At 69.5% G+C, this 112,414-nt stretch carries 107 protein-coding genes, 1 tRNA gene, 2 pseudogenes and 1 riboswitch (1 of these 111 cut by a window edge); of the genes and pseudogenes, 66 read left to right on the top strand and 44 right to left on the bottom strand.

Going from position 1 to position 112,414, the window contains the following annotated elements; translation table 11 throughout:
• Positions 1-223, top strand: the 3' portion of a protein-coding gene (locus tag ACWDOP_RS05955) for a hypothetical protein (protein ID WP_456344146.1). The gene continues 797 nt to the left of window position 1, outside the view; 223 of the gene's 1,020 nt are visible here — the last part of the coding sequence; its start codon lies beyond the left edge, outside the window; its stop codon occupies positions 221-223.
• Between the two features lie 291 nt (positions 224-514).
• Entirely contained in the window at positions 515-658 is a 144-nt protein-coding gene (locus ACWDOP_RS05950) for a DUF3309 family protein (RefSeq protein WP_454204326.1), read from the top strand.
• A gap of 88 nt (positions 659-746) precedes the next feature.
• On the opposite strand, the gene ACWDOP_RS05945 is transcribed toward ACWDOP_RS05950, so the two are convergent.
• Positions 747-1,898, bottom strand: a complete 1,152-nt coding sequence (locus tag ACWDOP_RS05945; RefSeq protein WP_456344145.1) for a DUF5925 domain-containing protein — start codon at positions 1,896-1,898, stop codon at positions 747-749.
• 677 nt (positions 1,899-2,575) lie between these two features.
• Here ACWDOP_RS05945 and ACWDOP_RS05940 point away from each other — a divergent pair.
• Entirely contained in the window at positions 2,576-2,722 is a 147-nt protein-coding gene (locus ACWDOP_RS05940; protein ID WP_456344144.1) for a hypothetical protein, read from the top strand.
• Between the two features lie 54 nt (positions 2,723-2,776).
• Here ACWDOP_RS05940 and ACWDOP_RS05935 read toward each other — a convergent pair whose 3' ends face one another.
• The 3 genes from ACWDOP_RS05935 to ACWDOP_RS05925 form a co-directional block, all read right to left on the bottom strand.
• Complete coding sequence (locus ACWDOP_RS05935) at positions 2,777-3,793, bottom strand: DUF1353 domain-containing protein (RefSeq protein ID WP_456344143.1); 1,017 nt, start codon at positions 3,791-3,793, stop codon at positions 2,777-2,779.
• Between the two features lie 103 nt (positions 3,794-3,896).
• On the bottom strand, positions 3,897-5,921 hold the full coding sequence (locus tag ACWDOP_RS05930; protein ID WP_456344142.1) for a heavy metal translocating P-type ATPase: 2,025 nt from the start codon (positions 5,919-5,921) through the stop codon (positions 3,897-3,899).
• Positions 5,921-6,250: an ArsR/SmtB family transcription factor gene (locus ACWDOP_RS05925; RefSeq protein WP_456344141.1), complete on the bottom strand. Its 330-nt coding sequence runs from the start codon at positions 6,248-6,250 to the stop codon at positions 5,921-5,923. The genes ACWDOP_RS05930 and ACWDOP_RS05925 overlap by 1 nt, the downstream gene beginning before the upstream one ends.
• A gap of 116 nt (positions 6,251-6,366) precedes the next feature.
• On the opposite strand from ACWDOP_RS05925, the gene ACWDOP_RS05920 reads away from it, so the two are divergent.
• Positions 6,367-7,119: a helix-turn-helix transcriptional regulator gene (locus ACWDOP_RS05920; protein WP_456344140.1), complete on the top strand. Its 753-nt coding sequence runs from the start codon at positions 6,367-6,369 to the stop codon at positions 7,117-7,119.
• 48 nt (positions 7,120-7,167) lie between these two features.
• The gene (locus ACWDOP_RS05915; RefSeq protein WP_456344139.1) at positions 7,168-8,058 is read left to right on the top strand and encodes a sterol desaturase family protein; all 891 of its coding nucleotides are present in this window, start codon (positions 7,168-7,170) and stop codon (positions 8,056-8,058) included.
• On the opposite strand, the gene ACWDOP_RS05910 is transcribed toward ACWDOP_RS05915, so the two are convergent.
• Entirely contained in the window at positions 8,049-9,272 is a 1,224-nt protein-coding gene (locus tag ACWDOP_RS05910; protein WP_456344138.1) for a serine hydrolase, read from the bottom strand. The genes ACWDOP_RS05915 and ACWDOP_RS05910 overlap by 10 nt on opposite strands.
• 101 nt (positions 9,273-9,373) lie before the next feature.
• Here ACWDOP_RS05910 and dinB point away from each other — a divergent pair, with 101 nt between their 5' ends.
• On the top strand, positions 9,374-10,600 hold the full coding sequence (dinB, locus tag ACWDOP_RS05905; protein WP_456344137.1) for a DNA polymerase IV: 1,227 nt from the start codon (positions 9,374-9,376) through the stop codon (positions 10,598-10,600).
• Between the two features lie 40 nt (positions 10,601-10,640).
• Here the strand turns inward: dinB and ACWDOP_RS05900 are convergent, their stop codons facing one another.
• Positions 10,641-11,684, bottom strand: coding sequence for an FAD-dependent oxidoreductase (locus tag ACWDOP_RS05900; protein WP_456344136.1), 1,044 nt, complete (start codon positions 11,682-11,684; stop codon positions 10,641-10,643).
• Between the two features lie 346 nt (positions 11,685-12,030).
• Here ACWDOP_RS05900 and ACWDOP_RS05895 point away from each other — a divergent pair, with 346 nt between their 5' ends.
• Both ACWDOP_RS05895 and ACWDOP_RS05890 read left to right on the top strand, forming a co-directional pair.
• Positions 12,031-12,909, top strand: coding sequence for an ABC transporter ATP-binding protein (locus ACWDOP_RS05895; protein ID WP_456344135.1), 879 nt, complete (start codon positions 12,031-12,033; stop codon positions 12,907-12,909).
• Positions 12,906-14,108, top strand: a complete 1,203-nt coding sequence (locus tag ACWDOP_RS05890) for an ABC transporter permease (RefSeq protein ID WP_456344134.1) — start codon at positions 12,906-12,908, stop codon at positions 14,106-14,108. Before ACWDOP_RS05895 ends, ACWDOP_RS05890 begins: the two co-directional genes overlap by 4 nt.
• Before the next feature lie 6 nt (positions 14,109-14,114).
• Here the strand turns inward: ACWDOP_RS05890 and ACWDOP_RS05885 are convergent, their stop codons facing one another.
• Complete coding sequence (locus ACWDOP_RS05885; RefSeq protein WP_456344133.1) at positions 14,115-14,918, bottom strand: class I SAM-dependent methyltransferase; 804 nt, start codon at positions 14,916-14,918, stop codon at positions 14,115-14,117.
• 120 nt (positions 14,919-15,038) lie between these two features.
• Here ACWDOP_RS05885 and ACWDOP_RS05880 point away from each other — a divergent pair, with 120 nt between their 5' ends.
• Positions 15,039-16,274, top strand: coding sequence for a site-specific integrase (locus tag ACWDOP_RS05880; RefSeq protein WP_456344132.1), 1,236 nt, complete (start codon positions 15,039-15,041; stop codon positions 16,272-16,274).
• A gap of 148 nt (positions 16,275-16,422) precedes the next feature.
• Positions 16,423-16,758, top strand: a complete 336-nt coding sequence (locus ACWDOP_RS05875; RefSeq protein ID WP_456344131.1) for a DUF4913 domain-containing protein — start codon at positions 16,423-16,425, stop codon at positions 16,756-16,758.
• A 121-nt stretch (positions 16,759-16,879) separates the two neighbouring features.
• Here the strand turns inward: ACWDOP_RS05875 and ACWDOP_RS05870 are convergent, their stop codons facing one another.
• From ACWDOP_RS05870 to ACWDOP_RS05860, 3 genes and pseudogenes are all read right to left on the bottom strand, one after another.
• Positions 16,880-17,626 (bottom strand): class I SAM-dependent methyltransferase, encoded by a 747-nt coding sequence (locus ACWDOP_RS05870; RefSeq protein WP_456344130.1) that lies wholly within the window; start codon positions 17,624-17,626, stop codon positions 16,880-16,882.
• 100 nt (positions 17,627-17,726) lie between these two features.
• Positions 17,727-18,023, bottom strand: a pseudogene (locus tag ACWDOP_RS05865) (GNAT family N-acetyltransferase); the annotation flags it as partial.
• 45 nt (positions 18,024-18,068) lie between these two features.
• Positions 18,069-18,962: an oxidoreductase gene (locus ACWDOP_RS05860; protein WP_456344129.1), complete on the bottom strand. Its 894-nt coding sequence runs from the start codon at positions 18,960-18,962 to the stop codon at positions 18,069-18,071.
• A 65-nt stretch (positions 18,963-19,027) separates the two neighbouring features.
• Between ACWDOP_RS05860 and ACWDOP_RS05855 the strand changes: the two genes are divergently transcribed.
• Both ACWDOP_RS05855 and ACWDOP_RS05850 read left to right on the top strand, forming a co-directional pair.
• Positions 19,028-19,627, top strand: coding sequence for a TetR/AcrR family transcriptional regulator (locus ACWDOP_RS05855; protein ID WP_456344128.1), 600 nt, complete (start codon positions 19,028-19,030; stop codon positions 19,625-19,627).
• 25 nt (positions 19,628-19,652) lie between these two features.
• Positions 19,653-20,468: an acyl-CoA thioesterase gene (locus ACWDOP_RS05850; RefSeq protein ID WP_456344127.1), complete on the top strand. Its 816-nt coding sequence runs from the start codon at positions 19,653-19,655 to the stop codon at positions 20,466-20,468.
• A gap of 55 nt (positions 20,469-20,523) precedes the next feature.
• On the opposite strand, the gene ACWDOP_RS05845 is transcribed toward ACWDOP_RS05850, so the two are convergent.
• The gene (locus tag ACWDOP_RS05845) at positions 20,524-20,787 is read right to left on the bottom strand and encodes a hypothetical protein (protein WP_456344126.1); all 264 of its coding nucleotides are present in this window, start codon (positions 20,785-20,787) and stop codon (positions 20,524-20,526) included.
• Between the two features lie 244 nt (positions 20,788-21,031).
• Entirely contained in the window at positions 21,032-21,649 is a 618-nt protein-coding gene (locus tag ACWDOP_RS05840; protein WP_456344125.1) for a TetR/AcrR family transcriptional regulator, read from the bottom strand.
• 63 nt (positions 21,650-21,712) lie between these two features.
• Between ACWDOP_RS05840 and ACWDOP_RS05835 the strand changes: the two genes are divergently transcribed.
• From ACWDOP_RS05835 to ACWDOP_RS05820, 4 genes are all read left to right on the top strand, one after another.
• On the top strand, positions 21,713-22,120 hold the full coding sequence (locus ACWDOP_RS05835; RefSeq protein WP_456344124.1) for a nuclear transport factor 2 family protein: 408 nt from the start codon (positions 21,713-21,715) through the stop codon (positions 22,118-22,120).
• Positions 22,121-22,371: 251 nt separating this feature from the next.
• On the top strand, positions 22,372-22,521 hold the full coding sequence (locus ACWDOP_RS05830; protein WP_456344123.1) for a hypothetical protein: 150 nt from the start codon (positions 22,372-22,374) through the stop codon (positions 22,519-22,521).
• Positions 22,521-23,042 carry an O-acetyl-ADP-ribose deacetylase gene (locus ACWDOP_RS05825; RefSeq protein ID WP_456344122.1) on the top strand — a complete coding sequence of 174 codons (522 nt, stop codon included), beginning with the start codon at positions 22,521-22,523 and terminating at the stop codon, positions 23,040-23,042. Before ACWDOP_RS05830 ends, ACWDOP_RS05825 begins: the two co-directional genes overlap by 1 nt.
• 100 nt (positions 23,043-23,142) lie before the next feature.
• Entirely contained in the window at positions 23,143-23,475 is a 333-nt protein-coding gene (locus ACWDOP_RS05820) for a transcription initiation protein (protein ID WP_456344121.1), read from the top strand.
• Between the two features lie 72 nt (positions 23,476-23,547).
• On the opposite strand, the gene ACWDOP_RS05815 is transcribed toward ACWDOP_RS05820, so the two are convergent.
• Both ACWDOP_RS05815 and ACWDOP_RS05810 read right to left on the bottom strand, forming a co-directional pair.
• A complete protein-coding gene (locus tag ACWDOP_RS05815) occupies positions 23,548-23,949 on the bottom strand; it encodes a hypothetical protein (protein WP_456344120.1) in 402 nt (133 codons plus the stop codon).
• 66 nt (positions 23,950-24,015) lie between these two features.
• The gene (locus ACWDOP_RS05810; RefSeq protein WP_456344119.1) at positions 24,016-24,555 is read right to left on the bottom strand and encodes an SRPBCC family protein; all 540 of its coding nucleotides are present in this window, start codon (positions 24,553-24,555) and stop codon (positions 24,016-24,018) included.
• A gap of 236 nt (positions 24,556-24,791) precedes the next feature.
• Between ACWDOP_RS05810 and ACWDOP_RS05805 the strand changes: the two genes are divergently transcribed.
• The 3 genes from ACWDOP_RS05805 to atzF are packed head-to-tail and all read left to right on the top strand — an operon-like array spanning position 24,792 to position 30,834.
• Positions 24,792-25,502 (top strand): GntR family transcriptional regulator, encoded by a 711-nt coding sequence (locus ACWDOP_RS05805; protein ID WP_456344118.1) that lies wholly within the window; start codon positions 24,792-24,794, stop codon positions 25,500-25,502.
• Positions 25,503-25,507: 5 nt separating this feature from the next.
• The gene (uca, locus tag ACWDOP_RS05800; protein ID WP_456344117.1) at positions 25,508-29,125 is read left to right on the top strand and encodes an urea carboxylase; all 3,618 of its coding nucleotides are present in this window, start codon (positions 25,508-25,510) and stop codon (positions 29,123-29,125) included.
• Positions 29,122-30,834 carry an allophanate hydrolase gene (gene atzF, locus ACWDOP_RS05795; protein ID WP_456344116.1) on the top strand — a complete coding sequence of 571 codons (1,713 nt, stop codon included), beginning with the start codon at positions 29,122-29,124 and terminating at the stop codon, positions 30,832-30,834. Before uca ends, atzF begins: the two co-directional genes overlap by 4 nt.
• A 175-nt stretch (positions 30,835-31,009) precedes the next feature.
• On the opposite strand, the gene ACWDOP_RS05790 is transcribed toward atzF, so the two are convergent.
• Complete coding sequence (locus ACWDOP_RS05790) at positions 31,010-31,723, bottom strand: SDR family oxidoreductase (protein WP_456344115.1); 714 nt, start codon at positions 31,721-31,723, stop codon at positions 31,010-31,012.
• 111 nt (positions 31,724-31,834) lie between these two features.
• On the opposite strand from ACWDOP_RS05790, the gene ACWDOP_RS05785 reads away from it, so the two are divergent.
• The 3 genes from ACWDOP_RS05785 to ACWDOP_RS05775 all read left to right on the top strand — a co-directional run bounded on the left by ACWDOP_RS05785 (position 31,835) and on the right by ACWDOP_RS05775 (position 35,024).
• On the top strand, positions 31,835-32,659 hold the full coding sequence (locus ACWDOP_RS05785) for a helix-turn-helix transcriptional regulator (protein WP_456344281.1): 825 nt from the start codon (positions 31,835-31,837) through the stop codon (positions 32,657-32,659).
• A gap of 224 nt (positions 32,660-32,883) precedes the next feature.
• Positions 32,884-33,645, top strand: coding sequence for a hypothetical protein (locus tag ACWDOP_RS05780; protein ID WP_456344114.1), 762 nt, complete (start codon positions 32,884-32,886; stop codon positions 33,643-33,645).
• A 443-nt stretch (positions 33,646-34,088) separates the two neighbouring features.
• A complete protein-coding gene (locus ACWDOP_RS05775) occupies positions 34,089-35,024 on the top strand; it encodes a phosphotransferase family protein (RefSeq protein ID WP_456344113.1) in 936 nt (311 codons plus the stop codon).
• Positions 35,025-35,071: 47 nt separating this feature from the next.
• On the opposite strand, the gene ACWDOP_RS05770 is transcribed toward ACWDOP_RS05775, so the two are convergent.
• The 3 genes from ACWDOP_RS05770 to ACWDOP_RS05760 all read right to left on the bottom strand — a co-directional run bounded on the left by ACWDOP_RS05770 (position 35,072) and on the right by ACWDOP_RS05760 (position 37,137).
• Positions 35,072-35,497 carry a transcriptional regulator gene (locus tag ACWDOP_RS05770; RefSeq protein WP_454204407.1) on the bottom strand — a complete coding sequence of 142 codons (426 nt, stop codon included), beginning with the start codon at positions 35,495-35,497 and terminating at the stop codon, positions 35,072-35,074.
• Between the two features lie 146 nt (positions 35,498-35,643).
• Positions 35,644-36,342, bottom strand: coding sequence for a hypothetical protein (locus tag ACWDOP_RS05765; protein WP_456344112.1), 699 nt, complete (start codon positions 36,340-36,342; stop codon positions 35,644-35,646).
• Positions 36,343-36,444: 102 nt separating this feature from the next.
• Positions 36,445-37,137, bottom strand: a complete 693-nt coding sequence (locus tag ACWDOP_RS05760; RefSeq protein ID WP_456344111.1) for a hypothetical protein — start codon at positions 37,135-37,137, stop codon at positions 36,445-36,447.
• Positions 37,138-37,302: 165 nt separating this feature from the next.
• Between ACWDOP_RS05760 and ACWDOP_RS05755 the strand changes: the two genes are divergently transcribed.
• The 5 genes from ACWDOP_RS05755 to ACWDOP_RS05735 all read left to right on the top strand — a co-directional run bounded on the left by ACWDOP_RS05755 (position 37,303) and on the right by ACWDOP_RS05735 (position 42,666).
• Complete coding sequence (locus ACWDOP_RS05755; protein WP_456344110.1) at positions 37,303-38,397, top strand: ABC transporter ATP-binding protein; 1,095 nt, start codon at positions 37,303-37,305, stop codon at positions 38,395-38,397.
• A 21-nt stretch (positions 38,398-38,418) separates the two neighbouring features.
• The gene (locus ACWDOP_RS05750) at positions 38,419-39,783 is read left to right on the top strand and encodes an ABC transporter substrate-binding protein (protein WP_456344109.1); all 1,365 of its coding nucleotides are present in this window, start codon (positions 38,419-38,421) and stop codon (positions 39,781-39,783) included.
• A complete protein-coding gene (locus tag ACWDOP_RS05745) occupies positions 39,780-40,628 on the top strand; it encodes a metallophosphoesterase (RefSeq protein WP_456344108.1) in 849 nt (282 codons plus the stop codon). Before ACWDOP_RS05750 ends, ACWDOP_RS05745 begins: the two co-directional genes overlap by 4 nt.
• A gap of 249 nt (positions 40,629-40,877) precedes the next feature.
• Positions 40,878-41,864 (top strand): carbohydrate ABC transporter permease, encoded by a 987-nt coding sequence (locus ACWDOP_RS05740; protein WP_456344107.1) that lies wholly within the window; start codon positions 40,878-40,880, stop codon positions 41,862-41,864.
• Positions 41,854-42,666, top strand: a complete 813-nt coding sequence (locus ACWDOP_RS05735; protein WP_456344106.1) for a carbohydrate ABC transporter permease — start codon at positions 41,854-41,856, stop codon at positions 42,664-42,666. The genes ACWDOP_RS05740 and ACWDOP_RS05735 overlap by 11 nt, the downstream gene beginning before the upstream one ends.
• A 4-nt stretch (positions 42,667-42,670) precedes the next feature.
• Here the strand turns inward: ACWDOP_RS05735 and ACWDOP_RS05730 are convergent, their stop codons facing one another.
• Positions 42,671-43,585, bottom strand: coding sequence for a LysR family transcriptional regulator (locus tag ACWDOP_RS05730; protein WP_454204286.1), 915 nt, complete (start codon positions 43,583-43,585; stop codon positions 42,671-42,673).
• Positions 43,586-43,796: 211 nt separating this feature from the next.
• Here ACWDOP_RS05730 and ACWDOP_RS05725 point away from each other — a divergent pair, with 211 nt between their 5' ends.
• The 4 genes from ACWDOP_RS05725 (at position 43,797) to ACWDOP_RS05710 (ending at position 46,734) form a co-directional block, all read left to right on the top strand.
• Positions 43,797-44,216 carry a hypothetical protein gene (locus ACWDOP_RS05725; protein ID WP_456344105.1) on the top strand — a complete coding sequence of 140 codons (420 nt, stop codon included), beginning with the start codon at positions 43,797-43,799 and terminating at the stop codon, positions 44,214-44,216.
• A 16-nt stretch (positions 44,217-44,232) separates the two neighbouring features.
• Positions 44,233-44,778, top strand: coding sequence for a class I SAM-dependent methyltransferase (locus tag ACWDOP_RS05720; protein ID WP_456344104.1), 546 nt, complete (start codon positions 44,233-44,235; stop codon positions 44,776-44,778).
• A gap of 92 nt (positions 44,779-44,870) precedes the next feature.
• Positions 44,871-46,211, top strand: a complete 1,341-nt coding sequence (locus ACWDOP_RS05715; protein ID WP_456344103.1) for a family 1 glycosylhydrolase — start codon at positions 44,871-44,873, stop codon at positions 46,209-46,211.
• A 190-nt stretch (positions 46,212-46,401) separates the two neighbouring features.
• Positions 46,402-46,734, top strand: coding sequence for a nuclear transport factor 2 family protein (locus ACWDOP_RS05710; RefSeq protein ID WP_456344102.1), 333 nt, complete (start codon positions 46,402-46,404; stop codon positions 46,732-46,734).
• Between the two features lie 15 nt (positions 46,735-46,749).
• On the opposite strand, the gene ACWDOP_RS05705 is transcribed toward ACWDOP_RS05710, so the two are convergent.
• Positions 46,750-47,445, bottom strand: a complete 696-nt coding sequence (locus ACWDOP_RS05705; RefSeq protein WP_456344101.1) for a MerR family transcriptional regulator — start codon at positions 47,443-47,445, stop codon at positions 46,750-46,752.
• Positions 47,446-47,546: 101 nt separating this feature from the next.
• Between ACWDOP_RS05705 and ACWDOP_RS05700 the strand changes: the two genes are divergently transcribed.
• Positions 47,547-49,271 carry a GMC oxidoreductase gene (locus tag ACWDOP_RS05700; protein ID WP_456344100.1) on the top strand — a complete coding sequence of 575 codons (1,725 nt, stop codon included), beginning with the start codon at positions 47,547-47,549 and terminating at the stop codon, positions 49,269-49,271.
• Positions 49,272-49,390: 119 nt separating this feature from the next.
• On the opposite strand, the gene ACWDOP_RS05695 is transcribed toward ACWDOP_RS05700, so the two are convergent.
• Positions 49,391-49,870 (bottom strand): hypothetical protein, encoded by a 480-nt coding sequence (locus ACWDOP_RS05695; RefSeq protein WP_454204279.1) that lies wholly within the window; start codon positions 49,868-49,870, stop codon positions 49,391-49,393.
• A 271-nt stretch (positions 49,871-50,141) separates the two neighbouring features.
• Between ACWDOP_RS05695 and ACWDOP_RS05690 the strand changes: the two genes are divergently transcribed.
• From ACWDOP_RS05690 to ACWDOP_RS05655, 8 genes are all read left to right on the top strand, one after another.
• Positions 50,142-50,663, top strand: a complete 522-nt coding sequence (locus ACWDOP_RS05690; RefSeq protein ID WP_456344099.1) for a DUF2599 domain-containing protein — start codon at positions 50,142-50,144, stop codon at positions 50,661-50,663.
• A 140-nt stretch (positions 50,664-50,803) separates the two neighbouring features.
• Positions 50,804-52,063: an aminotransferase class V-fold PLP-dependent enzyme gene (locus ACWDOP_RS05685; protein ID WP_456344098.1), complete on the top strand. Its 1,260-nt coding sequence runs from the start codon at positions 50,804-50,806 to the stop codon at positions 52,061-52,063.
• A gap of 2 nt (positions 52,064-52,065) precedes the next feature.
• Positions 52,066-53,322: a heavy-metal-associated domain-containing protein gene (locus tag ACWDOP_RS05680; protein WP_456344097.1), complete on the top strand. Its 1,257-nt coding sequence runs from the start codon at positions 52,066-52,068 to the stop codon at positions 53,320-53,322.
• Positions 53,319-54,773: a decarboxylase gene (locus ACWDOP_RS05675; RefSeq protein ID WP_456344096.1), complete on the top strand. Its 1,455-nt coding sequence runs from the start codon at positions 53,319-53,321 to the stop codon at positions 54,771-54,773. Before ACWDOP_RS05680 ends, ACWDOP_RS05675 begins: the two co-directional genes overlap by 4 nt.
• Positions 54,773-56,101 (top strand): pyridoxal-phosphate dependent enzyme, encoded by a 1,329-nt coding sequence (locus ACWDOP_RS05670; protein WP_456344095.1) that lies wholly within the window; start codon positions 54,773-54,775, stop codon positions 56,099-56,101. The genes ACWDOP_RS05675 and ACWDOP_RS05670 overlap by 1 nt, the downstream gene beginning before the upstream one ends.
• A gap of 61 nt (positions 56,102-56,162) precedes the next feature.
• The gene (locus ACWDOP_RS05665) at positions 56,163-58,028 is read left to right on the top strand and encodes a Na+/H+ antiporter (RefSeq protein WP_456344094.1); all 1,866 of its coding nucleotides are present in this window, start codon (positions 56,163-56,165) and stop codon (positions 58,026-58,028) included.
• Positions 58,029-58,189: 161 nt separating this feature from the next.
• Positions 58,190-58,594: a hypothetical protein gene (locus ACWDOP_RS05660; protein ID WP_456344093.1), complete on the top strand. Its 405-nt coding sequence runs from the start codon at positions 58,190-58,192 to the stop codon at positions 58,592-58,594.
• A gap of 71 nt (positions 58,595-58,665) precedes the next feature.
• Positions 58,666-59,289: a TetR/AcrR family transcriptional regulator gene (locus tag ACWDOP_RS05655; protein WP_454204271.1), complete on the top strand. Its 624-nt coding sequence runs from the start codon at positions 58,666-58,668 to the stop codon at positions 59,287-59,289.
• A gap of 51 nt (positions 59,290-59,340) precedes the next feature.
• Here the strand turns inward: ACWDOP_RS05655 and ACWDOP_RS05650 are convergent, their stop codons facing one another.
• Positions 59,341-60,036, bottom strand: coding sequence for a hypothetical protein (locus ACWDOP_RS05650; RefSeq protein ID WP_456344092.1), 696 nt, complete (start codon positions 60,034-60,036; stop codon positions 59,341-59,343).
• 64 nt (positions 60,037-60,100) lie between these two features.
• The gene (locus ACWDOP_RS05645) at positions 60,101-60,577 is read right to left on the bottom strand and encodes a M23 family metallopeptidase (RefSeq protein ID WP_456344091.1); all 477 of its coding nucleotides are present in this window, start codon (positions 60,575-60,577) and stop codon (positions 60,101-60,103) included.
• A 619-nt stretch (positions 60,578-61,196) separates the two neighbouring features.
• Positions 61,197-61,374: riboswitch (M-box (ykoK) riboswitch) on the top strand.
• A 195-nt stretch (positions 61,375-61,569) separates the two neighbouring features.
• On the opposite strand from ACWDOP_RS05645, the gene ACWDOP_RS05640 reads away from it, so the two are divergent.
• The 4 genes from ACWDOP_RS05640 to ACWDOP_RS05625 all read left to right on the top strand — a co-directional run bounded on the left by ACWDOP_RS05640 (position 61,570) and on the right by ACWDOP_RS05625 (position 66,662).
• Positions 61,570-62,277, top strand: coding sequence for an MgtC/SapB family protein (locus ACWDOP_RS05640; protein WP_456344090.1), 708 nt, complete (start codon positions 61,570-61,572; stop codon positions 62,275-62,277).
• Positions 62,274-64,007 (top strand): ABC transporter permease, encoded by a 1,734-nt coding sequence (locus tag ACWDOP_RS05635; protein WP_456344089.1) that lies wholly within the window; start codon positions 62,274-62,276, stop codon positions 64,005-64,007. The genes ACWDOP_RS05640 and ACWDOP_RS05635 overlap by 4 nt, the downstream gene beginning before the upstream one ends.
• A 13-nt stretch (positions 64,008-64,020) precedes the next feature.
• Positions 64,021-65,352 (top strand): ABC transporter ATP-binding protein, encoded by a 1,332-nt coding sequence (locus ACWDOP_RS05630; RefSeq protein WP_456344088.1) that lies wholly within the window; start codon positions 64,021-64,023, stop codon positions 65,350-65,352.
• Between the two features lie 83 nt (positions 65,353-65,435).
• The gene (locus tag ACWDOP_RS05625; RefSeq protein ID WP_456344087.1) at positions 65,436-66,662 is read left to right on the top strand and encodes a cytochrome P450; all 1,227 of its coding nucleotides are present in this window, start codon (positions 65,436-65,438) and stop codon (positions 66,660-66,662) included.
• A 43-nt stretch (positions 66,663-66,705) separates the two neighbouring features.
• Here the strand turns inward: ACWDOP_RS05625 and ACWDOP_RS05620 are convergent, their stop codons facing one another.
• Positions 66,706-68,796 carry a hypothetical protein gene (locus tag ACWDOP_RS05620; protein WP_456344086.1) on the bottom strand — a complete coding sequence of 697 codons (2,091 nt, stop codon included), beginning with the start codon at positions 68,794-68,796 and terminating at the stop codon, positions 66,706-66,708.
• Between the two features lie 394 nt (positions 68,797-69,190).
• Between ACWDOP_RS05620 and mraY the strand changes: the two genes are divergently transcribed.
• Positions 69,191-70,267: a phospho-N-acetylmuramoyl-pentapeptide-transferase gene (gene mraY, locus ACWDOP_RS05615; protein ID WP_454204263.1), complete on the top strand. Its 1,077-nt coding sequence runs from the start codon at positions 69,191-69,193 to the stop codon at positions 70,265-70,267.
• 198 nt (positions 70,268-70,465) lie between these two features.
• Positions 70,466-70,969 (top strand): hypothetical protein, encoded by a 504-nt coding sequence (locus tag ACWDOP_RS05610; RefSeq protein WP_456344085.1) that lies wholly within the window; start codon positions 70,466-70,468, stop codon positions 70,967-70,969.
• 111 nt (positions 70,970-71,080) lie between these two features.
• On the opposite strand, the gene ACWDOP_RS05605 is transcribed toward ACWDOP_RS05610, so the two are convergent.
• Positions 71,081-72,613 carry a DHA2 family efflux MFS transporter permease subunit gene (locus ACWDOP_RS05605; protein ID WP_456344084.1) on the bottom strand — a complete coding sequence of 511 codons (1,533 nt, stop codon included), beginning with the start codon at positions 72,611-72,613 and terminating at the stop codon, positions 71,081-71,083.
• Positions 72,614-72,883: 270 nt separating this feature from the next.
• Between ACWDOP_RS05605 and ACWDOP_RS05600 the strand changes: the two genes are divergently transcribed.
• The 6 genes from ACWDOP_RS05600 to ACWDOP_RS05575 all read left to right on the top strand — a co-directional run bounded on the left by ACWDOP_RS05600 (position 72,884) and on the right by ACWDOP_RS05575 (position 77,393).
• Positions 72,884-73,117 carry a hypothetical protein gene (locus ACWDOP_RS05600; RefSeq protein ID WP_454204260.1) on the top strand — a complete coding sequence of 78 codons (234 nt, stop codon included), beginning with the start codon at positions 72,884-72,886 and terminating at the stop codon, positions 73,115-73,117.
• Positions 73,118-73,136: 19 nt separating this feature from the next.
• Entirely contained in the window at positions 73,137-74,237 is a 1,101-nt protein-coding gene (locus ACWDOP_RS05595; protein WP_454204405.1) for an SPFH domain-containing protein, read from the top strand.
• A 41-nt stretch (positions 74,238-74,278) separates the two neighbouring features.
• The gene (locus tag ACWDOP_RS05590) at positions 74,279-74,680 is read left to right on the top strand and encodes a cold-shock protein (RefSeq protein WP_454204259.1); all 402 of its coding nucleotides are present in this window, start codon (positions 74,279-74,281) and stop codon (positions 74,678-74,680) included.
• A 110-nt stretch (positions 74,681-74,790) separates the two neighbouring features.
• Positions 74,791-75,906 carry an ATP-dependent DNA ligase gene (locus tag ACWDOP_RS05585; protein WP_456344083.1) on the top strand — a complete coding sequence of 372 codons (1,116 nt, stop codon included), beginning with the start codon at positions 74,791-74,793 and terminating at the stop codon, positions 75,904-75,906.
• Positions 75,903-76,964 carry a DNA polymerase domain-containing protein gene (locus tag ACWDOP_RS05580; RefSeq protein ID WP_454204257.1) on the top strand — a complete coding sequence of 354 codons (1,062 nt, stop codon included), beginning with the start codon at positions 75,903-75,905 and terminating at the stop codon, positions 76,962-76,964. Before ACWDOP_RS05585 ends, ACWDOP_RS05580 begins: the two co-directional genes overlap by 4 nt.
• 177 nt (positions 76,965-77,141) lie before the next feature.
• Positions 77,142-77,393, top strand: a complete 252-nt coding sequence (locus ACWDOP_RS05575) for a hypothetical protein (protein WP_454204256.1) — start codon at positions 77,142-77,144, stop codon at positions 77,391-77,393.
• Positions 77,394-77,747: 354 nt separating this feature from the next.
• Here ACWDOP_RS05575 and ACWDOP_RS05570 read toward each other — a convergent pair whose 3' ends face one another.
• From ACWDOP_RS05570 to ACWDOP_RS05560, 3 genes are all read right to left on the bottom strand, one after another.
• Positions 77,748-78,431: a TetR/AcrR family transcriptional regulator gene (locus tag ACWDOP_RS05570; RefSeq protein WP_454204255.1), complete on the bottom strand. Its 684-nt coding sequence runs from the start codon at positions 78,429-78,431 to the stop codon at positions 77,748-77,750.
• Positions 78,415-79,560 (bottom strand): acyl-CoA dehydrogenase family protein, encoded by a 1,146-nt coding sequence (locus ACWDOP_RS05565; RefSeq protein WP_456344082.1) that lies wholly within the window; start codon positions 79,558-79,560, stop codon positions 78,415-78,417. Before ACWDOP_RS05565 ends, ACWDOP_RS05570 begins: the two co-directional genes overlap by 17 nt.
• 103 nt (positions 79,561-79,663) lie before the next feature.
• Positions 79,664-80,353, bottom strand: a complete 690-nt coding sequence (locus tag ACWDOP_RS05560; protein ID WP_454204253.1) for a TetR/AcrR family transcriptional regulator — start codon at positions 80,351-80,353, stop codon at positions 79,664-79,666.
• A gap of 239 nt (positions 80,354-80,592) precedes the next feature.
• On the opposite strand from ACWDOP_RS05560, the gene ACWDOP_RS05555 reads away from it, so the two are divergent.
• The 4 genes from ACWDOP_RS05555 (at position 80,593) to ACWDOP_RS05540 (ending at position 84,826) form a co-directional block, all read left to right on the top strand.
• Positions 80,593-80,808, top strand: a complete 216-nt coding sequence (locus ACWDOP_RS05555) for a hypothetical protein (RefSeq protein WP_456344081.1) — start codon at positions 80,593-80,595, stop codon at positions 80,806-80,808.
• Positions 80,805-82,337, top strand: a complete 1,533-nt coding sequence (locus tag ACWDOP_RS05550) for a hypothetical protein (protein WP_456344080.1) — start codon at positions 80,805-80,807, stop codon at positions 82,335-82,337. Before ACWDOP_RS05555 ends, ACWDOP_RS05550 begins: the two co-directional genes overlap by 4 nt.
• 173 nt (positions 82,338-82,510) lie before the next feature.
• A complete protein-coding gene (locus tag ACWDOP_RS05545; RefSeq protein ID WP_456344079.1) occupies positions 82,511-83,974 on the top strand; it encodes an SDR family NAD(P)-dependent oxidoreductase in 1,464 nt (487 codons plus the stop codon).
• 474 nt (positions 83,975-84,448) lie between these two features.
• Positions 84,449-84,826, top strand: coding sequence for a DUF2784 domain-containing protein (locus ACWDOP_RS05540; RefSeq protein ID WP_456344078.1), 378 nt, complete (start codon positions 84,449-84,451; stop codon positions 84,824-84,826).
• 89 nt (positions 84,827-84,915) lie between these two features.
• On the opposite strand, the gene ACWDOP_RS05535 is transcribed toward ACWDOP_RS05540, so the two are convergent.
• Both ACWDOP_RS05535 and ACWDOP_RS05530 read right to left on the bottom strand, forming a co-directional pair.
• Positions 84,916-85,782: a universal stress protein gene (locus ACWDOP_RS05535; protein WP_456344077.1), complete on the bottom strand. Its 867-nt coding sequence runs from the start codon at positions 85,780-85,782 to the stop codon at positions 84,916-84,918.
• Between the two features lie 28 nt (positions 85,783-85,810).
• Positions 85,811-86,623: an SDR family oxidoreductase gene (locus ACWDOP_RS05530; protein ID WP_456344076.1), complete on the bottom strand. Its 813-nt coding sequence runs from the start codon at positions 86,621-86,623 to the stop codon at positions 85,811-85,813.
• A 344-nt stretch (positions 86,624-86,967) separates the two neighbouring features.
• Here ACWDOP_RS05530 and ACWDOP_RS05525 point away from each other — a divergent pair, with 344 nt between their 5' ends.
• Positions 86,968-88,071 carry a GGDEF domain-containing protein gene (locus ACWDOP_RS05525; protein WP_456344075.1) on the top strand — a complete coding sequence of 368 codons (1,104 nt, stop codon included), beginning with the start codon at positions 86,968-86,970 and terminating at the stop codon, positions 88,069-88,071.
• A 20-nt stretch (positions 88,072-88,091) separates the two neighbouring features.
• On the opposite strand, the gene ACWDOP_RS05520 is transcribed toward ACWDOP_RS05525, so the two are convergent.
• Entirely contained in the window at positions 88,092-88,868 is a 777-nt protein-coding gene (locus ACWDOP_RS05520) for a thioesterase II family protein (protein WP_456344074.1), read from the bottom strand.
• Positions 88,869-88,901: 33 nt separating this feature from the next.
• Here ACWDOP_RS05520 and ACWDOP_RS05515 point away from each other — a divergent pair, with 33 nt between their 5' ends.
• Complete coding sequence (locus ACWDOP_RS05515) at positions 88,902-90,275, top strand: CoA transferase (RefSeq protein ID WP_456344073.1); 1,374 nt, start codon at positions 88,902-88,904, stop codon at positions 90,273-90,275.
• A 163-nt stretch (positions 90,276-90,438) separates the two neighbouring features.
• Positions 90,439-91,962 (top strand): annotated as a pseudogene (locus tag ACWDOP_RS05510) (MFS transporter); the annotation flags it as partial.
• Positions 91,963-92,088: 126 nt separating this feature from the next.
• On the opposite strand, the gene ACWDOP_RS05505 reads toward ACWDOP_RS05510, so the two are convergent.
• Positions 92,089-92,661 (bottom strand): TetR/AcrR family transcriptional regulator, encoded by a 573-nt coding sequence (locus ACWDOP_RS05505; RefSeq protein WP_456344072.1) that lies wholly within the window; start codon positions 92,659-92,661, stop codon positions 92,089-92,091.
• A gap of 102 nt (positions 92,662-92,763) precedes the next feature.
• On the opposite strand from ACWDOP_RS05505, the gene ACWDOP_RS05500 reads away from it, so the two are divergent.
• From ACWDOP_RS05500 to ACWDOP_RS05485, 4 genes are all read left to right on the top strand, one after another.
• Positions 92,764-93,972, top strand: coding sequence for an FAD-dependent monooxygenase (locus ACWDOP_RS05500; protein WP_456344071.1), 1,209 nt, complete (start codon positions 92,764-92,766; stop codon positions 93,970-93,972).
• 41 nt (positions 93,973-94,013) lie between these two features.
• Positions 94,014-95,039: a nucleoside hydrolase gene (locus ACWDOP_RS05495; protein WP_456344280.1), complete on the top strand. Its 1,026-nt coding sequence runs from the start codon at positions 94,014-94,016 to the stop codon at positions 95,037-95,039.
• The gene (locus ACWDOP_RS05490) at positions 95,036-95,914 is read left to right on the top strand and encodes an amidohydrolase family protein (protein WP_456344070.1); all 879 of its coding nucleotides are present in this window, start codon (positions 95,036-95,038) and stop codon (positions 95,912-95,914) included. Before ACWDOP_RS05495 ends, ACWDOP_RS05490 begins: the two co-directional genes overlap by 4 nt.
• 74 nt (positions 95,915-95,988) lie before the next feature.
• Complete coding sequence (locus tag ACWDOP_RS05485) at positions 95,989-96,630, top strand: response regulator transcription factor (RefSeq protein ID WP_354985556.1); 642 nt, start codon at positions 95,989-95,991, stop codon at positions 96,628-96,630.
• Between the two features lie 213 nt (positions 96,631-96,843).
• On the opposite strand, the gene ACWDOP_RS05480 is transcribed toward ACWDOP_RS05485, so the two are convergent.
• The 6 genes from ACWDOP_RS05480 to ACWDOP_RS05455 form a co-directional block, all read right to left on the bottom strand.
• The gene (locus tag ACWDOP_RS05480) at positions 96,844-98,556 is read right to left on the bottom strand and encodes a SulP family inorganic anion transporter (RefSeq protein WP_456344069.1); all 1,713 of its coding nucleotides are present in this window, start codon (positions 98,554-98,556) and stop codon (positions 96,844-96,846) included.
• Between the two features lie 12 nt (positions 98,557-98,568).
• On the bottom strand, positions 98,569-98,904 hold the full coding sequence (locus ACWDOP_RS05475; protein WP_456344068.1) for an NAD(P)-binding domain-containing protein: 336 nt from the start codon (positions 98,902-98,904) through the stop codon (positions 98,569-98,571).
• 86 nt (positions 98,905-98,990) lie between these two features.
• Positions 98,991-100,499 (bottom strand): MFS transporter, encoded by a 1,509-nt coding sequence (locus ACWDOP_RS05470; RefSeq protein ID WP_456344067.1) that lies wholly within the window; start codon positions 100,497-100,499, stop codon positions 98,991-98,993.
• Positions 100,500-100,712: 213 nt separating this feature from the next.
• Positions 100,713-101,726 carry an alpha/beta hydrolase gene (locus tag ACWDOP_RS05465; RefSeq protein WP_456344066.1) on the bottom strand — a complete coding sequence of 338 codons (1,014 nt, stop codon included), beginning with the start codon at positions 101,724-101,726 and terminating at the stop codon, positions 100,713-100,715.
• A 149-nt stretch (positions 101,727-101,875) separates the two neighbouring features.
• Positions 101,876-101,948: transfer RNA gene (locus ACWDOP_RS05460), tRNA-Gln, on the bottom strand.
• A 56-nt stretch (positions 101,949-102,004) separates the two neighbouring features.
• Positions 102,005-102,382 (bottom strand): hypothetical protein, encoded by a 378-nt coding sequence (locus tag ACWDOP_RS05455; RefSeq protein ID WP_456344065.1) that lies wholly within the window; start codon positions 102,380-102,382, stop codon positions 102,005-102,007.
• A gap of 38 nt (positions 102,383-102,420) precedes the next feature.
• Between ACWDOP_RS05455 and ACWDOP_RS05450 the strand changes: the two genes are divergently transcribed.
• Complete coding sequence (locus ACWDOP_RS05450) at positions 102,421-103,203, top strand: helix-turn-helix domain-containing protein (protein ID WP_456344064.1); 783 nt, start codon at positions 102,421-102,423, stop codon at positions 103,201-103,203.
• A 90-nt stretch (positions 103,204-103,293) separates the two neighbouring features.
• Positions 103,294-103,800, top strand: coding sequence for a hypothetical protein (locus ACWDOP_RS05445; protein ID WP_456344063.1), 507 nt, complete (start codon positions 103,294-103,296; stop codon positions 103,798-103,800).
• A 136-nt stretch (positions 103,801-103,936) separates the two neighbouring features.
• Here the strand turns inward: ACWDOP_RS05445 and ACWDOP_RS05440 are convergent, their stop codons facing one another.
• The 4 genes from ACWDOP_RS05440 to ACWDOP_RS05425 all read right to left on the bottom strand — a co-directional run bounded on the left by ACWDOP_RS05440 (position 103,937) and on the right by ACWDOP_RS05425 (position 109,681).
• The gene (locus ACWDOP_RS05440; protein ID WP_456344062.1) at positions 103,937-104,380 is read right to left on the bottom strand and encodes a GNAT family N-acetyltransferase; all 444 of its coding nucleotides are present in this window, start codon (positions 104,378-104,380) and stop codon (positions 103,937-103,939) included.
• Positions 104,381-104,463: 83 nt separating this feature from the next.
• Complete coding sequence (gene meaB, locus ACWDOP_RS05435; protein WP_456344061.1) at positions 104,464-105,564, bottom strand: methylmalonyl Co-A mutase-associated GTPase MeaB; 1,101 nt, start codon at positions 105,562-105,564, stop codon at positions 104,464-104,466.
• Entirely contained in the window at positions 105,561-107,819 is a 2,259-nt protein-coding gene (gene scpA / locus ACWDOP_RS05430) for a methylmalonyl-CoA mutase (RefSeq protein ID WP_454204228.1), read from the bottom strand. The genes meaB and scpA overlap by 4 nt, the downstream gene beginning before the upstream one ends.
• A 2-nt stretch (positions 107,820-107,821) precedes the next feature.
• Positions 107,822-109,681: a methylmalonyl-CoA mutase family protein gene (locus ACWDOP_RS05425; RefSeq protein WP_456344060.1), complete on the bottom strand. Its 1,860-nt coding sequence runs from the start codon at positions 109,679-109,681 to the stop codon at positions 107,822-107,824.
• Between the two features lie 169 nt (positions 109,682-109,850).
• On the opposite strand from ACWDOP_RS05425, the gene ACWDOP_RS05420 reads away from it, so the two are divergent.
• A complete protein-coding gene (locus tag ACWDOP_RS05420; RefSeq protein ID WP_456344059.1) occupies positions 109,851-110,552 on the top strand; it encodes a TVP38/TMEM64 family protein in 702 nt (233 codons plus the stop codon).
• A 141-nt stretch (positions 110,553-110,693) separates the two neighbouring features.
• On the opposite strand, the gene ACWDOP_RS05415 is transcribed toward ACWDOP_RS05420, so the two are convergent.
• On the bottom strand, positions 110,694-111,458 hold the full coding sequence (locus ACWDOP_RS05415; RefSeq protein WP_456344058.1) for a hypothetical protein: 765 nt from the start codon (positions 111,456-111,458) through the stop codon (positions 110,694-110,696).
• 34 nt (positions 111,459-111,492) lie between these two features.
• Positions 111,493-112,119 (bottom strand): LysE family translocator, encoded by a 627-nt coding sequence (locus ACWDOP_RS05410; RefSeq protein ID WP_456344057.1) that lies wholly within the window; start codon positions 112,117-112,119, stop codon positions 111,493-111,495.
• Between the last annotated feature and the right edge of the window lie 295 nt (positions 112,120-112,414).

Raw genomic sequence — 112,414 nt, 5'->3', positions numbered from 1 at the left:
GATCCTGCCCTACTACGGCCCCTACCGCGCCCAGCTGATCGCCGCCGAGGGCGAACTGGCCAAAACCCTGGCCCCGATCCTGGACCGCGCCTACAACAGCGAGATCGCCTCCTGCTTCGTGGCGTGGCAGGGCCAGATCATCGAGCAGGCCAAGGGCGGCCGCATCACCGTCGCCTCCCTGGCGCACCCGGGCACGGTGGTCGAACTCGGCCCGAAGGACTGACACCGCGCGACCCGCGCGCCCACCGCCTGGTAACCGGCGACGGGCTACGCACCGAAAGCGTTGCGCGCGTCCGCAGAGCACCAGCCCGGCGGAGGCGGCCTGCCCGCGCCGCCCCGCAATCCGACGGCGGGCGGCGCATGGTCCCGGCACTGCCCTGCGCAGTCGGCGCGGAACCAGCGCCGCCCCTACTCTGACGCTGTATAACCGGACACTGCCACAGGCGAGTCAGCCTGTGGCAGTTGATGTTCTGCGCTCCTACGCTGAAATTCCTCTTAGGGGGCGAGCAGCGTGATGCAACGTTTTCTCTTCCTGTTCGTGGCGCTGATCGCCGCGGCATCGACCTACGATTACTGCCGGTCGCCGGGCTACTACCCGATTGTCGCGGCGGCGGGTGTCATGCTCACCCTGCTGCTGGTCGAACGCGCGATCCGGTAGCGCGACATGGCAGCGAAAAAGACTCCGGCGCAGCCTGTCTCGGTACGCCGGACCCGGGCGCCGCCGTCGAAGCGGCCCCGGACCCGCGCTACAGGTAGCTGCCCACCGCGGTGGTGTCCTCCGGTGCGGCCTGGATCCGGGTGGGGTGATCACGCGCTTCGATCAACTCCGCCAATGTCATTCCGCCCGGCTCCACGGCCGGTTTCGGGCGGTCACCGAGTTCGCGATCGAGCCAGGCCGCCGCTTCCGCAGGCGAGAGCCGTCCGACCTCCAGCTGCGCCAGGCAGCGGCCGGGGCGCACCACCGCCGGATGCAGGCGGGACAGGTTCTCGTTGGTGGTGATGGCCACCAGCACGTCCCGGCCCTGGCCCAGCATGCCGTCGGTGAGGTTGAGCAGGCGCGAAAGTCCCTGTCCGGTGGACTCTTTCGCGGAGCCGCGAATCAGCTCGTCGCAATCCTCCAGCACCAGCAGCCGCCATTTGCGCTTGCTGTCGTCGTAGGTGTCGACCCCGATCGCGACCTCCATGAGGTAGCCGGGATTGGAGAACAGCACCTCGGGATCGAGCACGCAGTCCACCTGGCACCAGGACGACCATTCCCGGGCCAGCGCCCGCAGCGCCGACGTCTTGCCGGTCCCGGGCGGGCCGTGCAGGAGCAGCAGCCTGCCGCTGACGTCCTCGGCGCGCAGGGCCATCAGCCTGCCGAGCGCGGCACTGATGTCGTTGCCGTAGTTCTGCTCGATCTCCGCCCAGGTGGAGGCGCCGATGGCGCGCTCGCGGCGGTTGAAACCGTGTGCGCCGCTGTGCCAGAAGCCCATGGACACCTGCGTGTCGTCGGATTCCTCGGCGACGGTGGCGTCCTTGGAGCACACGTCGATGACGGTGCGCGCCAGTTCCTCGGTGACGGCGCTGACGTGCAACATGGCGGTGCCGTTCGTGCGGCGCAGCACCCGCAGCATCCAGCCGTCACCGGCCGCGAGGGTGGTCCGGGTGCTTTCGTCGTCGCTGGTGCGCAGGATCCGCGCGTCCTCCGGGCACAGCGGCGCGTCGGGCTTGACCCGCTCGAGCTCGGCCGACAGCGCGTGCGGCTGCTCGCCGCTCACGAAGGGCGCCAGCCCGAGCGCGTCGATGATGTCGCGCGGCGAATCCGAGTCGTCCAGGCTCATCACCCACGACATCGCCGCGGGCGCCGCCTCTTCGCGACCGACCAGCCGAAGTCGTTCCTGGGGTGTGGAAGTCATTCCGACGATGATCCGGATTACGCCCGGGCGGGTCCACCGAATTTTCGATCTTCACCGGGGCGCGCGTTTGTCACCGGTGACAAGTGCCCGGCGGCCGATTTTCACCTCTGACAGAAACAGCGCGCTGACCCCGCGCGAGCGCAAATCCACTGCTACCGTCGGGAATCGTCAGCGCGGAAATATCCAGCGGGCAATGGAATAGGCCGCCTGCTTGCTGGCGCGGTGGCCTCCGCCTCCGGTGATACCGGATCGGAGGCCACTTCCCGACCCGGTTTCCACTGCACCGCAACCCATCTCGAATCGGATATTCCGGAACTTCCACGCGTGCTGCGCCGAATGCTCGATGGTCGCCGAAGGCCCGTGCGAGAATCGAGTCAGCCGCGGTCGCTCTCCACGCGGCACAGGTTGGCCGTGATTCAGTGGGTTGCCGCCGGGCCGGAGCTGGTACCGCGGGGCGGCGCCGATGGTGATCTTTCACCACCACGATGGTGTGCGGAGACATCGACGACGGAACGACCAGCGCGCCCGTCGTGCATCGAACGCGAAATCACCGGGAATTTCCCACTCTTCGCGCATCCTCAACGATCCACAGTGCGGAATCGAGGAGTCCTCAGATGCAAACGCCCGCCTACTCCAGAGGGTATCGAAGCGGCTACCGCCAAGGGTTCAAGCAAGCGATGCTCCACAACCCGCAGAGCGATCCACCGGACCCGGTCGTGCCGGCCGGTGTCGGTGACTATCCGTACGGCTTCAGCGAGGGCTACGACACCGGGTATCACAACGGACTGGCCCGCCTCGCCCACACCGAGGCCCGCGGCCGCTGACGCCGGTGCGCCGATGAGGCCCGCACCCGGGTCGGGGATGCCCGGGTCCGGACCTCAGGCCAGCCACCAGGACACCGCGAAGACGACGAAGGCCGCCGTCACCAGCACCACGGCCAGCGCCTGTGCGAGCCGCGGCCGCCGGCGTTGGAGCCGCTCCACGGCGACGTACAGCCCGCCGATGGCCAGGATCGGCAGCACCGCCGGGATGATCAGTGCGACCAGCGGCCCGATGATCCAGCCCGCGATCCGGAACTTGCCCCACAGGGTTCCCAGGAGCAGCGGTATGACCAGCGCGCCCGCGATGCCACCGACGAGGGCCTGGACCGGTTCCTCACCGATCCACGGGACGCCCGGTATTCCGGGGGTGTCCAGCAGGTCGAGGGTCGACCACAGTCCGAGCAGCACGATGACGATCAGCGTGCCGTAGAGCGCGGCGCGGTAGTGCAGTTTCTGCAGCGGCGTCCAGTCGACCTGCCGCGCGTGGTGCATGGTCGCGGCCGTGACCGCGGCCCACACCATCCAGCGCCGGATGAGCCCGGTTCCGGTCTTGGCCATGGCATCTCGGAAGATGCGGTCGGCCTCGTCGCGGAAGATCTCGCGCTGGGCGATGTAGCTCGCGGGCTCGTCGCCGTTCAGCACCAGCCCGTCGTGCAGGATCGCGGCGGGCAGATGTGCCCCGGTCTTGGGCACCAGCCAGGTCAGGAACGCGGGCACCGAGGTGAGGTCGGTGGTCCAGTTCTCCAGGTCGGCGGGCACCAGAATCGTGCCGAGCCCGATCCCGGGGGCGTCGTCGTTGTAGCCGATCCGGCGCAGCAGCCGGAACTCTTCGCGCCTGGTCTCGTCGTTGAAGCGCCGATCCAGCACGATCGTGAGGTCGGGTTCGGGCTCTTTGGGGGTATCGTCGGGCCCGCCGCCCTCGGGTGTCACCGGCCCGGGCGGGCCGGGCGGCGCAGCCGCCGGGGGCATGTTCACCACCACCGCGTCGGGAGCGACAGCGTCCGCGGCCGCCTCGGCCGGTGCTCCGCCCGCGTCGTAGAACGGTCCGCTGTCCTGCTCCACCTGGAGCTTCATCGATCCAGGATGACAGCCCGACGATACGAACCGATCTAGTTCTGACGGCGTTTCGCTGTCGAATTCCGCAGGTCGGACCGGGTGCCCGGTCCGGCGGGCCGTGTCAGCGCTCGCGCACGGTGAGGGTCAGTGTCACCGGGGTGGAGACGGCCCCGCTCCCGTCCGGACAGCAGGCGCAGCCCTGTTCAGCGGCCGGCGATGGAATCGGCCGGGGCGCAGGCGGACTCACGGGCACGAGCGGGCGGAGCCGGCCCGCCCGGAACGCGTTGGCGATGACGAAGACCTCGGCGATCTCGTGGATCAGCACGACGGTGGCCAGACCGAGAACGCCCAGGGCCGCGAGCGGGACGAGCGACAGGACGATCGCGGCCGACAGCCCGATGTTCTGCAGCATGATGGTGCGCGCGCGGCGGGCATGAGCCAGGGCCTGCGGGAGGTGGCGCAGGTCGGTCCCGAGCAGGGCGACGTCCGCGGTCTCGATGGCGACGTCGGTTCCCATGGCGCCCATGGCGATACCGACGTCGGCGGTGGCCAGGGCGGGGGCGTCGTTGATGCCGTCGCCCACCATGGCGACCGCGCCCCGCCGTTGGGCGCGCAGCCGGGTGACGCGGTCGGCCTTGTCCGCGGGCCGTAATTCGGCGTGCACGTCGGTGATCCCGGCGCGGGCGGCGAGCGCGTGTGCGGTGCGGGTGTTGTCGCCGGTGAGCATCGTGACCGTGACCCCGGCCGCGCGCAGAGCCGCGACGGCTTCGGCGGCCTCGGGGCGGAGTTCGTCGCGAATGCCGATCAGGCCCAGCACTTTCCCGTCGTGTTCGACGACCGCGACGGTCGCCCCCGCGTCCTGCAGGCCGATCACCTCGCGGTGCAGCCCGGCCGGATCCACCCAGCCCGGCTTGCCGAGCCGGGCGGGCTTGCCGTCGACGGTGCCCTCGAGCCCGGCCCCCGGGATCGTCGAGACATCCACGGCGGGTTCGGGATTCGGTGCGGCCGCGAGTATCGCCGCGGCCAGGGGATGTTCGCTGCGCGCTTCCAGCGCGGCCGCGACCCGCAGGATTCGTTCGACGGGCACCTCGGGTGCGGGTACGACGTCGGTGACGGCGGGCCGGTTCGCGGTGAGGGTTCCGGTCTTGTCGATCGCCACCGCGCGGACCGCGCCCAGGGTTTCCAGTGCCGCCCCGCCCTTGACCAGCACGCCGAGCCGGGTGGCCGCGCCGACCGCGGCGACCACGGTGACCGGCACGGAAATGGCCAGGGCGCACGGCGCGGCCGCGACCAGGACCACCAGGGCGCGTTCGAACCAGAGTGCCGGATCACCCAGCAGCGCACCGCATCCGGCAATGAGGGCGGCCAGCACCATGATCGCCGGGACCAGCGGGCGAGCGACGCGATCGGCGATGCGCTGGCGCACGCCCTTGCGCCGCTGCGCGTCCTCGACGATCCGCACGACCTTGGCGAGCGAGTTGTCCCGGACCGTCGCGGTGGCTTCGACGAGTAGCACCCCGTTGGCGTTGACCGAACCGGCGAACACCGTGTCGCCGGGGCCGGCCTCCACGGGCATGGACTCACCGGTGATGGCGGAGGTGTCCACCGCCGACCTGCCCTCGCGCACGATCCCGTCGCTGGCCACGCGTTCGCCCGCGCGCACCACCATGACCTCGCCGACGGCCAGCTCGGCGGGTTCGATGTCGTGTTGAGTTCCCGCCCGCAGCACCGTGATTCGCTTGGGGACCAGGGCCAGCAGCGCACGCAGGCCGCGCCGGGTGCGCGCCAGCGAATGCTCCTCGAGCGCCTCGGTGATCGAGAACAGGAAGGCCAGCGCGGCGGCCTCGGCGTACTCGCCCAGCGCGAGCGCGCCGACGAGGGCGATGGTCATGAGCGTGCCGACGCCGATGCGCCCGCGCAGGAGCGCACGCAGGGTGCCGGGGACGAAGGTCCACCCGCCCAGCCCGACCGCCCCGAGATAGGCGATCGCGCCCGCGGTCTCGGCGCCCAGTCGGCGCGCGAAGAAGCCCGCGATCAGGAGTGCGCCCGCCGCCAGCGCCAGGCGCATGTCCCGGACCTGCCACAGGCGCTGGTCGGTGTCGTCGGCGGGACGGTGTTCGCGTTCCCCGCAGCACGCCTCGCTCATCAGCAGCACCCGTCCCGTTCGGCGTCCGGGCAGCACGCGGGATCCACGGCCAGTACCAGGCCCAGCAGGTCGTCCAGCGCGCGGGCGATGCGCGGATCGGCCAGTTCGTACCGGCTGCGCCGGCCCTCCGAAACCGCCACCACCAGCCCGCAACCGCGCAGGCAGGCCAGGTGATTGGACAGGATCTGCCGCGAAACCCCGATGCGCTCGGCCAGTTCCGAGGGGTAACCGGGCGCGGTGCGCAGGGCCAGCAGGATCTGCGCGCGGGTGGAATCGGAGAGCGCGTACCCGAAGCGGGACAGCGCGTCACTGTGCACCATGGTGACCATGCGGCACACAGTACAGAATATTCTGTACTAATTGGTGAGGCGGTCCGCGCGTCGCTCGGCGAGTTCGGGCATCGCGCGCCTCCCCCGCCTGCCCGGCCGTGCCCTAGGGTGCTTCCATGTCCGCGACCACCTGGCGGGGCGCGGTCCTGATTCGCCCCGGCATCTTCGCCTTCACCGGCTCGATCGGACCCACCGGAACACACGCGCACCACGCGGTGCAGATCATGGCGGCCGACCACGCCATGACCGTCGCCGATGCGGACGACAGCCTGTGCGCAGGAGCGCAATTCGTCATTCCCGCCGACACGACCCACCGGATCACGCGGGGTGCGGCGCCCGGCGTCGCGGTCTTCCTCGATCCGGAATCCGCCGCGGGCCGCGCCGCCGACCTGCGCGCGCGAACACTCGGCTGGACGGGCGGACCGGCGCTGATCACCGGCACCGCGGCCGGCGTCGCACTCGATCGGCTCGTCTCGGACCTGATCGACACGCTCACACCAGAGGGTGATCGCGCCGCGACCGCGCCACGGCATCCCGCGGTCCAGCATGCCCTGGACCTGCTGCCCGCTCTGGTGGCCAACGGCACGGTCGGTACCGCCGACATCGCCACGCGCGCCGGTCTTTCCACCAGCCGCCTCACCCACCTGTTCAGCGCCCAGGTCGGGCTGCCGCTGCGGCGCTACGCGCTGTGGCTGCGCCTGACCCTGGCCATCGCCGAGGTCGCCGCCGGACGTGATCTCACCACCGCCGCGCACGCCGCCGGGTTCTCCGACAGCGCGCACCTGACCCGCACCTGCCGGGAGAACTTCGGTCTCGCGCCCTCGGCGCTGAGCCGGAACGTGCACTGGCACATCGCGCATGCGCCGTAGCCGAATCGTTCAAGCCGCGCGCGGTTGCCGCGACCGAGGATCGACCGCATGCACACTTTCGCACAACGCCTCGCCCGCTACGGCTACGTCCCGCTCATGCTGCTCGGGGTGAACGGCCTGGGCATCACGCTCGCCGGCGCCGGAGCCCCGAAATACTGGCTGCTGGTCCTGGTGGCGGCGGCGATCGCCCTGTCGTTCACCGTTGAACGGCTCATTCCCTACGAGACCTCGTGGAACGGCGAGCAGGCGGACAGCCGTCGCGACCGCGTCCACGCCGCGGTGAACGAGACCCTGCTGCTGGTGAGCGTGGCCGCCATCCCGCTGCTCAGCGCGATCGTCCCGGCACCCGAACTCTGGCCCGCGAGTTGGCCTTTCGTCTGGCAGGTGCTGTTCGCGATTCTGGTCGCGGACTTCGGCATCACCGTGGTCCACCTGGCCAGTCACAAGATCGGCGTGCTGTGGCGCTTCCATGCCGTGCACCACAGCATCACCCGGTTCTACGGGCTCAACGGCCTGATGAAGCATCCGCTGCACCAGACCGTCGAGATGGCTGCCGGAGTGATGCCGCTCGTTCTCATCGGTCTGCCGATCCAGGTGGCTGCGGCCCTCGCGCTGGCGACGGCGGTGCAACTGCTGCTGCAGCACTCCAACGCCGACTACCGGGTCGGACCGGCCGGATACCTGCTCGCGCTCAACGCGGGGCACCGTTTCCATCACCTCAAATGGGCCGGCGTCGGGGACGTGAACTTCGGCCTGTTCACCCTGATCTGGGATCACCTGTTCCGCACGTACTCCTACGATCCGGCGCGGCGCTTCACCTCCGACCAGCTCGGCATGGCCGCGGCGCCGGATTTCCCGGTCGGGTACCTGGACCAGCTCACGTACCCGTTCATCCCGGCGAACGGCGGCCGTGCCGAGCCGCGCGCGACTCAGGCGTGAGGTGGGACGAGCCCGGAAATCAGCGCGACGAGCTGGTGCGGGCGGGCGGTGTCGGCGAGGGCTTTGCCGTTGGTGAGGACCGCGCCCGACACCCCGCGGGCCGGATCCGACCAGCCGTACTGCGTGGTGAGTCCGCTACGGCCGAAATGGGATTCGGTGTCGCGGCCGAACTTCGAGCGGCGCGCACCGAGCTCGTAGCCGGCCACCGACACGCGCCCGGCGACCCCCGGTATCCACGGCGCGGGTCGCACCGCCGCGCGCAGCGTGTCCGGGGTCATGATGCGGACGCCGTCCAGTTCGCCACCGCGCGTGAGGATCTCGTAGAACCGGGAGAGTTCGAAGGCCGTGGTGATGAGGTTGCCCGAGGGCAGTTCGGCGGTGAGAAAGGCGCGAGTGTCCGCCTCGGTGGTCGGGCCGGACAGGCCGCCGCCCAGCGCGCGGCCGGCCAGGTGCTGCCAGATGCGTGACGGGCCGGGACCCACCTTCACGCTCGGCACGACCAGGTCGACGTCGGCCGGGTCGACGCCGAAGTTGTTCCAGCGGAAGCCCAGCGGTTCCAGCACGCGGGTGCGCAGGTGATCGCGCATGGCGATGCCGGTCGCGCGCCGCACCAGCAGGCGCTGGATCAGGCCGCTGGTGAGCGCGTGGTAGACCCGGAAACGGCCGGGCTTCCAGCTCGGTTTCATGTCCGCCAGCCCGCGCACGGCGAGCTCCTCGTCCAGGATCAGTGCGGTGCCGCGGTAGGGCGGGGTGATGAACGGGACGCCCGCCGAATGCGAGAGCACATCGGCGATGGTGATGCGCCCCTTGCCGTTCGCCGCGAACTCCGGAATGTATTCGCACACCGGGTCGTGCAGCGCGAACGCGCCCTGTTCGATGAGCATGAACATCACCGCCGCCGAAACGCCCTTGGCCGTGGAGAATCCACAGAACGGCATGTCGGGGGTGATCAGCCGCTTCTCCGCGTCGGGGCCGTCCTTGGGCGCGTTGCCCCAGCCGTGGCCGATGGCGCGGTTCAGCAGCACGTGGCCGTCGCGGCGCAGGCAGAGCTGAATGGCGGGGGTCGTGCCGAGGCGGTACCAGTCGCGCACCGCCGCCCAGATCGCCTCGACCGCGGCCGGGGTGACACCGGCGGCGGCCGGGTCGTCCTCGTATCCGACCGTGGTCACCGTGTCCAGATTCGGATCGACCATCACCATCGCGCCTGGGCTCATTCGACCAAGGATAGAGATCACCGGACGCGGGGCGGCGTTGCCGCAGTTCGGAGCGTCGAACGGCGCTCAGCGACCACCCCGCAACCCTCGTATGCGAACATATGTTCGTGTCCGGTTCCGTGAGCAGCGCGAACGACCGCCCCGCGCGGGCGGCGATTCTGCACGCCGACCTGGACTCCTTCTACGCCTCGGTCGAGCAGCGGGACGATCCGCGCCTGCGCGGCAAGCCGGTGATCGTGGGGTCGGGGGTGGTGCTGGCGGCCAGCTACGAGGCCAAGGCGTACGGGGTGCGTACGCCGATGAACGCCCGCCAGGCCCTGCGGCTGTGCCCGCACGCCATCGTGGTGCCGCCGCGCATGTCGGCGTATTCGCGCGCGAGCAAAGCGGTGTTCGAGATCTTCCGGGACACCACCCCCGAGGTCGAGGGCATCTCGATCGACGAGGCGTTTCTCGACGTGAGCGGGCTGTGGCGGATCTCCGGCACGCCCCTGGAGATCGCGCGGGCGCTGCGGCTGCGGGTGCGCGACGAGGTCGGGCTGCCGATCTCGATCGGGGTGGCGCGCACCAAGTTCCTGGCCAAGGTAGCCAGCGCGGTGTCCAAACCCTATGGGCTGCTGGAGGTTCCGCCGGATCGGGAGCTGGAGTTCCTGCATCCGCTGCCGGTGGAGCGACTGTGGGGCGTGGGGGCGGTGACCGCGCGCGAGTTGCGCGAGCGGGGCATCACCCGCGTCGGGCAACTCGCCGAACTGGGCGAGGGCCCGCTGTGCGCGGCCCTGGGCCCCGGCGCCGGGCGGCATCTGCACGCCCTGGCCTGGGCGCGAGACCCGCGCCGGGTCGAGACCGGCGTACGCCGCCGGTCCATCGGCGCGCAGCGGGCACTGGGCCGCCGGACCCGCACCGACGCCGAGATCGAGGCTTATCTGTACGGCCTGGCCGATCGGCTCGGGCACCGCCTGCGCGCCGGCGACCGGGTGTGCCGGACGGTCGTGCTGCGCTTGCGCTTCGACGATTTCGCCCGCGCGACCCGCTCCCACACCCTGTCCGAGGCGACCGACAGCGGGACGGCGATCGCCGGCGCCGCCCGCACCCTGCTGACCGCGGCGCTGCCGACGATTCACGAACGCGGCCTGACCCTGGTGGGCCTGTCCCTGACCAATCTCGAACACGCCGCCACGATGCAGCTGACGCTCCCCCTGGAACCCCGCGCGGAGTCGACCCTCGACTCGACCCTGGACGCCCTGCGCGACCGGTTCGGCGCGGGCACCGTGACCCGCGCGGCCCTGCTCGGCCGCGGCGAGGGCATGTCGGTCCCGATCCTGCCCGACTGACCGGCATCGGTAGATCTGCCCGGGCCGCAGGCGGTCTCGTTCAGCGTGCCCGGGCGCGCAGGGCCTGTTCGCGGTCGGCGAGGATGAGGCGGCGGCGCTCGGCCATCGCGGCGGCGGGTGAGGCGCCGGACAGGTGGGCCTCGTACACCGCGTGCGCGTCCTCCAGGGCGTCGCGCGCGCCGACACCGGCGGCGGGGGTGATGGCGTGGTCGGCGTCGCCGATCAGTACCACCGGATCGCTGGGGGTCGCGGCGTCGGTGAGGGGCACGTTGCGCGCGTTGCTGACGTGCACCGACTCCGTGGTCTCCAGGAACGTCCTGATCAGGGACTGATTGGAAGGCGTTGCCGCGGTGATGGTCTCGGCCCACTCGCCGATCGGGCGGTGGCCCAGGTCGTCGGTGCCGGGTAGCGCTGCGCGGGGAACGCGCAGGAACCACAGGGCGGCCGGATCACCCGGGCGCCAGATGTGCCCGAGGGTGCTCGCGGGTGCGCGGTTCTCGATCTCGGCGAAGAAGTGCAGGGTCGCGGGCTGGGTGTCGAGGGTGACGGGTCTGCCGGTCATGCCGTACAGCACCACGTCGCCCGCGTACTCGGTGCCGCGCTCGGGCTCGAGGCCCGCGCGCACGACCGAGTCGATGCCGTCGGCTCCGACGATGAGCTCGTCCTCGACCACGGTCGTGTCCTCGCCCCGGCGCAGTACACAACCGCGCTGTGTCACAGTGACATCGGTGATCGGGGCGCCGTACACGGTGTCCACCCCCGCCTCGGCGATGAATTCGCGCAGGATCTGCACGAGCGCGTCCCGCATCCAGAAGCGGTGCCCCCGCCCGTTGATCGCCCCGCGCCGCCCGAGGCTGTTGGCGTAGACGAGCCCGCCGGCCACCGGGTAGGACGCGGCCCGCACCATGTCGCCCGGCACACCCAGTTCCGAGAGTGCCCGGTGCCCACGGTCATCGATGAACAGGAACGCTCCGCCCCCGCTGTCGCGCCCCTGCTGCTCGTACAGCCGCACCCGTTCCCCGCGCAACGCCAGTGCCCCGGCCAGCGCCGCTCCCGCGATACCGCCACCGATAACCGTCACCATGCCGGCAACCCTCCTTGCTCGTCGATGAGAATTCGGTCCCGCCCGATCCCACGGATGGAACCCCCTCCGCCCCCGCGCTTCCCGACCCGAAACGGTCGGTCGCATCCACTCCCCGACCGGCCCGACCCACCTGCCCGTCGCGCCCGGATCAGCCCCACCCGTTGCAGTGTATGCACACTCGCATTCCGTGCCGAGCGGCTTCGCTCCGAGTTCGTCCCGCTCGCTGTGGGATTCGCGGCGCTTGCGGCCGGGCCGGGACGCGCGTCCCGGGCAGATGGGCGGCGGCACCGGCGGCCGCCTGGAAGAGTGGCGGCGGATACGGCCGACTATGACGTGGGGAGAGCCAATGTTGGAAGTCGCGCATCTGGTGCGGCGCTTCGGGGACGCGGTGGCGGTGGACGACGTGTCGTTCAGTGTGCCGCCCGGCGCGCTGACCGGGTTCGTCGGTGGCAATGGGGCGGGCAAGACCACCACCATGCGAATGATCATGGGGGTCTTGGCCACCCACGGCGGGGAGGTGCGGTGGGCGGGGCGGCCGGTGACGGTCGCGGACCGGCGGTCGTTCGGGTACATGCCCGAGGAGCGGGGGCTCTACCCCAAGCAGCCGGTGCGTGAACAGCTGGTTTATCTCGCGCGGTTGCGCGGGGTCGGGGCGGCGGAGGCGACCGCGCGGGCGCAGAAGCTGCTCGAGCGGTTCGGGCTCGGCGACCGGATGAAGGACAAGCTGGAATCGCTGTCACTGGGCAACCAGCAGCGGGTGCAGATCGCCGCGGCGGTGATCACCCGGCCCGCCGCGCTGATCCTGGACGAGCCCTTCTCGGGGCTGGATCCGGTCGCCATCGACTCCATGGCCGAGTTGCTGGGTGAGTATGCGGGGCAGGGTGTTCCGGTGCTGTTCTCCTCGCATCAGCTCGATCTGGTCGAGCGGCTCTGCGATCAGCTGGTCATTCTCGCGAGCGGACGGGTGGTGGCGCAGGGTTCGGCGGAGCAGCTGCGCGGTTCGGGGCCGTTGCGCTATCGGCTCGTGCTGGATGGGGATACGGGGTGGGTGCGCGAATTCGCGGGCATCCGCGTCATCGAGCAGACCGGTTCGGCCGTGCTGCTCGAGTTGGACGGGGCGAGCACCGACGCGGTGCTGACCGCCGCGCTCGGCCACGGATCGGTCCGGGAACTGGCCGAGGTGCGGCCGTCGGTGTCGGAAATCTATCGTGAGGTGACCGCATGAGCGTCCAGGCATCGAATCGGGAGAACGCGGCGCCCGCGGGTATCTGGCGCATCGTGGCCGCGCGCGAGATCTCGGTGAAACTGCGCGACCGCAACTTCCTCATTTCCACCCTCGTGACCACGTTGCTGATCGTGGGATCGCTGGTGGTCAGCGCGTTCGCCGGCAATCGCACCGAGACGCTCGACGTGGCGGTGACCGGTGCGAACGCGGCGCAGGTGGTCACGGTGGCGAATCAGCTCGCCGAGGCCGCGGACGAGAAGGTGTCCTTCGTCGCGCACGAGGCGCCCGACGCCGAGGCGGTGGTGCGGCAGGTGCGCGAGGAGTCCGCCGAGGTGGGCTTGGCGCCGGACGCGAACGGCTGGCGGCTGTACGGCAAGGCCGCCGAGAACGACAACGCCTCGACCTATCTCACCGCCGCGGCCGCGCAACTCGCGGTGCAGCGCAACGCGATCGCCGCGGGCACCTCGGTCGAGCAGCTCTCGCGCGGCGGCGCGGTCGCGTACGACGTGCTCGAGCCGGGCGCCATCGATCCCGGCCTCGCGCGGATCGTCACGCTGGTGTTCGCGTTCGTGTTCTACCTCGCCTCGATCATGTTCGGCCTGGCGATCGCGCAGAGCGTGGTCGAGGAGAAGCAGAACCGCATCGTGGAGATCCTGGCCAGCGCTATTCCGCTGCGGCAGTTGCTGATCGGCAAGGTGCTGGGCAACACCGTGATGGCGCTGGGGCAGTTGCTGCTGTTCGCCGCCGCCGGGTTGATCGGGCTGGCGGCCACGGGCAAGGGCGGGCAGGTGGGCCAGATCGGCGGGGCCGCGGGCTGGTTCCTGGTGTTCTTCGTGGTCGGCTTCCTGGCGCTGGCGAGCATGTGGGCGGTCGCGGGTGCGCTGGCCACGCGCAGTGAGGATCTGCAGGCCACGTCCACGCCACTGTCGATGCTGATCATCATCGTGCTGCTGGGCGGGCTGCTGATCACCGGCACCGGGCGGGTGATCGCCTCCTACGTGCCGATCATCTCGATCGTGGCGATGCCCGCGCGCCTGGCCGAGGGCTCGGCGGCGTGGTGGGAACCGATTGTGGCGCTGGCGATCACCGCGATCGCGACCTACGGGATCGTGGTGACCGCGGAGAAGGTGTACCGCCGCTCGCTCATGCAGACCCAGGGCCGCCTGACCGTTCGCCAGGCGCTGCGGGTGCAGGACTGACCCGGATCAGCCGGGGACGCGGGCGGTGGCGATCACGAAACCCTTGGGATCGCGCCACCGCCCGCCGGGGTTGGCGGCGAACCAGGCTTCGAAGTCGCCGGTGATCTGTTCGAGAATCGCGGCGCGGTAGGGGCTGTCGGCGGCGATGCCGCAGAAGGTGAACATGGCCTCGGCGAACCGGATGAGCGGTGCCGGGGTGTCGAAGACCAGTGCGTCGTCGAAGCGCTGAATACGGGTGTAGGGGAACACCTGTCGCAGGAGACCGGGCAGGGTTTCCAGGCTCACGGTGAACGACAACTCGCCGTCGGGTGCGAGACCATACGCGCGGGCGCGGTCGAGGATGACCGCCTCGGTGCGGGCGTAGCTGGCGGCGATGTTGATGGCCACGACGACCGTGCCGCCGGGCTTGGTGATCCGCCGGAATTCGCGCAGGGCTTCGAGCGGCTCGGGGACGTGGTAGAGCATGTGCCTGGCCGTGACGCAGTCGAATTCGGCTGTGGGAAAGGGCAATTGCCGTGCGTCTCCAAGGATCGCCTCGACGCCGGGTATCCCCCGCACCGTCGAGACCATCCCGGGTGAGGTGTCGACCCCGACGACGCGCCCGTGATGGCCGCGCTCGCGCAGGTGCGCCAGGAATCGGCCGTCGCCGCAGCCGATATCGGCGAGGGATTCGCCGCCGGTCAGAGCCAGGGTGGCGAGTACCTCGGCGGTGGGGTCCTGGGATCGTTCGCTGTAGCTGTCGTGCGTGGCCATGCGCACGCGCAGGGCATCGGGGGAGCCGTATTCGGACGAGAGCGTGGGACCGGTCATGAGCGAGTGTCCTTCTCGGGAAACGAGCCTTCCATCCTCCCACCGCGGGTGGGGTGGCCGTCGCGAATCCGGTGCGGCAGTACGCGAGTTCGCACGCGGCGGTGCCGTAGGGTCGGATCCATGACCGGTGAGAGGGAGTCGCAGGCCGTCGCGCCGTTCGAGGCCGACGCGGTGATCGCGGTGCCGGAGGCGGTGCGCACCGAGCTGCGGCGCGGGGTGCGCAGCGTGCTCGTCGATTCCGCCGCACTGCGATTGGTGCGCGAGCGGTTCGACGCCGAGCAGGCGGGGTCGCTGCGGCACTATCTCGAGGCGTCGCAGTCGGCGAATACGGTGCGGGCCTATCGCACCGACTGGATAGCGTGGGCGGGCTGGTGCGTGGCCGAGGGGCGCCAGGCGCTGCCCGCGGATCCGCTGGATGTCGCGGTGTATCTGGCCGCGGCGGCCGACGCCCGCCGCGACGGCGGTGAATGGGCTTTCAGCGCGGCCACTCTCGAACGCAAGGCGGCGGCGCTGGCGGCGGTGCACGCGGCCAACGGCCTGCCGTCCCCGACCCGCGCCGATGTCGTGCGCCTGACCCTGCGCGGTATTCGCCGCACCCGCCGGACCCAGCCCAAGCGCAAGCGGCCGGTGCTGCTGCACACGCTCGATCAGCTGCTGGGTCAGCTGCCCGAGCCGGGCTGGCCCACCGAACCCGCGCGCCGGCGTGACACGCTGCTGCTGCTCGCGGGTTTCGCGGGCGCGCTGCGCCGCAGCGAACTGGCGGGCCTGCGCATCGCCGACGTGCGGGTGGTCACCGATCACACCAGCGGCGAGCCGCTGCTGCTCATCCAGCTGCCGACCACCAAGACAGATCCCACCGGCGTGCACGAGCAGCGCGTGGTCCTCCCCCGCGGCACGCATCCGCACACGTGCCCGGTCTGCGCGTTCGCCGACTGGATTCGCCTGCGCGAGGCGCACAACGCCCGCCCCGACGCGCTCGCGGCCTGGCTCGCCGAGGCCCCGCCCGCCGCCCCGCACATCCATCGCTGTCACGGGTTCACCGGCACGACCCTGACCGATCCCGATCTCCCCCTGTTCCCCACGATCACCCGCCACGGCGGTCTGGCGCCGACCGCTATGTCCGGCCGTGCCGTGGCCGAGCTCGTGAAACGCTATGCGGCGCGTGCGGGTCTGGATCCCACCCTGTTCTCCGGCCATTCCCTGCGCGCGGGTTTCGCGACCCAGGCCGCCCTCGGCGGCGCGAGCGACCGCGAGATCATGCGCCAGGGGCGGTGGTCCAATCCGCGCACAGTGCACGGGTACATTCGGACGGCTAATCCGCTGGAGGACAACGCGGTCACGAAACTGGGTTTGTGAGATCTCCGGTGCGGGAGCCGTGAATCGATGCCCGGCCCGTGGCGTTGAGAGCAACTGTTCGGGCGGACCTGCGGCCTGGTACCGGTACGCCAAACCTTGTGCGGCCGAGTATGTTCACCGTTCTGTGGACTCGAACAACCTTCCGCCGGTGTACATATCCGTCGTCGAATTCGTGGAGAACTACCTCAGTCTCGTGTACCGGCGAGAAGTCGGGAAAGGCCGCCGGGTGTGGTGCCCACAGTGGTGGCTGCACTCGGAGGCAGTGGCGCGGCTGGATGCCCTCTGGCGGGCATGGGAGCACTGTCGGACCGACGGCAGTACGGGTTTGAGCGTGTGGTTCCTCGACCACGCCGATCCACATATGAACGTCCTGTTCGACCCGGAGGGCCCCTTCCAGTTCTGCTCGACCGCCTCCGGACACTCCGATGAGATGCCGCCACTGCAACTGGTTGCGGCCCCACCCGGCCTCTTCCCGTCACGCTGATGAAGTCGTAGCCGTCACGCCGCTAGCCTCCAATGCGTCTCGTACGCAACAGGATTGGCGTTGTGTGTTCGGCTGACGCCGGACCGGACGATGGACGCCCTCACCCGATCAGGATCACGAATCAATCGGTGTGCAGGACGAAGAACAGGAAGCACAGCATTCTGGTGTCTGGGTTGTCGCCGAACACCTCGGGGAACTTGTCGCGGGCTGCGGGTAGGGCCGGGGGCTCGGCGACGGTGGTGATGCGGAAGCCCGCTGTGGTGAAGGCATCGGTCATCGCGTGTAGGGGGCGGTCCCAGAAGCTCAGGCGAGCCGTTTGGTCGCCGAAGGTCCAGTCCTCGATGCGGTTTCGGGTTTGGAAGTAGTTGGTATCGGCGCCTGCCAGGTACTGCCCGAGGAAATTGGCGAACGGATGCTCGAGAGAGGCGACGAGTCGACCGCCGGGGACCAGTACGCGCCGCAGCTCGGCCAGGGTCGGTCCCCAGTCCTCGAGGTAATGCAGGACCAGGGAAGCTACGACGTCGTCGAAGGTGTTGTCCGGAAACGGCAGCGGCTCCGCCAGGTCGGCGAGCCTGAGGTCGGCATCGTCGCCGAGGCGGCGGCGGGCCTGTTCCAGCATGCCGGAGCTCGAGTCGATGCCGGTCACCTCGGCGCCGCGGGCGCGTAGTTCGGCGAACAGCGGACCGGACCCGCAGCCGGCGTCCAGAATCCGCCGACCGGCGACGGCTCCTGCGAGTTTGAGCATCGCGGGCCGCGCGTAGTAGGCGTTGTACAGGCTGGTTTCGTTGTCCGACGTGTAGCCCTCGGCGATGCTGTCGTACGCGCTCGCGCGGTCCGGACCGGCGGACGCGCGATCTTCCTGACTCATGAAACCATCCTGGCACGGCGGCACTCGGAACGCTGTAAACGCTTGTCAGTCAAGCTTTCCGGTGAAATATCCGCATAGCTCTGCCCAAACTCTTCGAGACCTACCGCTGCCTGATCCACCACATTTCCTGACCCGACTCGGCCGGGGCCCGCTTCTCGCGGGGCGCTATCCGGTCGAGGCGGTAACCGAGGCGGCGGGCGACGGCGGCGCTGCGCTGATTGGCCGCATCGCAGTGGATCTCGGCCCCGGCTGTGCCCGGGAGGGCGAGCGCGACTTGGGTCAGTGCTTCCGCGCTGCGGGTCATCGCACCGCGTCCGGTGTGTTCGGCGTGGCACCAGTAGCCGATCTCGAGCGCCGAGGGGCGTACGCGGTCTTGTATGCCGATTGCGCCCAGTAACGCGCCGCTGGTGAAGAAGAACCGCCGGCCCGGAACGTCTCTATCTCACGCCCCGGTCGTGACAAAGGTTGTGCCGGTGCGGGACTCGGACTCCTGCCACAGGCGGGCGGCCAGCTCGGGATCGGCGGCGGACGCCGTCCGGCCGACGAGGGTCGGGTGGCCGCGGTACTCGTAGAAGCCGTCGGGGCCTACGTAGGAGGCGCCGGGCAGATCCTGGCTCACCGCGAACAGGGTCGGGAGCGCGCCCATGTCGGGGGTCTGGGCGATGTACCTGTTGCCCGCGCGCATCGCGAGGTCCATGATCGGGCGGGCGGTGTGGCTCTGGAGGTTGGTCGCGGCCCAGCCGGGGTGTGCGGCGAGCGCGCGACGCGAATCGTGGGCCGCGTCGAAGCGGCGTTGCAGCTCGAGGGTGAACAGCAGGTTGGCCAGTTTCGACTGGGCGTAGGCCGCTACGGGGTTGTAGCCGCGGCGCTGCCAGTCCAGATCGGTCAGATCGATCGTGCCGCGCCGGTGCGCCTGCGAGGAGAGGGTGACCACACGGTCGGTGATGTGCGGCAGCAGCAGGGTGGTCAGCGCGAAGTGGCCGAGGTGGTTGGTGCCGAACTGGCGCTCGAACCCGTCGGCGGTGGTTCCGAAGGGCACCATCATGATTCCCGCGTTGTTCACCAGGACGTCGAGGTCGCCGGACCAGCGGTCGGCGAAGCGGCGGATCGAGGACAGGTCGGCCAGGTCGAGTTCGCGAACCTCGGTGTCGCCGTCGATGTGCTGGACGGCCTCCTGCCCGCGGGTGACATCGCGTACGGCCAGGACGACTCGCGCGCCGACGCGAGCCAGTTCGCGGGCGGTAACCAGCCCTAGGCCGCTGTTCGCGCCGGTCACGACCACCGTGCGGCCGCTCATATCGGGGAGATCGGATGCGTTCCACTGTGAGTTCGTCATGATTACCAATGTAGACACCGTCCACAAAGTGGTCAATGTCCACATAACTGTAGGCTCGAGGCACTATGGCCCCCGATCGTCGATACCACCACGGTGACCTGAGAGATCAACTCCTCGACGGCGCGGAGAAAGCGCTGCGCGAAAACGGAGTAGAACGGCTGTCGCTGCGCCAGGTCGCGCGCGAGGTCGGCGTCACCCACAACGCGCCCAGCCGCCACTTCCCCGACAAGGGGGCACTACTGGACGCGTTGGCGCTGAGAGGTTTCCGGCGACTCGGCGACGCGTTCGAAGCCGCCGCGACCGACGCGTCACTGCCGGTCGAGGACCGCTTCCGGACACTGGCTCGCGCGTATCTCACGTTCGCGCTGGACAATCCGACGCTGCTGACGCTGATGTTCGCGCGCAAGCACAGCGCCTCCGGTGGCGCGGCGATGGCCGAGGCCGTCACCCGCGCGTTCGCGGTGCCGGTGGCGATCACCGCCGAGGGCCAGGCGCGCGGTGAGGTGGTGGCGGGCGACCCGCTGCGGATCGGCTGGACGGTCGCGGTCGCGCTGCAGGGCCTGGCGAGCTTCGCCGGCGCCGGCCTCGTCGACCGCGACGGCATCGACGATCTGCTCGACGAGACCGTGACCCGGTTGACCCGCGGCCTGATGCCGCGCCCCTGACACCCCTTCCCCGCAGGAGAAACCCGTGACCGACGCCATCCGCCATCCGTTCGACGACGCCGTCCGGCTCACCGCCACCGGCGGCAACGACTACTCCGGGCACACCGATCCCCGCTACGCGAACATGGTCGGCCCGTTCGGCGGCATCACCGCGGCGACGCTGCTGCAGGCCGTCGTACAGCACCCCGAGCGCCTGGGCGAACCGCTCTCGCTCACCGTCAACTACGTCGCGCCGATCGCCGACGGCCCCTTCACCGTCACCGCGAATCCCACCCGGACCAATCGATCCACCCAGCACTGGAGCCTCACACTCACCCAGGACGACGTGGTGACCACCACCGCCACAGCGGTTTTCGGCGTGCGCCGCGAATCCTTCGGCGCCACCGAGATCGAGCCGCCGCCGGTTCCGGTGGCGAGCGAGGTCGCACCGGAACACACCCCCGAAGCCATCGCGTGGATGGACAACTACGAAATGCGCTTCACCGCAGGCGGTCTCAGCACGCTGGACGCGGCGACGGCGAGCGATTCGACCACCACGCTGTGGGTCCGCGATCACCCGCCGCGGCTGCTGGACCACGTATCCCTGACCGCGCTGAGCGATGTGTTCGTTCCCCGAATCATGGTCCGGCTGGGGCGCCTGGTTCCCGCCGGGACCGTCTCGCTGAGCATCTACTTCCACGCCGACGCCGCCGCGGTCGGCAAGGTCGGCGACGAGCCCGTACTGGCCACCGCGCGCTCCCAGCATTTCGGCGCCGGCTTCGCCGATCAGACCGCCGAGCTGTGGACCGGCGGCGGAACCCTGCTCGCCACCAGCCATCAACTGGTCTATTTCAAGGCGTGATCATCCCCCCGGTGTAGCGATACCGGCGAACCACGGTCCACCGGGTGACCCGGGGCTACTCCGGGTTCAGCGACTTCCAGGACTTGCGGGTCACGGCCTTGGTGCGCAGGTTGACCAGAAAGGTCCAGCCGTCGCGCAGGATCAGGCCGTCGGTGTTCACGCGGGTGACCTGCCAGGTGTCGCGACGGTTCGGGACCGGCGCGGCCGTGAAATTGCCGAAGCGGGCGTCGGGCGCGTGTGCGCGCACCAGGACTATTGCCTGTTCCGCCAGGTCCGGATCGTGTGCCGTTGCGGGCTCGGCATCGCCCATCGTTGTCATAGAACTGTTCACCTCGTGTCGCGGCGCGAGCGCCGCGGGATCGATCTTCGTTTCTTGTCGCGCATGCGGTTTCAGGCTCGGGCGGGCCGAGCCGATCCCGGGATTCGCGCGTACTACACGAGAGTTCCCGGGACCGGCGTGCATCATGCCTGATGCGTCGGCGCGGCGCTGATGCGACCCACGGGAACTCGGGCGGCGGCAGCACACGGTGTGCCGCAACGGTTTTGTCCGGGAGGCGCCGGGCTCAGGGGTCGGATGCGGGCGGGACAGCGGAATCGCCGCCCGCGCCGTTGCCGGGCGACGGCAGGGCGATGACCGCGCGGCAGGTGGCGATGATCAGTTCGTCGAGATGCTCGGGCACCGCCTTATCGGCCAGCAGATGGCGCCGGACGGCCCCGTAGGGCACATCGACGACCGCGAAAACTGTTCGCTCGTAATCGATGTCGGTGTGGCTGTCGACGAAGGCCCGCAAGGCAGCGGACAGCCCCGAGTTCACCTGATCGCGGTCGGCGGCCAGCTCTGCGGGCCAGCGCGGCACCAGGGCTTCACGGGTGTGCCGTACCAGCAGTGCCGCGTCGACCGGGTGCGCTCGGCACCAACGCGGGGTGTGCAGGGCGGCGGCTTCGAGATCGCCCGCGTCCAAGGCCGCGAACAGTCCCTCTTGGAAGCGGCCGACGGTGCGCAGCCACAGTGCGGCCAGCAGCAGATCCCGCGAGGCGAACCGGTGGTACATCGACCCGACCGGCCCGCCCAACCGCTCCGCGATGGACGCCATCGTGATCGACGCGACCCCGCCCTCACCCGCGAGCGACGCCGCGGCGTCGAGAATCCGGTCCCTGGTGAACTTCGCGGGCCTTCCCACCACTCCCCTGCTTCCAATATAGTTTCATCATTCTAGAATCCAGATTCTAATACAGGAGTGGCCATGTCCACCGCTACCGAACCCGTCGAAGCCTTCTACACCGCGGTGCGATCCGGCGACGCCGGCGCGATCCTCGCTGTCCTGCACCCCGATTTCGAGATACACACCGCCCCCGGCCTCCCCAGCGGCGCGGGCGGCACCTTCCACGGCCCCCACGAGGCCCTCACCAAGGTCTGGGGCGCGGTGAACCGCGACTTCGACACCGCTCCCCGCCCCGAGACCTGGTCCGAGACCGCCGACGGAACGATCGTCGTCACCGGCCACTATCGCGGCACCGTACGCGCCACCGGCCGCGTCCACGAGGCCGAGTTCGCCCACTTCTGGCGGGTGGATTCCGGCCGAATCCGCTGGCTCCACCAGTACACCGACACCGCTCGCTGGCACGAGGCGCTGATCCCGAACGGGCGGTAAACGCGCGAGTGTTCCACGAACAGCCGTAGCCTTCCTCGAATACGGTTGGACGACATGCACTCTCGAATGGACCTGACCGCCGAGCTGGTACGGGATCTGCTGCGCGAGCAACACCCCGACCTCGCGCACCTTCCGGTTCGGCTCGGCGCGCGGGGCCGGGACAATCAGCTGTGGCGGCTCGGCGACGAGCTGGCGGTACGGCTGCCGTGGGCGACGGAGTCCGCAGATGCCCTGCTACGCAAAGAGTTCGCGTGGGTATCCTCATCGGCGACGCCGGTCTGCGCGGCCGCCCCGGCGGCAAGCCGACGTGGGGTCCGCCCGGACAGGACGCGCTGCGGCGCCTGCTCGCGAGTCGTCGCCGATCGGGTGCGGACAGCCGCCGGATCGGCAGAATGGGGTGATGATGCGGATCGAGGCGGTGCGGGGGGACATCACCGAGCAGCGGGTGGACGCGGTGGTCAACGCGGCCAATTCCTCGCTGCTGGGTGGAAGTGGGGTCGACGGGGCCATTCACCGGAAGGGGGGCGGGGAGATCTTGGCGGCCTGCCGGGAGCTGCGGGCCTCGAAGTACGGGAAGGGCCTGGGCACCGGGCAGGCGGTGGCGACCACCGCGGGGCTGTTGCCGGCGCGGTGGGTGATTCACACGGTGGGTCCGGTGTGGTCGCGGGACGAGGACCGGTCGGGGTTGCTGGCTTCGTGCTATCGGGAATCCTTGCTGGTGGCAGCGGAATTGGGTGCGCGGACAGTCGCGTTTCCGGCCGTCTCCACCGGGGTTTTCGGGTGGCCCATGGACGACGGGGCCCGGATCGCGGTGGAGACGGTGAACGCCTCGGAGGCCGATCTCGACCTGGTGCGGTTCGTGTTGTTCGACGACCGGGCGCTCGAGATCTTCGCGGCCGCGGTGCACGAACTCGGGCGTTGAGCACGCCTTCCGGATACGAGGTCTTCGACAGGCACCGATGAGTTACGGAGGCTCGAAGCGTCAGTACTGGTGAACGGTGTCGAAACCAGGAGGATTTGTCATGCCGAAGTTCATCACCATCGGGTACGGCGACCAGGCCGGTTACGAAGGTACGGACGCGGGGGTCCGGGACACGGCGCACGCGCACGACGCGCGGTTGCGGGACGCGGGGGTCGAGATGGGAATCGCAGGGACGCCGGTGCAGGTACGCAACCACGACGGGGCCGGGGTGCGGACCTCGGAGGGGGCGTTCATGAAGTCGGAGTTGCCGGTCGCAGGGTTCGCGGTGATCGAGGCGGAGAGTTTGGCGGACGCCGTTCGGCTGGTGTCGGAAACGCCGTGTGCGGTGGCGCAGGGGGTGGTCGAGGTGTGGCCGTTGCAGGACACACCGTAGGCGACGCGACCGATTCCTTCGACACTCTGGATCCGCCGCGACCGGACCCGACGAAGAATTCCCGGCACGAAATCAGGGAATCGCGGTCTCGTGCACCGAATGCCAGCGATACCCACCGGAATCGTCGACCAGCACGGCAGTGACCCACCGCGCGGTCGCCGCGGCGGAAACCCGATGGGTCTCGCGAAAGCGGACGACAACCGCATTCCCCGCACGGGTCAGCACCACGACCTCATCGGTATCTATGCGCAACCCCGGAACCGCGTTGCGGGCTCGGCGCAGCCCCGACAGCAGCGCGTCCCGCACCGCGACCACACCGTCCACCCCGACCATCGTGAACTCCGGATGCTGTGCGGCGGCGAACCGTTCGAACACCTCGATGTCCGCCGCGCTGCCCAGCCACGCGGCGAGATCGGTGTGCAGATCCCGCACCACCGCGGCGATGTCCGGATCGGCTGCGCTGTCGTTGGTCACCCCCGAGATCGTACGGCCGTGTCCGGCACGCACCCGGGCCGCTGCGAACCCCATGTCTCGGCCTCGTCAGGACACGGCAATCGATTCGGCGTGCGCCTTGAGCGCGTGCAGGGTGGCCGGGATGCCGTGTAGCGCGTGATTGTCCCGCGGCGCGCCCAGCGGTCCCGAGAACCGGAGCAGGCGGTGGAAAGCCGAGGCGTTCGGCCACTCCCGATATTCGGTGACCAGGGTGCCCCCGGGATGCGGATCGAGGCAGTAACCCCAGTGCGGCCCGACAATGTGCACGCGAAACTCGAAGTGCCGCAGCGGCGCGACCACCGTGACCTCGCACGGGGTCGCCCACACGACGGGTCCGATGCGGTTGAGGCCGACGAACCAGGATCCGGTGCGCGGGACACCGCCGCGATGCAGCCAATAGCCGCGGCGGCTCTCGGTGCTCCAGCGACCCATGCCGGTGATGTCGGTGACCAGCTCCCAGATTCGTTCGCGCGGTGCGGCGATGAGCACCGACATCGCATCGGTCCGGGCATGTTCGGTTCGAGTGCGGATCACCCCTTCGGGCGGGCGCAGGTAGTGCCCGAAGACCGGATCACACTGTTCAGCCATGCAAACCTCACTGTCTGAGACAATCTCAGCATAGCGTGCGAGGCCGCGTCGGACAAGCAGACCGACCGCCCGCATCGGTCATCGAACCGCGCGGTACCCACGCGCCGCCGATCCGCGCTTCACCCTTGCCCGTCCGGCCGTATCTCACGGGCGGCCGATGCGCTGTGAGGGGTTGCTTACTCTCCCGTTACCGCAGGTGATTTCCGGGAAACCCCAGGCCAATAGCGTATTCAAGCATGTCGACCACAGTGGATTCACGCTCCGCCGCAGCGAGCGGACACCTGCGCGACATGGTGTATTCCACCCTGCGCGACGAACTCATGAACGGGCGCGTCAAATTCAGTCAGCGCCTGACCGAACCGAAAATCTCCACCCGCTTCGGGATTTCCCGCACCCCGGCCCGCGAGGCGCTGGCCATGCTGTGCTCGGACGGCCTGCTGCGCCGCGACGAGGTCGGCTTCAGCCCCGTCCGCCCCAGCATTCCCCTGGTCCGCGACCTGTACGAGCTGCGAATCACCCTGGAACTGGGCGGGATTCAGCGCGCGATCACCAATCCCGGTGTGCGCCACGATCATGCCCTGCTGTGGGCCGAACGTGAACGCTGGCTGGCCCTGCGGGCGAACCCGCCGGTGCAGGAGCCGTCGTTCGTGGTGGTGGACGAGAAGTTCCACGTCGCGCTGCTGACCGCCTCGGGCAACACCGAGATGGTGCGCGCCCTGGTGGCGGTCAACGCTCGCATCCGCCACGTGCGGATGTACGACTTCATGGTCAACAACCGCATCGAGGTCACCATCGCCGAACACCTGGCGATCCTCGATGCCGTGCTGGCGGAAGACCTTCCGCTCGCCTACGACCTGCTGCGCCTGCATATCGGCGAATCGTTGGATGTCGTTCTCGACCGAGTCAGCCGGGCCATGGTCGCCATGTCCCTGGCGACCGAGGAGTAGGAAACATGAGCCTGAATTTCGACACCCTGCTGGTGGCCAATCGCGGGGAGATCGCCTGTCGCATCATGCGCAGCGCCCGGGCCCTCGGGCTCAAGACCGTGGCGGTGTACTCCGACGCCGACCTCGGCGCGGCCCACGTCCGCATGGCCGACACCGCCCTGCGCCTGGGCCCCGGCCCGGCCGCCGAATCGTATCTGCGCGCCGACCGCGTCATCGAGGCCGCGCTGGCCGCCGGTGCGGGCGCGATCCACCCCGGCTACGGATTCCTCTCGGAGAACGCCGAATTCGCGACCACCGTCGCCGACTCCGGCCTGGCGTTCGTCGGCCCCACCCCCGAGCAACTGCGCGTGTTCGGCGACAAGCACACCGCCCGCGAAGCAGCCCGCGCCGTGGGCGTGCCCCTGGTCCCGGGCAGCGGCGTACTCGATTCGGTGGAACACGCGGTCGCCGAAGCCGACCGGATCGGCTACCCGGTCATGCTCAAGGCCATCGGCGGCGGTGGCGGCATCGGCATGCAGGCCTGCTTCACCACCGACGAACTGGTCGCCGCCTACGACCGGGTGCAGCGCCTGGCGCTGGCCAACTTCTCCTCCGCCGGAGTCTTCCTGGAGCGCTTCGTCTCTCGCGCCCGCCACGTGGAGGTTCAGGTCTTCGGCGACGGCGCGGGCCGGGTCGTCAGCCTCGGCACCCGCGACTGCTCGCTGCAGCGCCGCAATCAGAAGGTCATCGAGGAGGCCCCCGCCCCCGGTCTGTCCGAGGAGGTCACCGCCGAACTCCTGGAAACCTCACGCGCGCTGGCCCGTTCGGTCGCCTACCGCTCGGCCGGCACGGTCGAGTTCGTGTACGACACCGAACGCGAGGCCGCCTCGTTCCTGGAGATGAACACCCGCCTGCAGGTGGAACATCCGGTGACCGAGGCGATCACCGGCGTCGACCTGGTCGAGTGGATGCTGCGCCTCGCCGGCGGGGACGCGGCCATGCTCGACACCCTGCCCGACGCCGGACCCGCGCTGACCGGCTGGGCCGTGGAAGCGCGCGTGTACGCCGAGGATCCCGGCAACGACTACCGCCCCAGCGCCGGATTGGTCACCGAGACACGCTTTCCCGAGCACGCCCGGGTCGATTCCTGGATCGGCACCGGCACCGAGGTCAGCGCCTACTACGACCCGCTGCTGGCCAAGGTCATCACCCACGGCGACACCCGCGCCGAGGCTTTCGACCGGCTCGGGGCCGCGCTCACCGAGACCCGCGTCTACGGCGTGCAGACCAACCTCGCCCAGCTGCGCGCGGCCGCCGCCGCGCCGATCGTCCGCGCGGGCGAGCACATCACCGGCAGCCTCGCCGGGATCGACTTCGCCAGCCGCCGCGTCGACGTGGTGCGCGCGGGCACGATGACCACCGTGCAGGACCATCCGGGCCGAATCGGGCTGTGGGAGGTCGGTATTCCGCCGTCCGGCCCGATGGACGATCTCTCGTTCACCCTGGCCAACATCGCCGTCGGCAACGCCCCCGGCGCCCCCGGCCTGGAGTGCACCCTGCAGGGTCCGCGCCTGCGCTTCGCGGGTGCGGCGGTGATCTGCGTCGGCGGCGCACCCGTCACCGTCACCGTCGACGGCGACCCGGTCCCCCAGTGGGAACCGATCACCGTCGAGGCCGACTCGGTCCTGGACATCGGCGCGCCCGCGGACGCCGGCCTGCGCACCTACCTCGCGGTGCGCGGCGGCATCGACGCACCGCTGTACCACGGCAGCGCCTCGACGTTCACCCTCGGCGGCTTCGGCGGCATCAACGGCCGCGCGGTCGCCGACGGTGACGTGCTCGGCATCGCCGCCATCGCCCCCGACGCCGATCCGGTCGCCGGTCCGGTGCCGCTCGAGCACCGCCCGGCCTTCACCCACGACTGGGAACTCGCGGTCGGCGAGGGCCCGCAGACCGCGCCCGCGTACTTCACCGACGCCGACATGGCGCAGTTCTACGCCCAGCCGTGGCGGGTCGGCAGTCACGCCAATCGCACCGGAATCCGTTTGGAGGGACCGAAACCCGAATGGTCGCGCGCGGACGGCGGTGACGCGGGCCTGCACCCGTCCAACCTGCACGACAACCCGTACAGCGTCGGCGCGCTCAACGTCTCGGGCGACACCCCCATCCTGCTCGGCCCGGACGGTCCCAGCCTCGGCGGCTTCGCCTGCCCGCTCACCGTGGTCTCGGCACACCGCTGGAAGCTCGGGCAACTGCGTCCCGGCGACTCGCTGCGCTTCGCCCCCGTGGGCGACGACACCGCCACCGCGCTGCGCGCCGACACCGCCACCCGTGCCACCGGCGTCCTCGCCGACGAGGGTGCGGCACTGCGTGATCGGGGCGTCCTGGGCGCTATCGAGCACGAGAACGACCGCCCAGCGGTGCGGTACCTGCGCGGCGGCGACGACAACATCCTCGTCGAGTACGGCGAGATGGTCCTGGATCTGGGTCTGCGGATGCGCGTGCACGCGCTCTCGCGGGCGCTGACCGCCGCCGCCCCGGCCGGCATCATCGACGTCACCCCCGGCGTGCGCTCGCTGCACATCCACTTCGATCCCGATGTGCTGCCGCAGTATCGGCTGCTGGGCCTGCTCACCGAACTCGAACGCGAACTGCCCGCCACCGGTGACCTGGTGGTGCCCAGCCGCACCATCCGCCTGCCGCTGTCCTTCGACGATCCCTCCATCGCCGAGGCGATCGACCGCTACCGCAGCGGTATTCGCGACACCGCGCCGTGGCTGCCGTCCAACACCGAGTTCATCCGCCGCATCAACGGCCTGGACAGCGTGGACGACGTGCGCCGCACGGTCTTCGACGCCGAATACCTGGTGCTGGGTCTGGGCGATGTGTATCTCGGTGCGCCCCTGGCGGTTCCGCTCGATCCCCGGCATCGCCTGGTCACCACCAAGTACAACCCCGCCCGCACCTGGACGCCCTCGGACGCGGTCGGCATCGGCGGCAAGTACCTGTGCGTCTACGGCATGGCCTCCCCCGGCGGCTACCAGCTCGTCGGGCGCACCATCCCGATCTGGTCCAGCTACCGTCAGTCCGCGCCGTTCGAGGACGGGACCCCGTGGCTGTTCCGGTTCTTCGACCGCATCGTCTGGGAGCCGGTCAGCGCCGAACAGCTGCTCGAACAGCGCGCCGCCGCCCAGGCCGGCCGCTTCGACGCCGACGTCAGCGAGGGCACCTTCGCCCTGGCCGATCATCTGCGTCTGCTCGAGGAGAACGCCGCGGACATCGCGGCGTTCGAATCCCGTCAGGCCGCGGCGTTCGCCGCGGAGAAGGCCGCCTGGCACGCCGCCGGGGAATTCGATCGCTCGGTGGTGGCCGCGCCGCCGGCCGAACCCCGGGACGATCTGCTCGCCGACCTGCCCGCGGGCGCGACCGTGGTCACCGCCCCGATGGTCGGCAACGTGTGGCGCGTCGACATCGCCGTCGGTGATCGCCTGACCGAGGGTGATCCGGTGGCTGTCCTCGAAGCCATGAAACTCGAACTGCCCGTGCCCAGTCCGGCCACCGGCACCGTGCTGCGGGTACTCGCCGCGCCCGGCGCCAAGGTGGAACCCGGAACCCCACTAGCCGTGATCGGAGTCGCTGAATGACCAACCTGGAGATCTCCCCGTCCGCTCGTGTCGCGGCCGCGTACGCGCGCATCGCCGCGGCCGATCGGCCCGAAGTGTGGATCACCCTGCGGCCGGAGGCCGAGGTCGCCGCCGACGCCGCCGCGGTGGAACAGCGGGTGGCGGCGGGCGCGGACCTGCCGCTGGCCGGGCTGCTGGTCGCGGTCAAGGACAACGTCGATGTCGCGGGCCTGGCCACCACGGCGGGCTGCCCGGAATTCGCCTACACCCCCGGTGACACCGCCGCGGCGGTGGAACGGCTCACCGCCGCCGGTGCGATCGTGCTGGGCAAGACGAACCTCGATCAGTTCGCCACCGGCCTGGTCGGCACCCGCAGCCCGTACGGCGCGGTGCGCAACGCCCTGGATCCCACGCTGATCTCCGGCGGTTCGAGCTCGGGGTCGGCGGTCGCGGTGGCGCTGGGCGTCGCCGATATCGGAATCGGTACCGACACAGCGGGTTCCGGGCGCGTGCCCGCGGCGTTCCACGACATCGTCGGGATCAAGGCCACGCTCGGGATCATCCCCACACACGGGGTGGTGCCCGCGTGCGCGGACTACGACGCGCTCACCGTGTTCGCCGGTTCGCTGGAGCTGGCCGCGACCGCGGCGCGCGTCATGGCCGGGACCGAATCGCGCGATCCGCGCAGCCGGGCCTGGCCTGCCGATGTCCGGCTCGCCGCGCCGCACACCCCGCGCCTGGCCGTACCCGTGGCCGCGAACCTCGAGGCGCTGAGCCCGGAGTACGCCGCGGCGTTCGAACAGACCGTGGCGGCGGCGGTCGAGGCCGGGTGCAAGGTCGAAACCGTCGATCTGACAACACTGTTGGACGCGGCCAGGCTGCTGTACGACGGGGCGATCGTGGCCGAGCGGTACGCGGCGGTCGGGGAATTCCTGGCGTCGGGTCCGGCCGGTGCGGATCCGACCGTGGCCGCGATCATCGGCGCGGCCGCCGGCGCCACCGGCGCCGCGTTCGCGCGGGATCTGGACGCGCTCGCGCGGGCCCGCACCGAGGCGGCGCTGCTGCTCGAGTCGTTCGACGCGATGCTGTTGCCCACCACGACCGAGCACCCGAGTCTGGCGGCGGTGGAACAGGATCCGGTGGGGATCAACCGGCGGCTGGGCACCTTCACCAACTTCTGCAATCTGCTGGACATGGCCGCGGTGGCCGTGCCCGGGGTGCCGACGGCCGCGGGTGCGCCGTTCGGGGTCATGGTGGTGGTCCCGGCGTTCGCCGATCAGGTGGCCGTCGACATCGCCTCGCGCCTGCAGACCGGCGGCCCCGCACCGCTGTTCGTCGAGCACGGGGTGCACCTGGCGGTGTTCGGCGCGCATCTGCGCGGACAGCCGCTGCACTGGCAGCTCGAGGAACTGGGCGCGCGGTTCGCCGGGGAGATCCACACCACCGACGCGTACCGGCTCACCGCCATGGACACCGTCCCGCTCAAGCCGGGTCTGGTGCGCACCGGGCCGGGCGCGGGCGCGCCCATCGTGGGCGAGCTGTTCCTGGTGTCCGAGGCCGGGCTGGGCCGGTTCCTGGCGGCGCTGCCGGCGCCGATGGCGTTGACCAGTGTCGAACTGGCGGACGGGCGTTCGGTGGTCGGCTTCACCGCCACCCACGACGCGACCGCGACGGCGACCGACATCACCGAGTACGCCGGCTGGCTCGCGTACCTGTCCCGTCCACGCTGACAACGGGTTTCGGGGTCCGGTAGTAACCGCCGAAGTACAACGGATATGCCGTAGCCGCGGTGGGCCGAGGTTGAATCGCGAAAGATTCTGCCACACAGCGCTATACGGCAAATCCGTTGGACTTTCGGCGGGTTGCATCCCGTCACGGCTGTCAACGACACAGGGCAGAGGCCGATCAGGTGAGGCGGTGGCCGCCGTCCACGTGCAGGACCGTCCCGGTGATGAACCGGTTGCGCATCACGGCCAGGAACGCGTCGGCGATGTCGTCGGGTGCGCCGATGCGTCGAGCAGGTAGCTTCTCGGCCAGTTCGGCGAACACCGCTTGCGTGTCCATGCCGAGTTGGCTCCAGATGGGCGTGTCGACCCAGCCCGGCGAAACCACGTTGACCCGAACCGGCGCCATTTCGATCGCCAGCCCGTAAGCCAGGGAGGCCAACGCGCCGTTGGCAGCGGCCATGATCGTGTTCGATCCGTTGGGTCGATACGCGTTGATCCCCGAGGTGAAGGTCAGCGATTCCGTCACTGTCCCGGCGGCGTGCTTGCCGACCAGCCAGGCCCCCAGCAGTTTGGTGTTCACGACATCACGGGCCGTCTCGACCGATACCCGTGTGGTCGGGCCGTACACACCGGTGGCGTCCGCCGCGGTCACGACCACGTGGCGGACCTGCCGCACCCCGGCGAAAAGCTCGGCGACGTCCTCCTCTCGGCCGATGTCGGCTCGTCTCACGTCGACCGCTCCGTCACCGGCCCGCTCCAATTCCGCACGGGCGGTGGCCAACCGGCCCGTGGAGCGGCCGACGATCGTCACATCCTTGCCGTCGGCCACGAGGACCCGGGCCAGGGCGAACCCCATACCCGACCCGCCGCCGATGATCATTGCCTCAGTCATGGGTTTCAGGGTTCGCGTCGGCTCGCGAACGGGGAAGGCCGCGCCGTTCCTGGGTGCGATACGGCTACCCGGGAGTGCGCCGGGCGATGGCACACTCGACCTGTGAACGCGATGGCCGAGTTTCTCCGGGTACGGCGCGGATCGATCGGTCCCGCCGACGTCGGCCTGCCGACCGGACCAAGCAGCCGGCGCACCCCGGGACTGCGCCGCGAAGAGATCGCAGCGCTGGCGGGAGTCAGCGTCGACTACTACACCCGAATCGAACAGGGCAGGGAAACCGCGCCCAGTGACGCGATTCTCGGCGCGCTGGCCAGAGCGCTGCGCCTGAGCGATGACGAGCACGCGCACCTGCTCGCCCTCGCCGACCGAACCGCGGGCCGCTCGCCACGACGCCACCTCACTGATCCCCAACCGGTCCGTCCCGGTTTGCGGCTGCTGCTGAACTCCGTCCGGCCCAGCCCGGCCTACGTGCTGAACGAGGTCAACGATCTGCTGGCCGCGAACCCGGAGGGCCTGGCACTGATGCCGGGGCTCGACGACTGGCCACCCTTGGCACGCAACACCATTCGCTACACCTTCCTGCATCTCACGGCCCGGACCCTGTTCGCCGACTGGGACCGAGTGGCCCGCAACAGCGTCGCGAACCTGCACACCGCAGAACTGACCTGCCCCGAGCGCACCGCCGTGCTGGTCGACGAACTATCCTCGGCCAGCACGGAATTCGCCGCGCTGTGGCGCCGACACGAGGTCATGGTCAAACGCGGCGGCGACACCGCGTTCCAGCACCCGGTGATCGGCCGGGTCACCCTCGGCAACGAAGTGCTCCAGCACGGCGACGGACAACGGTTGCTGATCTACCAGGCCCCGCCCGGCACCGCCGAACACGACGCTTTGACACTGCTGGCCATGACCATCCAGAAGACGAACACTCGCTGACACAGAAGCGGGCCTGCGCGATCATGTTTCGGTAATCGCACGCACAGCCACGGCACCGCCGACCCGGGCGGTGCGGCGACACGCCGTGAACTCCCCCGCCGCGTGCACACTCGCGGGCGATGAAATCTTCTGTGCCCCACACCCGTGCCCGTCTGTCCCGCGCTGTTCGCCCCCGCTCCGGGGGCAAATTCGCAAATCCGAAGTTGATCACTATGCTCTCCCGCATGGGGAGGAACTCCGCGGTCTGCTTCGCGTTCGCCACCGTCGTCCTGGTCTCGGGCTGCGACAGCGTCAGCGGTCTCGACACCGATCCCAAGCCCGCCGAGGCGGCTGCGATGACGACCTCGAGCGCCGAGCAGACCACACCGACGACGACAACCGCCGCGGCTCCAGCGACCCTGCCGGACTGCCCTGAGCCGGCGGCCGAACGGGTTGACTGCCGCGCCCGCGCGCAGGACCGGACCGGTCTGGCCTTCGACGTCCGCCACGCCCCCGACGGCACCCTGACCATCGAGGCGATCGCCCCTGACGGTGGGCTCGCCCAGACGATCACCGAACAGGTCACCCCGGCCGCCACGCTCGCGTACCCCAGCGTGCTGGACACTGATCTCGACGGCCGCGACGAACTCCTGGTTCCGCTGCAGGCCGATCCCACCGCGACCCGCTTCGCGGTCTACCACGCCACCGCCGACGCGACCGAGCTCACCCGTGCCGGCGAACTGACCGCGCTCACGCTCGAATCCACCCCCGACGGATACCTGCACGCCCGTTCCACTCGCGCCACCGGAACCGGCACCACCCACAACTTCTGGACCTACGAATCCGACACGCTGGTCCCCGTCCTCACGGTCGAGCACACCTCCGCCGCCGGCACCAGCGCACCCGGTACGTGCACCGTCACCACCGCTCCCGGCCTCCGCCGCACCCCCTACTCGACCGTGTCCACCGCCCGAACCCACTTCTGCGCCCTCGCAACCGAAGACTGACACCCCGGTACGTCCCGGACCCTGACCCTGCCCTGACCGAACCCCTGTACGGCAGACGAAGTCACCGCCCGCCGCAAATCGGTACGGATGTGACGGCTCGTCGCCGCCCGCCACGCCCGGGTCGTCCCAGCCCTGCCACGGGGGTGCCGCCCGCGGGCGCGACAGACTCACAGTCGAGCCTCACCGGAGCCCGTGTCGATTGACTGTCGGATGTCGGCGCGATACCAACGGTTGTGGTCGTCGGTAATTCCGGTCCACGCTCCCGGCACTGTGAACGGTTGTCCCGCAGAGACATCGATGGTGGCCAACTCGCTCATGGGGTAGGTGACCACGCGGCCACGGGCCGATCTTCACACCCACCAGAGCGCTTGCCGACACGGCGAGTCGTCGTGTCGGGCCGATAATGCGTCGCGGACTCCCGGGCGGCGCGGCACGATGACGCGATGGCGAACGTGGCGCGGGGTGTGGACCGGGTGCGGTGGGAGCAGCTGCCCGACGGAGTGCGGGCAGCTGTCGAGGAGCGGCTGGGAGCCGCGGTCACCGAGGCCTGCACGGCGGCGGGCGGGTTCAGCCACGGGATGGCGGCGCTGCTCGAATTGAGTGACGGGCGGGTGGTTTTCGGTAAGGCTATCGAGGTTGGGGACGGACTGATCGAGTCCTACCGGACCGAGGCCGCCACCGGGGCCGCGCTCCCGGTGGGGGTACCCGCGCCGCGGTTGCTCTGCACGCTGGACGGCGGCGGATGGCTGGTCATGGTGTTCGAGGCAATCCCCGGGCGGCATCCGCGGTTCGATCGACCCGCGGAGCTGGCGGCCGCGCTGGACGCGGTCGAGCTCTCCTTGCGCACGCTGACACCGTCACCGATGGACGCTATCCCGACCATCGAGGACTCGCTCGGGCCCGAGCTCACCGGGTGGCGGGACTTCCTCGCACAGGGCCCGCCGGATAACCTGGACGCGTGGTCGCGCGCGCGTCTGCCGGAACTGGCAGCGCGCGAAGCGGACTGGGCCGCCGACGTCGCGGGCACCACGCTGCTGCACACCGACCTGCGACCAGACAACATGCTGCTGCGGCCCGACGGCACCGTCGTGCTGGTCGACTGGGCGTGGTCGTGTCGCGGTGCGGCGTGGGTGGACCTGGCCTCCCTGCTGCCCGAACTCCTGGACGCCGGGGTGGATCCGGACCTCGCACTGCTGACCCGGCCGGTCCTGGCCGCGGTCGACCCGTCCGCGATCGAGGCGCTGTTCTGCGCGCTGACCGGGTATTGGGAACGCAACGCCCGGCTGCCCGCGCCGCCGCGTTCGCCGAATCTGCGCCGCTACCAGGCGAGCCGGGCCGCGCTGACCCGCGAGTGGCTCCAACGGCGATTCGAGCGCTGACCTGCCGACGAAGCGGGCTGGAATCGCACCGACCGCCCGCCCGACTCTTAATCGATGACGTCGGGTGGAATCTCGGGCAGGCCCTCGCTGGCACGGAGCTTCTCGGCCATCGCGGTCAGCAGGTCCGCGGACTCCTCGCTGAGGTCGTAGGCGCGGGAGGAGAGGCGGCGCAGGTTGTAGGCGTGCAGGGACGACAGGAGCTCGAGGTCGTGATCGATCGTCGCGGCGTACCGGTCGTCGAAGAAGTAGGCGGGGCGGACCCGGAAGAAGTTGGCCAGGGCCACCACCAGCTGATCCGAGGGATTGGTGCGCCTGCCCGAACGCAACTGGCTCAGATACGGTTTGGCGATGGGGTGACCGGCCGCGGTCAGTGCGGCGGCGACCTCGGAGTTGGTGTGCGGCGCCCGGCCCGGGGGGTGGACCGTCTCGAAGAGTTTGTTCAGCCGGGTCGCGAAATCCGAGGGCTGCCACACGGTGCCGCCGGGCACCCGCCGCACGATGGCGTCGACCAGGTCCTGCGGCACCCGCTCGCGCAGGCGTTGCAGCACCGGATCATTCAGCGAGGATTCCTCGAGCAGCGCGGCGACCCGCCGTGCGAGATCCTCGTTCTCGTTGCCCATCACTCCTCCGTCCCGGTGAGACCGCGAATCCACTCGGTATCGCGCTTCAATCTGGACCAGCGCTGCTCGACCGCCTTGGTCGATGGCCAGCCGAACAACTCGGCGATCTCGGCCCCGCGCAGGCCAACGGTCTTGCCCCACACCAGCCCGCGATCGCGATCCCCGAGCCGGGCCAGCCTGCTGTGCCAGGCCATCCGATTCACCACCAGCGCGGCGACGTCGGTACGGCACGGGACCAGTTCCACCGCGGCCGGTCCGTCCTCGACCAACCCCGTTAGGGCGTAATCGATGTGGACGTCGTACAGCTCGCCCGAACGGCGGCTGCGGCGGAAGTAGTCGACGAACGCCTGCACACAGGCGTTGATGAAATACGTTGCGAGACTGGTGCCCCCGTCCGAGCGCCAGCCCTCGCCCTCGATGGCCTTGCGCCGGAACTTCTCCAGCGCCAGGGTCACCGTCTCCTGGAGGAAGTCCTCGTGGAGCCGGCCCGCGACCGTTCTGCGCTCCTGCATGGTGGGCTGCAGCGGCCAGCCCTTCTGCGCCGCGACCGAGAATATCCGGCCCGACCGGATCCACGGCCCCACCACCGCCAATCCGTGCCGAACCAGTCTCTCCGCCAGCAGAGTCCACGGCGGTCCCTCGAAACCCGCCTTGCGGACCAGCTCGAACAACGCGTGCTCGTTCTCCGTATCGGTCATAACATCGGCATCCTCACCCCGCACCTCCGCTCGCGTTCCGAGGTTATAGGCGTGCCGCGGGCCCCGAACCCTCTTCCAGCAAATCGGGAGTTGCCGAACCGATCATTTGCCCGGGAAGGGCGAATTGATCGTGGTGAAGTACTGCGCGGCGGCCAGCACGGCGACCGGTGCGGTCACCAGCAGCTGCCCGGCCAGGGTTCCGAGAAACCCGACCACCGCGACACCGGCCAGGCATCCGCCCAGCGCTCCCGGCAGCGCGCCGAACATGGCCGAGAGCGCGCCGGTCAGCACCGCGCCCCCGGCACCGCCGAGCAAACAGCCCAGCGCCGCACCGGAAATGCCGCCGACCACGGTGCCGATGGTGGCGCCCATGCTGATCGTGGTGCCCATGCGGTTCCAGGCGGCCACCTCGCGATCGTATTCGGTCTTCCACGGCGCCTGGTTCTCGAACGGCAGCGCCACCGGCGCATAGCGCGCGTGCTCGAGGTCGAAACGCGGGGTGAGCACGGCGCGGCGATCGGCGATCTCGGCGGTGATGGGGAACACGAAATCATCGACGCGGAACGATAATTCGGTCCCGGCGAGGATGTCACCGGCCGCCGAGCGCACGGTGAACACACCGTCGTCCACGGCCAGGGTGCCGGCGTCGGTGCGAATCACGGTGCTGGTCGCGGACGTGGTGGCGGTGAAGTTGACCACCGGGTCGGCCGGGGCGGCCGCGGCGGGCAGTTCGAGCGCGGCGACCGCCGCGAGCGTGGTCAGGCCGGTGGCCAGGATGCGGGTGCTGTGCTGCATGTCGGGTCCTTCCGATCGAGCGGCGACGGCGCGGCCTCCCCGCGCGTCGGCACAACCGTGGCCGAGCCCGCCGCCCGGTGAGCGGTGGTGCGGCACTGCGATTCGGGCGATCGCGGTTGCCTATCGCCACCGCCGTGACCACCTGTCCGGCCGGAGACTGAGCCCATGGCTCGGCTGCAGATCGACGGGGTATCCAAACAATTCGGCGCGCACTGCGCGGTCCGCGAGGTGAGTCTCGACATCGCCGACGGTGAGTTCCTGGTGCTGCTGGGCCCGAGCGGGTGCGGCAAATCCACACTGCTGCGCCTGCTCGCGGGACTCGAATCGCCCACGGACGGGCGGATTCTGCTGGACGGGCGCGACATCACCGAACAGTCCCCGCAGCAGCGGGATCTGGCGATGGTGTTCCAGAGTTACGCGCTGTACCCGCATTTGACGGCCGCGGGCAATATCGGGTTCCCGCTGCGCGCCCGCCGGCACGGGCGCGCGCAGATCGCGCGGCGGGTCGCCGAGGTCGCCGGGGTGCTCGACCTCGGCGACCTGCTCGATCGCCGCCCGGCCGCGCTCTCGGGCGGGCAGCGCCAGCGCGTGGCGCTGGCCCGGGCGATGGTGCGCGATCCCGGGGCGTTCCTGATGGACGAGCCGCTCTCGAATCTGGACGCGGCGCTGCGCAGTGCGACCCGCGCGGAGTTGATCGCCCTGCATCAGCGACTCGGCTCGACGTTCGTGTACGTGACCCACGATCAGGTCGAGGCCATGACCATGGCCTCGCGGATCGCGCTCATGAACGCGGGCCGCGTCGAACAGGTCGGCACCCCCGAGACGCTCTACGACCGGCCCCGCTCGACCTTCGTGGCCGGGTTCCTGGGCTCACCGCCCATGAATCTGTTTCCCGCCGAAGTGATTTCCCACGAGGGCGCCCTGCGATTGCGCGCCGCGGACCTCGACGCCGACCTCGATCTGCCCGCCACCGCACCGGCCGCGACCGCGGTCATCGCCGGTATCCGCCCCGAACGCCTGCGCCTGGACTCCGGCGGCGGCATCCTCGGCCGGGTCCGCATGGTCGAGAACCTGGGCAGCGAGGAACTCGTGCACCTCGATACCGCAGCCGGGTCGCTGTGCGCCCGCCTGCCGCGCCCGTGCGGGGTGACCCGCGGCGCGCTCATCGGCCTGCGGGCCGATCCCGCCGACATCCACCTGTTCCAGCCCGATTCCGGTCTGCGCCTGCGCTGGCAGCCCGCCGCCGCGGCCGTGCACTGACACCTCCCGAGGAGAACCATCGTGAAACGCACCCTGTCCCGCGCGAGCCTGGCGCTCGCGGCGGCCCTCACGCTCGGCGCGTGCGGGCTCGGCGGCACCGTTGCCACCGAGTCCACCGCCGAGCGCATCCCGGAACTGGCTCCCGGGCAGCAGGTTTCGATCGTGTTCGAGTCCTACAACTACGGTCTGGCCGGCGCCTGGACCGACACCTTCAACGGGCTCATCGCCGATTTCGGCCGCAAGTTCCCCAACATCACGGTGACCGCGCAGAAGCCGCAGGGCAACAGCCCCAATCCCGCGAGCGACACCATCTCCAGCATCCAGAACCAGCTGGTGGCCGGTTCTCCGCCGGATGTGGCCCAATTGGGTTTCAGCGACCTGGAATTCACCATCGACCAGCTGCGCGCCAAACCCCTGGACGTGCTGGTGGGCCGGGACGAGGTGCAGCGCAACTTCGACGGCACGCTGCCGTACGCCGAGCGCGCCCGCACCCTGGACGACCGCGACGGGCACACCTACGGGGTGCCGTTCGTGTTCTCGACCCCGGTGCTGTACCTGAACGCGGACCTGTTCCGCGCCGCCGGCCTGGATCCGAACTTCCCGCCCGCCACCTGGGCCGCGGTCGCCGACGCCGCCCGGGCCATCGCCACCCGCACCGGGCAGGGCGGGGTGTACATCGACTGCCTGACCAAGAGCGCCAAGGACTGGTGCTTCCAATCGCTGGTGCGCTCCAACGGCGGCCGGGTGCTGTCGCAAGACCGGCGCACGCTGGGCTTCGCGGACGCGCCCGCGGTCGAAGTGACCCGCATGGCACAGGATCTGGTGAACACCGGGGCCATGCCCCGGCTCAATCAGAAGCAGGGGTACGAGGCGTTCGCGCGCGGCGAGGTCGGCATGATCCTCGAGACCAGCGCGATCCAGGGCACCTTCGTCACCGGCGCCAAGGACAAGTGGGAGCTGCGCTCGGCGCCCATGCCGCGGTTCGGCGACAAGCCCGTGGTGCCCACCAATTCCGGTGCGGGACTGCACATCCTGTCCGAGGACCCGGCCAAGCAGCGCGCCGCCTGGGAGCTGATCAAGTTCCTGACCAGCGAGTCGGCCTACACCGTCATCGCCGAGAAGATCGGCTACCTGCCCCTGCGCACGGGTCTGCTGACCGAGCCCAACGCCCTGTACGACTGGTCCCGGCGCAACCCGCTGCTCGCACCGAACGTGGCCCAGCTGGCGGTCATGGAACCGTGGGTGTCCCTGCCGGGCACCAACTATCTGCAGATCCGCGACGGGATGATGGACGCGGTCGAGGCCGTCGTCTTCCAAGGTAAGGATCCGCAGACCACGCTCGCCGCCGCTCGCGCCCAGGGCGCCGACCTCCTGCCCGCCGCATGAACGCCCGCACGCTGGTCCAGCTGACCGACACCCACATTCGCGCCGACGAGGCCCCGGTGCAGCACGGCGTGGACACCTACGCCAACCTGACCCGGGTGCTGGACCGCCTGCGCGAGTACGGCGGACCCATCGACGCGTTCCTGCTCACCGGCGATCTCACCGACACCGGGGACCCCGCCGCCTACCGCCGCCTGCGTGCGGCGATCGAACCGGTGGCGGCCGGATTCGGCGCCGAGGTCGTCTACGTCATGGGAAACCACGACGAACGCATCGGCTTCGGCACCGAACTGCTCGGCCGGACAACCGATTCCGCCGACCCACACGACTCGGTGCTCGAGGTCGGCGGCCTGCGCGTCATCGCGCTGGACAGCACCATCCCCGGCCGCCACGACGGGAACCTCGAACCGAGCCAGCTCGACTGGCTCGCGCACCAGCTGAGCACGCCTGCCCCGCGCGGCACCCTGCTGGCGATCCACCACCCGCCGTTGCCCTCGACGCTGGCCGCGGCGCGGGTCCTGGGTCTGCGCAATACCGCCGAGCTGGCCGCGGTCCTGTCCGGAACCGATGTGCGCCAGATCATCTCCGGTCACCACCACCTCACGGCCGCGAGCACCGTGGCGGGGATCCCGGCCTGGATCGGCCCCGCGGTGGCCTACCGGATCGAGGGCATGGCCCCCGCCGGCCGCCAACAGGCCAGCGCGGGGTGCGGCTACACCCGCATCGATCTGGTCGAGGACACCGTTGTCCTGACCGCGATCGAGGTGGCCGCCACAACCCCGCTGTACGACCGCGACGAGGCCGCCGAGCTGCGCCGCCTCGCCGCCCTGTCCCCCGGCAACGGATAACCCGTGTTCGTCATCGACGACCGGGAATCGCAACTCCCACAATCCGGTTCACCCAGGTCGGCCGCGGCTACCGTGAGTGCGCCACGGCCGAGCCGTGATAACACAGGCACGGGCGCCGGTGCACGGGAGGAAACCGCCGGTGCACGCGATTCGGATAACGGCGATCGCGGCGTCGAGGATCCGGCTGGGGCAGCGCGAACGCCGGTAGGCAGCCCAGCATCGGTAGGCAAGAAGTCGCAGGCGGGACCCATGCGGTCCAACCGCTCTCCCGCACTCCGGCTCCCGCACCGTGCGGCCACCGCCGGCCGAGCGAGTTCGGGTCCGGGTCGCCGTGGTCGGCCGCTGGTCACCGGGGAGCGGGTGCGGCGGGCCGGGCGGGGAGCGGTGCCATACCTGTATCTCGCGCCGGCGCTGGTGTTGCTGGTGGTGTGGACCTATCGGCCGTTGGCGCAGGCGGTGGAGCTGTCGACCTATTCGTGGAATCTGCTGCCGACCGTGCCGATGCGGCCGGTCGGGGACGCGAACTACCGGCGGCTGCTGGATCTTCCGGCGTTCCGGGACTCGCTGGTGCGCACCGCGGTGTTGATCGTCGGTTTGCTGCCGTTCACGGTCGTGCTGCCGGTGGCGCTCACGTTCGCGGGGCAGCGGATCTCGGGGCGGGCGCGCGGGGTGTATCAGGCGCTGGTGTTCGCGCCGTTCCTGGTCGCCCCGGTGGCGGCGGCAGCAGTGTGGCGGTGGCTGTTGCATCCGGGGTCGGGGCTGGTGGATCGGGTGCTGGGCTCGGATCGCAACTGGGTGTACGAGTCGAGTACCGCGCTCGCGGTGGTCATCGTGATCACCGGGTGGCAGCTGCTGGGGTTCGCGCAGCTGGTCGTCTCGGCGGGGGTGGCGGCGATCAGCGGGGACTACGGGGAGGCGGCGCGGGTGGACGGGGCCACCGCGGGGCAGATCCGGCGGTGGATCACCCTGCCGCTGCTCTCGCCGACGCTGGTGTTCCTGGTGCTGACCACGGTGCTGCTGAGCCCGGTGCTGACCTTCCCGATCATCGACTCCATGACCCAGGGCGGGCCCGCGCAGTCGACCACGAACATCTATTACCTGCTGTGGGAGTACGCCTTCCACAGCTTCGACGCCGGACTCAGCGCCGCCGCGGGCGTGCTGCTGTTCCTGGGATTCGCCGCCATCGCCGGGATACTGGTGTGGCTCTCGGAAAAGGTGACCTTCCATGGCGATTGACCGGCTGCGCCGCCTCGGCGGGCATCTGCTGCCCGCCGGCACGGCCCTGCTGTGCGCGTTCCCGATCTACTGGATGTTCGCGACCAGCGTGCGCCGCCCCGAGGACGTGTACTCGCTCTCGGTCCTGCCGTGGCCGGTTTCGACCGCCAACTACGTCGACGCCGCGCACAAGGTGGACCTGGCGCGCCTGCTGCTCAACACCTTTCTCGTCGCGGCCGGATCGGCCGCCGGGCAGCTGCTGATCGCGCTGCTGGCCTCCTACGCCTTCGCCATGTACACCTTCCCGCTGCAACGGCTGCTGTACCTGGCGTTCGTGGGCACCTGGCTGGTGCCGTTCCATGTCACCATGCTGCCGAACTACCTGCTGCTCAACCGGTTCGGACTGCTGGACACCCTGATCGGCACCGTCCTGCCGACGCTGTGCTCGGCGCTGGCGATCCTGCTGCTGCGCCAGCACATGGCGGCCTTCCCCCGTGAGCTGGTGGCCGCGGCCCGGGTGGACGGGCGCTCGTCGTGGTCGATCCTGTGGACGGTGGTCGTGCCCAATCTGCGACCGGCCCTGGCGGCGCTGGGCATTCTGCTGTTCATCAACGCCTGGAACGAGTACTTCTGGCCCGCGGTAGTGCTGCGCCGCTCCAATGCCGTTGTGCAACTGGGGCTGCGGAGTTTCATGGGCACCGAGGGCGATCAGTGGGGCCCGCTCATGGCGGTGGCGGGCGCGGCGTGCCTGCCGGTGCTGGTGCTGTACGTGGTGCTCCAGCGCCAGATCGTGGACGGGTTCGTGCGCTCGGGCCTCAAATGAGCGCTCAGGCCGGGATCGGCACCGCGGCGGCCTCGGTGAGGCACTGCACGAACTGCGCCACCGCCGGGTTGTCCTCCTCGGCACGCCACACCGCGTACAGGTCGAGGGTGGGCACCGGGTCGACCAGTTTCACCGCCACCGAACTGCTGCCCGGGGTCCCCATGCCCATGGAGATCGCGCGCGGCAGCGAGGCGAACCCGACCATCGGCCGCACCGAGACCATGTGCGCGGTCGCGCCGGGGTCATCGGCGGAATGCCCGATGGTCAGGGCGATTCGGGACTGGGCGGCCGCACGGAAGATCGCGTCGTACATGGCCGGGCACTGCTCGCGCTCGAACAGCACGCACTCCTGGCTCGCGAGTTCGGCGAACGGCACCCCGGCCCGTTCGGCCCACCGGTGGCCGCGCCCGACCACCGCCACCAGCGGAACCCGGTGCAGCATGCGCCGATACCGGAAGTCGGCGGTGCTGGGATGCCCGTACACCAGCGCCACGTCCAGCGATCCGGACGCCAGCGCGGCGAGCTGGGGCCCGGTGCGCTTCTCCCACAGCGACACCGCGATGTCGGGGTGCCGCGCGGTCATGCGCACCAGCGCGTCGGGCAGCACGTGGCGGCTGGCGGGCACGTTGTAGCCGACGTTCACCGTGCCCGAGCGTCCGGCCGCGGTGGCCCGCGCGGCGCGGGCCGCCCGGTCGACGTGGGCGACGATCTGGCGCGCCTGGATCTCGAATTCGCGCCCGGCGGCGGTCAATCGCACCTCGTGCGAATTGCGGGCAACCAGTTGCACACCCACGGCCTTCTCGAGTTTGCGCAGCTGGGCGCTCAGGCTCGGCTGGGTGATGTGCAGGCGCGCCGCCGCGCGCCCGAAGTGCAGGTCCTCGGCGATCGCGAGGAACGACACCAGATGCCGAAGCTCCATGGCACCGCCTCCTTCCGGCTGGGGGTCACGCTAGCGGCGCCGGATAACCGCCGATGAATCCGATTCGCACGCCGAGGACCGATCCCGTGGCCGCCGCGTGAACGCTGCTGCGCGCCAGGGCGATAGCCCGGGGCGACTGGCAAACTCCGGGCCGTTTCGTGATGTAAACGATTCCTTGACAACGCCGTTCGCGTAAAGGCAGCATTTACACATGAACGATTCCCAGCACCGGGATCCCGCCGACGAGCGTGCGGTCCTGGCGAAGATGCTCTCCTCCAACGCCGAATTCGTCGCCGAGGTCCTGTATCCGGCCGAGGGCCACCCCACCCCGTCGGTCATGGCCGCCCTGCGCGCGGCCCGCAATCTCGACAGCGTCGTCGACGACGTCCTGCGCTCGCTGGTGCGCCAGGCCCGCGAGGAGGGCCGCACCTGGGCCGAGATCGGCGAGATCTTCGGTACCTCCCGCCAGGCGGCGTTCCAGCGCTTCGGCGGGGCGGGCATGCAGACGCCCCCCACCCCGCCCATGCCCCCGCCGCCACCGTTCCCGAAGATGCCCAAGATGCCGAAAATGCCGCCCATGCCGCCGATTCCGGGCTGGCCGCCCACGGCGCCGCGTTTCCCCGGCGCCTGACCCGGACGCGCGAGCCATGTCCGCCACCGCCCACCCGCCCGAGCTGTGCCGGGCCCGGCGCCGACTGCTCGGCGCCGCGCGCTGCCGCTTCGCCGAGGACAGCCTCGCCGACGCCGTCTCGGCGGGCCTGCGCCAGGCGGTCCTGTTCGGAACGGCCCTGGACACCTTCGCCTCGCACAATCCGTACCCGCACCTGCGCGTGTTCGAGATCGCGACCGGCGCCGAGTTCGACGTGCTCACCGGCACAACAGGTTTCGACCGCACGATGCCGGCGTTCCTGATCCGTCTCGGCGCGCCCGGCGCCGCGGCGGACGCCCTGCCGGACCCGAGCGCCCTCGCCGCCAGGAGCGAGATCGTCTTCGACTACCTACCGCGCCCGGGCGCATCGGGCTCCGCCCTCGCGGCCGATGCCCGATTCGAGGTGCTGGCGGACCTGGACTCGCACGCCCTGGCCGCGCGCTACCTGCACCGCTCGCTCGAGCTCGCGGGCGCGCCCGAACCCCGGGTCGTGCGCGCCCGGGTCCGCGCTGTCGCACCCGCGTGCGAGGTCACGGGCCGATAGCGACACGCCTCCGGCTGCGGCAGAATACAGCTACCTTCCAGTTACCCTCCGAATGGGACATTTCCGACCCATTGTCCCCAGGAGGAGTACCGATGCGCACACGGCTGCAACGCCTGGTCCTCACCGGCATTGCCACCGCTTCTACCCTGTTGCCCGTCGTCGCGGTCGGGTCGGCGACCCCGCCCGCCTCCGCGACCGGCGCGCACGGGGTGCTCGGCAAGGACTTCCTGTGGGGCGTAGCGGCTTCGGGCTTCCAGTCCGAGGGCTACCCGGCAGACAGCAACTGGTTGCGCTACATCCAGGCCAACCCCGACTGGGACCGGTACGAGGACTCGGTGGACTTCCGGTCCCGGTACCCCAACGACATCGCCCTGGCCGCCGGACTCGGGGTCAAGGTCTTCCGGATCGGCATCGAATGGGCCCGCGTGCAGCCCACCGCCGCCGCCTGGAGCGAAGAGGGATTCCGCTTCTACGACTCGGTCATCCAGGCCATCCTGGACGCCGGCATGAAGCCGATGCTGACCCTGGACCACTGGGTGTACCCCGGGTGGGCCGCGGACCGCGGCGGCTGGAACAACCCCGGCATGGTGCAGGACTGGCTGGCCAACATGCGCACGGTGGTCGACCGGTACGCGCCGCTGAATCCGGTGTGGGTCACCATCAACGAGCCGGTCGCGTACATCATGCACGAGGTCAGACAGAACGGGACCGACGCACCCGCCATGCTGGACCTGGTCGCCATGGCGCACAACGAGATCTACGACTACATCCACCGCGTGCAGCCCGGCGCGCAGGTCACCAGCAACGTCGGGTACGTCGCGGGCGCCGAGCCCGAGGTGAACGGGCCGCTGATGGACAGGATCGGCGAGCGCCTGGACTTCATCGGCGTGGACTACTACTTCGGGTACGAGCCGCCCAACTCCAACGCCGTCTCCCACCGCCCCGACGGCTCGGTCCCCGCCCCGGCGGGCATGTGGGACCTGCCCGTGCGCCCCGAGGGCATCTACTATGCGCTGCAACATTATTCGCGCAAGTTCCCGGACAAGCCGCTGTGGATCGTGGAGAACGGCATGCCCACCGAGGGCGGCAAACCGCGCGCCGACGGCTACACCCGCTCGGATCACCTGCGCGACACCGTCTATTGGCTCCAGCGGGCCAAGATCGACGGGATGAACATCATCGGCTACAACTACTGGAGCCTCACCGACAATTACGAGTGGAGTTCCTACACACCGCGTTTCGGCCTCTACACCGTGGATGTGACCACCGATCCGAACCTGACCCGCACGCCCACCGACGCGGTGGACTCCTACCGCAACATCGTCACCACCGGCGGGGTTCCCGACTACTACATTCCGGTGCGCGCGCCCGCGCACGACTGCAACCTGGTCGATCCCCCCGCCAGCTGCGAATCTCCGGTGACGGTGCCCTAGCGGGCACGATCCCCCCTCACCCGAGACCCTGCGCACAGCGCATCGACTCCTCGGCCCCCATCGAGCTTCGCGATGGGGGCCGAGTCGCGCAGTGTGCGCGCACGGGTCTCGGCTCGCGAATCCCGCGCCTGCGCCGTTCGCTAGCATTTGATCAGCGCGCTGTGAGTCCACAACCGATCAGGGAGTAGACATGGCAGAGAATGTGCAGGTTTCCCCGCCGGTCCAGGCGGTGGTCGACGCGATCAACGCCGCCGACACCGACGCGTTCGTCGAGGCTTTCACCGAGGACGGGGTGGTCGACGACTGGGGCCGGCGGCTGAGCGGGCCGGCCGGAGTCCGGGACTGGGCCAATTCCGACGCGATCGGCGCGGGCGCCCGGATGACGGTCACCGACGCCGAGACCGACGGCCCGGTCACCCATATCCGTTTCGGCTGGCGCAGCCGGGTGTTCAACGGCGACTCCGAAGCGTTCGTCACCGTCCGCGACGACAAGGTCTCGGAGTTCCGGATTCCGGCGGGCTAGCGCACCCCGGGCAGGTCAGTCGTCGAGATCGTCGAGTTCGCGCACGGCGCGTTCGATTTCCGCGGCCAGGGTCGCCCCGCCCACCTCGCGCGCGGCGGCCCGATAGCGCTCGCGGAATCGCACCAGGTCCGAGCGGACCCCTTCCCCGCCGTAGGTGGTGCCCACCGCGGCGCGGAAGGTCTTGACCATCTCATCGGCCAGGTCGGCCAGGCGGGTGCGGATCAGGGTGCGCAGGTCGCCGGACAGGGAGATGTCCGCGCCGACGTCGTAGAGCACGAGCGCGCCACTGAGCATGGGCGGCTCCGGGATTCGCCACTGCGTGCCGTGTGCGAGCACGTATCCGGCGGACTGCAGCTCGTCCAGGATCTCGGGGCGGCGATCACCGAGCAACTCGCTCAGCTGCTCGTCGTCGACGATCATTCCGGCCTGGATGTCCCCGCCCTGATCGGCGTAGCGTGGGTCGAAGACCTTGCGCCATTCCCCGTCGGGGGCCGATTCGGCCTCGAAGACCTCGCGGATCGCCTCGAGCCGCAGCCCCCGGCCCTGCATCGCCACGATCGCCTCGAGGCGTTCGAGGTGTTCGGCGCCGTAGACCGCTTCCTTGCCGGCGCGGCCGGGCTTGGGCAGCACACCGAGCGAGTGGTAGTAGCGGATGGTGCGCGCGGGCACCCCGCTGTAATCGGCGAGCTGGGAGCGGCTGTATCGATCCACCCGATCAGCATAGAGACCGCAACCGGCCAACGTTGACAGCTCCTACTGTCCGCGTTAGCGTAACCGCCGCCACACTGTCGACGACGACAAGGGAGTTTGCTATGCCCCAACGCGAGACCGATTTCGACGTACTCATCGTCGGATCCGGATTCGGCGGCAGTGTCACCGCGCTGCGTTTGATCGAGAAGGGATACCGGGTCGGTGTCCTCGAGGCCGGTCAGCGCTATGCCGATGACGAACTTCCCGAGACCAGTTGGGATCTGCGCAAATTCCTGTGGGCACCCAAATTGGGTTGCTTCGGTATTCAGCGTATTCACCCCTTGCGCGATGTGCTGATTCTGGCGGGCGCGGGCGTGGGCGGCGGTTCGCTCAATTACGCGAACACCCTCTACGTGCCCCCGACGCCGTTCTTCGAGGATTCGCAGTGGCGCGACATCACCGACTGGCGCGATGAGCTGATGCCCTATTACGACCAGGCCAAGAAGATGCTGGGCGTGGTGCAGAACCCGCACATGACCCCCGCGGACGAGGTGTTCAAGCAGGTCGCCGAGGACATGGGCGTCGGTGACACCTTCGTGCAGACCCCGGTCGGGGTGTTCTTCGGCGAACCGGGCAAGAAGGTCGCCGATCCGTTCTTCGGCGGCGTCGGCCCCGAGCGCACCGGCTGCATCGAATGCGGCGAGTGCATGACCGGGTGCCGTCACGGATCCAAGAACACCCTGGTCAAGAACTACCTGTACCTGGCGGAAAAGGCGGGCGCGCAGATCGTTCCGCTGACCACCGTGTCCGCGGTGCGCCCGCTGCGGGACGGCACCTGGGACGTGGAGACCGTGCGCACCGGCGCCTGGTTCCGCAAGCAGCCCAAGGTCTACACCGCGGGGCACGTGGTGCTGGCCGCGGGCACGCGCGGCACCCAGCAGCTGCTGTTCGCGATGCGCGATCAGGCGGTGCTGCCGGATCTGTCCTCGCGCCTGGGCGTGCTGACCCGCACGAACTCCGAGTCGATCGTGGGCGCGGCCACCCGCAAGGTGAACCCGGACCGCGATTTCACCCGCGGCGTGGCGATCACCTCCTCGATCCATCCGACCCCGGACACCCATATCGAGCCGGTGCGCTACGGCAAGGGCTCCAACGCGATGGGCCTGCTGCAGACCCTGATGGTCGACGGCGGCGGCCGCGTGCCGCGCTGGCTGCGGTTCCTGTGGACGGTGCTGTTGCATCCGCTGACGCTGCTGCAGTTCCTGTCGGTGAAGAACTGGAGCGAGCGGACCATCATCGCGCTGGTCATGCAGAACCTCGACAACTCGATCACCACGTACACCAAGCGCGGGCTGTTCGGGCGCACGCTGACCTCCAAACAGGGTCACGGTGAACCGAATCCGACGTGGATCCCGGCGGGCAACCAGGTCACCCGCGCGGTCGCGGACAAGATCGGCGGCGTGGCCGGCGGCTCCTGGGGCGAGGTGTTCAACATCCCGCTGACCGCGCACTTCCTGGGCGGGGCGGCGATCGGGGCGGACCCGCACACCGGTGTCATCGACCCGTACCACCGGGTCTACGGCTACCCCACCCTCAGCGTGGTGGACGGCGCGGCGGTGTCGGCGAATCTGGGTGTGAATCCGTCACTGACCATCACCGCGCAGGCCGAGCGCGCGGCGGCCATGTGGCCCAACAAGGGTGAACTCGACACGCGTCCGGCCCAGGGCAGCGCGTATCAGCGCATCGCGCCGGTGCGCCCGAAGCAGCCGGTGGTCCCGGCCGGCGCTCCCGCGGCGCTGGTGCTGCCGATCATCGAGATCCGCACGCCCAGCACCGAATCCGCGTAGCGGCCGGTCGATCCGAGCCTGCCCCGCTGTCACACCCTCGCGGTGTGCGGTGGGGCATCGTGCGTGACGGGGTGACGCGCACCTGTCGCACGGGGTCGCCGTCCCGTGCGAACGGGCGGTCAGCCCGCGTGTACGTGCGAGAACCCCATGGGTGAGGTCGGCGGCGGTACCGCCCCGACCGGCGCCCGGAATTCCTGCAGTGCGGGAAGCACATCCACGTGCCGGGCCGCGTAGCAGCGCACCTGCGGCAGCGCGTGCGCCACCTCGCTGCGCTCGAGCGGTTCGGAGTCGATGTACCCGACCTGATCCAGGCCCACGCCCAGGGTCTGGGCGATACGGGTGATGGCGGCTGACTTCCGCCCCCACCCGACCTCGATCACCGCGAAACTGTCGTGCAATCCGTGCCTGCGCAATTGCGCGACGGTCCACTCTCCTTCACCGCGACTGGCCACCGCGTGCATGACGCCGCGTTCGCGCAGCAGGCGCAACGAACGCACCGCCTCCGCGCGCAGCGCCCCATCGGTGGAGTCGCACACCACTCCGTCCCACAGGGAGTTGTCCACCTCCCAGACAAGACATTTCACTGTCGGTGAGTTCATCCTGCCCCTATATCGATCCAGCCAACCCCATGGCGTGCGAACACGACCGCGGGCACGACAACCATTCCTCGGTACCACGGTTGCGCGACAGCCCCCACTTTCGGGAACCGCCCCGCGCGTGACATCGTAGGTGCCGTCTGGGTCAATGCACCAGCGCTGGCAAATGCGGGACAATTACGTTTCAATGGCCGAGATCGCATTCCGATCGCGCGGTTATCGCTGGTAGCTTCCGCCTCGGCACGGTTCGCAGCAGTGGAAGGGAGCCAAGCCCATGGGGGCGCGCGGGAAACTGACAGGTGGCTTGGCCGCGTTCGCGCTGGTGCTGGCCGGTTGCGGGGCGGCGGAGGAATCCGCGCCCATCGTGATCGGCTCCCTGGACTCCTCGGCCGCGCCCGCACCGGCTCCGGTGACCACGACCGTGGCGCGCAGCGCGCCGATGGCCGACCCCTCGACCGCGCCGGCGCCTGCGGTGGATCAGTTCGCCGATCAGGCCCTGATCGAGCGCACCGAGTGGACCGAGACGGTCGACGGCACCCGGCTGCTGGTGTTCCCGACCGTGGCCGGGCGCAAGGACACCTTCCCCACCGCGGGCGAGCGCGCATGGCAGGAAGTGCTCACCCTGTCCCCCGACGCCGACACCCCCGGCATGCGCGATCAGTTCATCTGCCACTGGGAGTGGGCGCGCGCGGTGGCGCCCAACAAGACCAGCTGGAATCTCGAGCCGTGGCGGCCCGCGGTGGGCTATCAGGAGACGGTGAACACGCTCTGCAATCCGGGCGGGCCCGAACGCTGAGCACTCGTTGCCCGCGGTAACGAGACAGGGCGGGCGAAAACTCTTGCCCGCGAGAACCTTCGAGCCGTTCGGCAATTGTGGGTATCGTTGGTGACGTCCAGCGCGTACTCCTCGGAGGGAGAGGCACGTTGCGCTCCCGTGTGCCTGACAGCCCGGCGATCACCACGCCCCGCGGCCCGAGCGCGGCGCTGCCCCGCCACCTGTTCCCCGCGCTGACCGGCGCCGCGGAGGTCTATCTCGATTCCGCGGCCACCACCCAGAAACCGCGCCCGGTCCTCGAGGTCATCGAGCGCTATCACCGCGAGCGCACCGCCAACGCCGGGCGGGGCACCTATCCGTGGGCGAGCGCGATCACCCGCGAGGTCGAGGGCGTGCGCGAACGCATGGCCGGGTTCATCGGCGCGAGATCGGACGAGGTGGTGTTCACCGGCGGATCCACCGCGGCGCTGAACGCGGTGGCCCTGTCGTGGGGGCTGGCGAATCTGCGCGACGGGGACGAGATCCTGTACAGCCCAACCGATCACGCCTCCAACGTGTACCCGTGGCTGCATCTGCGCCAGGTGCTGCGCGGGTTCGGGCGCACCGTATCCCTGGTGCCCTACCGGGTGAACGCGATGGGTGAGGCCGACATCGCCGACATCGAGGCCAAGATCTCCCCGCGCACCCGGTTGATCACCGTCGCGCACCTGCATCACGTGTTCGGCGCGCTCAGCACGCTCGAAGAGCTCGCCGGGCGCATCGATCCCGATATCGCCCTGTGTTTCGACTGCAGCCAGAGCGGCGGGCACCTGCCGGTGCGAGTGGACGAACTGGGCGCGGATTTCGCGGTGTTCGCCGCGCACAAGATGTTCGGCGCCACCGGCACCGGGGTGCTGTACTGCGCCCGGCGACGTCACAGCGAACTCATCCCGTTTTTACCGGGAGGCAATTCAGGTGTGTCCCTTGTAGATTCGAACTTCATGCCGGGACCGATGCCGCAGCTGCTCGAGGGCGGCACCCCGAACATCGCGGGCATTCTCGCACTCGGGGCGGCCCTGGACGTGCTCGAGGAGGTGGGCCTGGAGGTGATCCACTCCCACAATCGCGCCCTCACCCGGCGACTGCTCACCGCGCTGCGGCCGGTGCCGGGTCTCGAGTTCCTGCCCGGTCCGGCCCATGCCCCGTGCGAGACCGGCTACGGCATAGCGTCGTTCACCCTGGCCGGGATCAGCGCCGGGGACCTGGGGTTCGTGCTCGGCGAACTCGGGTTCCTGGTGCGCGCCGGCGCGCACTGCGTGCCCGAGGCCCGCGAGCTCGGCGACACCGACTCGGTGCGCGTGAGCACCCACCTCTACACCACCGACGACGAGATCGACCGGTTCACCGACTGCGTCACCACGATCGCCGAGGAGGTCTCCTGACCATGAACGGTCAACCGCCCCGCTACGAACGCCGCGCCGCCTCCCGAGTGCTGGCCGCCCTCGCCCGGCCCGGACTGTTCGGCGCCGCCGTGGCGCCCCCGGCCCGGCACATCGACTACACCTGCACCGCCATGGCTACCGAACCCGGCTCGCACCTGACCCTGTCCCAGCGGCTGTACCTCGAGCGGTACATGCGCCCGTGCCGGCCCGAACAGGTCGTCAGCGCCACCCACCGGGTGGTGTGGACCGACAGCGACGGGGTCCCCAACACCGGGCACTACCGCACCGGCGGGCTCGGCCCGATCGTGCCCATCGCGGTGCGCGAGACGGTGCTGGCGCTGTGGCACGCGCTCGAGGCCGATACCGGCCTGGCACAGCGGATCTCGGGCCTGAGCGCGCGCGATCACGCGGTGCTCGAGGGCACCACCACCGATCACGAACCCCTCGACATCTTCCGGGTCGGGATCGAGGCGACCGGGCGGGCGCTGGCCCAGCACGCGCTGCTGGCGCGCTGGACGCCCTATCGCACGGCGAACGAATTCGCGGTCGGCATGCGCGATTCGAGCATCTACGGCGCGGTCGCGACCCGCTGGTACTGGGAGTTGCAGGCCTCGAGCTACCGGCGCGGCATGATCGCGGCCGGGTTCACCACCCAGCCCGACGGCACCGTGCGCTACTCGCTCGAGACGGTGGCCACCCTGCGCGCGATGAAGGACGCCACCATCGAGGACGCGCACCGGGTGATGCGCCGCGCGACGCTGGTGGAGAAGCTGTCGGTGCAGGAGGCGATCGCCAAGTATCACGACGAATTGGATGTGATCTCACGCCAATACGCGTTGCTGCCCCCGGGTACGCGCCCGGCGTGCCTGGCCGCGATGCCGCATCAGCTCGACGGACAGCACTACAGTCTGCTGCCGCTGGTGGTGGACAAATTCACCGAGTTGTTCACCGCGATCACCGACCGGCTCACCGTGGCCGAGGTGCCCGCGCACGCCGGGGCCGAGACCGGGGAGCTCACCGCCGAGGATCAGGTGTTCTTCGTGCCGGACATGAACTGCAAGCACTGCGTGCGCACGATCACCGGGGTGCTCGAGTCCATGGGTATCGCGGTGCACGAGATCGACCTGCTCGGCAAACGGGTGGTCGCGGAGTTCCGCAGTCCGCGCAACCGGCATCGCGCGTTCGAGGCGCTGCGCGACAGCGGCTACAACCCGGCCCAGGATTCGAGCGCGACCGCCGCCACCGAATCGGCCGTATGACCGCACCGGTTCCGCCGGCACTGCCGGCGCACACGCACGCACTGGTGCGCGCGTTCCTGGATTCGCCCGACACGGCGCACGCGCTCGTGCGGCGCTTCGGGTCCCCCGCGCACCTGGTGTTCCCGCAGGTGTTCGCCGACAATCTCGACCGGCTGCGGCGGGTGCTCGAGGCGCGCCCGATGCGCTATCGCATCTGCTACGCGCACAAGGTGAATCATTCGCGCGCGTTCGTGCGCACGGCCGAGCACGCCGGGATCGGGATCGACGTGGCCTCCCCGCAGGAACTCGACAGTGCGCGCGGGGCCGGGTTCGGCTGTGAGCGCATCGAGGTGACCGGGCCCAAGGGCGAGCAGTTCCTGCGCGCGCTGGCGCCCACCGGCGCCACGATCAACGTCGACAACGTGTGGGAGTTGCGGCGGGTCGCCGAGCTGGCGGACCCGGGCGCCCCGATCGCGGTCCTGGTGCGCCTGTGCGGGATTCCGGGTACCCCGGTGAGCCGGTTCGGGGTGCCGTTGACCGGGATGGACGAGGTGTTCGAGGTGCTCGCGGCGCAGCGGGACCGGATCCGCTTTCGCGGGTTCGCCTTCCACATCGATTCCGGGGAGCCCGGGGAGCGCCTGCGCGCGGTGGAGGCGTGCCTGGAGCTGACCGAGCAGGCCTACGGGTACGGGCTGAGCCCGGCGGTGATCGATATCGGCGGCGGCTTCCGGCAGGTGTTCACCGCCGACGCCGGCGCGTTCGACGCGTACGTGATCGCGCTGCGCGAATCGCTGTTGGGCCGGGGCGAGCCGATGGCGTGGGGCGGCAACACCTTCGGGTTCCATCTCGACGGCGGCGCGATCCACGGCACCCCGGTCTTTCACAAGTACGCCAACACCGTGCCCGCGGACCGCATGCTCGCCGAGCTGCTCGATGCCGGGCTCGAGGCGCACGGCGGGCGCAGTTTCGCGCAGGTCGCGGCCGAGAATCTGCTCGAGGTGTGGCTCGAGCCGGGTAAGGCGCTGGTCGATCACGCCGGAATCACCGTGGCGCGCGTGGAATTCGTGAAGGAGACCGCGGACGGGAGCACCCTGGTCAATCTGGACCTGAGCCGCGACACCGTCACCCCGGCCGATCAGGAGGTGATGGTGGATCCGATTCTGGTGCCCGCGGGCGCGAGCGACGGTGACGGGCCGATCGGGGTGTTCCTGTCCGGGCGGCTGTGTCTCGAGCGCGATCTGATCACCAATCACAAGGTGTGGCTGGCGCATCGGCCCCGGCCCGGTGATCTGGTGATCTTCCCCAACACCGGCGCCTATCACATGGACCTGTCGGCGGCGCGTGCGTCCATGCACGCGCTGCCGCCCAAACTCGCGGTGTCGCACACCGAGAGCGCCGGATTCCGGGTGTGCCCCGATCACGAGTACGAACCCGCGGACGTGGACGTGGCGACCGGGCACGGGGTGCGGTAATGCGCTACGACCACATCACCGAACTCATCGGCAACACTCCCCTGCTGCGCCTGGATCCGGCGGTGCACGGGCTCGCGCACGTGGAGCTGTACGCGAAGCTGGAGTCCTGCAACCCCTTCGGCTCGGTCAAGGACCGCGTCGCCTGGGGCATGATCCGCGACGAACTCGCCGAGATCGTCGCGCGCGAGCAGACCCTGATCGAGGCCTCGAGCGGCAATACCGCCAAGGCGCTGCGCATTCTGGGCGCGATGCACGGGATCGGGTTGCGAGCGGTCACCAATCGCATCCGGGTCACCGAGGTGCGTGAGCTGCTGCAGGTGTTCGGCACCGATATCGAAGAGCTGCCCGGGCTCTCGGAATGCCCGGACCCGACCGCGCCGAACGATGTGTACTCGGTGATCGACGCGACCATGGCGCGCGCGCCCGGGGCGTGGCATCACCCCTCGCAGTACACGAGCGAGAAGAACATCGAGGCGCACTACGAGGGCACCGGGCGCGAGATCCACGAGGATCTGGCCCGCGACGGGATCACCCGCGTGGACTATCTGATCGGCGGGCTGGGCACCACCGGCTCCACCCGCGGGGCCGCGACGTTCCTGCGCAAGCACAATCCCGAACTGCGGACCGTGGCGGTGGTGTCCGAGCGCGGGGACTTCATTCCCGGGATCCGCTCGGAGACCGAACTGTGGGACGTGGGGTTGTTCCGGCCCGAGTTCTACGACCGCATCCTTCCCGTGGAGGCCGGGGCCGCGGTGGACGCGACCCTCGAGCTGGCCACCCGGTACGGGGTGCTGGCCGGGCCGACCAGCGGGGCCGCGTACGCCGCGACCCTGGAACACCTGGGCGCGGTGGAGCATTCGGGTGAGCGGCCGCTGGTCGCGGTGTTCATCGTGTGCGATCGGCTCGAGCCGTACCTGTCCTACATTCGCAAGCGCCGCCCCGAACTCTTCGGCCGTACCGCGCGCACCGCGCCCCCGGCGGCCCCGGAACTGGCCGCCACCCCCACCCTGACCCCCGACGCCCTCGAGACCCTCGATCGCGAGGCCCGCCCCACCGTGGTCGATACCCGCGGCGCGATGGCCTACCGGATCGCGCACGTGCCCGGCGCGCTGAACATCCGCGACGATCACCTCGAGGACATGTTCGCCCACGGCATCCCCTTCTCCCGCTCGCGCCCACTGGTTTTCGTGTGCCCGGTGGGCGAGCTGTCGCTGCGGTTCGCGGCCCAGGCCCGCCGCGCGGGCTACGACGCCTACAGCCTGGCCGGGGGGATCGCGGCCTGGCGCGACAGCGGCAAACCGATGGAGTCGGCGCCGCGCGGCACCTGAGCTTCCCGCACCGGCCGGTCGGTTGGTGGATTCGGCGCTGCCCCTGGCACGATGTGATCTTGTGGAATGGGCATTGGGACTGGTCGTGCTCGTGGGGGCCGCGGTCGCGCTGGCGGCCCTGGCCCGGCGGATCGGGGTCGGGGAACCGTTCGTGCTCACCGTGGCGGGGGTGATCGGCTCCTACCTGTGGTTCGTCCCGGAGTTCGACATCGAACCCGAGCTCGTGCTGCTGGGGTTGCTGCCGCCGCTGCTGTACACCACCGCGATCCGCACCTCGCTGATCGACTTCCGGCCCAAGAAGGTCTCGATCACGCTGCTGTCGGTGGGGCTGGTGCTGTTCACCACCTTCGCCGTGGCCGGGGTCGTGGTGTGGCTGCTGCCGGTGCCGTTCGCGGCCGCGGTCGCCCTCGGCGCGGTCGTGGCCCCGCCGGACGCGGTCGCCGCCACCGCGGTCGCCCGGCGTGTGGGTATGCCGCGGCGGCTGATCACCCTGCTCGAAGGCGAGTCGCTGTTCAACGACGCGACCGCGCTGGTGACCCTGCGCACCGCGATCGCGGCCATGGCCGGCACCGTCACGATCTGGGAGGCGGGCGGTGACTTCCTCGGCGCGGCCGGTGGCGGCGCGCTGATCGGGATCGCGGCCGCGATGTTCCTGATGTTCCTGCGCCGGCGCATCACCGACCCGGTCCTGGACACGAGCGTGTCGCTGCTGGCGCCGTGGATCGCGTACCTGCCCGCCGAGCGCTTCCACGCCTCCGGGGTGATCGCGGTGGTCACGTGCGGGCTGATCCTGGGCCACGGCGCCCCGCGCTGGCAGTCCGCGGCCTCGCGCATCGCCGAGCAGACCAATTGGCGCACCATCCAATTCATTCTCGAGAGCACGGTGTTCCTGCTCATCGGCCTGCAGGTACGCCATATCGTCGAGGACGCCTGGAACAGCGACCTGCCCCACACCACGCTGCTGATCACCTGCGTGGCGGTGCTGGCCACGGTGATCCTCTCGCGCCCGATCTGGATGTTCCCGGCCACCCACCTGGCCTGGCGGATCGAGGGCCGCCGGCGCGGGGCGCCGCGCCCGCACTGGACCGGGCCCGCGGTGCTGTCGTGGGCCGGGATGCGCGGGGTGGTGACCCTGGCCGCGGCGCTGCTGCTGCCCGCCGACACACCCGAGTTGGCCACCCTGATCCTGCTCGCGGTCGTGGTGGTGGCCGGAACATTGCTGCTGCAGGGGCTTTCGCTGCCGCTGCTGGTGCGCACGCTCAAGCTGCGCGGGCCCAGCCGCGCGGAGGATCTGCTGCAGGAGGCCAATCTGCTGCAGCAGGCCACCAGCGCCGGATTGGCCGCGCTCGAGGCCAACATCGCCCCCGAGACCCCGCCCGAGGTGGTCGACGCGCTGCGCCAGCGCGTGGAATATCGGGCCCGTTCGGCGTGGGAGTTGCTGGGGCGCTCGGAATCCCAGCGCGTCACCCCCGGCGGGGAGTACCGGCGCCTGCGCCTGGCCATGCTGGCCGCCGAACGCGAAACCATTCTGCGCGTGCGTGATTCGGGTGTGGTCGACCACGAGGTGCTGCAGGAGGTGCTGGCGACCCTGGACCTCGAGGAATCGACCATCGACCGTGTGCTCGAGACCGACTCCGACGAGGGCGAGCTGCTGGGCGCGCCGGTCACCGCGGGTTGCGAGCATCTGCGCGCCGCCCCGCTCACCGCGGTGCCGGATCTGCCCGACGCGTGCGCGGAATGCCTGGCCGAGGGCCTGGTGTGGGTGCACCTGCGCATGTGCCTGAGCTGCGGGCACGTGGCCTGCTGCGATTCCTCGGTCGGCAATCACGCCACCAAGCACTTTCATCACAGCGGGCATCCGGTCATGCGCAGCGTGGAGCCGGGCGAATCGTGGCGCTGGTGCTACCTGGACGAACAGCTCGGATAGCGACCCGATAGCAAGAGATCACCAACACCGTTGCGCCCCAATCGATTACCGAACAAGTAGTCCGATATCGGGTGTGCCGGGGCGCGCGAGCGCCGACACTGGCGTGTACGCGCCACTGTCTTCGCGCGTTTCCACCGGCATTTCCCAAGGGGATGATCGCAATGATCCGGTACCGCACCTCCGCCCTCGCCGCCGCCGTCGCCGCCCTGGCCGGCGCCCTGGTCCTGACCGCGCCCGGCGCGAGCGCGCAAGTCTGGCGCGTGGACGTCTCGGCCGGGACCTCCATCGGACTGGGCACCTCACAGTTCGGCTCGGGCTGCTCCTACACGGTGACCGTGCAGGGCCGCCCGGGTGACGGGGCCTGGTTCTACGACGTCGAGGGCTACGGCACCTTCAGCCCGCAGTGGGTGAGCATCGGCGCCGACGGGCGCGCCTCGACCACCTGGACCCCGCACTCGGCGGGCTGGCATCGGATCTACGCCGATTCCTACTACGGCGGCGCGAGCTCGGGCTCGATCAACGTGGGCACCGGGATCAACCTGGGCAGTGCCTGCGTGGTGGTGTGAGGCGGGGTTCGTTCCGGTGTTCGGCGCCGGGTGTGCGCGCGCACCCGGCGCCGGGCACTACCCTGGACCCGGTGCAGACAGGCCAGCCCTCCCCCGACGCCGAACCCCGCATCTGGGGTGGAACCACGCTCACCGAACGCCGTGAGGCACGCCGGACCGCGCTGCTCGAGGCGGCACTGGACCTGATCGGGGAATCGGGCGCGGGCGCGGTGACCATGCGGGCGGTGTGCCGGCGGGCCAATCTCACCGACCGCTACTTCTACGAATCGTTCGCCAGCCGCGACGAACTCCTGGATGTGCTGTACCGCCAGATCGCCGAGGAGTTCCTCGAGCCGATGACCGCGTTCGCGGTGGCCGATGATCCCACCCGCGATCGGGCGCTGTCGCAGGTGCTGGTCGACAAGGTCCTGCAGGATCCGCGCAAATCGCGACTGTTCCTGGTGGAGCCGTACTCCTCGACCGGGCTGGGGCAGACCACGATCGCGGTGATGCCCGCGTTCACGCGCTTGATCCAGGATCATCTGTTCGCCCATATCGAGGATCCGACGCGGCGGCGGCTGGCCGCGGTGACCATGGCCAGCGGCAACGCGGGCATGTTCTCGGCGTGGCTCAACGGCACGTTGCGCGCGAGCCGCGAGCAGATCGTGGATCACCTGGTGCAGACGATCTCGGCCTATCGCGGGATCTACCGGTAGATCGGGCCCGGTAAATCCCGCGATCGCCACAATGCGGGATCGAGCGGACGGTCAGGCGCGGTCGAGGCACAGCATCGAGGTCGCGCCGTGCTGGAACTCGAACTCGACCGGGGTGACGCGGGCACGGACCCCGTCGCGGGCCAGATCCGCGGACAGGGCCGCGACGAGGTGCTCGCACGAGCCGCCCAGGTAGTCCACGAGGGGGAACACCCGGACCTCTCCGGCGCTCACGCGCAGCAGTTCGCGCAGCGCCGCGAGATGGAACTCGTGGTCCAGGCGGTCGGCGTAGGTGAACAGCAGATGTGAGCTCAGTACCAGGTCGAAGTGCCCGTCGGCGAAGTCGAGCGCGGGCAGCCGGCCGGGGAGGTATCGCTGCGGCCGCGCGCGCAGATCGTCGAGGAACAGGTCCGCGGCCACCTCGCGCATGCGCTGATGCCCGCCGATGTCGCCGTAGAAATCCCAGACGAACCGCTCCGGATGCGCGGTGGCCCAACCGGTGTCGGTGATCGCCGCGCGCACCTGGCCCGCGATCTCGCCCGCACCCAGCGCGTACACCGGATCCACCGCGATCACCTCGGCGCCGAGCGCGGCCGCCTCGGCCGCGAAACTCGATCCGCCGCCGGGGCAGTCGAGGATCCGCCCGCGCACCTGCTCGTCCCCGAGCCCGAACATGGCCCGGTATTCGGCCAGAGACCGTGCGGTGATCACGTATTCGCCCGCGGGAATGGTCCCGTCCTGCTGCTCCATACCGCGCACCGTACGCACCCGGGCTCGGGAACCGCGAACCAATTTCACCTGTCGCTGTCCGTGTTCAGCCCGGGGCGATGTCCCCGACAGCCGTGCTCCACACGCCGGTGCTGGTGACCGCCGGATTCGGCGGCGGGTCCAGCGAGAGCCGCAGTTTGGGCATCGGGTCGAGCCGATCGGGCCCGGGCGGGACCCACACGCTGCGATGCCATTCGAAGTGCAGGTGCGGGGCGACCCCGCCGTTGGTGGCCGGGTTCGGGTTGACGTACCCGATCCGCTGGCCCGGCCGCACCCACTGCCCGACCCCGACCTCCCGCACGATGTGCCCGTACACGGTGGTCCCGTTGCCCTGCTGCGAGGGATGGTCGATCACCACCCACCCCGCCGGGTCCGGTCCGCCGAATCCCGTTGCGGCCCCGGTCATCACCACGGTCCCGCCCTGCACCGCGTACACCGCCCGCCCACCCGACCCGCCGGGAAATCCGAAGTCCACGCCCCAGTGGAAGTCCCCGCCCCGGGGCCCGAACCCGCTCGTGAGCACCCGCCCACGCTCCAATGGCCAGTACCGAGGCATCGCACCATCTCCCTCACCCGGAGCACGTCGTCCCACCGTACTGTGCCACGGCCCGGCACCGGACCCGAATCCCGCACCGCCGCAGCACAACCCGGCGTCACAGCCGACCGGCATGCGGCATCGGCCATGCAGGTCATCTCACGGGCCGAGTCGATGAAGAGGTCGAGCCACTCGCGCTGCGAGTCCCGCCGCGCCTCCGGCGACACCACCGATCATGCAGCCCGCGATCGGAATGGGCGTTCCGGCAATGCATCCCGCTGCGGGCCTCGCACCGATGACCGGGTCCGCTCGAGGCCGAGGTGGAGCGGCCGGTGCGATGGGAGGCGCCACCACCTTCCTCTCGCGGGGTGCGCCGCATGGACCGCGTTCGCGGTGGGCCGATATCGCGGTGTTCACCGGTGCGGCGGGTCGGTCTGGACGAGTGGTACAGGTACCGTGCTCGCGCGCAAGAAATTTGCTGACTGGTCGCTTCTTTCGGGCGCCGTTCCGGCCCGCCGGTTCGGCTCGGCCACAGTCGAGCGCTACTGCGACCCGGGACACAGCGGGTTGCGCCGGGGGCGGGTGCGGGTGTTTACTCGCTGACGCAAGGTGCCGTCGTTAGCTGAGGCTCCTCTGCGGATACAGGCCGGCGACCCCAAATGTCGAGAGACGCCCCGGGTCAGGACAGGTCTCCCCGAGCTAAGGGGTGATCCCGACCGGCTCCCACGCCTCGTGCGATGGGTTTACGCCGTGGAGTGCCAAAGGTCTTACGAGGGGTGGTGTCCTTTTCCGGCGGAAGTCGCCGTTCCCACCCTCTGGCGCGTGCGCGCGGTCGAGGAGGTGGTTGTCATGCCCGGTGGATTGGACTCTGTTCCGTTAGCCAATCGTTTACCAGGCGTCTCCGCCGTGTCTCGTGGTCAGCTCGTGTGCTCGACCTGACGTGCGGTGTGGAGTGCGCCGGCCTCTAGGTGGAGGGCGTCATGACCACGTGGGAAATGCTGCTCCGGCTCGGCACGGGTGTCGGGTTGGGTGCGGTGATCGGGTTCGAACGGCAGTATCGGGCCAGGATGGCGGGACTGCGCACCAACGCGCTGGTCGCCGCGGGCGCGACGTTGTTCGTGCTGTTGTCCGCGCACGGTTTCAACGGTGGTACCGCTGATCCGACTCGTGTTGCGGCACAGATTGTTTCGGGTATCGGTTTCCTGGGCGCGGGGGTGATCCTGCGCGACGGGTTCAATATCCGGGGGTTGAACACCGCGGCCACGCTGTGGTGTGCGGCGGCGGTGGGTTCGCTCGCGGGTGCGGGCATGTACACCACCGCGATCGCGGGCACCTTCGCGGTCGTGGTGGTCAACACCGCGCTGCGCAGCGCGGCGCGGGCGGTGGATCGCCCGCTCACCGATGGCACCGGCGCCGAGTCGCTGTACGCGTTCACCGCCGCGACCGACGACGCGCACGAGGCGCACGTGCGGGCGCTGCTGGTGCAGTCGCTGACCCGCACCGATTTCCGGCTGGTGTCGATCTCGAGCCATGACACGGTGCCGGGCCGGGTCGAGGTGCGCGCGGAGTTGACCGGTGATCGCCGCGATGACCGGCAGATGGAGTCGGCGGTGAGCCGGTTGAGCCTCGAGCCGTCGGTGACCAGTGTCGGGTGGCGAATCGTGCCGGAACCGGAGGTGCACGCATGAGCGCGGCCACGTTCCCTTCGCGGGGTGTGCTGGATCGGCCGCGTTCGCGGTGGGCCGATATCGCGGTGTTCGCCGGTGCGGCGGTGCTGATCTGGGTCGCGGTGCGGGTGTCGGCGGGCATGAACGTGCCCTTCGACGCCGCGGCCGCGCCCTCGAGCATCGACACCGATCCGGCCCTGCTGCCGTACTACGCGGCGCGGTCGCTGCTGCGCATGCTGCTGGCGCTGGGTCTGTCGCTGGTGTTCACGTTCGTGTTCGCCACGGCCGCGGCGCGTCTGCCGCGCGCGGAGAAGATCATGATGCCGCTGCTGGACATCCTGCAGTCGGTGCCGATCCTGGGTTTCCTGGCGGTCACGGTGACCGGGTTCATCGCCCTGTTCCCGGGCTCGTCCCTGGGTTTGGAGGCGGCCTCGATCTTCGCGATCTTCACCTCCCAGGCGTGGAACATGGCGTTCGCGTTCCACCACAGCCTGGTGTCGCAGCCGCGCGAACTCGACGAGGCGGCCCGGAATCTGAGATTGTCGCGCTGGCAACGGTTCTGGCGCATGGACGTGCCCTCGGGCATGTTCCCGCTGGTGTGGAACGCGATGATGAGTTTCGGTGGCGGCTGGTTCTTCCTGACCGCCGCGGAGGCGATCAGCGTCAACAACCGCGAGTACGCGCTGCCGGGCATCGGCTCGTACGTGGCCAGCGCGACGGCCGAGAGCGCCACCGGCAAGGTGCTGTGGGCGATCGCGGCGATGATCGTCATGGTGGTCGGGCTCAATGTGCTGTTCTGGCGTCCGATCACGGTGTGGGCCGAGCGATTCCGGGTCGAGGACACCGAAGCCGCGCACGCCCCGCGCAGTCTGGTGCTGGATCTGTTGCGGCGCTCGCACATTCCGGGACTGCTGGGCCGGATGTTCGGTCCGCTGGTCTATCCGCTGGATCGGGTGATGCGTGTGTTCGGGCTCGCCGAGCACCGGCTGTTCGTGCCGCGCGCGCGCCGGCGGGTCAGCGACGCGGTGTTCACGACGGTGGTGAGCGTGGCGCTGGTGATCGGCACGTTCGCGATGCTGGGCTACATCCACGACACCGTCGGGTTCGGCGAACTCGCGCACGCCGCGGAACTGGGTGCGATCACCCTGCTGCGGGTGATCGTGCTGTTGATCGTCGCGACCGCGATCTGGGTGCCGATCGGAGTCTGGATCGGATTGCACCCCCGCGTGTCCCGGATCGCGCAACCGATCGTGCAGGTGCTGGCGAGCTTCCCGGCGAACTTCCTGTTCCCGCTGGTGACCGCGGTGCTGGTGGCCACCGGCGCGAGCCTGCAGTGGGCGGGCATCGTGCTCATGGCCCTGGGCGCGCAGTGGTACATCCTGTTCAACGTGATCGCCGGCGCCTCGGCGGTGCCCAACGATCTGCGCGAGGCCGCGGCCACGCTGGGGCTGCCGCGCCGATTGTGGTGGCGCAGGCTGATTCTGCCCGCGATCTTCCCCAGCTATGTGACCGGGGCGATCACCGCGGCGGGCGGGGCGTGGAACGCCTCGATCGTCGCCGAGATCGTCGAATTCGGTCCCACCACCCTGGTGGCCACGGGCCTGGGCGCCTACATCGCCGACGCCACCCGCGACGGGGACGCCCCGCGCATCCTGGTCGGCGTGCTGGTGATGAGCGCGTATGTGGTCGGTATCAATCGCATCCTCTGGCGGCGCCTGTACGCGCTGGCGCAACGCCGGTACTCGCTGTAGAAGGAGAACTCTCATGACCATCGCAACGGGTGAGGTCCTGATCGACATCGACGATGTCGCCATGTCGTTCACCGGGGCTTCCGGGGAACCGCTCACCGTCCTCGAGCACGTGAATCTGCGGGTGCGCGACGGGGAGATCGTGGCGCTGCTGGGTCGTTCGGGCTCGGGCAAATCCACGCTGTTGCGCGCGGTGGCGGGCCTGCTGGCCCCCACCCGCGGGCAGGTCCGCTACCGGGGCGAGCCGTTGACCGGCACGAATCCCGGTGCGGCCATGGTGTTCCAGTCGTTCGCGCTGATGCCGTGGCTGACCGTGCAGGACAATGTCGAACTCGGGCTGGCCGCGCGCGGGATCGACCCGCGCACCCGGCGCGAACTCGCTCTCGAGGCGATCGACCGGATCGGCCTGGACGGTTTCGAATCCGCCTATCCCAAGGAGCTGTCCGGCGGGATGCGCCAGCGCGTGGGTTTCGCTCGCGCGCTGGTGCTGGAACCGGATCTGCTGCTGATGGACGAACCGTTCTCGGCCCTGGATGTGCTGACCGCGGAGAATCTGCGCACCGAGCTGGTGAACCTGTGGGCCACAGCCGATTTCCCGACCAAGTCGGTGCTGCTCGTGACCCACAACATCGAGGAGGCGGTGCAGCTGGCCGATCGCGTGGTGATCCTGGGCGCCCATCCCGGGCACATCATCGCCGAGGTGCGGATCGAGCAGCCGCGCCCGCGCAACCGGCGCGCCCCGGGGTTCACCGCCACGGTCGATCAGATCTACGGGCTGCTCACCGGCCGCGACACCGACACCGGGGTGAGCGCGCCGGACGCGGGCACCCCGTTCGCCACCCCGCTGCCCGCGGCCTCGGTCGGCGGGATCGCGGGCCTGCTCGAGCTGGTTTTCGCCGCGGGCGGGCGCGCGGATCTGCCCGATATCGCCGACGACCTCAGTTTCGAACTCGACGATCTGCTGCCGCTGGTGGACGCGGCCGCGCTGCTGGGGTTCCTGCTGGTGGAGTCCGGGGATGTGCTGCTGACCAATGTGGGCGCGAACCTCACCACCGCCGACATCCATGCCAGCAAGCGCATTTTCGCCACCCAGGCGCGCCGGCGCGCTCCGCTGGTGCGCACTGTTTGCAGTGCCCTGGTCGGTAGTGCGGACGGCACGGTGCGCGCGGATTTCTTCCTGGATCTGCTGCGGCGCGGATTCTCTCCCGAGGACGCGCGCCGCCAGCTCGACATCGCGATCGATTGGGGCCGCTACGGCGAATTGTTCGACTACGACACCGATTCGGGGCGGATCACCGCGGACCCGGCGGGCCTCGAGGACCTGCCCGAACACGCGCGCGGACGATAGCACCGCGCGACGGCGCGTGCACGGCGAGCCGAGCCCGCGCGCACATGGTTGACTTCTGATGATCATGTGCCACAGGAGGTTCCGTGTCCGCGCCGTTCATTCCCCCCGGTTTCGACTTCACTGATCCGGATCTGCTCGCCCAGCGTTTGCCCATCGCGGAGTTCGCGCGCTTGCGCCGTACCGCGCCGGTGTACTGGAATCCGCAGCCGCGCGGAGTGAGCGGATTCGACGACGACGGGTTCTGGGCGGTCACCAAACTCGATGACATCAAGGAGATCTCGCGCACCCCCGAGGCGTTCTCGGCCGAGGAGAACACGGTCGTGATCCGGTTCACCGAGGACACCACGCGCGATCAGATCGAGATCCAGCGCGAGCTGCTGCTGAACATGGACCCGCCCCGGCACACCAAGTACCGGCGCATCATCGCCAAGGGTTTCACCCCGCGCGCGGTCGACTCGCTGCGTGATGCGTTGCGCGAGCGCGCCGAACGCATCGTGCACGAGGCCAAGCGGTGCGGTGGAGGCGATTTCGTGGAACAGGTGGCCGCGGAGCTGCCGCTGCAGGCGATCGCGGATCTGATCGGGGTGCCCCAGGCCGACCGGCACAAGATCTTCGCCTGGACCAATCAGATGATGGGGTACGAGGATCCGGATTTCGACGGTGATCACCGGGTGGCCACCGCGGAGGTGATGGGGTACGCGTGGGGGCTGGCCGAGGAGAAGCGGGCCTGCCCGATGGACGACATCGCCACCTCGCTGCTGCACGCCGATCTCGAGGGTGAGGCGCTGGCCTCGGACGAGTTCGCCTGGTTCGTGGTGCTGCTGATCGTGGGCGGCAACGAGACGATCCGCAACGCCATCACCCACGGGATGAAGGCGTTCGTGGACAATCCCGAGCAGTGGGAGATCTACCGGCAACAGCGCCCGCGCACCGCGCCCGACGAGATCGTGCGCTGGGCCAGTCCCGTGGTGGCCCTGCAGCGCACCGCGGTGGCCGACACCGTGATCGGCGATCAGCGGATCGCGCGCGGTGACCGCGTCGGATTGTTCTACGCCTCGGCCAATTTCGACGAGGACCACTTCGAGAACCCGTACACCTTCGATGTGCTGCGCACCCACAACCCGCACGTCGGTTTCGGCGGCAACGGCACCCACTACTGCGCCGGGGCGAACCTGGCCCGCCTGCAGATCGACCTGATGTTCAACACGATCGCCGAGGTGATGCCGAACCTGCGCCAGGTCTCCGAGCCGGTGCGCCTGCGCTCGAGCTGGCTCAACGCGATCAAGAGCTGGCACGTGCACTACGGCTGATCACCCGCACGCGCCGGGCGGGCCCCGCGTCGGCGGGCCGGGGTCAGGTGAGGCGGGTGATCAGGTCTCGGCAGAGGTGTTGGAGCTCTTCGTCGGCGGTGATAGTGCTCAGTTCGCGGACGCGGCGGGTTTCGGCGAGTTCGGCGTGGAGCAGGGGCAGGGCCGGTGCGGCGTGGGAACCCATCGCGTGCAGGGTGCGCAGGACGTGGCCGGCGGTGGCCTCGTTGGCTTTCCAGCCGTGCAAGAGGGCGTCGAGGACGGCCGGGGCCTCGGGCTTGCCCGCGATGTGCCAGAGGGCGGTCGCGGACCTGACGCGGTTCCAGCCGAACCAGTCGTTGCCGTCGCTCAGGTGTGCGCGCAGGCGCGGCACGGCGGCCGTGGCTGCGGGGCCGAGGTCGGCGAGCAGGTCCGTCAGGCCGCTGAGGTCTCCGTTGGCCGGATCGTCCAGGATGTTCCGCAGCGGCTCGAGCACCGGTTCGTGGTCGCGGCTGATCGCCCACAGCGCGGTGAGTGCGGCTGCGCGCGTGTGGTTTTCGGGGTGTTCGAGCAGGGCGCACACCGCGGGCAGGGCCGGTGCGGCGGCGGGACCGAGGGTGGACAGCGCGGACAGGCCGGCGCGGGTCAGGTCCTGGTTGTCGTCGCGGATCGCGTCGGTGAGGATGCGGGTGATGTGGGTGCGGGCGTGTTCGCCGCCCAGGCGGCCCAGGGCGTCGAGTGCGGAGTTGGCGGTCATCGCGAAGGTGCTCGCGGTGAGGTCGGCGCGTTCGAGGTAGGCGCACAGTGGTTCGACCAGAGTGTCTGCCGCGCTAGCTAGTTCGCCCATGACCTGGATCGCGCGCCAGGTGTCCACGTCGCTGTCCAGGGCGACGAGCAGGTCGGATACCGCGCGCGGGTCGCCGAGTCGCGCCAGCGCCCGCACCGCGTTCTGGTGGGAGCGCCGCTCCAGCGGGTCGGGGTCCGCCCAGGCGCGCGCACCGATGCGGCTGTGTTGTGCGACAAGGTGTTCGGCCAGTGGTTCGCGGGCGGGCTGGGCAATGGCATGACAGCGTTCGAGGGTGTCCGCGGCCGCGGCGCGCTCGCGGGGATCGTCGGCGCGAAGGTGTTCGCTCACGCGCAGGATCAGCGCGCCATGGTCACCGCGCCAGCTCATCATGATCGCCCGGGCCGTTGTCAGCGCGGTCAGCCGCAGGTCGAGATCGCTGGTACGCAACTGTCTGTCGAGCAGGGCCGTCCGGTCCTCGATGCGCGCGCCGAGAGCCTCGTGGATGTCGGCGAGTGAGCGTTCGGTCGAGGACGGTTCGCCCGCGGCCTGCGCCAGGTCGGCGAAGGCGTCGGCGATCTGGGGCGCGAGGTGACCGGTGTCGGCTCCGGCGTTCGGTGTCCGGGCCGGGTGCACGGGCACGGTGTCGCCGTGGTGGATGCGGCTCAGCAGTTCACCCGCGCGGATCGCGGTGTCCGGCGCCGGTTCGGCGGCCGGGTGCAGGGCCCGCAGGGCCAGGATGTCCAGCAGCAGTGCGGGTTCGGCGGTGTCGTGTGCGAGCAGCGCGTCGAACCAGGCCAGGATGGCGTCGGCGGTGCTCGGTATGCGCTGCGCCAGGAACGCCAGCGCACGCACGACGAGCAACCGCTCGGCGACGGCGGTTTCGGCGTCGTATCGGGTGCGCAGTCGCCCGACCGCGCGCGGGCCGTCGTCCTCGAACAGCGCCAGTGCCGGTATCGCCGCGCGGCGTACTCGAACGTCGGGGTCGGTGGCCAACGTGGAAAACAGCGCGTGGTTCTCGTACATGGCCGCGGCGGCCGCGGGACCCCCGTAGGGGTTTCCGTCCCAGTCGAGGTACAGCTCGTCACCGCACTCGGCAGCCGATTCACCGATCTGAACCAAGAGTTCGACAATGCGAGCGCGGTCGGGGGTGGCAGGTTCCCGGGCCATCTCCAGCAGGAACGGCACACTCGCCGCGGTGCACTGATACACCGAGCCCTGATGGAACACCGCGCTGCAGAACCGGTCCAGCGCCGCGCCGCGCTCGTGGGCGTCGCCGGATTTCATCGCCGTCAGCAGCGCGGGCACTTCCTCCGCCGACCCGTACGCGTGCTGCATCGATGCCCAGTCGATGTCCAGGAGTCCGTCGAACATGCCCGGCACTATGCCCGGTCGTCCCCGCTCGCGTCGATTCGGGTCGAGAAGCGCTGGCGCACGGCCGATTCCGGGTCGCGGCGGTCGCGGGTCGGTGGGTGCCGAGCCCCGGGCGCGCGGATCGGTGACCTCGACCCCGGAGGTGAAAAACCGGGCGCGTGCGGACCGGCGATGGTCGGCGGCCCGGTCGCGGAGGGCTGCGCTCATGGATCGGGCTCGTCCCCGTCGTTCCCGGTCCGCTTCCGCACCACCGATTGTGCGCTCTGCCTGGGGTTTCCGGTGCCCGCTCGTGCACCGATGCGTGCCAGCGCCCGGTTTTCGCTAGCATCTGAAACGTTTTGGACAGTGTCAGATCTATTGGGCCGCGCGGCTCGCGGCGGCCCCTGGGGGCCCTATGAAGCAGATTCTGTTCGCGGCGATGATCGCGCTGGCGGTGTCGATCACCTTGACCCCGGTGCTGGTGCGGATCTTCGCGCGCCAGCAGCTGGGGCAGGAGATCCGCGCCGACGGCCCGCGCACGCATCTGGCCAAGCGCGGCACCCCGACCATGGGCGGTATCGCGATCGTGGTGGGTATGTGGGCGGGCTATCTGGGTTCGCATCTGATCGGGATCGGCAACGACGAACCGGGGGTGACCGCCTCGGGGCTGCTGGTGCTGGGTTTGGCCACGGCCCTGGGTGTGGTGGGGTTCCTGGACGATTTCATCAAGCTGTACAAGCGCCGCAATCTCGGATTGACCGCCACGGGCAAGTATGTGGGCCAGGTGGGCGCGGCGATCGTGTTCGGGGTGCTGGTGTTGCGGTTCCCCGACAGCACCGGGCTGACCCCGGGCAGCCGGCACGTGTCGATCCTGCGGGATCTGCCGTGGTTCTCCCTGATCACCCCGCTGTTCCTGCTGCTGGTGGTGTTCCTGGTGGTGGCCTGGTCCAACGCGGTCAACATCACCGACGGCCTGGACGGTCTGGCCGCGGGCACGATGGGCCTGACCCTGGGCGCGTATGTGCTGATCACGTTCTGGCAGTACACCAACGCGTGCACCTCGCGCCCGGGACAGGGCTGCTACAGCGTGCGCGATCCGCTGGATCTGGCGATGGTGTGCGCGGCCACGGCGGCGGCGTGCGTGGGGTTCCTGTGGTGGAACGCGGCCCCGGCCAAGATCTTCATGGGCGATACCGGTTCCCTGGCGCTGGGCGGTTTGCTGGCGGGGTTGTCGATCACCTCGCGTACCGAGTTGCTGATGGTGGTCGTGGGCGCGCTGTTCTGCGCGGAGATCCTGTCGGTGCTGTTGCAGATCGCGGTGTTCAAGACCACGCGGCGCAGGCTGTTCCGGATGGCGCCCCTGCATCATCATTTCGAGCTCAGCAGCTGGCCCGAAACCACGGTCTCGATTCGATTCTGGCTGTTGGGGGCCGTCGCGGCGGCGACGGGTTTGATGCTGTTCTACGGCGATCATCTGACCGCGACGAGTTAGAGAACTCTGAGGAGTTCGTGAGGGCGCGGTGAGGATTCGATCGCAAAGGACGCCGGTGACCGACCGGGGGCGGGTTTTCCGGCGTACTTCTCAGTAAGGTCTGTCAGCGGACGGTCGCCTCGCGTGCGGGGCGCTCGTGCGGATTGGGCCCCGGAGCTGTTGCGGCCCGGAGGTATACGAAATGAAAAGGACGAGCAGTTGACGCTTCACATGACCGGACGCATCGCGATCGCCGCGCTCACCGTCGTGACCGCCCTGGGATTGTCCGCGTGCGGTGAGGGCGACAAGCCCACGACGACGGCCAAGAGCACCTCCACCTCGAAGGTGACCGCGGCGCCGCAGGGCAACTACCCGCCCGCCCCGACCGTGGAGGAGCTCAACGCCGAGCTGACCCGCGTGGTGGATCCGGCGGTGCCCGCGGATCAGAAGACCACGTTCCTGCAGGGTGTGTCGGCCGATCCGAACCTGCCGCAGCTGCTGACCGACTTCTACCAGCAGAACCAGGCCACCATCAAGGTCATCAACGTGACCGATCTGGGTAACGGCACCCTGACCGCGGACGCGCAGGCCGCGATCGCCGGTGGCGCCCCGAACCAGGCCACCGTGCCGTTCGTGGTCGAGGACGGCAAGTGGAAGGTCCAGAAGGAGTGGATCTGCAGCATGCTGGCCCTGGGCAACGTGGTCTCCCCGGCCTGCGCCTGATATCGAATTACGCTGCGGGAGGGCTTTTTTCCCTCCCGCACACGAAAACCCCGTACCTCACCGCGCGATGTGCGCGGCGGGATACGGGGTTTCGTCGTGCGGGGGGACCTGTCAGTGCGCGGCCACGACCGCTCCGGCGACTTCGGGATCCTTGGGTTTGACCCGGGGTAGGAACCAGGCCGGGATCAGGGTGACCACCAGCAGCACGAGCGCGACCACGAAGGTGTGCCCGAACGCGGTTGCGGCCTGGTCGAATCCGGTCTCGAGCGCCCCCGGTGGCAGCTGGCCGGCGATCGCGGGGTTGTAGTTCGAGGCGATCGCGGTCTGGGCCAGGGTCTGGTTGTTGAGCAGGTTCGTCAGCACCACCGAGATGACCGCGGTGCCGATCGATCCCGCGGTCTGGTTGACGATGTTCATCAGGGTCGATCCGCGCGCGACCTGCGCGTGGGTCAGGGTCTGGATCGCGGCGGTCATGGTCGGCATCATGGTGCAGCCCATGCCGAGACCGGTCACGAACAGCGCGGTGCACAGCAGCGCGTACGGGGTGTCGGCGCTGACCTGGGTCAGGTACGCCATGCCCAGGGACATGACCGCGATGCCGGTGAGCACGATCTTGCCGGGTCCGATCTTGTCGACCAGGCGGCCGGCGATGGGCATGGTGAGCATGGCGCCCAGGCCCTGCGGGGCGATGAGCAGACCGGCCATGAGCGTGGTTTCCCCGCGCACCTGCTGCAGGTAGCTCGGCAGCAGCAGGCCCGAGCCGAAGAAGGCCATGGCGAACAGGGTCATGGTCAGCACCGCGTAGCGCAGCGACTTGTTCTGGAACAGGCGCAGATCGATGAGCGGATGGCGTGCGCGCATGGCGTGGAACACGAACGCCACCATCAGGATCAGGCCGATGATCGCCGGGATCAGTACGCGTTTGGCGGCCACGGTCCCGGCTTCGGGGATCGAGGACACACCGAACAGGAACAGCGCCAGGCCCGGTGAGGCCAGCAGCATGCCGACGAAGTCGAACGATTCCGACGGCTCGGGGCGGTCGGCGGGGAAGATGATGACCGCCAGCACCAGGGCCACGATGCCGATGGGCAGGTTGATCAGGAAGATCCAGTGCCAGGAGAAGCTGTCGATGAGCCAGCCGCCCAGGATCGGGCCCAGGATGGGGCCCAGCAGCATGGGCACGCCCAGCACGGCCATGACGCGCCCGATCCGGTGCGGTCCGGCGGCGTGGGTCATGATCGTCATGCCCAGCGGCATGAGCATGCCGCCGCCCAGGCCCTGGATGACGCGGAAGGCGATGAGCGATTCGATGCTCCAGGCCGTGGAGCACAGCACCGAGCCGAGCACGAAGAAGATCAGTGCCGCGATGTAGAGGCGTTTGGTGCCGAATCTGTCCGCGGCCCAGCCCGTCAGCGGGATGACCGTGGCCAGGGCCAGGGTGTAGCCGGTCATCGACCACGCCGCGATGGCGTAGGTGGTGTCGAAGGTTTCCTGGAACTTGGGGATCGCGACGGTCACCACGGTGATGTCGAGAATCGACATGATCGCGCCGAGCACGACGACGCCGGCGATCTTGAGCACGCCGGCGTCGAGTTTGTCGTCGCCGGCCGGGCCCGCTTTGGATAAATCCGGAGGAGTGGTCACCGCTTAAGCCTGCCAGTTCCATCCCCGGGTAACCAATAGTGTTGCGCCCGGACACGCCCGAATATTTCGCTCGCACCGCCTGCCCGCACCATACGAGATCCTTTCGCCACCATGGAGCACACCATTGCGCGTCGGACCCCAGCCACGATATCGACTGATAGCGAATAGTGAGCTAACGATTCGGTCGAGAATTCATCCACCGAGTGCGCGGGGCACGCCACTTGTCCACGTACGCTGAGGATTCACCGTGAATGGCAGGAGTTCCCAGCGATGTCCGACCCCGTGCTGGGACTGACCGGTACGCTGACCACGCCGATCCGGGGCCCGCACATGCTCGGTGAGGTTCTGGTCGCCATTCGAGGGGGGACCGAGCTGTACATCGCGCGCGCCGCGGAGCCGCTGGACTCCGGCGCCACCGTCCTGGTGGTGGGCGCGCATCCGGGGCGGATAGTCGATGTGGTGCCGTGGATCCCCTTGCCCGGCGACCATCGTGGGGATATCTGATTTATCAAGGGAGACAACAGTGCTGGGTTATCACGTACCCGATCCCGATGAGGCCATGCTGGTCAGTGGCGGGGGCAGCAAGGACAACGCGCCGTTCCGGGTGGTGATCGGCCACGGCACCTGGGTGCTGCCGTTCTTCCGCAAGGTGCGCTTCCTGTCGCTGGCGATGTTCGAGGCCGAGATCGCCGAACGCTGCGTCACCAAACAGGCCATTCAGCTCGACGTGCGCGCGGTCATCGCGTTCAAGGTCGCCAACGACACCCAGTCCATCGTCAATGCCGCCCAACGGTTCCTGTCCGAACAGGAACAGGAGATGTCGGTGCTGACCGGCCGCATCTTCTCCGGTCATCTGCGCTCGATCGTGGGCTCGATGACGGTGGAGGAGATCATTCGCGAACGCCAGCGCCTGGCCGACGAGGTACTGGTGGCCTCCAAGGTCGAGATGGGCAACATCGGGCTCACGGTCGACTCGTTCCAGATCCAGTCCATCGACGACGGCAACCTCGGCTACATCACAGCATTGGCCGCCCCGCACAACGCCGCGGTCCAGCGTGACGCCCAGATCGCCCAGGCCGCCGCCGCCCAGGCCGCGGCCCAGGCCGAACAGGAATCGCTGCGCCGCCAGGCCGAGTACTCGCGCGAGACCTCGATCCTGCGCGCGCAGTACCAGCACGACATCGACAAGGCCAATGCCGAAGCCGCGCAGGCGGGTCCGCTCGCCCAGGCCGTGGCCCTGCAGGGGGTGCTCACCGCGCAGGCCGAACAGGCGCGCAAACAGGCCGAACTGCGCGAGCAGCAGTTGCAGGCCGAGGTCGTCAAACCGGCCCTGGCCGAGGCCGAACGGGTGCGCATCCTGGCCGAGGCCGAGGCGAACCGCACCCGCATCCAGGCCGAGGCCGCGGCCTCGAACAATCGCATCGCGCTCGATCAGCTTCTGATCGAACAACTTCCGGAGATCGTCAAGAGCGCGGCGGCGGGTTTGGCGCACGCGAATGTTACGGTCCTCAACGGCCCAGAGGGGGTCGGTGAAATCATCAATGGCATGGTTGGTCAGGGCCTGACTGTCTTCAATTCGTTGCAAAAGGCACTTTCCTCCGACAATGATCGAGCCGCGGACTAGAGTTACCGCGAGGGACGCGGCGACGAGGAGCAGGTGTTCAGGTGTCCATCGGGAAATTGGTGTCGTTCGACAGCTCTCGGGGGTTCGGTTTCATCCGTCCGGAAGACGGTGGGCCGGACGTGTTCGTCCATGTCAACGACATCGGGCTGGATGAGGACGAGTTGCGACAGGGGCGGGTGTTCGAATTCGACGTGACCGAGGGTGATCGGGGGCCCAAGGCCATCAACCTGGCCCTGGCCGCGGGCACGAGCGCACCACCGCCGCCGGCTCGTTCACACAAGACCAAGGAGCGGGTGCACGGGCAGTTGAGCGCGGCCGAACATCGCCGGCTCATCACCGAACTGCTGCTGGACGCCTCCCCCGCGCTCACCGCCGGGGAAATACTGACCATCCGCGACCGGCTGACCGCGTTCGCCGATCAGCACGGGTGGCTGGAAAACTAGCGGTTCAGGCAAAACAGACCGCTGACCCCGTACGATCTTCGAGGGACCGCGACCGGTGATTTCTCACCGGTCGCACCGTCTACCTGGGTGAGACAACCCGAGGAGGTCGTGTGGAGCTGCCCGTCATGCCGCCGGTCAAACCGATGCTCGCCAAATCGGTCTCGACCCTGCCGCGCGAATCCGGACTGCGCTACGAACCCAAATGGGACGGCTTCCGGTGCATCGTGTTCCGCGACGGGGACGAGATCGAACTGGGCTCGCGCAACGACAGGCCCCTGACCCGCTACTTCCCCGAACTGGTGGAACTGCTGGGCAAGGCCCTGCCGGACAAGTGCGTGATCGACGGGGAGATCGTGATCGTCACCGAGCACGGCCTGGACTTCGACACCCTGCAGCAGCGCCTGCACCCCGCGGCCTCGCGGGTCAACAAACTGGCGGTCGAGACCCCGGCCAGCTTCGTGGCGTTCGATCTGCTCGCGCTCGGGGACCGGGATCTGACCGGTGAGCCGTTCGCCGAACGCCGGCGACTGCTGGAAACCCTGCTCGATACGCGCGGACCAGACGCCGGGGCGACCCGCATCCACCTCACCCCCATGACCGAGGACCCGGACGTGGCCCAGGACTGGTTCACCCGGTTCGAGGGCGCGGGCTTCGACGGGGTCATGGTCAAAGCCGCGGACCTGGGCTACCTGCAGGACAAACGAGTCATGTTCAAGGTCAAGCACGAACGCACCGCCGACTGCGTGGTCGCCGGATTCCGCTGGCACAAGGACGGCGAAGGCGTCGGATCGCTGCTGCTGGGTTTGTTCGACGACGAGGGCAACCTCCATCACGTGGGCGTGGCCAGCTCCTTCACCGCCAAACGCCGCAAAGAATTGGTCACCGAACTCGCGCCGCTGCGGGAGAACGCGCTCGAGAATCATCCGTGGCGCGAATGGGCCGACGCCGCCGCCCAGGCCCGCGCCGACGGCAAGATGCCGGGCGGGGTGAGCCGCTGGACCGGCGGCAAGGACCTGTCGTGGGAGCCGCTGCGCCCCGAACTGGTCGCCGAGGTCCGCTACGAACACGTCATGGCCGGGCGCTTCCGCCACGGCGGGCGCCTGGCCCGCTTCCGCACCGACCGCACCCCGCGCTCGTGCACCTACGCCCAGCTCGACGAGGTCGCCCCCGCCGAACTGGCCGACATCTTCGATCAAGCCCGAGCGGCGAAAGGCACTGTGCGGTGAGCGATTCGGTCGAAATCGAGGTCGACGGGCACACCGTCACCATCTCCAACCCCGGCAAGATCTACTTCAGCAAACGCGAGGAAACCAAACTCGATCTCGTCAACTACTACCTCGCGGTCGCCGGGCCGATCATGAACACCATCAAGGATCGCCCGGTACTGCTCGAACGCTATCCCGACGGGGCCGGCGGCAAATCCTGGTTCCAGAAACGCGTCCCGAAATCGGTGCCCTCCTGGTTGCAGACCACCGAGGTCTCCACCCCCAACGGCACCGTCAGCGACGCCCTGGTCGCCGCGGACATGGCACACCTGCTGTGGGCGGTCAACCTGGGCTGCTTGGGATTTCACGTCTGGCCCACCCACGCCGACGCCCCCGCCGCGAGCACCGCGCCCCCGGTCCACGACGCGGCCGGCGAACTGCTTCCGCCCACCGGGGTCACCGACGAGTTGCGCATCGACCTCGACCCCTCCCCGGGCATCTCCTTCGACGACCTGCGCGCCGCGGCCCAGCGCACCCGCGAGGTGTGCACCGACCTCGGCATCGACGTGCGCATCAAGACCTCCGGATCGCGCGGGCTGCACCTGTACGCGCTGCTCGAGCCGCGCTGGGACGGCTACCAGGTGCGCGCGGCCGCGGTCGCCCTGGCCCGCGAACTCGAACGCCGCCACCCCGACACCATCACCGCCCAGTGGTGGAAGGAGGAACGCGGGTCCCGGGTGTTCGTCGATTACAACCAGAACGCCCCGCACAAAACGGTTTTCGGCGCCTGGTGCGTACGCCCGAAGGTCGGCGCCCAGGTCTCGACCCCGATCTCCTGGGACGCGCTGCCCGAGGTCACCAACGACGAGTTGACCATCGCCACGGTCCCCGCCCGCCTCGCCGAGCTCGGCGACCCCTGGTCCGACCGCACCCCCCAGGACCTGACCCCCCTGCTCGACCTGTCCGAGAAAGACCTGGCCGCGGGCCTGCAGGACGCCCCCTGGCCCCCGCAGTACCCGAAGATGCCGAACGAGCCCTCCCGCGTACAACCCTCCCGCGCCCGCAAGGACGCCGAATAGCGGCCCCCGATAAACCAGATTCGTCTCGCGAGGGTCCTCTGATCCCGGGCCGGACGTTCGATGATCCGGTTCCGACCGCCTCCACACTCGGGGCCGCACGGTAACTGCGCGGCTGCATTGTCGGCACAACCGCGCACGCCGCACCCGCCGCGCCGATGCCGGATGCACCATGGTGGGGTGAGCACCGAGCGCGTGAAGGTGCGCTGCGTCCTGGTGATCGGCGAGGGCGACAGAGCGATCGCCTACCTCGAAACCCCCTGGCACCCCTCATGGATGGCCATCCAATGGTCCGCCGCGGTGATAGCCGCCCAAGCCGACCTGCCCCGCAACGAGCTCCCCGGCCGCGAGTTCTGGGTGGACGCCGACCACGGCCCCGCGAACGCCCTGTCCCTGACCAACTTCCGCCTGGTCTTCGACCCCCGCCTCTAGCTGGCCCCGGCCGCACCCTCCGGACCGTCACTCGACTCCGGTGATCGCCCCTGACTCAGCTCTCCGAAAGCACGCTGCGGCACAAGCATTTTCGCGCCTTCGGCCAACCCTCCTGACGCTCGCGGTGCCCGCGACAGGGCGGTGGATGCCAGCAGCGGCGGGCCCTCCGTCGTGTTCTTCCCCAGCGCGAGCGCTGTGGGACTGGGCTATTTCGCGCATCCCGCTCGGCCGCCGACCTTCGTTCGGTTCACCCTCCGACCGGCGATACCGCGATGGTCCCGGCTCGACGGGTCGAGCCGGGACCATCCGGTGTTCTCGGTCGTATCGGGTGCACGCCTGGCGCGCGTGCCGGGATCAGCCCGCGCCGTGGACCTTCGGGAAGGACTCGCCGATCAGGGTCGTGAGGGTGTCGGCGAGCAGATCGTGGACCTGGGCGCGGTTCAGGCTCCCGCGCACGATCCATTCGCGGCCCGCGGCCTTGACCAGGCCGCCGTAGCAGCGGACCAGGGCCTGCAGCTCGGCGCTGTGCATCGAATCCTCGAGGCCGACCATCTGCACCACGCGGACCGCCGCGGCGTTGTCGGCCTCGTCCAGGATGCGCTGCACCTCGGGATCGTCACCGATCCCCTCGAGGCCGGTCACCTTCACCCACGTCGTGCCGTGCTCGCCGATCGTGTCGAGCAACCACGACACGCTCGCGTCCACGCGCTCGCGGGTCGTGCCGGTGGGCACCCCCATCTCGAGCGCGCGCGGCAGGGTCACCATCCGGCGCACGACCGCCAGGTACAGGTCGCGCTTGTTGCCGAAGTAGTGGTTGATCAGACCGCGGGCCACCCCGGCCCGCTGGGCGAGCTCGGCGGTGGACACCGCGGCGTACGGACGCTCGCCGAACATGTCGATGGCGCAGGACAGTATCTGCGCGCGGCGTTCGTCGGGTTCGAGCCGGCGCCGCCGCGACGGGGTGTCGTCGGCGGTCACCGGCGCGGTCTCGGTACCGCCGGGCTTCGACGGTGCGTGACTGTCAGAGTGAGCGGGCAATGAGGTCCTTCATCACCTCGTTGGCGCCCGCGAGGATCCGCAGGATCCGGGCGCCGGTGTACAGCTGGGCAATCGGGTATTCGGTCATGTACCCGTAGCCGCCGAAGAACTGCAGGCAGCGATCCACCACATTACCGAGTTGATCGGTCAGCCAGTACTTCGACATGGCAGCGGTGGGAATGTCCAGTTCACCGCGCAGGTGCTTGTCGATGCAGTCGTCCAGGAAAACCCGGCCCACCTTGGCGATGGTGGCGCACTCGGCGAGCTCGAACCGGGTGTTCTGCATCGCGAACAGCGGCTTGCCGAACGCTTCGCGGCCCTTGGTGTACTCGATCGTCAGCTCGACCGCGCGCTCGGTCATCGCCACCGCCATGATCGCGGTGACCAGACGCTCCTGGGCGAGCATCTGCATCATCTGATAGAAGCCCTGGCCCTCGGCCGAGCCCAGCAGATTCGAGGCGGGCACGCGCAGCCCGTCGAAGAACAGCTCCGCGGTGTCCTGTCCCTTGCCGCCCATCTTGGACAGGATCCGCCCGCGCGTGAACCCGGGGGTGTCGTCGCCGACCTCGGCGAAGATCAGAGAGACCCCGGCCGCGCCCAGGGACGGGTCGGTCTTGACCGCGAGAATGATGCCGTCGCACAGCCAGCCGTTGGAGATGAAGATCTTGGACCCGGTGATGACGTACTCGTCGCCCTCGCGCACCGCACGGGTCTTGATGGCCTGCAGATCCGATCCGGTGCCCGGCTCGGTCATGCCGATCGAGAGCACCATCTCCCCGCTGGCCGCGCGCGGCAGCACCGAGCGCTTGAGCTCCTCGGACCCGAACTCGTGGATGTAGGGCGCGATGATCGAGGAGTGCACCGGCATGCCCATGGCCCCGTCACCCTGCTGGCACTGGGCTTCGATGATGGCCGCCTCGTGCGCGAAAGTGCCACCGCCACCTCCGTATTCGGCCGGAATGGCCGCGCACAGCAGGCCGAGTTCGCCCGCGCGCCGGTAGAGCTCACGGTCGGGGTGGCCCTGTTCGATGAATTTGTCCTCGTGCGGGACCACCTCCTTCTCGAAGAAGGTTTTCGCGAGTCCGCGTACGGCCTCGACCTCGTTGTCGCTCCATGCCGGGCGTGCCATTGTCGTTCCTTCGTCTCCCGGGCGCGCACCACCGCGCCTCGAGGACAAGGGTGCACTGCTATTGGCATCGTGTCAACAAAGTGTCAACAGCCGGCCCCCGGCACTACCCCGCCTCCCCCGCCCGCGACTGATTCACCTCGGCGAACGTCGTGAAAATCGGAACATCGGGATCGGCCTCGATCCCCTGCCTGCGCAGGAAACCATCGATCAACCCCCACACCAATTCCGTTGCCTGATCGATGAACTCATCGGTCTCCCCCTGGGACGGCCGATCCGAATCGCGCAACCACAGATCCGTGATCGCCACCACCGCCCCCACCAGCGCCCGCGACAGATACTCGATCCCCGAGGTCTCGAGCGGCACCGCCTCGGCCACCGACAGCGCCATCCTCGACAACCGCCCCGACGCCTCCCGCCCCAGATCCAGCTGCAACACCCCCGACTGCTGCAACACCGGCGCCTGCCCCAGATACCGAAACACGTTGGGGTGCTCCAGGATTCCGTTCGCATAGTCGGTGAAAACCCGCCGCAACGCCGCCCGCGGCGGCGCCAGCATCAACGTCATATCCGACCCCGCCGCCGAGAACGCGCGCTGGGACATCCGCGTGGCGATCTCGGTGAACAGATCACCCTTGTCCGCGAACTGGCGATACAGGCGCGGCTTGGTGATACCCGCCTCGCGAGCGATGTCATCCATGCTCGGCCGGGGACCATCACGATCGATCACCCGAATCGCCGCGTTCACGATGTCATCGCGGGTCACCGCACCCGTACCGGCAGATATCCGAACCACCCGCGCAGTGTACACGTACCGGCGGTACGAAACCCTTCCAGCGCGATACCGCCATCGGAACCACTCGACAACGCCGCACATCACGTGATCGAGGCCACAACCCGGATCAACCACCCAGCATTGCGCTCCCTTCGAACGTACTGCCAGTATCGAAACCCGTACCGGCGGTACGCACGGCACAGAGCAGCACCCACCCAACACCGACCGCCCACCCGAGCAGCCCACCCCGAAAGCCCGCCATGCCCGAACCCGCACACACCCTCGCCACCACCCTGCAGGCACCCCTGCCCGATGCCCTCGCCCAACTCACCGACACCGACCTCACCGAACTCGACCGACTCCTCAACGCCGCACTCACCCGGCGCGCCACCACCCTCGACACCGCCATCGCCAACTCCCTCGACTACGTCCCGCGCCTCATGCGCCCCGCCGTCAAGAAAGCACTGGGCCTATGAGCGAACACCTCGCCGCCGTCGCCGAAACCACCAAACTCGCGCGCCTGCTCGGCATCTCGGACCCCACCGACCTCGACTTCCTCGTCGACCTCCCACCCGCGGCCATCCGCCAATTCCGCGAACGCGCCACCGACCGCCTCTTCGACCGCGACGCCAAACGCCTCCACAAAGTCGCCCAAGCCGCCAAACTCGTCCCCGTCACCATCAGCGCCAAAGTCGCCGAACGCGCCTTCGGACCCGTCCTGTGCGCCGCCATCGCAGGCGCCGTCGACCCCACCCGCGCCATCGACATCGCCACCGCCCTCCCCCCGGCCTTCCTCGCCGACGTCTCCGTCCAGATCGACCCCCGCCGCACCGCCGCCATCATCGCCGCCGTCCCACCCGCACTCGTCGAAAAAGTCGCCCGCGAACTCCTGGCCCACGGCGACCACATCACCATGGGCCGCTTCGTCCACGTCATCCCCGAACCCGCCCTGCGCGCCGCCGCACCCGTCATGAGCGACATCGACCTGCTGCGCATCGGCTTCCTACTCGAAGACAAAACCGCCATCGACCGCGTCCTGCACATCGTCGCCGACCGCGTCCCCGGCATCATCCGCGCCGCCGCCGAACAACACATGTGGGCCGAAGGCATCGACCTGCTCGACTCCATCGCACCCCACAACCGCGCCTGGATCGGCGACACCGCCGCCGGACTCGGCGGACCCGTCCTGGACTCCCTCATCACCGCCGTCGCCGACCTCGACGCCTGGGCCACCCTGCTGCCCATCACCAGCGCCATGAGCCACGACAGCCTGCGCCTGTTCGCCGAACGCCCCGCCGTCCACGCCGAACCCGTCCTCGCCGCCATCACCGACACCGCCCTCACCGCCGGACACTGGCTCGAACTCCTACCCCTCGCAGCCCACCTGCCCCCGGCCCAACTCGCCTTCGTCGCCGCCCGCGTCGCCGCCGAAACCGACGACCGCCTCGACGACCTCATCCGCCAAGCCCACACCGCCGGCCGCTGGGACGCCATGATCCCCGTCGCCCTCGCCATGACCGACCCCGAACGCCGCCGCCTCGCCGCCCTGCCCGTCATGCAGGACCCCGACGTCCTGCGCGCCGTCATCACCAGCACCGCCGAACACCACCTGTGGTCCCAGGCACTGCCTTTGGTGCACGCCCTCCCCGACACCACCACCCCCACCCTCGCCCACTGCATCGGCGACCTCACCCGCGACCAACTCCTGGCCGCCGTACGCGCAGCCGCCCAGAGCGACACCATCGACACCCTCGTCGACATCGCCCTCGCCCAGGAACCACACGGCCGCGCCCGCGTCCTCGAACTCATCGACGCCATGGACGACATCGAGGACTTCCTCACCGCCCTCACCATCCACACCCCCGACATCGTCTGGACCGCATTCACCCGAGTACGCGACGAAATCCCCGCCCGGCTCCTCGCCCAACTCGCCGAACGCGCCCGCGAACTCGGCCACCCCCACCACGCCACCGCACTCGAACCCGCAACCGCCACAGCCGAATAGCACCCGCCACCACCGCACCCCGCCCCGAAACCGGCGGGGTGCGCGCACGTTCGGGACCCACACACCGACTGTGACCGCCATCGCGACCACCCACCGCCGGTCAAAACCACCAACCCCGCGATGCAACAATGGAACCTCACCCGCAGCCCCCACGAAGGACCCCACCCGTACCGATGGCCGAGCACACCGCACTGGACCAGACTCTCGAGAACACGGCCATCGACCCCGACGAACTGGCCATCTGCCTCCGGGTCCTCGAACACGCCGCCGAACTCGACAAGGACCACCCCGACTCGGTCACCGTCCAGCGCGCCGTCGGGCACATGTTCAAAAAACTCAAGCAGCGCCGCCGCATCGCCGCCCGCGACACCATCTCCGCCGCCGACAAAGCCGTCATCGCCGCCACCGCCACCGGCTCCCCCAACCGCATCGACGACGAAACCGCGGGCATCCCCATCAGCGGCTCTGTCACCGACAGCGGCACCGCCGGCACCCTGCTGCGCGCGCGACCCTGCTACATCTGCAAGCAGAAATACACCCGCGTCGACGCCTTCTACCACCAGCTCTGCCCCGAATGCGCCGCCCGCAGCCACGCCAAACGCGACGCCCGCACCGACCTGACCGGCAAACGCGCCCTGCTCACCGGCGGCCGCGCCAAGATCGGCATGTACATCGCCCTGCGCCTGCTGCGCGACGGCGCCCACACCACCGTCACCACCCGCTTCCCCAACGACGCCATCCGCCGCTTCGCCGCCCAGCCCGACAGCGCCGACTGGCTGCACCGCCTGCGCATCGTCGGCATCGACCTGCGCGACCCGGCCCAGGTCGTCGCCCTCGCCGACGACGTCGCCGCCCAGGGCCCGCTCGACATCCTCATCAACAACGCCGCGCAGACCGTGCGCCGCTCCACCGGCTCCTACAGCGCCCTCGTCGAAGCCGAGAACGCCCCGCTGCCCGCCGGCGAACTCCCCGACGTCATCAGCTTCGGCAAGACCATGCAGGCCCACCCCGCCTCCATCACCGCCTCGCTGACCCCGACCCTCACCGGCGCCGACATCACCGACCTCGCCCTCATCGCGGGATCGGCCACCCCCGAACGCATTTCGCGCGGCGTGGCCATCGACGCCGGCGGCCTGGTCCCCGACCTCGCGCACACCAACAGCTGGGTCCAGACCGTCGGCGAGGTCGACGCGACCGAACTCCTCGAAGTGCAGCTGTGCAACTCGGTCGCACCGTTCATCCTCATCTCGCGCCTGCGCCCCGCCATGGCCGCGGCCGCCGGCCGCCGCAAGTACGTCGTGAACGTGTCCGCCATGGAGGGCGTCTTCGGCCGCGCCTACAAAGGCGCCGGCCACCCGCACACCAACATGGCCAAGGCCGCCCTGAACATGCTGACCCGCACCAGCGCCCGCGAGATGTTCGAGGCCGACAACATCCTCATGACCGCCGTGGACACCGGCTGGATCACCGACGAGCGCCCGCACTACACCAAGATCCGCCTGGCCGAGGAGGGCTTCCACGCTCCCCTCGATCTGGTCGACGGCGCGGCCCGCGTATACGACCCGATCGTGCGCGGCGAAGACGGCGATGACCTGTACGGCGTGTTCCTCAAGGACTACGAATCCTCCGCCTGGTAACCAACTTTCGGTAGTCACGCCACCGCGCCCCGCCCCTCTTTTCAAGGCAGTCTTTAGACCTTGTGGGGTTTGGGGTGTTTTGGCGTCTTAAAAGTGCAATACATAGTTAGATGCGCATATTGACGTATAGGTATCTAAAAGCTCCGAAGAATCGCAGACCACTCCACGAACCGCCTTGACCTGCATAACCCTCTCACCGAGAGGCGCCTACTGGACGGTGTCTACCCTTCCGCGCCAAGAGCGATCACGCCGGCGCGACCGCTCCCCTACCCTGCTGTCGACGGTGCCGATTGCCGCAGGAGCATCCGTAGGAGCCAGTTGCGTTCTGCACCAGCCGATTTAGATGTCTGCCAAGCACGCCAGGCCCTCCCCTTCGCGGGCGGACAACACACCGTAAAAACATTAGTAGATGCGCATATCCAAGTGTTGGTATGTAAATGGGCGCTTCGTTGACCGTGCTTCTATCCTGGGAACATGTTCTTCCGGCTGCTCGCGGACGTCACCGCCGGCGTGCACTTCCTCTTCGTCGCCTACGTGGTGGTCGGCGGATTCATCGCGTGGCGGTGGCCTCGGACGATCTGGCTGCACCTGGCCGCGTTCGGCTGGGGTTTCAGCACCATCCTGATCGGAATCGATTGCCCGTTAACCGATTTGGAGAACTGGGCCCGAAAGCAGGCCGGGGAGGCAGGTCTACCCCCGAGCGGGTTCATCGACCACTACATCACCGGCGTGATCTACCCCGCGAGCGCTCTCGAACTGGTTCGGGCTCTGGTGGCCGTGGTCGTCGTGATTTCGTGGACCGGGCTCTGGCTCCGAACCTCGCGTCGCCGACACGGCAGGGCCACCACGTAGACCGCCCTATCGACACGTATGCCCAGTTGGTGACACGCTTCGCGCGTCGCATCTACTCGTTTCTCGGGTTCACGAATGGGGTCGGGTTCTCAGTTGCGTGGCCGCACGATGATCAAGGGACGGTCGATGGCGTGCAGCACACCTTGGCTGGTCGACCCCAACGTCATCCCCGCGAATCCGCCGCCACCGTGGCTGGCCACGACCACCAGTTGAGCCCGGGTGGACTGTGCGAGCAGCGCGCGCACCGGGCGATCCTGCACCAGCACTTCGCGCACGGTCACGCCCGGAAAGGACTCGCGTTGGCGGGCCAAAACCCGGGACAGCACCTGTTCACCGTCCTCGGCGGTCGTGGGTGAGGTGTTGTCCCCGTGCGAGTTCCAGGCGTGGACAGCGACGAGTTCGACACCCCGCCGCGCGGCCTCATCGAACGCGATCTCCACCGCGCGGGTGCTGTACGGAGAGCCGTCGACCCCGATCACGACCGGGTCCGGTGAGTAGTCGGGAGTCTGTTCGGGAACGACCACCACCGAGCCCGGGGCATGACGGGCCAGCGCGGTACTCACCGACCCGAGCACGCTGCGATGGTAGGCGCCCAGTCCCCGCGAGCCGACCACGACATATCGTGCGGTGCGGGCCAGATCGCACAGTGCCGGTACCGGATGACCGTCGATGAGAAAGGTGCGGACCTCGATCGGAGAGTCCGCGCCGGCCAGGACGTGCGCGTCCCGGGCGGCACTCGCCAGCGCGGACTCCACAAAGTGCCGGTACTCGCCGCGGTAGAGCCGGACCGGGCTGTCGTCCAGGGGTGTGTCGATGTACTGGGGCACGGCGAACACCACATGCAGTGGAGCCCGGCGCGCTGCCGCCGCCCTGCTCGCCCACTGCAGCGCGTACCGAGAGGGTTCGGAGGCGTCGATTCCGACGACGATCGGCTGTTCGAGGTTGTTGGTCGGCATTGTTGTCGTCCTCGAGGTACTCGTGCGGCTATTGGCCCATCACGTATTTCACGGTCGGGCCCGCCGTCCAGCCGCCATCGACCGCGATTTCGGCGCCGGTGATGTAGGAGGCGGCGTCCGAGAGCAGGAAGATGATCGCGGCCGCGATCTCGGACGGTACCCCGACCCGCCCCATGGGGGTGTTCGGGTAGTTTCCCGGGCCTTCGGCGATGCCGATCCGGGAGGTCATGGGAGTGAAGGTCATCCCCGGGTGCACGGAGTTGACGCGGACGTTGGCGGTACCGTTTTCCACTGCGGCGACCTTGGTCAGCCCGCGCACACCCCATTTGGAGGCGCCGTAGCTACCGGTCAGTGCCAGTCCCATCAACCCGGCTGCGGAGGAGATGTTCACGATCGACCCGGCCCCGCCGGCGCGCAGGGACGGCATCACCGCCCGCATGCCCAGGAAGACACCGACAAGGTTGATGTCCAGAACTTTGCGGAAGTGCTCGAGCGTTTCGGTGTCGAAGGGCGCTCCGGTGGAGACTCCAGCGTTGTTGACCAGTCCGGTCAGTGGGCCGAGCTCGCGTTCGGCCAGCGCGACCGCCTCGGCCCACGCGGGTTCGGAGGTCACATCCAGCTCGATGAAACGCGCCCGGTCGCCGAGTTCGGCGACCAGCGCCTGCCCTTCCTCGACCAGCACGTCCGCTACGACGACGTTCGCGCCCGCGGTGATCGCCTGCCCGGCGGTTTCGGCGCCGATACCTCGTGCGGCGCCGGTGATGATGATGGTTTTTCCGTCCAGATTGGTCAATGCTCGCACCTTCCACTCGGATCGGCGGATGAGCCGGAACCCACCCATAGCAACATTACAGCAATCTATTGCTGGATCGGCGCCGCGCTGCCGCACCGACCGCACGTGCCCAGCACATCCCTAATGCTCTGTGCGCCAGCACTTCTCGATCCTCGACGTACCGATTCCGAACTTCGCGGACCCCGACCGGAGAGCACGCGTAATGCGCCACCGAGACCAGTCGGGTCCCGGACGGACACCGACACACCGCTGTGCCTCACGACACATTTGTCCGTATCGGGTATGACTGAGGGCGACCTGAGTTGCCGCCGATGCGCCGGTAAGACGTCGACGGTCGTCAGCGCTCGGTACGAGCGGCACCGGGCAACGCGGTCGGGACCGAGGGTGAGTCGATGAGTGACAGCAGGACACTGCGGGCGTGGTGGCACGACGCGGTCGACTACAACTGGCTGGTACGCACCCTGGGAGCCCGATCGGCCCTCACCCCTCTCAAGATCTTGATCGGCACCACGGGGGCCGCGATCGCAGTCATGGGCGCGGTGATCGCGGGCACGCCGGTGGGACCGCCCGGGCATCCCGGCATCCCCTCGACGGTCGGGGTGGTGGCGGGGACCGCGTGGGCGTTGCGGTGGTGGCTGCTGCCGTGGCCGAGCCGGATCGAGTCGCTCGTGCTGATCGGTTGCGCCGACGTACTTTTCACGATCGAGTTCCTACAGGTGCCGAACCGATTGTTCGGGGCGACGGGCACGGTGCTGCTCGTGGTCACCGGAAGCTACCTGTGCGTCTTCCACGGCGCCCCGGCCCTGCTCGCGCACTCGGCGTGGTCGGTGCTGTCGGTGACGCTCTTCTCGGTGCGGATCGCCACCGGCGGCGAGGACGTCCGCCTGGCCGTCGCGGTCGCGCTGCTGCTGCTCGCGGCGATCACCGCGCTGCCGGCGTTCAAGATCCTGTACTGGCTGCTGCGCATCGAGTCGCTGGCGGACCCGCTGACCGAACTGCTGAATCGGCGGGGTCTCGAGACGCGGCTGCCACTGCTGGTCGAACGCCATTCCGCGGTCTGTGTCCTGTACCTGGACCTCGATCGATTCAAGAGCGTCAACGACACCTGGGGGCACAGCGTCGGCGACCGCGTGCTGGTGCGTACCGCGCGGCGGCTTCGAGAGGCCGCCGGCGGCGAGGCGGTCGTAGCGCGTACGGGCGGTGAGGAATTCGTGGTCGCGCTCCCGATCGCCGCGGCCGCCGCACGCGCCGAGGCCGAGCGGCTGCGACAGGTCGTCGCCGAACCGGCCGACACCACGGTCACCGCGAGTGTCGGCGCGGCGCTCTTCGACGCCACGACCTGCCCTCGATGTCCGCGCCCGACGGCCGACCGGCTGCTGCAATCGGCCGACGCGGCGATGTACCGGGCCAAACAGGCCGGCGGAAATCTGGTGGTGGTCGACGAACTCATGCCGCCGCGCCATCACCACGGCACGAACCCGGCGCAACCGCGCTAGGCCCGCCGCATCCCGAGCGGTCAGCTGCTGTGAGCAGCAGCCAGGCGGTCGGTGAGGGTTTTCGCGACCGCCGGGGTTTGGTCGGGCAGGTCCAGGTAGAAGTGCGCGCCGGGGAACGTCACCAGGTCGAAGTCCGCGGTCGTGTAGCTCGCCCACTCCCCCGCCTGCTCGACCGTGACGGTGGGATCCTCGGTGCTGACGAGCGCGGTGATCGGGCAGGGCAGCGGGTCGCCCGGCCGGTGACGGTAGGTTTCGACGGCCGTGTAGTCGGCTCGGACGGCAGGGAGGACGAGCTCGGCCAGGCCCGGCTCCTCGCGCAGGATGGCGACCGAGGCCGGGTCGTTGGCCAGGCGTTCCAGCTCGACGATGAGGTCGGCATCGGTGCCGAGATGGACGCGGCCCGGGTCCGCGTAGGCGGGCACCGGCCGGCCGGAGACGAACAGATGGGCGGGCGCGCGACCGGCATCGGCGAGGCGGCGGGCGGTCTCGTAGGCGACGGTCGCGCCCATGCTGTGGCCGAACAGGGCCAGGCGGGTGCCGGCGGGCCAGGACAGCAGATCATCGGCGATCGCGGCGGCCAGGTCGGTCAGGACACCGACGGGCTCGTCGGCGTAGCGATCCTGGCGGCCGGGGTACTGGACGGCGAAAACCGTTGTGCCGGGACCGATCAGCCCGGCGAGGGAGCGATAGGCGGTGACCGCCCCGCCGCCGGGTGGGAAGCACACCAGGACCGTGCGCGCGATCAGGTCGCGTCGCAGCTCACGCAACCAGGGTGTGCCGGTGAGATGTGCCACCACGGCGGTTCTCCTTCGAGTATTAGTGTCGCTGTCGTGAGCGCCTACGCAGCCCTGGTCCGAGAGTACGAGTCCGCCGCGGGGGTGCCGGAGTCGAGTATGCCCGCCGTCGATCCGGGCGCGAATCTGGCTGCGACGCTGCCCGTCTGGGCGCTCGCCGGTGGTTCGGTGGCGAGCTTCGCCGCCGCGGCGGATCGGTGGCGGGTCGCCCTGGGGCTGCCCCCGTCGCACAGCGTCCTCGACCCGGCGCGGGTGGCCGCGGCGTTCCAGAGCGACCGGCTCTTCCGGGACGGCGGCACGCCGGTGAACGCCTTCGCGGAATTCTCGGGCTTCTTCGAGTGTGCGAATGGCTGGTTGCGAACGCACGCCAATTATCCGCACCATCGAGCGAAGCTGTTAAGGGTGCTGGACCTGCCCGATACCGCGGACCGGGCCGCGGTCGCCGCGCGCATCGCGGCGCTGCCCGCCGACGTTATCGAGGAGCGCGCCGCGGAATTGGGGGCCATCGCGGTCGGGGTACGCACCGAAGGCGAATGGGCCGCCACCGCGCAGGGGCGTGCGGCCGCCGCGGGCCCGTTGGTCGCCACGCACCGGCGGGATGATCTTGTCAATATCCAATCCCATTCTGCGGCAACGCAAATGCATCCACTGCTCGGCGTCCGGGTACTCGATCTGACGCGCGTCATCGCAGGTCCGGTCGCCACGCGCGCCCTGGCGCTGCTCGGCGCCGATGTGCTGCGGGTGGATCCGCCGTGGCTGCCCGAGATCGAGTGGCAGTTTCTGGACACCTGCCAGGGAAAGCGTTCCACGCTGGTCGATTTGCGCACCCACCGGTCCGAATTACAGGAATTGCTGAGCAATGCGGACGTATTGATTACAGGTTACCGACCGGGCGCTTTGAAACGAGCCGGGTTGGACGCGAGTAGAATTCGCCCCGGAATTCTGCACGGCCGTGTTTCGGCGTGGGGCGAAGCCGGTCCGTGGGGTGACCGACGCGGTTTCGACAGTATTGTGCAAGCCGCGTCCGGAATATCACTTATCGAAGGCGCACAGCGCAATTCCGGCGCCGGGCACCCACCCGGGGCCCTGCCCGCGCAGGCCCTGGATCACGCGAGCGGGTACCTGCTGGCCGCCGGGATCCTGGACGCGCTGACCGCCCGCCGGGGCGACGGGCACGGCCGTGACGTGCGAGTTGCCCTGGCCCGGACGGGTTCCTGGCTGCTGTCGGCCCCCGGTCGCACACCCGATCACCCGCCCGCCGACCCGCCCTCGGCGGCCTACACCAGCACCCACCACGGCATAACCACCGCGACGCCGGCACTGCGCGAGTATCCGGACCATCCGTGGCCTGCTTCGCAATATGGCACACACACCCCGACCTGGACAGTCCGACCGGCCGGTTTTCAGTAGCCGAAACAGTGTTCGGCACAGCTGCACGCACACCCGCAAACACATCGGCGAATCATGCGAATTCCCTTCGGACACCGGCTATTTCTCCCGTTAATAAATGAGATGCTGAAACCGACATCGTGATTGTCGGCCCCCTGCCGGCAAGCGAATGGAGGACGTCATCGTGGACACACCGGCCCCCCTGTTGACTGCTGCGGCGGACACAAACCCCACCGGAAAGGTGGGGCGCCGCGAGTGGACGGGATTGGCGGTGCTCGCCCTCGCGTGTCTGGTGTATTCGATGGACCTCACGGTCCTGCACCTGGCCGTGCCCCAGATCAGCGCCGAGCTCAGACCGACGAGCTCCCAATTACTCTGGATAATCGACGTTTACGGCTTTCTGGTTGCGGGCCTGCTGTTGACCATGGGCACCATCGGCGATCGGATCGGCCGCAGACGACTACTCATGGCCGGGGCGGCGGCCTTCGCGGCGGTGTCGATCATCGCCGCGTTCGCCCCCTCGGCCCCGGTCCTGATCGCCTGCCGCGCCCTGCTCGGCGTCGCGGGCGCCACCCTCGCGCCGTCCACACTCTCGTTGATATTCACCATGTTTCGCGACCCCGCGCAGCGCTCGGTCGCCGTCGGGGTGTGGGTGGGAGCGTTCTCCGTCGGCGGTTCGATCGGCCCGCTCGCGGGCGGGATCATGCTCGAGCACTTCTGGTGGGGAGCGGTGTTCCTGCTCGCCGTACCGGTCATGGTGCTGCTGCTGATCCTGGCCCCGCGGGTGCTGCCCGAGTACCGCGATCCGCACGCCGGGCGGCTGGACCTGCTCAGCGCCGCCCTGTGCACGAGCGCGATCCTGCTGGTGGTGTTCGGCATGAAGAAGCTCGCCCAGGACGGCCCGGTGCCGTCGGCGGTCGGCGCGATGGCCGCCGGACTGCTCGTGGGCGGGATCTTCGTGCGGCGGCAGCTGACCTCGGCCGAACCCATGCTCGATCTGCGCCTGTTCCGGCACAGCAGCTTCCGCACGGCGCTGACGATCAACATGGTCGCGATCTTCGCGGCGTTCGGGTACTTCCTGTTCGTCGGTCAGTATTTCCAGCTGGTGCTGGGCATGTCGCCGTTGCAGGCCGGAATCGCCACCATCCCGGCGGGTTTGGGGTTCATGATCGGCTCGCAGCTCGGACCGCGACTGAGCCGGGTGGTCCGGCCCGCCCACATGATCGGCGGTGGCATGGCCATGGCGGCGACCGGTCTGCTGCTGCTGACCAGGATCGGCCTGGAGGGCGGGGTGACGATCACGGTGATCGCCTCGCTGCTGGTCTCGTTCGGACTCGCACCGGTCTTCGGCATCACCACCGAGCTGACCGTGGGTACCGCGCCGCCCGAGCAGTCCGGCGCCGCCTCGGGGCTGGCCGAGACCGGGGCCGAATTCGGCGGGGCGCTCGGCATTTCCATGCTCGGCAGTCTCAGCATCGCGATCTATCGCGGGCAGCTGAACGACACCCTGCCGTACGGTCTGCGCGACGACGACGCGCGCGCGGCGCGCGACACCCTGGGCGCCGCGATGGAGGTCGCGAACGCGCTGCCGGGCAAGCTGGGGTCGGCGGTGGCCGAGGCCGCGAAACAGGCGTTCCTGACCGGGATGCACCTGACCTCGGCGATCGCCGCGGGCGCGGCGCTGGTGCTGGCGGTCATGGCGATGATCCGGCTGCGCCACATCGAGGCGGGTGAGCTCGCGGGCGAGCCGCACGCACCGATCTCGCCCGCCGCGCAGCACGCGATCCCACCCGCTACACAGCACGCGGTGCCGGCCACCCCGCAGGACCTGGTCTCAACTCCCGCGCAGGGCGCCGATGGCGGTCACGAGGTCGTCACCGTCGAAAAGGTCCCCGCCGGGCGCGATGAGTGACTGCAGGGACATCCCCTGGAACAGCAGGAAGTACAGCTTCGCCACGGCGGCCGCCTGATCCGCCGACAGCTCCGGATGGGTCTCGCGCAGCAGCTCGGCCATCTCACCGAGCGCGCGGCCGGTCGCCTCGTTCATGAACGACTGCGATTCGGGATTGCGGGCAATGCGCAGCCCGTTCTCGAGGCTCAGTAGCAGCGACTGCTGATTGCCGCGCAGGATGCCGAGGAACCCGTCCCAGGTGCCGGCGACGGACTCCCCCGCGCTCGCGCCCTGACCCGTGCGCTTGATGACCGCGTCCATCTCGTCGCCGATGGCCGCGCCGACGCCCTCGGTCAGCGCCTCGGTGACGAGCTGGTCCTTGGATCCGAAGTGGTAGCCGATGGCGGCCAGGCTGACACCGGCCGCCTTGGCGATGTCGCGTGCGGTCACCTTGGCCAGGCCGTGATCGAGGATGGCCTGCCGCGCACCCGATAGAAGGTCTTCCCGGTTTCCCATAGCCGCAGGTTACCAGCGTCTTAGACATTTGTTCTAGACAGCCGTGCCAGACTCTGTTAGACATATGTCTTAGACAAACGTTCTACAGCACAGGGAGTCACCATGAACGCCATCTCCACCCCCCGCGTCCTCGTCGCCGGCGGCGGCATCGCAGGCAATGCCGTTGCGCTGCAACTGCTTCGCGCCGGCATCGCGGTCACCGTGGTCGAGCGCGCCACCGCTCCCCGACCGGGTGGCCAGGCGGTCGACCTGCGCGGGCCCAGCCGGGAGGTCGCCGAGCGCATGGGCCTGACCGAGGGGATTCGCAAGCATCTGCTGCACGAGAAGGGCATGGTCGTGGTCGACCACGACGGCAACGAGAAGTACCGGATGCCGATGGACATGTTCGACGGCAAGGGCCCGGTCGCGGACATCGAGATCAGCCGCGGCGACCTGAACCAGGTGCTGCTCACCGAATTGGCCGGCGCCCCGGGCGAACTCGACTACCGCTACGGCGAATGGATCGAGGCCCTCGGCCAAGACGACGACGGGGTGGAGGTCACCTTCGCCTCCGGTGCGGTCGAACGCTACGAGCTGGTCATCGGCGCGGACGGGGTGCACTCCAAGACCCGCGCGCTGGCCTTCGGCCCCGAGGAGCGTTTCACCACCTACCTGGGCGGCTACATGTCCTTCTACACGATCGCCACTCCCCCGCAGGCCGAACCGGATTGGATGATCACCCACGTGGTGCCGCGCGCCTCGGTCGGCGTGCGGCCCGACGCCGACCCGGCCACTTCCAAGGCCATCATCACCCTGCGCACCGACGCCGATCCGGCGCTGCGGCGCGATGTTCCGGCCCAGCAGCGACTGTTGCGCGAGATGCTCGCCGAGGCGGGCTGGCTGGCCCCGGACATTCTGGCGCAGCTGCCGGACGCGACCGACTTCTACTTCGACGAGCTGGTTCGCGTGGACATGCCGACGCTGTCCGCGGGACGGGTGACGCTGCTGGGTGATTCGGGCTTCTGCGGTTCGCCCATGACCGGTATGGGCACGGCCATGGCCGTGGTGGGCGCCTACATCCTGGCCGGCGAGCTCGCCGCAACCCCGGGTGATGTCCCGGGCGCGCTCGCCCGCTACGAGGCCGCGATCACGCCGTTCCTGGACAAGGCCAAGGAGATTCCGGGCGGCGGCATCCAGATGATGGTGCCCAAGACCAAGCTGGGACTGGCCGCCGCACAGCAGGTCGGCAAACTGCTCACCACCAAGGTGATGAAGCCGGTGATGATGAAGATGCTCGAGACCACCGACGACTACACCCTGCCGAGCTACTGACCGGCGACGGCTAGGCTCGCCTGGTGCGGCAGAAGATCATCATGGACGTCGACACCGGTATCGACGACTCACTGGCCCTGCTCTATCTGCTGGCCTCCCCCGAGGCCGAGATCATCGGCATCGCCGCCACCGCGGGCAACGTACCGGCGAAACAGGTGGCGGCGAACAACCTGGCGTGGCTCGAGGTGTGCCGTGCCCCGGAGATCGAGGTGGCGCTCGGGGCGGCCGAACCGCTGGCGATCCCGTTGCGCACCACCGAGGACACCCACGGTCCGCAGGGCATCGGGTACGCCGAACTCCCCGCGTCGACCCGGTCGGTGTCCGAGCGCGACGCCGCGCGGCTGTGGGTCGAGCTGGTCCGGGCCCATCCCGGCGAGATCGTGGGACTGTGCACCGGCCCGCTCACCAATCTCGCACTGGCCCTGCGGATCGAACCCGACCTGCCGCGCCTGCTGCGCCGGCTGGTGATCATGGGCGGGGCGTTCAACCACCCGGGCAACACCACCCCGACCAACGAGTGGAACGTGCACGTGGATCCGGAAGCGGCCAAGGAGGTCTTCGACGCCTTCTCCGCCGCGCCCGCGGATCGGCGGCCGCTGGTGTGTGCGCTGGACATCACCGAGACGATCGAGATGAAGCCCGAACATCTTGTGCTGCTTGCCGAACGGGCGCACAGCGTGCCGGTGGAGCTGGTGTCCGAAGCGGACGGACCCGAAGTGCGTTCGGCGGCGAGCAATCCCATCGTGCGGTACTGCGTCGACGCGGTGCGCTTCTACTTCGACTTCCACCGCCTGTACGACCAGGGATACCTGGCGCACATGCACGATCCCTTCGCCGCCGCGGTCGCCCTAGACCCGGACCTGGCTCGCACCCGGCCCGCCACGGTGGACGTCGAACTGGCCGGGACGATCACCCGGGCGACCACCGTCGCGGACTGGGCGGGCATGTGGGGCCGGGAACCCAACGCGGACATCGTGATCGGCACCGATCCCGCGCTGTTCTTCGAACGGCTCATCGGGCGCGTGGGCGACTTCGCCCGCGCGGTGTACCCGGAGGGCGCGCGATGACCGGCGATCTCGAGTACGTGACCGGGTTCCGCGAACGACTGGGGCTGGACGCGCTGATCGACATCCACACCCATTTCATGCCTGAACGGGTGCTGGACAAGGTGTGGGGCTACTTCGATTCGGCCGGACCGCTGGTCGGGCGACAGTGGCCGATCGCCTATCGCACCGATGAGCAGGAGCGACTGCGCACCCTGCGCGGGTTCGGGGTCCGGGCCTTCACCTCGCTGGTGTATCCGCACAAGCCCGACATGGCGGCCTGGCTCAACGCGTGGGCGGCCGATTTCGCGGCCCGCACACCCGACTGCCTGCACACCGCGACCTTCTACCCCGAGCCCGGGGCGCCCGCGTACGTGGCCGAGGCGCTCGCGTCCGGGGCGCGAATCTTCAAGGTGCACATCCAGGTCGGCTCGTTCCATCCCGGTGATCCGTTGCTCACCGAGGTCTGGGGGCTCATCCAGGACGCCGGGGTGACGGTGCTCATCCACTGCGGATCCGGTCCGGCCGCCGGGCGATTCACCGGTCCGGAGCCGATCGCCGAACTGCTGCGGCGCTTTCCGCGACTGCGCCTGATCATCGCGCACATGGGCGCGCCCGAGTACACCGAGTTCCTCGACATCGCCAAGGCGCACGACGGGGTACTGCTCGACACCACCATGAACTTCACCGATTTCTTCGAGTCGCAGGACCCGTTCCCCGCCGCAGAACGCGGCCGCCTGCGGTACTTCGGTGATCGCATCCTGTTCGGCAGCGACTTCCCCAACATCCCGTACGCGTACGGGCACGCGCTGTACGCGCTCGAGCGCCTGAATCTGGGCGACGACTGGCTGCGGCAGGTCTGCCACGACAACGCCGCGCGGATATTCGGTATCGAATAAGGGACTTTGGGCCATCCCCAGCGGCGCTCGCGCGCGCTAGGTTGAGCAGAGCACCTCCTAGGGATGGGACGGCCATGATCAATGTCTTCCTCGTCGACGACCACGAGATCGTGCGTCGCGGGCTGATCGATCTGCTCGAGGGTGATCCCGAACTGAAGGTGGTCGGGGAGGCCGGGGACGTGGCGCAGGCCCTGGCCCGCATCCCGGCGCTGCGCCCGGATGTGGCGGTGCTCGACGTGCGCCTGCCCGACGGCAACGGCATCGAGCTGTGCCGGGAACTGCTCGACAAACTCGACGATCTGCGCTGTCTGATCCTGACCTCGTTCACCGACGAGCAGGCCATGATGGACGCGATCCTGGCCGGGGCCAGCGGGTACGTGGTCAAGGACATCAAGGGTATGGAACTGGCCCGGGCCATCAAGGAGGTCGGGGCGGGGCGGTCGCTGCTGGACAATCGCGCGGCCGCGGCCCTCATGGAACGCCTGCGCCGCAGCACCGAACCCGACGGACCCCTGGCCGGATTGACCGACCAGGAGCGCCGCCTGCTGGATCTGCTCGGCGACGGTCTGACCAATCGTCAGATCGCCGAGCGCATGTTCCTGGCCGAGAAGACCGTCAAGAACTACGTCTCACGGCTGCTGGCCAAACTCGGCATGGAACGCCGCACCCAGGCCGCCGTGCTCGCGTCGAAACTGCGCACCGCGCGGACCGAGTGAGCGCCGCGCCTACTTGCGCAGCGACATCGGCGGCAAAATGCCCCATTTGCTCATGTACATGAACATGATGCTCATCACTCGGGTCATGTCACACCCTGGCACAGCCGCCCACCCCCTCGAATATCACTCACCCGCAGCGCTTTTCGCTCCCGGGAGCGACATCATCGCACGCCTGCGGGCCGTCGGCACAACAGACCTGAGCAACCGACCGGTCTACGGGAGAACGGTGTCATCGGAACCACCGTCGGCCCGGAACGCCGCGAGCGCGGTCGGCAGCGTCGGGTACAGCCGCTCGGGTCCGATGCGATCGGTCAGGCCGGAGGCGTCCAAGGCCCGCCGCAGATCCTGTTTAACCCGTGCCATCGCGAAAACCACGTGACGAGAATCCAATTCGGCGCGCAGCTGATCGACCGCGTCCAGGGCCGTGAGATCGACCTCCACGTTCGCCTCGGCGTTGAGCACGAACCAGCGGACCGGCGCGGACGGTGTGGCCGAATGCTCCACGGCCGCCAGCGCGCGGCGGCGGAAATCCTCGGCGTTGGCGAAGCACAGCGGCGCGTCGTAGCGGTAGACGACCAGGCCCGGAACGGGTTCCGCGTCGTCGTAGTCGTCCACGTCGTGCATCCCCGCCAGCCCCGGGACGAAACCCAGGATCGCGTCGTGGCCGCGGGCCACCCGGCGCAGCAGGTCCAGAATCGACAGGGCGATCGCGATGAGAACGCCGTTGAGCACGCCCAGCACCAGCACCGCGGCGGTGGTGCTCACCGCGAGCAGCAGTTCGCTACGCCGAAAACGAGCGATACGCCGGAATTCGGGGACATCTATCAGGCGCAGCGCGGCATAGATGACCAGCGCGCCCAGGGCCGCCGTCGGGAAGGCCGCCAGGATGTCGCGCGCGCCGAACAGCACGACCACCACGGTGAGCAGGGTGACCAGCGAATAGAGCTGGGTGCGGGCGCCGGCGGCATCGGCGATCGTGGTGCGGCTGCCGCTGCAGCTGACCGGAAAACCCTGGGACAGACCGGCCGCCAGATTCGTCGCACCGAGCGCGCCCAGTTCGCGGTTGGCGTCGATCCGCTCCCCGTGCCGGGCCGCGAAAGCGCGTGCGGTGAGCGCGTTGTCGGAGAAACCGACCAGTGCGATGCCGAGCGCGGGCAGCAGCAATACCGCCACATCGGCGAGCGGCACCGATGGAATACCCGGGATGGGCAGCCCCGCCGGAACCGACCCGATGACCTCGATTCCGTTGTCGCGTAACGAGAACACGGCCACCACCGCGGTCGCGAGCAGCACGACCAGCAGCGGCCCCGGCACTTTCGGCAGCCAGTGCGACAGTGCCAGCAGCGCGACGAGTACGCAGGCCGCGAAAATCGTGGTGGGCCAGTGCAGGTCGCCGAGGTTGGACGCGAACGAGACCACTTGGGCGGGGATGGTTTCCCCATCGACCGGCACTTCGGTGACCCGGCCGAGCTGACCCGCGATCATGATTCCGGCGGTGCCCGCGAGATAGCCCACCAGCACCGGTTTCGACAGCAGCTCGGCCAGCACGCCGAGCCGGGCGAACGCCCCGAGCACACAGATGACGCCGACCAGCAGCGCGAGCACGGCGGCCAGCGCCGCGTAGCGACCGGGATCTCCGGCCGCGAGCGGAGCCAGGGCCACCGCGGTCATCAGGGCGGTGGTGGACTCGGGTCCCACGGACAGGCGACGAGACGTGCCGAGCAGCACGTAGACGGTGAGCGGGCCGAGTACGGCCCAAAGCCCGGCGACCGCGGGCAGTCCGGCGAGCGTCGCGTAGGCCATCACCTGCGGCACGAGATAGGCCGCGACAGTGACACCCGCCAGGATGTCCGAGCGCAGCCAGACCGGCCGGTAGCCGCGGAACTGCGCGAGCCCGGGTAGCAGGCGGACCAGACCATCGCTCATGGGAGATCGACATTACCGCCGCTGGGGCACACTCGCCTCGTGGACGGACGTGCGCGGCACCGGCCGCGACGGTGGGTGATCGCGCCGACCATGACGAGTTGACGCCGGCGGAGCAACAATCCCGACCCGGCCGCAGGGTTGACGAACTACGACACCGCCCAGGTGGCGCTCCGCCGGTTTCCCGGCCGCGACGCCGCCGGAGACCGGGGCGTCCAGGGCGCGGTGTCCCACCGCCGCAGTGAGTTGGGCTGCGGCCGGAGCATCGCCGACGTCGATGGTCGAGCAGCCGACGAACAGCGTGCCGGGCCGCCGCCAGGATCCGCGGTAGGGATCGAGCGCGATGCGCACGCGCCGCGAGGCCGCAGCGGGTACCGGTTGAACCCTCCGGTCGAACAGCCCTGACCAGGCCGTGGTCGAGACCTGGTCTGCCGCGCTCAGAGTCCGGCGTGCGCGGCTTCCTGGGCGGCCCGACCCTCGGCCACGTCGGCCGGTGTGAAGCGCATGAACAGCACCGCGACGCCCGCCAGCAGGGCGATGACGGCACAGCTCACGAACGCGACACCGTACCCACTCGCGAGCGCCTCGGATTGCAGCGCGGTCAGCGGGGCGGCCGGGTCGGTGGTGCCGCCCTCGGCCTGGATTCGAGAGGTGACCAGCGCGCCGACCGCGACCAGTCCGAGCGCGCCGCCGAGGTTCGGCACCACCTGCGCCAGCGCGGTGAGCGGGCCGATCTCCGACTCGCCGACGCCCGCGATGACCGACAGGGTCAGGGGAATGGTGGCGAAGCCGAACCCGAAACCGATGACGAGCACCGGGATCGCGATGGCCGGGAAGTAGGCGGGCTGCTGTCCGACGATGTGCGCGGCGTACAGGCAGCCGAGCAGAATGATCATCCCGCCGGCGACGACCAGCCAGCGCGGCTGCACCCGCAGGGCCAGGCGCGCGGACACCGTCGCGGCGAGCGCCAGGCCGACGGCGAAGGGAATCACGGCCATTCCGGCCTGCAGCGGCGAATAGCTCAGCACCCCTTGCAGATACAGGGAGATGAACACCGCCAGGCACATCATGATCGCCCCGGCGAAGGCCATGGCGGTCAGCGCGGCGACGCGGCTGGGATTGCGGAACAGCGCGAAGGGCAGCAGCGGGTTGGCGGCCCGCCGTTCCACGACGACGAACGCGACCAGTGCCGCCACCGCCACTGCGGCAGGGGCGAGCACCGCCGGACGGGTCCAGCCGCCGGGGCCCGCGTTGATGGCGTACACGGCCAGGGTGACCCCGACCGTGCCCAGCACGGCACCACTCACGTCGAGAGCCGTACGCGCGCCGCGAGATTCGTTGAGCCAGCGGATCGCGCCGAGCGTCACCAGCACCCCGACCGGAACGTTGATCAGGAAGATGAGGCGCCAGGACAGCTCGGTGAGCACGCCGCCGGCGACGAGCCCGATGACCGAGCCGATGCCGGTCACCGCGGCGTAGAACGCGAACGCCTGACTGCGTGCCTTACCCGGTGCGTACGTGGTGGCGACCAGGGCCATCGCGGTGGGCGCGGCGATGGCCGCTGCCACTCCCTGCAGCGCCCGCCCGGCGATGAGTACCGCCGGATCCCAGGCGATTCCGCACAGCAGTGAGGCCAGGGTGAAGAACGCGACACCCGCGGTGAAGACCCGCTTGCGCCCGAAGGTGTCGCCGAGCCGTCCGCCCAGCAGCATGAGACCGCCGAAGGCCAGGACGTAGGCGGTGATGATCCAATTCCCATCCGCCTCGGACAGTTTGAGCGCCGACCGCACCTGCGGCAGGGCCAGCGCGACCACCGTGCCGTCCAGGACCACGAGCAGTTGCAGCCCGCCCAGCACGAAAATGGGCGGGCCCCAGACCCGTTCGCACCCGGTGCCGGTCGACACCGACGCGGCGTCCGACGGGGCCTTGCCTTCGGAAACGATCACAGTCGCCGACCCTAACGGGTGCGGCGACCTCGAACATCGGTCCCGGGTAGTACTGCGAGCGCAGTACGCCTTGCGTGCGCTGCCCCGGCCCGGCGGCCGCGACTCGATCGGGTCCCGGCCGGTACCGCGACGCGGTAGGCGTCAGCAGTGCGGGCCACTGCCCCGGCCCGGCGACACCGCGACGCGATCAGCGCCGGGCGGTACCACGATGGGTCAGCCCCGCAGGCCCATGCCCTGCGCCAGCAGCGGCCACGACTCGTGCAGTGCCTGTTCCCAATACGGCCAGTAGTGCGTGCCGACCGGGTTGAACTGGTAGGTCGCCGGGATGCCGAGGGAGTCGAGCTTGTTCTTCAGGTTGACCGTGCAGCCGTTGACCGCGGCCTCGATGATCACCCCGAGCGCGAGGCTGCCCGCGCCGTCCGAGCCCTCCGCGCTGTTGAGGTACCACTGCACGTCCTCGATCAGCGGGATGCCACTGCCGGAGGAGATGTACAGCAGGGTGCCGCGCAGCTTCTCCGCGTGGATGACGGGATCGTTCTCCGCCCAGCGCGGGTCGTTGTCCGGCCCGTACATGTTGACGGTGTCGCCGCCGCCGCGACCGACCGAGAGCTTGACGTACTGCTGCCCGACGGGATCCGCGATCTGCGCGCAGCCGCTGTACGCCGCGACCGACTTCCACAGGCCGGGCTTGGCCTCGGCGAGCTGCAGGACCGAGGTGCCCGACGTCGAGAGGCCGGTGAGCGCGTTGAGGCCGGTCGAGCCGAGCGCCTTGTCCAGCAGCGGGGGCAGTTCCTCGGTGAAGAACGTCTTCCACTTGTTGGTGCCGAGCCGGGGATCGGGCCGCTGCCAGTCGGTGTAGTAGCTGGCGAAGCCGCCGATGGGCTGGATGACGTTGACCGGCTTGTCGGCCAGCCAGTCGATGGCGTCGGTCTGGGCCTTCCAGTTCGCGGTGCCCTCACCGCCGTCCAGGCCGTTGAGCATGTAGAGGTTCGGCGCGGGCACCGACTCGTCGGCGGGCCGCTGCACGTCGACGGTGATGTCCTTGTCCATCGCCGCCGAGTAGACCTTCAGATGCCAGGTGCGCCCGTCCTTGACCAGCGAGGTGATCTCCGAGGCCTTCTCCGGCGCGGCCGATCCGGTGCCGCTGAGCAGCGCTCCGGACAGCGCGACGCTGAGAGCGGCCACGGTGCTTCGCCGAGCGATGGTGCCTAGCGCGGTCAGTTTCATCGAACAGTTCGTCCCGTCCACGGGCCTGGTCGGCTCGTCGTCGCAAGTGGTGTCCCCGACGGACCGCGATCTTCGCCGCCCCCAACGCCCACTACGTCTGTTTCCGACACGGAATCGTTACCAAGAGGAACAAGTTCTCGCACCCGATGCTGCCGGAGCAGGATTCGAACCTGCACCTTCCTGAACCAAAATCAGAAGTCCTGCCGATTAGACGATCCGGCATCGGGGCCGGATCAGTCTCGCGTACCGCTGCCGGGACAAGCCACCGAATTTCCCGGTCAGCGTTCGATCAGGTACAGGACGATCGCGATCGCCAGCGCCCCCAGGGCCGCGATGTCGAGGCTCAGGACCCGGCGGGTTTTGGAGTTCAGGGTGCCGGTCGTGGTGGCGATCACGATGAAGCTCACCAGGCTGACCACCGCGGCGGTCAGGGCGGGGGCGCGGACGGGCTCGGCGAACGCGGCGACGATCAGGCCCGCGCCGACCAGAGCGAGCAGGATCGCGCGGTGGCGGAGCAGGACCGCGAGATCGGGGCCGTCGACGGTGACGCCGTAGGCGGCGCGGGCCCGGTTCGCCGACAGCGCCACCGTGCCGGGGACCAGGTGCAGGAGGCCGACCAGGATCAGGAGCACCGCGGCGATCGATTCCAGCAGCATGGGACTTGCCTTTCCGCAGTTCGAGTAGTCGTGTAAGCATGGCGAGGGTGGACACCGACGTGCTTCCAGAATCCTGCTGTCCCGCGACGGGATCGACGCTGTGGCTCGGCACCGGGTACGCCGCGTATCTGGGCGTGTCGCTGCGACTGGACGCGCACTTCGGGTCGGTGCAATGCCTGGCGGTCGGGGTCGACGGCCCGTTCACGCTGTGGGCGAACGAGTTCGGGGAGCGGACCGTGCGCAGCGCGCTGATCCCGCCCCGGCGGACCCATCGGGTCGTCGCGCGGGGCGAGCGAATGCTGTTCTGCTACTTCGACCCGAGCTCACCACGCGCGCGAAGTTGCACCGAACGCATGACCGCGTACGACGCGGGCATCGGCTACACCCACGCGGCCGAGGCGGAGTTGATCGACCTGGGCGGCACGACCGACCCGGATCCGCTTCGGCTTCTGGACCTCGCGTCCGGGACGGCGCACGAGCCGATCGACCCGCGTATCGCCGACGCCATCGCCGCCGTGCGCGCGAATCCCGCCGCCACCGTCACCGCCGGGGAGCTGGCCACGGCCGCCCACCTGTCGACTTCCCGTTTCCTGCACCTGTTCTCGGCCCAGGCCGGCACCAGCTTCCGCAGGTACCGCCTGTGGGCGCGGATGGTGAACGTCGGCACGCTGGTCTCGAAGGGCAGTGACTTCACCACGGCGGCAGTCGAATCCGGTTTCGCCAGCCCGTCGCACTTCAGCGACGCGTTCCACACCATGTGCGGGCTCACCGCGAGCACGCTGCTCGGCAGCGGAACCCGGATCGTGGTTCTCGACAGCTGAGCTCCGGGGCTACCGCAGGACCACCGTCGCCCGTGACAACGCCGGATAGCCTGGCACCGGAGCGATTCACCCAGCGGAAGGACGATCGACATGAACGGACCGGACGTACCACCGGCACACCGGTCGGACCCGGCGGCGACACTCGCCTCCGCACCGGAGCCGTCGCTCGAGTGCTTCGGCACCACGGGTTCTGGTGCGACGACCGGCGTTCCGGCAACACCGCACTCCGCGGCCGTGGAGCCGGCCACGATCACGGACCCCGACCGCGCGGCACCGCCGCCCGAGGTGGATCCACTCCTCGATCTCCTGAGCGAACGAGCCCGCGCGTCAGCGGTTTTCGGCGAACCGGTGACCGCCGAGGGGATCACCGTCGTCCCCGTCGCCCACGTTCAGCTCGGCCTCGGCGGAGCCGCCGGCACCGTGGGCGGCGGCGTTCAGGCCCGGCCGCTGGGCTACATCGAGATCCGCGACGGACAGGCCCGCTTCCGCCGCATTCACGGGTGGGAGCACCTGGCGGCCCCGGTCGCCGCACTGGCCGCCGCCGTAGTCGCACCGCGCCTGCTCGGCATCCTGCGCGGACTGCGCGGCCGCCGCTGAACGGCGCGGCGAGCGTTCGCGGTCGATTCCTACGTGGTCGTTCCGGCGACCGACGGACGGCAGATCCCGTCCTACGGCGGCGGGTTGTCCAGCCGGAGAGCGGTTGCGAGTCAGCTGCCGGACCGCAGTTCCCGCCCTACCGGGCGGAGCCGTTCGGCACCAGGGCGGCTGCGGGCCAGGTGTATTCGAACTCCGGGGTCGAGAAGCCCTGGGGCCACGCGGTGACGCGATGGGCGGTGCGGGCGCCGCCGTGGCGTTCGTAGAAGGCGATGGCGGGCGTATTCGCCTCCAGCACCTCGAGGTACATCGCGCGGCCGGGATAGTTCTCGGCGGTCCAGCTCATCGCGTGGCGCAGCAGGCGGGTGCCGGTCCCCCGGCGTTTGCCGGTGGCCCGGACGTGCAGATTGTCGAGCAGGACCCGGTCCGCGGGCTCGGGAGTCAGGTAGACGAAGCCCTCGAGCCCGGACTCGTCCTCGATCAGGAACAGGGCCGCGCCGGGTGCCGGAGCGCTCAGGCGCGACCGCCAGATGCCCAGGCGCTCCTCGTACAGCTCCCCGTCCAGGTACGCGGCGGGCAGCATGCCCGCGTAGGCGGTGCGCCAGCTGTGGGTGTGCAGCGTGGCGACCGCTTCCGCGTCGTCGAGAACACCGGGCCGGATGATCGTCAGCCCCCGTCGAAGGCGCGCAACAGTTCCTCGGCGGCCAGGGCCGGGGTGAGTGAACCGGCGCGGACCTGGGATTCGATCTGCGTGCGAATGGATTTGACCGCCGGGTTGTCCGAGAGGCGGCGGAGCAGGCTGTCGTGGACCATGTTCCAGGTCCAGTCGATCTGCTGGCGGCGGCGCTTCTCGTCGAACTCGCCGGCGTCGGTCAGCACCCGGCGATGTTCCAGGACGGTGTCCCAGAACTTGTCCAGGCCGACGCCTTCGAGCCCGCTCATGGTGAGCACCGGTGGGTGCCACAGGGATTGGCGGGGATGGATCAGGCGCATGGCCCCGGCCAGTTCCCGGGCCGCGGCCTTGGCTTCGAGCTCGTGCTTGCCGTCGGCCTTGTTGACCGCGACCAGATCGGCGAGCTCGAGGACGCCCTTCTTGATGCCCTGGAGCTGATCGCCGGTGCGGGCGAGGGTCAGGAAGCAGAACACGTCGACCATGTTGGCGACCGTGACCTCGGATTGGCCGACGCCGACGGTCTCCACCAGGATCACGTCGTAGCCCGCGGCCTCGAGCAGCACGATCGTCTCGCGCGTCGCCTTGGCCACGCCGCCGAGCGTCCCCGCGGTCGGCGACGGCCGGATGAACGCGTCCCGTTCCAGGGACAGCCGCGCCATCCGGGTCTTGTCACCGAGGATCGACCCGCCGGTGCGGGTGGAGGACGGGTCCACCGCCAGCACCGCGACCTTGTGTCCCTGCCCGAGCAGCTTCATGCCCAGCGCGTCGATGAAGGTCGACTTGCCGACGCCCGGAACACCGGTGATACCGACCCGATTCGAGACCGTGGCGTCGGAATCGGGGGTCACCCGCAGCAGCAGCTGCTGTGCCAGCTCGCGGTGATCGCCGCGGCTCGATTCGACCAGGGTGATGGCCCGGGCGAGCCCGGCCCGCTCCCCCGCCCGCACCGAGGCCGCCAGCTGGTCGACGTCGATGACCCGTTTGGTCCCCCGGGCCGCGGGTGCGGGACCGTTGGCGGTCAGGGACACACCCGAGGTGGTGCCGAGCCGAGGGGGCAGTGCGCCACCCTCGGTTCCGCGTGCGGCGTCGCTCATTCGCTCGCGCCGCTGCCGATCTCGTGGCCCAGGGCGTCGGCCAGCTTCTTGATCAGATCGATGGCGGCGTCGGCGATGACGGTGCCCGGCGCGAAGATCGAGGCCGCGCCCGCCTGGTACAGCTCGTCGAAGTCGCCGGGCGGGATGACGCCGCCGACCACGACCATGATGTCGGGACGCCCGACATCGGCCAGCGCCTGCTTGAGGGCGGGCACCAGCGTGAGGTGACCGGCCGCGAGCGAGGAGACGCCGACGATGTGCACGTCGTTGTCCGCCGCCTGCTGGGCCACCTCTTCGGGGGTCTGGAACAGCGGGCCCACGTCGACGTCCATGCCGAGGTCGGCGAAGGCGGTCGCGATGACCTTCTGGCCGCGGTCGTGCCCGTCCTGGCCCATCTTGCAGACCAGGATGCGGGGCCGGCGGCCTTCGGCCTCGGCGAATTCCTCGACGAGGGAGATCGCGTTGCTGATGTTGGTCACCTTGCCCGCTTCCTCACGGTAAACGCCGGAGAGCGTACGGATTTCGGCCTGATGGCGACCGTACACCTTCTCCAGCGCGTCGGAGATCTCACCGACGGTGGCCTTGGCGCGGGCGGCGTTGATGGCCAGGGCCATCAGGTTGTTCTCCATGCCGCCCTCGGACGAGGCCGCCGCGCGGGTCAGTTCGGCCAGCGCCCGTTCGCATTCGGCGGAATCGCGCTCGGCGCGCAGGCGCACCAGCTTCTCGTTCTGCTCCACGCGCACGCGCGAGTTTTCGACCTTTAGGACCTCGATGGCCTGGTCTTCCTCGGCCTGGTACTTGTTGACGCCGATCACGGCCTGCTGGCCGGTGTCGATGCGCGCCTGGGTGCGGGCGGCGGCCTCTTCGATGCGCAGCTTCGGAATGCCTTCCGAAATCGCCTGTGCCATACCGCCGTGCGCCTCCACCTCGGCGATGTGGGCGCGGGCCCGCTCGGCGAGCTGGTGGGTCAGCCATTCCACGTAGTAGGAGCCGCCCCACGGGTCGATCGGACGCGTGGTGTTGGACTCCTGCTGGATGAGCAGCTGGGTGTTGCGGGCGATGCGGGCGGAGAAGTCGGTCGGCAGCGCCAGCGCCTCGTCGAGGGCGTTGGTGTGCAGCGACTGGGTGTGGCCCTGGGTGGCGGCCATGGCCTCCACGCAGGTGCGCGGGACGTTGTTGAACACGTCCTGCGCAGTCAGCGACCAGCCCGAGGTCTGCGAATGGGTGCGCAGGGACAGCGATTTCGCGCTCTTGGGCTCGAACTTGGCGACCAGCTCGCTCCAGAGCAGGCGGCCCGCACGGAGTTTGGCGACCTCCATGAAGAAGTTCATGCCGATGGCCCAGAAGAACGACAGGCGCGGGGCGAACTTGTCGACCTCCATGCCCGCGGCCACACCGGCGCGGATGTACTCCACGCCGTCGGCGAGGGTGTACGCCAGTTCCAGGTCGGCGGTGGCTCCCGCTTCCTGAATGTGGTAGCCGGAGATGGAGATCGAGTTGAACTTCGGCATCTTCGCGGAGGTGAAGGCGAAGATGTCGGAGATGATCCGCATCGAGGGCTTGGGCGGGTAGATGTAGGTGTTGCGGACCATGAACTCTTTCAGAATGTCGTTCTGAATGGTTCCGGCCAGCTGCTCGGGCTTGACGCCCTGCTCCTCGGCGGCCACGACGTAGAGCGCCAGGATCGGCAGCACGGCGCCGTTCATGGTCATCGACACCGAGACCTGGTCCAGCGGAATCTGATCGAACAGCTCGCGCATGTCCAGGATGGAGTCGATGGCGACGCCGGCCATGCCGACGTCACCGGTGACGCGCGGGTGATCGGAGTCGTAACCGCGGTGCGTGGCCAGGTCGAAGGCGACCGAGAGGCCCTTCTGACCGGACTGCAGGTTGCGGCGGTAGAAGGCGTTCGAGTCCGCAGCGGTGGAGAAGCCGGCGTACTGGCGAATCGTCCACGGCTGGTTCACGTACATGGTCGGGTACGGGCCGCGCAGGAACGGGTCCAGACCGGGGACGCTGTCCAGGGGGTAGCCCTCGGCGACGATGGCGTCACGGTCGGCCTTGGTGAAGACCGGCGGGACGTCGATGCCCTCGGGCGTGGCCCAGGTGAGCTGTTCGGGCGCATAGTGATTCGCGGCGGCGGCCTCGGCGACGAACGCCTCGACCTGCTCGGCCGCGACCGGGGCGGTCTCGGCGCCGGCGTCGGCCAGCGGAACCTCGGCGAAGTTGCCGATCAGATGCTTGATATCGCTCATCGTTATGCTCCCAGCGTTTCCAGCAGGCCGGACAGGGTCGTCACCGCGTCCATCCGTGCCGTCAGGAATCCGTCCGGCCGTTGCGGGCCGGTCACATCGGCGACCGCCTTCTCCGGTCCGGCCAGCAGCACCGTGGTGACGCCAGCGGCGCGCAGCGCTTCCACGGCCGCGCCGGCATCGGTGCCGTAGCGGGTGTCCGAACCACACAGCACCGCGACGGTCGCGCCGGATTCGGTTGCCGCCGCACCGATTCCGTCCTGCGCCAGCGCGCCGGGGTTGATCGGCTCGATGCCGCCCGAGGCCAGCACGTTGGCGGAGAAGGTGACACGCACATTGTGCTCGGCCACCGGGCCCAGCGGCACCAGCAGGGCCTTGGGGCGTGCGCCGTTGGCGAGCAGGTAGGCGTCCGAGCGGTTGCGCAGGGCCTCGAAGGCCGCGCCGTAGCGGGCGATCGGGCTCTGGATGCGGGCCGCCTCCGAGAGCGGCTCCTCACTCAGGTTCGGGAACTCGTTCACGCCGGTGACGGCGGTCTTGCGGTGTGCGACATCGGAATCGCGCTTGGCGCGGGTGGCCTCGATGCGCTCGGCGAGCACGCCGGACTGCAGGGCGGCCAGATAGCCGCCCGCGGCCTCGAGCTCCTGCATGAAATCCCATGCCTTGGCGGCGAGTTCGGCGGTGAGCGACTCCACGAACCAGGAACCGGCGCCCGGGTCCTGGACGTGGCCCAGGTGCGACTCCTCCAGGAGCAGCAGCTGGGTATTGCGCGCCATGCGCTCGGAGAACGCGGGCGAGACGCCGAGTTCACCCGCGGGCAGGGCGGAGTCGAACGGGCGCACGGTGACGATGTCCGCGCCACCGACACCCGCGCCGAAGGCGGCCAGGGTGGTGCGCAGCATGTTCACCCACGGGTCGCGCTGGGTCATCATCGCGTCGGAGGTGACCGCGTGCTGCGGGGCATTGCCGAATTCCGGTGCGCCGCAGACCTGGGCCACGCGGGCCCAGAGACGGCGGGCAGCACGGAATTTCGCGATGGACTCGAACTGGTCGTCGGTCGCCGCGAAGCGGAACTCCAGCTGGCCCAGCGCGTCCGCGATATCGGCGCCGGCCTCGGTGAGCGAGCGCAGGTACTCGAGACCGGCGGCCACGGCCGCGCCGAGTTCCTGGGCGTCGGAGGCGCCGGCGTTGTGGAAGGCCTCGCCGGACACCGTGATGGCGCGCACCGTCTCGGGGCGGGCCACGGCCTGCTGGGCCAGCGCGATGGCGCCGTCCAGGTCGATGGCAGAGGTGCCCGCGAACAGGCTGGTGAGCGGGGTCGCGCCGAGGGCGACCTGAATTCCCTTGCGGTCCTGGACGTTATAGCCGTCCAAGACCGAGAAGACCTGCGCCGCGGCCTCGAGCCCGGCGGGACCGGCGTCGATGCTCAGCGGGGCGAGCTCGAACAGCAGGCCGGACAGTGCGGCAGGCAGGTCGGCGACCGGGACACCGCGCTCGGCCACACCCAGCCAGATCGCACTTACGCCGTTTTCCAGCGCGTGCAGGATCTGCTGGTTGACAATGGCGGCGTCGGAGCCTTCGAAGCGCTGGCTGACGAACCAGCCGCGATGCACGTCGCGGGTGGCGTCGCCGCCGCGCACGTACGGGAAGGCACCCGGCAGCGGCTGCTCGGGCAGCTCGTCACGACGGGTGTAGAGGGGGTTGACGGTGAGGCCGTCGTAGGTCTTGACCGCGAGCAGCGTCTCCGGCTCGTCCGGAAGCTCAGAGGCCTCCACCCGGCGGGCCTTGGCGAGCACTCCGGCGACGCCTTTGCGCCAGGCGGCGTACCCGGGCACCGGATCGGTGTCCGGGTCTGAAGCAATCGGCATAGCTGCTGTTCCTTCTCCCACTCACTGACCGAATGACCGATTTGGGCCGCGTTCATACAGCTCAGCGGTTGTTTCGGTTAACGAGCATTCCTCGTCTTCATCCTGATGCTAGCGGCAGCCTGGGCAATACCGTCCACAGAGTCTCGCTACCAGCCGGTAACCTGGCGCGGTGCCAACAACTCCGCGGACCCTTCTCGGACGCCTCCGCGAACCCAAGACACTGGCCTTGATCGCCGGTCTCGCCGTGCTGTTCGCCGCCGCGGCGCTGATGCCACATCCCGCGCCGCAACAGATCCGGACCTGGGCCGATTCGGTCGGCCCGCTGCTACCGCTGGTGTTCTTCGCCGTCCACGCGCTGCTGTGCGTGGCTCCCATCCCGCGCACCATATTCACCCTCAGCGCGGGCATGCTCTTCGGCCCGGTCCTCGGGCTCACCCTGGCCGTCACCGCGACGACGGTCAGCGCGGTGCTGGCCCTGCTACTGGTTCGCGCGCTCGACCGGGATCGAGTCCGAGCCCGGCTGACGCACCCGATGGTCCGGTCCGTCGACGCCCGCCTGGCGCACCGGGGCTGGCTGGCCATCGGGTCGCTGCGGCTGATCGCGATGGCGCCGTTCTCGGTGGTCAACTATTGCGCGGCGCTGTCGTCGATTCGGATGACGCCGTACCTCGCCGCCACGTTCGTCGGGATCCTGCCCGGCACGATCGGCACCGTTCTGCTCGGTGACGCGCTGACCTCCGAGACCTCGCCCGGTCAGTTGATCCTGACCGCGGCCTGTCTCGGCCTCGGGCTGGTGGGGCTGGTGGTCGACGCGCGGCTGGGGACGCCCGAACCGGCCGCGCCGGCAAGCGAACCGGCGCGGGCGGTCTGAACGCCGGTCGAGGGGGCGTCGGCTATCGAACCCCGGCGCCGGCGGTCTGACGCTGGTCGAGCGGTGTCGGTCAACGGATCGGAGATCGGCGCACGATGACGCCCGGGCGCGCAGCACGCGCCACGTGGGGCACTGACGCCCTCAGCGGTCGATGAGGTCGGAGAAGTCCTCGGTGTAGCCGATCAGGAGGGTGCGGCGGGTTGCGAGCAACTCGGCGAGGGCCTGCCAGCGGGTCGAGTCGGGGGTGCCGAACAGGTGGATGAGGTCGGCCAGGAGTGCGGGGATGTCGTCGGGCGGGGCCGGGCGGTCGAAGCCGAGAAGGGCCGCGCCGGTTCCGAAGTGGCGATAGCCGTGGCGGGCCAGGCGGCGCACGATGGCGTGGTTCTCGAACGTGTCGCGGTCACCGTCGAAGTAGCCGTTCGGAATTCCGGCGAGCGCCAGGTCGTCGCGATCGACCGGCACGCGCTGGACCAGAACGACATCGTCGATCATGTCGCCGGAGCGGGCGTTGATGTCGACGAGCGCCGCGACGTCGAGCTCGGTCACGTGCGGCCCGGCGGCCAGCGCGTCCCAGTCAACACGGAATCGTTTGTCGTCCAATACTTTCGCGATGTGGACGGACCTCGCGTCGTCGACCCTGTGCGCGGCGGCGACATCGTTCTCGTCGTACTCGTCGTCCGCGATGGTGAACCGGTCGTCCAGGGACGCGTGCATGCTCGTATACCCGCACTGATGCCTGTCGTCCAGGGTGCACAGCAGCCGGGCCGGGGCGTACCGGGCACGCAGTTCGTCCATCGCGTCCAGGACGCCGCACAGCGACTCGACCTCGTCGAAACGCGCCACCGTGTTGGTGTTCAGCCGGTCTCGGGTGACGGGGTCGAGGGTGTCGTAGGTCGTGATCCGCATGCTGCGCATTCTGCCCGCGCCGGTGATGTCCGGATCACCGGTCGGTGGCGGCCAGCTTCACACCGAAGGCGACGACGACCGTGCCGGTGACGGCATCGAGGCTGCGGCGCACCGCGTCTCGGGTGAGCCAGCTTCTCGCGAGGGTCGCGGCGGCGATAATGGCGGTGAACCAGAGCATGCCCTCGGCGTTGTGCAGGAGGGCGAGCAGACAGCCCATCAGGAGCGGGGATACGCCCTCGGGGAGGAACTGGGGCAACATCGCCACGTAGAAGACACCGACCTTCGGGTTGAGGAGGTTGGTCCCGAGGCCGCGCGCCCATGCCGCGAAGATGCCTCTAGGCATTTCCCCGATATCGCTCGCGACCATTGGCGGGCGGCGCAGGCCCGCGCGAATCATGGTGAGGCCCATCCACATCAGGTACAGCGCGCCCGCGATCCGCAGCGCGGTGTACGCCACCTCCGAGGCGGTCAGGAGCACCGAGACGCCGGCCGCCGCGGCCGCGCCCCACACCAGGGTGCCGGATCCGATCCCGAGCGCCGTGGCGAAGGCGTGGCGGCGGCCGTTCGTGACTGCGGCGCGCAGGACCAGTGCGGTATCCAGGCCGGGGACGATGGTCAGCAGCCCGGCTACTACGGCGAAAGACAGCATGGCCTCGAACATGCGCCGAGCATAGGCTGTGCGGCTGATTCGATGGCACGGATATGACGGCGAATTGACCGAATTGCGTTGTATCCCAATAGAATTGGGCTATTCATGCTTGCTATGAAGGCGTAGAATAGAGGCATGGATTCGAGAGAGGTACCCACCATCGCGACGAGTGCCAAAGCACTCGCAGCCGCAGTGGAAAACCTGCTCGAATTACCGATGTACTCGTTGGGCAAGGACGAGGTCATCGAAGTTATGCAGGAGCTCGAGACCAGCTTCCGAAAGCTCGAAGCGGTGAAGCAGCGGTTCG

Source organism: Nocardia sp. NPDC003693 (genome assembly GCF_053981095.1).
The sequence above is the reverse complement of the archived record's forward strand: the minus strand, read 5'-3'. Positions and strand labels throughout refer to the sequence as shown.

Bases quoted from the DNA above. Each gene is read 5' to 3' on its own strand.
- ACWDOP_RS05950 (WP_454204326.1), top strand. From the start codon at position 515: ATGCAACGTTTTCTCTTCCTGTTCGTGGCGCTGATCGCCGCGGCATCG.
- ACWDOP_RS05945 (WP_456344145.1), bottom strand. From the start codon at position 1,898: ATGACTTCCACACCCCAGGAACGACTTCGGCTGGTCGGTCGCGAAGAG.
- ACWDOP_RS05940 (WP_456344144.1), top strand. From the start codon at position 2,576: ATGCTCCACAACCCGCAGAGCGATCCACCGGACCCGGTCGTGCCGGCC.
- ACWDOP_RS05935 (WP_456344143.1), bottom strand. From the start codon at position 3,793: ATGAAGCTCCAGGTGGAGCAGGACAGCGGACCGTTCTACGACGCGGGC.
- ACWDOP_RS05930 (WP_456344142.1), bottom strand. From the start codon at position 5,921: ATGAGCGAGGCGTGCTGCGGGGAACGCGAACACCGTCCCGCCGACGAC.
- ACWDOP_RS05925 (WP_456344141.1), bottom strand. From the start codon at position 6,250: ATGGTCACCATGGTGCACAGTGACGCGCTGTCCCGCTTCGGGTACGCG.
- ACWDOP_RS05920 (WP_456344140.1), top strand. From the start codon at position 6,367: ATGTCCGCGACCACCTGGCGGGGCGCGGTCCTGATTCGCCCCGGCATC.
- ACWDOP_RS05915 (WP_456344139.1), top strand. From the start codon at position 7,168: ATGCACACTTTCGCACAACGCCTCGCCCGCTACGGCTACGTCCCGCTC.
- ACWDOP_RS05910 (WP_456344138.1), bottom strand. From the start codon at position 9,272: ATGAGCCCAGGCGCGATGGTGATGGTCGATCCGAATCTGGACACGGTG.
- dinB (WP_456344137.1), top strand. From the start codon at position 9,374: ATGTTCGTGTCCGGTTCCGTGAGCAGCGCGAACGACCGCCCCGCGCGG.
- ACWDOP_RS05900 (WP_456344136.1), bottom strand. From the start codon at position 11,684: ATGGTGACGGTTATCGGTGGCGGTATCGCGGGAGCGGCGCTGGCCGGG.
- ACWDOP_RS05895 (WP_456344135.1), top strand. From the start codon at position 12,031: ATGTTGGAAGTCGCGCATCTGGTGCGGCGCTTCGGGGACGCGGTGGCG.
- ACWDOP_RS05890 (WP_456344134.1), top strand. From the start codon at position 12,906: ATGAGCGTCCAGGCATCGAATCGGGAGAACGCGGCGCCCGCGGGTATC.
- ACWDOP_RS05885 (WP_456344133.1), bottom strand. From the start codon at position 14,918: ATGACCGGTCCCACGCTCTCGTCCGAATACGGCTCCCCCGATGCCCTG.
- ACWDOP_RS05880 (WP_456344132.1), top strand. From the start codon at position 15,039: ATGACCGGTGAGAGGGAGTCGCAGGCCGTCGCGCCGTTCGAGGCCGAC.
- ACWDOP_RS05870 (WP_456344130.1), bottom strand. From the start codon at position 17,626: ATGAGTCAGGAAGATCGCGCGTCCGCCGGTCCGGACCGCGCGAGCGCG.
- ACWDOP_RS05860 (WP_456344129.1), bottom strand. From the start codon at position 18,962: ATGACGAACTCACAGTGGAACGCATCCGATCTCCCCGATATGAGCGGC.
- ACWDOP_RS05855 (WP_456344128.1), top strand. From the start codon at position 19,028: ATGGCCCCCGATCGTCGATACCACCACGGTGACCTGAGAGATCAACTC.
- ACWDOP_RS05845 (WP_456344126.1), bottom strand. From the start codon at position 20,787: ATGACAACGATGGGCGATGCCGAGCCCGCAACGGCACACGATCCGGAC.
- ACWDOP_RS05835 (WP_456344124.1), top strand. From the start codon at position 21,713: ATGTCCACCGCTACCGAACCCGTCGAAGCCTTCTACACCGCGGTGCGA.
- ACWDOP_RS05825 (WP_456344122.1), top strand. From the start codon at position 22,521: ATGATGCGGATCGAGGCGGTGCGGGGGGACATCACCGAGCAGCGGGTG.
- ACWDOP_RS05820 (WP_456344121.1), top strand. From the start codon at position 23,143: ATGCCGAAGTTCATCACCATCGGGTACGGCGACCAGGCCGGTTACGAA.
- ACWDOP_RS05810 (WP_456344119.1), bottom strand. From the start codon at position 24,555: ATGGCTGAACAGTGTGATCCGGTCTTCGGGCACTACCTGCGCCCGCCC.
- ACWDOP_RS05805 (WP_456344118.1), top strand. From the start codon at position 24,792: ATGTCGACCACAGTGGATTCACGCTCCGCCGCAGCGAGCGGACACCTG.
- uca (WP_456344117.1), top strand. From the start codon at position 25,508: ATGAGCCTGAATTTCGACACCCTGCTGGTGGCCAATCGCGGGGAGATC.
- atzF (WP_456344116.1), top strand. From the start codon at position 29,122: ATGACCAACCTGGAGATCTCCCCGTCCGCTCGTGTCGCGGCCGCGTAC.
- ACWDOP_RS05790 (WP_456344115.1), bottom strand. From the start codon at position 31,723: ATGACTGAGGCAATGATCATCGGCGGCGGGTCGGGTATGGGGTTCGCC.
- ACWDOP_RS05785 (WP_456344281.1), top strand. From the start codon at position 31,835: ATGGCCGAGTTTCTCCGGGTACGGCGCGGATCGATCGGTCCCGCCGAC.
- ACWDOP_RS05780 (WP_456344114.1), top strand. From the start codon at position 32,884: ATGGGGAGGAACTCCGCGGTCTGCTTCGCGTTCGCCACCGTCGTCCTG.
- ACWDOP_RS05775 (WP_456344113.1), top strand. From the start codon at position 34,089: ATGGCGAACGTGGCGCGGGGTGTGGACCGGGTGCGGTGGGAGCAGCTG.
- ACWDOP_RS05765 (WP_456344112.1), bottom strand. From the start codon at position 36,342: ATGACCGATACGGAGAACGAGCACGCGTTGTTCGAGCTGGTCCGCAAG.
- ACWDOP_RS05760 (WP_456344111.1), bottom strand. From the start codon at position 37,137: ATGCAGCACAGCACCCGCATCCTGGCCACCGGCCTGACCACGCTCGCG.
- ACWDOP_RS05755 (WP_456344110.1), top strand. From the start codon at position 37,303: ATGGCTCGGCTGCAGATCGACGGGGTATCCAAACAATTCGGCGCGCAC.
- ACWDOP_RS05745 (WP_456344108.1), top strand. From the start codon at position 39,780: ATGAACGCCCGCACGCTGGTCCAGCTGACCGACACCCACATTCGCGCC.
- ACWDOP_RS05740 (WP_456344107.1), top strand. From the start codon at position 40,878: ATGCGGTCCAACCGCTCTCCCGCACTCCGGCTCCCGCACCGTGCGGCC.
- ACWDOP_RS05735 (WP_456344106.1), top strand. From the start codon at position 41,854: ATGGCGATTGACCGGCTGCGCCGCCTCGGCGGGCATCTGCTGCCCGCC.
- ACWDOP_RS05730 (WP_454204286.1), bottom strand. From the start codon at position 43,585: ATGGAGCTTCGGCATCTGGTGTCGTTCCTCGCGATCGCCGAGGACCTG.
- ACWDOP_RS05725 (WP_456344105.1), top strand. From the start codon at position 43,797: ATGAACGATTCCCAGCACCGGGATCCCGCCGACGAGCGTGCGGTCCTG.
- ACWDOP_RS05720 (WP_456344104.1), top strand. From the start codon at position 44,233: ATGTCCGCCACCGCCCACCCGCCCGAGCTGTGCCGGGCCCGGCGCCGA.
- ACWDOP_RS05715 (WP_456344103.1), top strand. From the start codon at position 44,871: ATGCGCACACGGCTGCAACGCCTGGTCCTCACCGGCATTGCCACCGCT.
- ACWDOP_RS05710 (WP_456344102.1), top strand. From the start codon at position 46,402: ATGGCAGAGAATGTGCAGGTTTCCCCGCCGGTCCAGGCGGTGGTCGAC.
- ACWDOP_RS05700 (WP_456344100.1), top strand. From the start codon at position 47,547: ATGCCCCAACGCGAGACCGATTTCGACGTACTCATCGTCGGATCCGGA.
- ACWDOP_RS05695 (WP_454204279.1), bottom strand. From the start codon at position 49,870: ATGAACTCACCGACAGTGAAATGTCTTGTCTGGGAGGTGGACAACTCC.
- ACWDOP_RS05690 (WP_456344099.1), top strand. From the start codon at position 50,142: ATGGGGGCGCGCGGGAAACTGACAGGTGGCTTGGCCGCGTTCGCGCTG.
- ACWDOP_RS05680 (WP_456344097.1), top strand. From the start codon at position 52,066: ATGAACGGTCAACCGCCCCGCTACGAACGCCGCGCCGCCTCCCGAGTG.
- ACWDOP_RS05675 (WP_456344096.1), top strand. From the start codon at position 53,319: ATGACCGCACCGGTTCCGCCGGCACTGCCGGCGCACACGCACGCACTG.
- ACWDOP_RS05670 (WP_456344095.1), top strand. From the start codon at position 54,773: ATGCGCTACGACCACATCACCGAACTCATCGGCAACACTCCCCTGCTG.
- ACWDOP_RS05660 (WP_456344093.1), top strand. From the start codon at position 58,190: ATGATCCGGTACCGCACCTCCGCCCTCGCCGCCGCCGTCGCCGCCCTG.
- ACWDOP_RS05650 (WP_456344092.1), bottom strand. From the start codon at position 60,036: ATGGAGCAGCAGGACGGGACCATTCCCGCGGGCGAATACGTGATCACC.
- ACWDOP_RS05640 (WP_456344090.1), top strand. From the start codon at position 61,570: ATGACCACGTGGGAAATGCTGCTCCGGCTCGGCACGGGTGTCGGGTTG.
- ACWDOP_RS05635 (WP_456344089.1), top strand. From the start codon at position 62,274: ATGAGCGCGGCCACGTTCCCTTCGCGGGGTGTGCTGGATCGGCCGCGT.
- ACWDOP_RS05630 (WP_456344088.1), top strand. From the start codon at position 64,021: ATGACCATCGCAACGGGTGAGGTCCTGATCGACATCGACGATGTCGCC.
- ACWDOP_RS05620 (WP_456344086.1), bottom strand. From the start codon at position 68,796: ATGTTCGACGGACTCCTGGACATCGACTGGGCATCGATGCAGCACGCG.
- mraY (WP_454204263.1), top strand. From the start codon at position 69,191: ATGAAGCAGATTCTGTTCGCGGCGATGATCGCGCTGGCGGTGTCGATC.
- ACWDOP_RS05600 (WP_454204260.1), top strand. From the start codon at position 72,884: ATGTCCGACCCCGTGCTGGGACTGACCGGTACGCTGACCACGCCGATC.
- ACWDOP_RS05565 (WP_456344082.1), bottom strand. From the start codon at position 79,560: ATGGCACGCCCGGCATGGAGCGACAACGAGGTCGAGGCCGTACGCGGA.
- ACWDOP_RS05555 (WP_456344081.1), top strand. From the start codon at position 80,593: ATGCCCGAACCCGCACACACCCTCGCCACCACCCTGCAGGCACCCCTG.
- ACWDOP_RS05550 (WP_456344080.1), top strand. From the start codon at position 80,805: ATGAGCGAACACCTCGCCGCCGTCGCCGAAACCACCAAACTCGCGCGC.
- ACWDOP_RS05545 (WP_456344079.1), top strand. From the start codon at position 82,511: ATGGCCGAGCACACCGCACTGGACCAGACTCTCGAGAACACGGCCATC.
- ACWDOP_RS05540 (WP_456344078.1), top strand. From the start codon at position 84,449: ATGTTCTTCCGGCTGCTCGCGGACGTCACCGCCGGCGTGCACTTCCTC.
- ACWDOP_RS05535 (WP_456344077.1), bottom strand. From the start codon at position 85,782: ATGCCGACCAACAACCTCGAACAGCCGATCGTCGTCGGAATCGACGCC.
- ACWDOP_RS05530 (WP_456344076.1), bottom strand. From the start codon at position 86,623: ATGGGTGGGTTCCGGCTCATCCGCCGATCCGAGTGGAAGGTGCGAGCA.
- ACWDOP_RS05525 (WP_456344075.1), top strand. From the start codon at position 86,968: ATGAGTGACAGCAGGACACTGCGGGCGTGGTGGCACGACGCGGTCGAC.
- ACWDOP_RS05505 (WP_456344072.1), bottom strand. From the start codon at position 92,661: ATGGGAAACCGGGAAGACCTTCTATCGGGTGCGCGGCAGGCCATCCTC.
- ACWDOP_RS05500 (WP_456344071.1), top strand. From the start codon at position 92,764: ATGAACGCCATCTCCACCCCCCGCGTCCTCGTCGCCGGCGGCGGCATC.
- ACWDOP_RS05495 (WP_456344280.1), top strand. From the start codon at position 94,014: ATGGACGTCGACACCGGTATCGACGACTCACTGGCCCTGCTCTATCTG.
- ACWDOP_RS05490 (WP_456344070.1), top strand. From the start codon at position 95,036: ATGACCGGCGATCTCGAGTACGTGACCGGGTTCCGCGAACGACTGGGG.
- ACWDOP_RS05485 (WP_354985556.1), top strand. From the start codon at position 95,989: ATGATCAATGTCTTCCTCGTCGACGACCACGAGATCGTGCGTCGCGGG.
- ACWDOP_RS05480 (WP_456344069.1), bottom strand. From the start codon at position 98,556: ATGAGCGATGGTCTGGTCCGCCTGCTACCCGGGCTCGCGCAGTTCCGC.
- ACWDOP_RS05465 (WP_456344066.1), bottom strand. From the start codon at position 101,726: ATGAAACTGACCGCGCTAGGCACCATCGCTCGGCGAAGCACCGTGGCC.
- ACWDOP_RS05455 (WP_456344065.1), bottom strand. From the start codon at position 102,382: ATGCTGCTGGAATCGATCGCCGCGGTGCTCCTGATCCTGGTCGGCCTC.
- ACWDOP_RS05450 (WP_456344064.1), top strand. From the start codon at position 102,421: ATGGCGAGGGTGGACACCGACGTGCTTCCAGAATCCTGCTGTCCCGCG.
- ACWDOP_RS05445 (WP_456344063.1), top strand. From the start codon at position 103,294: ATGAACGGACCGGACGTACCACCGGCACACCGGTCGGACCCGGCGGCG.
- ACWDOP_RS05440 (WP_456344062.1), bottom strand. From the start codon at position 104,380: ATGCTGCCCGCCGCGTACCTGGACGGGGAGCTGTACGAGGAGCGCCTG.
- meaB (WP_456344061.1), bottom strand. From the start codon at position 105,564: ATGAGCGACGCCGCACGCGGAACCGAGGGTGGCGCACTGCCCCCTCGG.
- scpA (WP_454204228.1), bottom strand. From the start codon at position 107,819: ATGAGCGATATCAAGCATCTGATCGGCAACTTCGCCGAGGTTCCGCTG.
- ACWDOP_RS05425 (WP_456344060.1), bottom strand. From the start codon at position 109,681: ATGCCGATTGCTTCAGACCCGGACACCGATCCGGTGCCCGGGTACGCC.
- ACWDOP_RS05415 (WP_456344058.1), bottom strand. From the start codon at position 111,458: ATGCGGATCACGACCTACGACACCCTCGACCCCGTCACCCGAGACCGG.
- ACWDOP_RS05410 (WP_456344057.1), bottom strand. From the start codon at position 112,119: ATGTTCGAGGCCATGCTGTCTTTCGCCGTAGTAGCCGGGCTGCTGACC.